Origin of the sequence: Pseudomonas sp. P7759, assembly GCF_013386445.1 — a bacterium.
Lineage (GTDB): Bacteria > Pseudomonadota > Gammaproteobacteria > Pseudomonadales > Pseudomonadaceae > Aquipseudomonas > Aquipseudomonas azotoformans_A.
In genome coordinates this window covers 330,009-421,740 of sequence record NZ_JACART010000007.1, presented here as the reverse complement: position 1 = coordinate 421,740, position 91,732 = coordinate 330,009, and the positions used below count along the sequence as shown (strand labels likewise).

Annotated in this window: 88 protein-coding genes and 1 pseudogene (1 of these 89 running past the window's edge); 45 read left to right on the top strand and 44 right to left on the bottom strand. The window is 60.9% G+C overall.

Features of this window, described 5'->3' with window-relative positions; translation table 11 throughout:
* Positions 1-1,024 (bottom strand): amidase family protein (locus tag HX823_RS10795; RefSeq protein ID WP_177074844.1); only part of this gene is annotated, 1,024 nt, incomplete at its 3' end.
* Positions 1,025-1,361: 337 nt separating this feature from the next.
* Between HX823_RS10795 and HX823_RS10790 the strand changes: the two genes are divergently transcribed.
* The 7 genes from HX823_RS10790 (at position 1,362) to cmoB (ending at position 8,510) form a co-directional block, all read left to right on the top strand.
* Positions 1,362-2,351: a GntR family transcriptional regulator gene (locus HX823_RS10790; protein ID WP_038851289.1), complete on the top strand. Its 990-nt coding sequence runs from the start codon at positions 1,362-1,364 to the stop codon at positions 2,349-2,351.
* 92 nt (positions 2,352-2,443) lie between these two features.
* The gene (gene lon / locus HX823_RS10785; RefSeq protein WP_256350079.1) at positions 2,444-4,864 is read left to right on the top strand and encodes an endopeptidase La; all 2,421 of its coding nucleotides are present in this window, start codon (positions 2,444-2,446) and stop codon (positions 4,862-4,864) included.
* Between the two features lie 204 nt (positions 4,865-5,068).
* Positions 5,069-5,458, top strand: a complete 390-nt coding sequence (locus HX823_RS10780; RefSeq protein ID WP_033902441.1) for a protease inhibitor I42 family protein — start codon at positions 5,069-5,071, stop codon at positions 5,456-5,458.
* A 1-nt stretch (position 5,459) separates the two neighbouring features.
* Complete coding sequence (locus HX823_RS10775) at positions 5,460-6,119, top strand: lysoplasmalogenase (protein WP_177074843.1); 660 nt, start codon at positions 5,460-5,462, stop codon at positions 6,117-6,119.
* A gap of 151 nt (positions 6,120-6,270) precedes the next feature.
* Entirely contained in the window at positions 6,271-6,693 is a 423-nt protein-coding gene (locus tag HX823_RS10770) for a hypothetical protein (RefSeq protein WP_177074842.1), read from the top strand.
* A gap of 123 nt (positions 6,694-6,816) precedes the next feature.
* Complete coding sequence (cmoA, locus tag HX823_RS10765) at positions 6,817-7,560, top strand: carboxy-S-adenosyl-L-methionine synthase CmoA (RefSeq protein WP_033902444.1); 744 nt, start codon at positions 6,817-6,819, stop codon at positions 7,558-7,560.
* Positions 7,557-8,510 carry a tRNA 5-methoxyuridine(34)/uridine 5-oxyacetic acid(34) synthase CmoB gene (gene cmoB / locus HX823_RS10760; RefSeq protein ID WP_177074841.1) on the top strand — a complete coding sequence of 318 codons (954 nt, stop codon included), beginning with the start codon at positions 7,557-7,559 and terminating at the stop codon, positions 8,508-8,510. Before cmoA ends, cmoB begins: the two co-directional genes overlap by 4 nt.
* Positions 8,511-8,513: 3 nt before the next feature.
* Here the strand turns inward: cmoB and tadA are convergent, their stop codons facing one another.
* From tadA to lptF, 10 genes are all read right to left on the bottom strand, one after another.
* Positions 8,514-9,011 (bottom strand): tRNA adenosine(34) deaminase TadA, encoded by a 498-nt coding sequence (tadA, locus tag HX823_RS10755; RefSeq protein WP_033902446.1) that lies wholly within the window; start codon positions 9,009-9,011, stop codon positions 8,514-8,516.
* The gene (locus HX823_RS10750; protein WP_152514769.1) at positions 9,011-10,387 is read right to left on the bottom strand and encodes a multicopper oxidase family protein; all 1,377 of its coding nucleotides are present in this window, start codon (positions 10,385-10,387) and stop codon (positions 9,011-9,013) included. Before HX823_RS10750 ends, tadA begins: the two co-directional genes overlap by 1 nt.
* Positions 10,388-10,490: 103 nt before the next feature.
* Positions 10,491-11,234, bottom strand: a complete 744-nt coding sequence (gene pdxJ / locus HX823_RS10745; protein ID WP_038851278.1) for a pyridoxine 5'-phosphate synthase — start codon at positions 11,232-11,234, stop codon at positions 10,491-10,493.
* A 51-nt stretch (positions 11,235-11,285) separates the two neighbouring features.
* Complete coding sequence (recO, locus tag HX823_RS10740; protein ID WP_177074840.1) at positions 11,286-11,975, bottom strand: DNA repair protein RecO; 690 nt, start codon at positions 11,973-11,975, stop codon at positions 11,286-11,288.
* A gap of 194 nt (positions 11,976-12,169) precedes the next feature.
* A complete protein-coding gene (gene era / locus HX823_RS10735; RefSeq protein WP_033902448.1) occupies positions 12,170-13,072 on the bottom strand; it encodes a GTPase Era in 903 nt (300 codons plus the stop codon).
* Positions 13,065-13,754, bottom strand: a complete 690-nt coding sequence (rnc, locus tag HX823_RS10730; RefSeq protein ID WP_033902449.1) for a ribonuclease III — start codon at positions 13,752-13,754, stop codon at positions 13,065-13,067. The genes era and rnc overlap by 8 nt, the downstream gene beginning before the upstream one ends.
* Positions 13,755-13,904: 150 nt before the next feature.
* A complete protein-coding gene (gene lepB, locus HX823_RS10725) occupies positions 13,905-14,759 on the bottom strand; it encodes a signal peptidase I (RefSeq protein WP_033902450.1) in 855 nt (284 codons plus the stop codon).
* Positions 14,760-14,764: 5 nt separating this feature from the next.
* Entirely contained in the window at positions 14,765-16,564 is a 1,800-nt protein-coding gene (gene lepA, locus HX823_RS10720; protein WP_003210439.1) for a translation elongation factor 4, read from the bottom strand.
* A 151-nt stretch (positions 16,565-16,715) separates the two neighbouring features.
* Positions 16,716-17,795 (bottom strand): LPS export ABC transporter permease LptG, encoded by a 1,080-nt coding sequence (gene lptG, locus HX823_RS10715; protein WP_033902451.1) that lies wholly within the window; start codon positions 17,793-17,795, stop codon positions 16,716-16,718.
* Positions 17,788-18,906: an LPS export ABC transporter permease LptF gene (gene lptF / locus HX823_RS10710; RefSeq protein ID WP_028618984.1), complete on the bottom strand. Its 1,119-nt coding sequence runs from the start codon at positions 18,904-18,906 to the stop codon at positions 17,788-17,790. The genes lptG and lptF overlap by 8 nt, the downstream gene beginning before the upstream one ends.
* Positions 18,907-19,189: 283 nt before the next feature.
* Between lptF and HX823_RS10705 the strand changes: the two genes are divergently transcribed.
* From HX823_RS10705 to rlmF, 5 genes are all read left to right on the top strand, one after another.
* Positions 19,190-20,680 carry a leucyl aminopeptidase gene (locus HX823_RS10705; protein WP_038851273.1) on the top strand — a complete coding sequence of 497 codons (1,491 nt, stop codon included), beginning with the start codon at positions 19,190-19,192 and terminating at the stop codon, positions 20,678-20,680.
* A gap of 54 nt (positions 20,681-20,734) precedes the next feature.
* Positions 20,735-21,163, top strand: coding sequence for a DNA polymerase III subunit chi (locus tag HX823_RS10700; protein ID WP_033902453.1), 429 nt, complete (start codon positions 20,735-20,737; stop codon positions 21,161-21,163).
* A gap of 7 nt (positions 21,164-21,170) precedes the next feature.
* The gene (locus tag HX823_RS10695; protein WP_177074862.1) at positions 21,171-21,542 is read left to right on the top strand and encodes a DNA polymerase III subunit chi; all 372 of its coding nucleotides are present in this window, start codon (positions 21,171-21,173) and stop codon (positions 21,540-21,542) included.
* Between the two features lie 213 nt (positions 21,543-21,755).
* Positions 21,756-24,602 carry a valine--tRNA ligase gene (locus tag HX823_RS10690; RefSeq protein ID WP_177074839.1) on the top strand — a complete coding sequence of 949 codons (2,847 nt, stop codon included), beginning with the start codon at positions 21,756-21,758 and terminating at the stop codon, positions 24,600-24,602.
* Between the two features lie 227 nt (positions 24,603-24,829).
* Positions 24,830-25,849: a 23S rRNA (adenine(1618)-N(6))-methyltransferase RlmF gene (gene rlmF, locus HX823_RS10685; protein WP_177074838.1), complete on the top strand. Its 1,020-nt coding sequence runs from the start codon at positions 24,830-24,832 to the stop codon at positions 25,847-25,849.
* A gap of 64 nt (positions 25,850-25,913) precedes the next feature.
* Here the strand turns inward: rlmF and HX823_RS10680 are convergent, their stop codons facing one another.
* Positions 25,914-26,195: an HU family DNA-binding protein gene (locus HX823_RS10680; protein ID WP_003188840.1), complete on the bottom strand. Its 282-nt coding sequence runs from the start codon at positions 26,193-26,195 to the stop codon at positions 25,914-25,916.
* Positions 26,196-26,591: 396 nt separating this feature from the next.
* On the opposite strand from HX823_RS10680, the gene yejK reads away from it, so the two are divergent.
* Both yejK and HX823_RS10670 read left to right on the top strand, forming a co-directional pair.
* Positions 26,592-27,596, top strand: a complete 1,005-nt coding sequence (gene yejK / locus HX823_RS10675; RefSeq protein ID WP_010212893.1) for a nucleoid-associated protein YejK — start codon at positions 26,592-26,594, stop codon at positions 27,594-27,596.
* Positions 27,596-27,946 (top strand): glutaredoxin family protein, encoded by a 351-nt coding sequence (locus tag HX823_RS10670; protein WP_038850043.1) that lies wholly within the window; start codon positions 27,596-27,598, stop codon positions 27,944-27,946. Before yejK ends, HX823_RS10670 begins: the two co-directional genes overlap by 1 nt.
* Here HX823_RS10670 and HX823_RS10665 read toward each other — a convergent pair whose 3' ends face one another.
* From HX823_RS10665 to HX823_RS10645, 5 genes are read right to left on the bottom strand one after another with little or no spacing between them, the layout of a single operon-like run.
* Positions 27,947-28,924 (bottom strand): FecR family protein, encoded by a 978-nt coding sequence (locus tag HX823_RS10665; protein WP_038850040.1) that lies wholly within the window; start codon positions 28,922-28,924, stop codon positions 27,947-27,949.
* On the bottom strand, positions 28,921-29,487 hold the full coding sequence (locus HX823_RS10660; RefSeq protein ID WP_177074837.1) for an RNA polymerase sigma factor: 567 nt from the start codon (positions 29,485-29,487) through the stop codon (positions 28,921-28,923). Before HX823_RS10660 ends, HX823_RS10665 begins: the two co-directional genes overlap by 4 nt.
* Positions 29,488-29,495: 8 nt before the next feature.
* The gene (locus tag HX823_RS10655; RefSeq protein ID WP_177074836.1) at positions 29,496-29,822 is read right to left on the bottom strand and encodes a DUF3325 domain-containing protein; all 327 of its coding nucleotides are present in this window, start codon (positions 29,820-29,822) and stop codon (positions 29,496-29,498) included.
* Positions 29,823-31,397 carry a PepSY domain-containing protein gene (locus HX823_RS10650; protein WP_177074835.1) on the bottom strand — a complete coding sequence of 525 codons (1,575 nt, stop codon included), beginning with the start codon at positions 31,395-31,397 and terminating at the stop codon, positions 29,823-29,825.
* Positions 31,394-31,696, bottom strand: a complete 303-nt coding sequence (locus HX823_RS10645) for a DUF3649 domain-containing protein (RefSeq protein ID WP_177074834.1) — start codon at positions 31,694-31,696, stop codon at positions 31,394-31,396. The genes HX823_RS10650 and HX823_RS10645 overlap by 4 nt, the downstream gene beginning before the upstream one ends.
* A 170-nt stretch (positions 31,697-31,866) precedes the next feature.
* Between HX823_RS10645 and HX823_RS10640 the strand changes: the two genes are divergently transcribed.
* The 3 genes from HX823_RS10640 to fecA all read left to right on the top strand — a co-directional run bounded on the left by HX823_RS10640 (position 31,867) and on the right by fecA (position 35,721).
* On the top strand, positions 31,867-32,355 hold the full coding sequence (locus HX823_RS10640; RefSeq protein WP_038850031.1) for a sigma-70 family RNA polymerase sigma factor: 489 nt from the start codon (positions 31,867-31,869) through the stop codon (positions 32,353-32,355).
* Entirely contained in the window at positions 32,352-33,293 is a 942-nt protein-coding gene (locus HX823_RS10635; protein WP_177074833.1) for a FecR domain-containing protein, read from the top strand. Before HX823_RS10640 ends, HX823_RS10635 begins: the two co-directional genes overlap by 4 nt.
* Positions 33,294-33,384: 91 nt before the next feature.
* Entirely contained in the window at positions 33,385-35,721 is a 2,337-nt protein-coding gene (gene fecA, locus HX823_RS10630; RefSeq protein ID WP_177074832.1) for a TonB-dependent Fe(3+) dicitrate receptor FecA, read from the top strand.
* Between the two features lie 64 nt (positions 35,722-35,785).
* Here the strand turns inward: fecA and HX823_RS10625 are convergent, their stop codons facing one another.
* Positions 35,786-36,196 carry an HPF/RaiA family ribosome-associated protein gene (locus tag HX823_RS10625; RefSeq protein WP_016978251.1) on the bottom strand — a complete coding sequence of 137 codons (411 nt, stop codon included), beginning with the start codon at positions 36,194-36,196 and terminating at the stop codon, positions 35,786-35,788.
* Between the two features lie 212 nt (positions 36,197-36,408).
* Complete coding sequence (locus HX823_RS10620; protein WP_016978250.1) at positions 36,409-37,356, bottom strand: LysR substrate-binding domain-containing protein; 948 nt, start codon at positions 37,354-37,356, stop codon at positions 36,409-36,411.
* A 137-nt stretch (positions 37,357-37,493) separates the two neighbouring features.
* On the opposite strand from HX823_RS10620, the gene HX823_RS10615 reads away from it, so the two are divergent.
* The 3 genes from HX823_RS10615 (at position 37,494) to HX823_RS10605 (ending at position 40,750) form a co-directional block, all read left to right on the top strand.
* The gene (locus HX823_RS10615; RefSeq protein WP_177074831.1) at positions 37,494-38,870 is read left to right on the top strand and encodes an L-serine ammonia-lyase; all 1,377 of its coding nucleotides are present in this window, start codon (positions 37,494-37,496) and stop codon (positions 38,868-38,870) included.
* 60 nt (positions 38,871-38,930) lie between these two features.
* Positions 38,931-40,217 (top strand): serine/threonine transporter, encoded by a 1,287-nt coding sequence (locus HX823_RS10610; protein WP_177074830.1) that lies wholly within the window; start codon positions 38,931-38,933, stop codon positions 40,215-40,217.
* 218 nt (positions 40,218-40,435) lie between these two features.
* Entirely contained in the window at positions 40,436-40,750 is a 315-nt protein-coding gene (locus HX823_RS10605; RefSeq protein WP_016978247.1) for a DUF3509 domain-containing protein, read from the top strand.
* Here HX823_RS10605 and HX823_RS10600 read toward each other — a convergent pair.
* Entirely contained in the window at positions 40,747-41,235 is a 489-nt protein-coding gene (locus tag HX823_RS10600; protein ID WP_016978246.1) for a phosphate-starvation-inducible protein PsiE, read from the bottom strand. The two genes, HX823_RS10605 and HX823_RS10600, sit on opposite strands and share 4 nt — an antisense overlap.
* Positions 41,236-41,509: 274 nt before the next feature.
* Here HX823_RS10600 and HX823_RS10595 point away from each other — a divergent pair, with 274 nt between their 5' ends.
* The gene (locus tag HX823_RS10595; protein WP_016978245.1) at positions 41,510-41,770 is read left to right on the top strand and encodes a YebG family protein; all 261 of its coding nucleotides are present in this window, start codon (positions 41,510-41,512) and stop codon (positions 41,768-41,770) included.
* Positions 41,771-41,859: 89 nt separating this feature from the next.
* Here the strand turns inward: HX823_RS10595 and HX823_RS10590 are convergent, their stop codons facing one another.
* A complete protein-coding gene (locus HX823_RS10590) occupies positions 41,860-42,573 on the bottom strand; it encodes a dienelactone hydrolase family protein (RefSeq protein ID WP_038850022.1) in 714 nt (237 codons plus the stop codon).
* A 246-nt stretch (positions 42,574-42,819) separates the two neighbouring features.
* Here HX823_RS10590 and HX823_RS10585 point away from each other — a divergent pair, with 246 nt between their 5' ends.
* Positions 42,820-44,127: an acetamidase/formamidase family protein gene (locus HX823_RS10585; RefSeq protein ID WP_038850020.1), complete on the top strand. Its 1,308-nt coding sequence runs from the start codon at positions 42,820-42,822 to the stop codon at positions 44,125-44,127.
* An 8-nt stretch (positions 44,128-44,135) separates the two neighbouring features.
* Here the strand turns inward: HX823_RS10585 and HX823_RS10580 are convergent, their stop codons facing one another.
* The gene (locus tag HX823_RS10580) at positions 44,136-45,155 is read right to left on the bottom strand and encodes a Glu/Leu/Phe/Val dehydrogenase dimerization domain-containing protein (RefSeq protein WP_038850018.1); all 1,020 of its coding nucleotides are present in this window, start codon (positions 45,153-45,155) and stop codon (positions 44,136-44,138) included.
* Positions 45,156-45,342: 187 nt separating this feature from the next.
* On the opposite strand from HX823_RS10580, the gene HX823_RS10575 reads away from it, so the two are divergent.
* Positions 45,343-46,146 carry a SirB1 family protein gene (locus HX823_RS10575; RefSeq protein ID WP_038850016.1) on the top strand — a complete coding sequence of 268 codons (804 nt, stop codon included), beginning with the start codon at positions 45,343-45,345 and terminating at the stop codon, positions 46,144-46,146.
* On the opposite strand, the gene HX823_RS10570 is transcribed toward HX823_RS10575, so the two are convergent.
* The 4 genes from HX823_RS10570 to hmgA are packed head-to-tail and all read right to left on the bottom strand — an operon-like array spanning position 46,143 to position 50,777.
* Positions 46,143-47,510: an aromatic acid/H+ symport family MFS transporter gene (locus HX823_RS10570; protein WP_038850014.1), complete on the bottom strand. Its 1,368-nt coding sequence runs from the start codon at positions 47,508-47,510 to the stop codon at positions 46,143-46,145. The two genes, HX823_RS10575 and HX823_RS10570, sit on opposite strands and share 4 nt — an antisense overlap.
* Positions 47,511-47,549: 39 nt before the next feature.
* Positions 47,550-48,191, bottom strand: coding sequence for a maleylacetoacetate isomerase (gene maiA / locus HX823_RS10565; RefSeq protein ID WP_177074829.1), 642 nt, complete (start codon positions 48,189-48,191; stop codon positions 47,550-47,552).
* Between the two features lie 12 nt (positions 48,192-48,203).
* Positions 48,204-49,490 carry a fumarylacetoacetase gene (gene fahA, locus HX823_RS10560; protein WP_177074828.1) on the bottom strand — a complete coding sequence of 429 codons (1,287 nt, stop codon included), beginning with the start codon at positions 49,488-49,490 and terminating at the stop codon, positions 48,204-48,206.
* Positions 49,491-49,493: 3 nt separating this feature from the next.
* Positions 49,494-50,777: a homogentisate 1,2-dioxygenase gene (gene hmgA, locus HX823_RS10555; RefSeq protein ID WP_038850011.1), complete on the bottom strand. Its 1,284-nt coding sequence runs from the start codon at positions 50,775-50,777 to the stop codon at positions 49,494-49,496.
* Positions 50,778-50,897: 120 nt separating this feature from the next.
* On the opposite strand from hmgA, the gene HX823_RS10550 reads away from it, so the two are divergent.
* On the top strand, positions 50,898-51,677 hold the full coding sequence (locus tag HX823_RS10550) for an IclR family transcriptional regulator (RefSeq protein WP_038850009.1): 780 nt from the start codon (positions 50,898-50,900) through the stop codon (positions 51,675-51,677).
* Position 51,678: 1 nt separating this feature from the next.
* Here HX823_RS10550 and dacB read toward each other — a convergent pair whose 3' ends face one another.
* From dacB to HX823_RS10510, 8 genes are all read right to left on the bottom strand, one after another.
* A complete protein-coding gene (gene dacB, locus HX823_RS10545) occupies positions 51,679-53,124 on the bottom strand; it encodes a D-alanyl-D-alanine carboxypeptidase/D-alanyl-D-alanine-endopeptidase (RefSeq protein ID WP_177074827.1) in 1,446 nt (481 codons plus the stop codon).
* A 51-nt stretch (positions 53,125-53,175) separates the two neighbouring features.
* Positions 53,176-55,596 (bottom strand): TonB-dependent receptor, encoded by a 2,421-nt coding sequence (locus HX823_RS10540; protein WP_177074826.1) that lies wholly within the window; start codon positions 55,594-55,596, stop codon positions 53,176-53,178.
* 109 nt (positions 55,597-55,705) lie between these two features.
* On the bottom strand, positions 55,706-56,641 hold the full coding sequence (locus HX823_RS10535; protein ID WP_177074825.1) for a glutathione S-transferase family protein: 936 nt from the start codon (positions 56,639-56,641) through the stop codon (positions 55,706-55,708).
* A 75-nt stretch (positions 56,642-56,716) separates the two neighbouring features.
* On the bottom strand, positions 56,717-56,992 hold the full coding sequence (locus HX823_RS10530) for a GIY-YIG nuclease family protein (RefSeq protein ID WP_038850002.1): 276 nt from the start codon (positions 56,990-56,992) through the stop codon (positions 56,717-56,719).
* 37 nt (positions 56,993-57,029) lie between these two features.
* Positions 57,030-57,500, bottom strand: a complete 471-nt coding sequence (locus tag HX823_RS10525) for a nuclear transport factor 2 family protein (protein ID WP_177074824.1) — start codon at positions 57,498-57,500, stop codon at positions 57,030-57,032.
* 96 nt (positions 57,501-57,596) lie between these two features.
* The gene (locus tag HX823_RS10520; RefSeq protein WP_177074823.1) at positions 57,597-58,244 is read right to left on the bottom strand and encodes a DUF1120 domain-containing protein; all 648 of its coding nucleotides are present in this window, start codon (positions 58,242-58,244) and stop codon (positions 57,597-57,599) included.
* 189 nt (positions 58,245-58,433) lie between these two features.
* Positions 58,434-59,069 carry a response regulator transcription factor gene (locus HX823_RS10515; RefSeq protein ID WP_177074822.1) on the bottom strand — a complete coding sequence of 212 codons (636 nt, stop codon included), beginning with the start codon at positions 59,067-59,069 and terminating at the stop codon, positions 58,434-58,436.
* A gap of 180 nt (positions 59,070-59,249) precedes the next feature.
* Complete coding sequence (locus tag HX823_RS10510) at positions 59,250-59,984, bottom strand: response regulator (RefSeq protein WP_371317949.1); 735 nt, start codon at positions 59,982-59,984, stop codon at positions 59,250-59,252.
* Positions 59,985-60,429: 445 nt separating this feature from the next.
* Here HX823_RS10510 and HX823_RS10505 point away from each other — a divergent pair, with 445 nt between their 5' ends.
* The 10 genes from HX823_RS10505 (at position 60,430) to HX823_RS10460 (ending at position 69,490) form a co-directional block, all read left to right on the top strand.
* Positions 60,430-61,059: a DUF1120 domain-containing protein gene (locus HX823_RS10505; RefSeq protein WP_177074820.1), complete on the top strand. Its 630-nt coding sequence runs from the start codon at positions 60,430-60,432 to the stop codon at positions 61,057-61,059.
* Positions 61,056-61,694, top strand: a complete 639-nt coding sequence (locus HX823_RS10500; protein ID WP_177074819.1) for a DUF1120 domain-containing protein — start codon at positions 61,056-61,058, stop codon at positions 61,692-61,694. Before HX823_RS10505 ends, HX823_RS10500 begins: the two co-directional genes overlap by 4 nt.
* Positions 61,695-61,723: 29 nt before the next feature.
* A complete protein-coding gene (locus HX823_RS10495) occupies positions 61,724-62,338 on the top strand; it encodes a DUF1120 domain-containing protein (protein WP_177074818.1) in 615 nt (204 codons plus the stop codon).
* A gap of 41 nt (positions 62,339-62,379) precedes the next feature.
* Positions 62,380-63,006 carry a DUF1120 domain-containing protein gene (locus HX823_RS10490; RefSeq protein ID WP_177074817.1) on the top strand — a complete coding sequence of 209 codons (627 nt, stop codon included), beginning with the start codon at positions 62,380-62,382 and terminating at the stop codon, positions 63,004-63,006.
* An 80-nt stretch (positions 63,007-63,086) separates the two neighbouring features.
* Positions 63,087-63,713: a DUF1120 domain-containing protein gene (locus HX823_RS10485; RefSeq protein ID WP_177074816.1), complete on the top strand. Its 627-nt coding sequence runs from the start codon at positions 63,087-63,089 to the stop codon at positions 63,711-63,713.
* A gap of 2 nt (positions 63,714-63,715) precedes the next feature.
* The gene (locus HX823_RS10480; RefSeq protein ID WP_218169691.1) at positions 63,716-64,465 is read left to right on the top strand and encodes a fimbria/pilus chaperone family protein; all 750 of its coding nucleotides are present in this window, start codon (positions 63,716-63,718) and stop codon (positions 64,463-64,465) included.
* Between the two features lie 138 nt (positions 64,466-64,603).
* On the top strand, positions 64,604-67,039 hold the full coding sequence (locus HX823_RS10475) for a fimbria/pilus outer membrane usher protein (RefSeq protein ID WP_218169690.1): 2,436 nt from the start codon (positions 64,604-64,606) through the stop codon (positions 67,037-67,039).
* Positions 67,040-67,050: 11 nt separating this feature from the next.
* Positions 67,051-68,175, top strand: a complete 1,125-nt coding sequence (locus HX823_RS10470; RefSeq protein WP_177074814.1) for a DUF1120 domain-containing protein — start codon at positions 67,051-67,053, stop codon at positions 68,173-68,175.
* Positions 68,176-68,186: 11 nt separating this feature from the next.
* Complete coding sequence (locus HX823_RS10465; RefSeq protein ID WP_177074813.1) at positions 68,187-68,831, top strand: DUF1120 domain-containing protein; 645 nt, start codon at positions 68,187-68,189, stop codon at positions 68,829-68,831.
* A 35-nt stretch (positions 68,832-68,866) separates the two neighbouring features.
* Complete coding sequence (locus tag HX823_RS10460) at positions 68,867-69,490, top strand: DUF1120 domain-containing protein (protein ID WP_177074812.1); 624 nt, start codon at positions 68,867-68,869, stop codon at positions 69,488-69,490.
* Here HX823_RS10460 and HX823_RS10455 read toward each other — a convergent pair.
* Complete coding sequence (locus HX823_RS10455) at positions 69,487-70,740, bottom strand: CynX/NimT family MFS transporter (protein ID WP_177074811.1); 1,254 nt, start codon at positions 70,738-70,740, stop codon at positions 69,487-69,489. The genes HX823_RS10460 and HX823_RS10455 overlap by 4 nt on opposite strands.
* Before the next feature lie 176 nt (positions 70,741-70,916).
* Between HX823_RS10455 and HX823_RS10450 the strand changes: the two are divergent.
* Together HX823_RS10450 and HX823_RS10445 are read left to right on the top strand one after the other, a co-directional pair.
* Positions 70,917-71,228: pseudogene (locus tag HX823_RS10450) on the top strand (type II toxin-antitoxin system MqsR family toxin).
* Positions 71,225-71,716 (top strand): type II toxin-antitoxin system MqsA family antitoxin, encoded by a 492-nt coding sequence (locus tag HX823_RS10445; RefSeq protein WP_038849976.1) that lies wholly within the window; start codon positions 71,225-71,227, stop codon positions 71,714-71,716. Before HX823_RS10450 ends, HX823_RS10445 begins: the two are co-directional and overlap by 4 nt.
* Before the next feature lie 52 nt (positions 71,717-71,768).
* Here HX823_RS10445 and HX823_RS10440 read toward each other — a convergent pair whose 3' ends face one another.
* The 4 genes from HX823_RS10440 to HX823_RS10425 all read right to left on the bottom strand — a co-directional run bounded on the left by HX823_RS10440 (position 71,769) and on the right by HX823_RS10425 (position 75,938).
* Positions 71,769-72,533, bottom strand: a complete 765-nt coding sequence (locus tag HX823_RS10440; RefSeq protein ID WP_010444394.1) for an amino acid ABC transporter ATP-binding protein — start codon at positions 72,531-72,533, stop codon at positions 71,769-71,771.
* Positions 72,534-72,544: 11 nt separating this feature from the next.
* Positions 72,545-73,642 carry an amino acid ABC transporter permease gene (locus HX823_RS10435; RefSeq protein ID WP_177074810.1) on the bottom strand — a complete coding sequence of 366 codons (1,098 nt, stop codon included), beginning with the start codon at positions 73,640-73,642 and terminating at the stop codon, positions 72,545-72,547.
* Between the two features lie 10 nt (positions 73,643-73,652).
* On the bottom strand, positions 73,653-74,834 hold the full coding sequence (locus HX823_RS10430) for an amino acid ABC transporter permease (protein WP_038849972.1): 1,182 nt from the start codon (positions 74,832-74,834) through the stop codon (positions 73,653-73,655).
* Between the two features lie 72 nt (positions 74,835-74,906).
* Positions 74,907-75,938: an amino acid ABC transporter substrate-binding protein gene (locus HX823_RS10425; protein WP_016978213.1), complete on the bottom strand. Its 1,032-nt coding sequence runs from the start codon at positions 75,936-75,938 to the stop codon at positions 74,907-74,909.
* Positions 75,939-76,284: 346 nt separating this feature from the next.
* Between HX823_RS10425 and HX823_RS10420 the strand changes: the two genes are divergently transcribed.
* Both HX823_RS10420 and rhlB read left to right on the top strand, forming a co-directional pair.
* The gene (locus tag HX823_RS10420) at positions 76,285-76,941 is read left to right on the top strand and encodes an alpha/beta hydrolase (RefSeq protein WP_038849971.1); all 657 of its coding nucleotides are present in this window, start codon (positions 76,285-76,287) and stop codon (positions 76,939-76,941) included.
* A gap of 96 nt (positions 76,942-77,037) precedes the next feature.
* On the top strand, positions 77,038-78,492 hold the full coding sequence (gene rhlB / locus HX823_RS10415) for an ATP-dependent RNA helicase RhlB (RefSeq protein WP_371317953.1): 1,455 nt from the start codon (positions 77,038-77,040) through the stop codon (positions 78,490-78,492).
* 130 nt (positions 78,493-78,622) lie between these two features.
* Here rhlB and moaE read toward each other — a convergent pair whose 3' ends face one another.
* From moaE to HX823_RS10390, 5 genes are all read right to left on the bottom strand, one after another.
* Positions 78,623-79,072, bottom strand: coding sequence for a molybdopterin synthase catalytic subunit MoaE (gene moaE / locus HX823_RS10410; RefSeq protein WP_177074808.1), 450 nt, complete (start codon positions 79,070-79,072; stop codon positions 78,623-78,625).
* A gap of 2 nt (positions 79,073-79,074) precedes the next feature.
* Positions 79,075-79,317 carry a molybdopterin converting factor subunit 1 gene (moaD, locus tag HX823_RS10405; protein ID WP_033899587.1) on the bottom strand — a complete coding sequence of 81 codons (243 nt, stop codon included), beginning with the start codon at positions 79,315-79,317 and terminating at the stop codon, positions 79,075-79,077.
* Complete coding sequence (gene moaC / locus HX823_RS10400; protein WP_177074807.1) at positions 79,314-79,787, bottom strand: cyclic pyranopterin monophosphate synthase MoaC; 474 nt, start codon at positions 79,785-79,787, stop codon at positions 79,314-79,316. The genes moaD and moaC overlap by 4 nt, the downstream gene beginning before the upstream one ends.
* A gap of 88 nt (positions 79,788-79,875) precedes the next feature.
* Positions 79,876-81,270 (bottom strand): PhoH family protein, encoded by a 1,395-nt coding sequence (locus HX823_RS10395; RefSeq protein WP_016978207.1) that lies wholly within the window; start codon positions 81,268-81,270, stop codon positions 79,876-79,878.
* A gap of 341 nt (positions 81,271-81,611) precedes the next feature.
* Positions 81,612-82,736 (bottom strand): polysaccharide deacetylase family protein, encoded by a 1,125-nt coding sequence (locus HX823_RS10390; protein WP_177074806.1) that lies wholly within the window; start codon positions 82,734-82,736, stop codon positions 81,612-81,614.
* Between the two features lie 120 nt (positions 82,737-82,856).
* Between HX823_RS10390 and yaaA the strand changes: the two genes are divergently transcribed.
* The 7 genes from yaaA to algG all read left to right on the top strand — a co-directional run.
* Positions 82,857-83,636: a peroxide stress protein YaaA gene (gene yaaA / locus HX823_RS10385; RefSeq protein WP_095014777.1), complete on the top strand. Its 780-nt coding sequence runs from the start codon at positions 82,857-82,859 to the stop codon at positions 83,634-83,636.
* Positions 83,637-84,535: 899 nt separating this feature from the next.
* Complete coding sequence (locus HX823_RS10380) at positions 84,536-85,852, top strand: nucleotide sugar dehydrogenase (RefSeq protein ID WP_033899577.1); 1,317 nt, start codon at positions 84,536-84,538, stop codon at positions 85,850-85,852.
* Between the two features lie 83 nt (positions 85,853-85,935).
* Complete coding sequence (gene alg8, locus HX823_RS10375) at positions 85,936-87,417, top strand: mannuronan synthase (protein ID WP_161630253.1); 1,482 nt, start codon at positions 85,936-85,938, stop codon at positions 87,415-87,417.
* Between the two features lie 48 nt (positions 87,418-87,465).
* The gene (locus HX823_RS10370) at positions 87,466-88,632 is read left to right on the top strand and encodes an alginate biosynthesis protein Alg44 (RefSeq protein ID WP_177074860.1); all 1,167 of its coding nucleotides are present in this window, start codon (positions 87,466-87,468) and stop codon (positions 88,630-88,632) included.
* Between the two features lie 2 nt (positions 88,633-88,634).
* Complete coding sequence (algK, locus tag HX823_RS10365; protein WP_033899571.1) at positions 88,635-90,029, top strand: alginate biosynthesis TPR repeat lipoprotein AlgK; 1,395 nt, start codon at positions 88,635-88,637, stop codon at positions 90,027-90,029.
* Positions 90,026-91,513, top strand: coding sequence for an alginate export family protein (locus HX823_RS10360; protein WP_038849953.1), 1,488 nt, complete (start codon positions 90,026-90,028; stop codon positions 91,511-91,513). The genes algK and HX823_RS10360 overlap by 4 nt, the downstream gene beginning before the upstream one ends.
* Positions 91,513-91,732, top strand: the start of a protein-coding gene (algG, locus tag HX823_RS10355) for a mannuronan 5-epimerase AlgG (protein WP_177074805.1). 1,370 nt of this gene lie beyond the right edge of the window; the window shows 220 of its 1,590 coding nt (coding positions 1-220); the start codon lies at positions 91,513-91,515; its stop codon lies off the right edge, out of view. Before HX823_RS10360 ends, algG begins: the two co-directional genes overlap by 1 nt.

Genomic DNA, 91,732 nt, shown 5'->3' with positions numbered 1-91,732 from the left:
GACGGCGGGCATCGACCAGATGCAGCAGTTGGCTGGCCGGCAGCGTGCGCGCGGCTTCGAGGCGGCGGCGTACGCGCGGGTCGAGTTGTTCGGCGTCAGGGCTGTCGAGCAAGGCTTCGTGCAGGGCGAAGGCTTCGAAGGAACCGAGCCAGCCGTGGTGTTTGATCAGGTCCAGGGTGGCCTGGAAGGTCGGGCATTCGCGTTCTTCGATCAGTGCGCCGTGGGCCTTGAGTTGCTCCACGGCGCGCAGCAGGTTGTTGCGCACGGCGGCTTCGACGTCTTGTTGCGCCAGCACAAAACGCTGGCCCTTGAGGCTACGAGCGGTGTGGGTTTGAGTGCGGCCATGCAGCAGATCGTCGATGGCCAGGGCATCACGCACACTGCGGGTCAGCGGGCCCAGGCTGTCGAGGGTATGGGCCAACGGGAACACGCTGTCGCGGCTGTAGCGTCGGCTGCTGCTGCGGTAACCCACCAGGCCGTTGAAGGCCGAGGGGATGCGGATCGAACCGGCGGTGTCGGTGCCCATGGCGATCGGCACGATGCCAGCGGCGACGGCCACCGCAGAACCGGACGACGAACCGCCGGGAATGCGCGGTTGGTCAGTGCCATGGGGGTTGTGCGGCGTGCCGAAATGCGGGTTCAGGCCCAGGCCGGAATAGGCCAGCTCGCTGAGGTTGGTCTTGCCCACGCTGACCATCCCGGCGCGGCACAGCAGGCCCACGGTCGGTGCGTCGAGCAACGCAGCGGGCGCGTTGCGGCGGTAAGCGGCGCCCGCAGTGGTGACGCTGCCGGCCACGTCGAACAGATCTTTCCAGGCCAGAGGCACGCCGTCGAATACGCTCAATGGCTGGCCGGCGCGCCAGCGGGCGGCAGAGGCTTCGGCTTCGCGACGCGCACGCTCGGCGGTCAGGCTGATAAACACCGCCGGGACCTCACTCGCCTTTTCGAGTGCCTGTTCGAGGATTTGCACCGGATCGCTGCGACCGCTGGCGAAATCCTCGGCCATTGAAGTGGCGTCTGACATCAAGGTGACCCTCAAAAAACGTACATATTAATAAAATGTACATTTTACAAAGGCAGCTTTCGTGCCAGTCTTTCTCAGGCAGCATTTACGCAATCAGGGGATTTCGCCCAGAGCTACGGGATAGATGGTTTTAACCAGCCGGAAAAAATCTTGCCAGGCCGCTGGAAAGCGCCTTCAATGAAATAATGTATCTTTTATTAATAAGTACATTTTGGTGCAGAAAAGTAACATTCCCCGATTCCGAGCCCCACAAAGGTGCCACCGCTGTGGCGCAGGGTGACAGGCGTAACTTATGAGAGAATCCCCGGCCACCGTCCTACAAGCCTCAGAGAAAGCGATGAAAGCAGCGTCCGCCTCGGCCTCCCGTTACGCGATGATTCACCAGGTATTGCGTGATGCGATCGTCAACGGCACCGCGCGCCACGGCTTGGTCTTGCTGGAGGCGCCACTGGCTGAATTGTTCGGCACCAGTCGTGTGCCGGTGCGTCGGGCACTGGACCTACTGCATGAGGAAGGCCTGATCTGCCGCTTCAACGGCCGGGGTTACCTGATCAATCCCGAAGGCTTGGCGATGGAGCCGCTACGCCTGCCCCTGAGCCACGCGCATCTGGGCCTCAACGGCGAAGATGAGTTGGTGGACACGCGGCCACTGGGCGAGCGCATCGTCGAAGAGATCGGCGCGGCGTTATCCACCTGCATTGCCTTCGGCCATTACCGCCTCGATGAGCAAGCCGCCGCCGACCACTACGGCGTCAGCCGCGCGGTGGTGCGTGAAGCGCTGATGCGCCTGCGCGACCGGGGACTGGTGGAAAAAGAGCCCTACTCCCAATGGTTGGCCGGACCGCTGACCGCCCGTGAAGTCACCGAAGACTACGAGCTGCGCGCCTGCCTGGAACCCGAAGCTTTGCGCCAAAGTGCGCCGGGGCTGGACCGCGAGATGCTGGAAGCGATGTTGCAACGCGTGCTGGACGCCCAGGACAGCGCCCACTGCAGCCTGGAGGCCATCGAACAGATCGAGGAGGACTTGCACCAGCGCTGCCTCGCCGGCCTGCAGAATCGCAAGATCGCGGCGTTGATCCGCCAAGGCCAAAGCCCGATGATCATCAGCCGGATTTTCTACCGTTTGCTGGGGATCGGCGCCGATCCGGCCATGCTGGCCGAACATCGGTTGATTCTGGAGTTGTTGCTGCACGGTGCATTTGATGCAGCGGCGTTGAATCTGCGTGAGCACCTGCAACGCGCACGGCAGCGCATGCTGCAACGGTTGAAAGTGTTGTCAGTGCTGCCGGAGCAGCCATTGCCGAGCTATCTGCATAAGATCAGCTGAATTCATGCAATTTGTTGCTAACTTCACGCGACCATTGAAACCACCGCTACCCCGCCCCATCTAACCTGCATACTTCCTTATGCAGGTGCCCCATGAGCGACCAGCAAGAATTCCCTGATTACGACCTCAACGACTACGCCGACCCCGAAAACGCTGAATCCGCCTCGTCCAATACCGGCCTGGCCCTGCCAGGGCAAAACCTGCCGGACAAGGTCTACATCATCCCGATCCACAACCGGCCCTTCTTCCCGGCGCAAGTGCTGCCGGTGATCGTCAACGAAGAGCCGTGGGCCGAAACCCTGGAGTTGGTGAGCAAATCCGACCACCATTCCCTGGCCCTGTTCTTCATGGACACGCCACCGGAAGACCCGCGCCACTTCGACACCTCCAGCCTGCCGCTGTACGGCACCCTGGTGAAGGTGCACCACGCCAGCCGCGAAAACGGCAAGCTGCAATTCGTCGCCCAGGGCCTGACGCGCGTGCGCATCAAGACCTGGCTCAAGCACCACCGCCCACCGTACCTGGTGGAAGTCGAATACCCGCACCAGCCGAGCGAGCCGACCGATGAGGTCAAGGCTTACGGCATGGCGCTGATCAATGCGATCAAGGAACTGCTGCCCCTCAACCCGCTGTACAGCGAAGAGTTGAAGAACTACCTCAACCGCTTCAGCCCCAACGACCCGTCGCCACTCACCGACTTCGCCGCCGCGCTGACGTCGGCCACCGGTAACGAGTTGCAGGAAGTGCTGGACTGCGTGCCCATGCTCAAGCGCATGGAAAAAGTGCTGCCGATGCTGCGCAAAGAGGTTGAAGTCGCGCGCCTGCAAAAAGAACTGTCCGCCGAGGTCAACCGCAAGATCGGCGAGCACCAGCGCGAGTTCTTCCTCAAGGAACAACTCAAGGTCATCCAGCAAGAGCTGGGCCTGACCAAGGACGACCGCAGCGCGGACGTCGAACAGTTCGAGCAACGCCTGGAAGGCAAAGTGCTGCCGCCCCAGGCGAAAAAACGCATCGATGAAGAATTGAACAAACTGTCGATCCTCGAAACCGGTTCACCGGAATACGCGGTGACACGCAACTACCTGGACTGGGCCACTTCGGTGCCGTGGGGCGTGTTTGGCGAGGACAAACTCGACCTGAAACATGCGCGAAAAGTGCTGGATAAACACCATGCGGGCCTGGATGACATCAAGAGCCGCATCCTCGAATTCCTTGCGGTGGGCGCCTACAAAGGCGAAGTCGCCGGCTCCATCGTACTGCTGGTCGGCCCGCCGGGCGTGGGCAAGACCAGCGTGGGTAAATCCATCGCCGAGTCCCTGGGCCGGCCGTTCTACCGCTTCAGCGTCGGCGGCATGCGCGACGAGGCCGAGATCAAGGGCCATCGCCGTACCTACATCGGCGCCCTGCCGGGCAAGCTGGTGCAGGCGCTTAAAGATGTGGAAGTGATGAACCCGGTGATCATGCTCGACGAGATCGACAAGATGGGCCAAAGCTTCCAGGGCGACCCGGCATCGGCCTTGCTGGAAACCCTTGACCCTGAGCAGAACGTCGAATTCCTCGACCATTACCTGGACCTGCGCCTGGACCTGTCCAAAGTGCTGTTCGTGTGCACCGCCAACACCCTGGACTCCATCCCCGGACCGCTGCTGGACCGTATGGAAGTGATTCGCCTGTCGGGCTATATCACCGAAGAAAAAGTCGCCATCGCCAAGCGCCACCTATGGCCGAAACAGCTGGAAAAAGCCGGCGTGTCGAAAAACAGCCTGACCATCAGTGATGGCGCCTTGCGTGCGTTGATCGACGGTTACGCTCGCGAAGCCGGGGTGCGTCAGCTGGAGAAACAGCTGGGCAAACTGGTGCGCAAGGCGGTGGTCAAGTTGCTGGACGAGCCGGATTCGGTGATCAAGATCGGCAACAAGGACCTGGAAAGCTCACTGGGCATCCCGGTATTCCGCAACGAGCAAGTACTGTCCGGCACCGGCGTGATCACAGGCCTGGCCTGGACCAGCATGGGCGGCGCGACGCTGCCGATCGAGGCGACGCGTATCCACACGCTCAATCGCGGTTTCAAGCTCACCGGGCAATTGGGCGAAGTGATGAAGGAGTCTGCGGAAATCGCCTACAGCTACATCAGCTCGAACCTGAAGTCGTTTGGCGGTGATGCGAAGTTCTTCGATGAAGCCTTCGTGCACTTGCACGTGCCGGAAGGCGCCACGCCGAAAGACGGCCCGAGCGCCGGGGTGACCATGGCCAGTGCGCTGCTGTCGCTGGCACGTAACCAGCCGCCGAAAAAAGGCGTGGCCATGACCGGCGAGCTGACGCTGACCGGGCACGTGCTGCCGATTGGCGGGGTGCGCGAAAAGGTGATTGCGGCGCGGCGCCAGAAGATCCATGAGCTGATCCTGCCGGAGCCGAACCGTGGCAGCTATGAAGAGTTGCCGGAATACCTGAAGGAAGGCATGACGGTGCACTTTGCCAAGCGCTTTGCGGATGTGGCCAAAGTGCTGTTCTGACAGATCTCTATCGGCTTTAATGCCCTCTTCGCGAGCAAGCCCGCTCCCACATTTTGACCGCATTCCAAAGGATGTACCTGGTCAAAATGTGGGAGCGGGCTTGCTCGCGAAAGCGCCCGCCCAGTCACCACAAAATCCCCTCCTGTCACACCTTGTCTCATCTTCGGTTATGCTCGCCCTTCGTCGTGAATCAACGGAGCCCCCATGACCGCTGCCCGCCTGCTTCTCCCCTTGAGCCTTGCCCTGCTGGCCGCGTGCGCCAGTGCACCGAAGCAAAACGTCACCGTGGACAACCAGAGCGCCTGCCCGCTCCAGCTCAAAAGCGGACAAAACCTGATCCTCACGCTGCCAAGCAACCCCACCACCGGTTACCGCTGGGCCATCCAGGACTCCGCTGGCGGCGTGCTGCGCGCGCTGAGCCCGGAGGTCTACAGCAGCTCGGAATCCGGCGTGATCGGCGGCGGTGGCCAGTCGACCTGGCGTTTCCAGGCTTTCGCAGCCGGCCAGGGGCGCTTGCGCCTGACCTCCCAGCAACCCTGGGAGCCGGAAGCCGAACCCGTCGAAACCTTTGACTGCGCCATCACGGTGAACTGATATGCCATGGCTGATTCTTGCGTTGATGGGCGCCGGCACCTTTATCTACGGCCTGACCACCCACGCCACCTTGCTGTGCCTGCTGGTCAAACCGCTGCCGGTGCTGGCGCTGTTGGGTTGGCTGCATGATGCACCGCCCACCGACTATCGACGCTGGATCAGCCTGGGGCTGATTTTTTCCTTGGTGGGTGACGTATTGCTCGCCTGGCCGGGCGACCTGTTTATCTTTGGCCTGGGTGCCTTCCTGTTTGCGCATTTGGCGTATCTGAAAGCCTACTTCAGCGATTGCCGCCGCCTGGCGCTGCTGCCGCTGATATTGGCGCTGGGCGTAGGCGCAATCCTGTTGAACATCCTGATCTCCCATGGCCTGGGCGACCTGCTGGTTCCGGTGGTGGTTTACGCGCTGGTGATCAGCGCCATGCTCTGGCGTGCGTTGGCGCGGCTGGGCAGCGACGTGCCGAAACGCTCGGCATGGCTGGCGGCGGCGGGTGCGGCGTCGTTTGTGTTTTCTGACACGCTGATCGGTATCAATCGGTTTGTGGTGGCGTTCGATGCGGCGCCGTATTTGCTGATCACCACGTATTGGCTGGGACAGTGGGGTATCACTGCATCTGCGTTTGCACTCGGTACACAGACAGAACACCCCAGCGACAATCCTTGAAAAAACCAAGTCCTCTTTCCTACGCCCTGCCTAGAATCAAAACGTCTAAACGACTGGTAGTTTTAACAGTTACGTAAAGTAGGCGTCTGCCGATAACGTCATGGGACAACGCGCATAATCATGTGGGCGAATGGGTCAGAAGGATTCAATCATGGCCACCCGTAGAACACTCAAGAAAGCCAAGGGAACATTGACCGCATCCATCAACGGTAAAGCGAATTTCGTTGCAAACGCGGTTTATCTGACGCACGAGAATGGACTGACAAGGATCGTAGGCGTGGATGAGGATTCAGCCAGCCTTCTGCGCATCATCCAGATTGATATGGTGGCGCACATACCCTACGGCGAACATGATTTTCCAGGCGATCACATTCGCGCACTCATAGGCGGTGGAAACACTGCTCCCTCGCACTATTTAACCAGCAGCGGTCGTGTGACCGTTGATTTTGACCATAAAACTGGCCGCTACGAGGGCCAGTTCAAGCTCACTGCACAAAACATCTTTCCACCAAAAAACATCATTGAGGTTGAGGGTGCTTTTGCTATTCACACGGGCCCTACCGCCAAAAAGTGACGGAGATCGCCGGGGAGGTGAAGCCAGTACCGAAAGCTCCATCACGGTTTATCAGACAACCCGCGCACACCAAGGCCAAGTTGGCTAAAATGCCGGCCTTTCCCCATCGTCGCCGGAACAACCGTGAGCAAAGAACCCGATCGCCTATTCGCCCAGCCCCTGCCCCAGGTGCCGGACTTCGCCTTTAACGAGGACGTGGTGCGGGTGTTCCCGGACATGATCAAGCGCTCGGTGCCCGGTTACCCGACCATCGTCGAGAACCTCGGCGTCCTCGCCGCGCAGTTTGCCCAACCTAACAGCGTGCTATATGACCTGGGATCCTCGCTGGGCGCGGTGACCCAGGCCCTGCGCCGCCACGTGCGCACCGACGGTTGCCGGGTGATCGCGGTGGATAACTCGGCCGCGATGGTCGAGCGTTGCCGTGAATACCTCAATGGCCAAGACTCGATGTTCCAGGAGCTGCTGCCGGTCGAGGTTATCGAGGGCGATATCCTCGCGCTGCAGTTCCAGCCGGCCTCGGTGGTGGCGCTGAATTTCACCCTGCAATTCATCGCGCCCGATGAGCGCCTGGCCTTGCTCGCGCGCATCCGCCAGTCGCTGTTGCCGGGTGGCGCGCTGATCCTCTCGGAAAAGCTGCGCTTCAATGATCCCGAAGAACACGCGCTGCTCACCGATCTACACATCGCGTTCAAACGCGCCAACGGCTACAGCGAATTGGAAATCGCCCAGAAACGCAGCGCCATCGAAAACGTCATGAAGCCCGACAGCCTCGAAGAACACCGCGAGCGCCTGCTGGCGGCCGGGTTTTCGACAGTCGTGCCGTGGTTCCAGTGTCTTAACTTTGCCTCGTTGATTGCCTTGCCATGATTGATCTGTCTCCCCTCGCCCGCCATCTGGTCGGCACTCCCCTGGCCGTGTGGGCCCAGGGCCTGCAAGCGCAACTCGATAGCAAGATGGAAAAGGGTCATGGCGACCTGGAGCGCTGGCAGAGTGCGCTGGATGCATTGCCAAAAATCCAGCCCAGCGAAGTGGATTTACTCAACGGACTGACGCTCGATACCGATTGCGACGACACCCGCGAGCAGATGCATGCCGCGCTGATGGGCCTGAGCCCGTGGCGCAAAGGTCCATTCAACCTGTTCGGCGTGCATGTGGACACCGAATGGCGCTCGGACTGGAAGTGGTCCCGCGTGGCACCGCACCTGAACCTGAAGGGCAAGCGCATCCTCGACGTGGGCTGCGGCAACGGTTACTACATGTGGCGCATGCTCGGCGCCGGGGCCGACAGCGTGATTGGCGTGGACCCGAACTGGTTGTTCTTCTGTCAGTTCCAGGCGGTGCAGCGTTACCTGTCAGAACCCAAGGCGTGGCACCTGCCGTTCCCGTTCGAAGACCTGCCAGCGAACCTGGAAGGGTTCGACACGGTGTTTTCCATGGGCGTGTTCTATCACCGGCGTTCGCCCATCGAGCATTTGCTCGCGCTGAAGGACACCCTGGTCAAGGGCGGCGAATTGGTGCTGGAAACCCTGGTGGTCGAAGGCGATCAGCAGCAGGTGCTGGTGCCGGAAGATCGCTACGCGCAGATGCGCAACGTGTGGTTCCTGCCGTCGGTGCCAGCGTTGATGCTGTGGCTGCGGCGTGCCGGGTTCAGTGATGTGCGCTGTGTGGATGTGAGCGTCACCACCGTCGAGGAACAGCGTGGGACAGAGTGGATGAAGTACCAGTCGCTGAGTGATTTCCTCGATCCGCACGATCACAGCAAGACGATTGAAGGGCTGCCTGCACCGATGCGGGCGGTGATCATCGCCCGCAAATAAATCTCAAAGGGACGGCTTGGCTCTTCGCGCCTTGAAGAACTCACTCAAGACCGTCCCGCACTCCTCGGCCAGCACCCCTCCTTCAAACAGCACCTTATGATTGAGAAAGCCCTGGGTAAAAAACTGCCCCTGGCTTTGCACGATCCCCGCTTTGGGTTCCAGCGCGCCGTACACCACGCGCGCAATCCGCGAATGCACGATCAGCCCCGCGCACATGCTGCACGGCTCCAGGGTCACATAGAGCGTGCTGCCCACCAGGCGATAGTTGCTGATGGCTTGCGCGGCGGCGCGGATGGCGACCATTTCGGCGTGGGCGCTGGGGTCGTTGCCGCTGATGGGGCAGTTGAAGCCACGGCCGATGATTTCGCCGTCTTGCACCAGCACCGCACCGACGGGCACTTCACCCAATGCCGCGCCTTGGGCAGCCAGGGCCAGGGCTTCGCGCATGAAGTCCTGGTCGCGGCTGCGGTCGATGATTGCGGTGGGGCGGAACTGGCGCATCACGCCACCTCGATGGCGGCCATCAGGCCGGTTTCCATGTGGTCGATCACGTGGCAGTGGAACATCCACACCCCTGGATTATCCGCCACCAACGCCACGCGAGCGCGCTCGTTTTTACCCAGCAGGTAGGTGTCGGTGAAGTACGGGATCACCTTGTGGCGGTTCGAGGCGATCACCTTGAAGCTCATGCCGTGCAGGTGAATCGGGTGCTGGTACTGGGTCATGTTCTTCAATTCGAAAATGTAGCTCTTGCCCTTTTCCAGCTTGGCAATCGGGCGGTCGGCGCAGGTCTTGTCGGTGATGTCCCAGGCCTTGCCGTTGATCTGCCACAGGCTCGGTGGTTTCCCGTCATCCACGGACACCGTGCCGACCCACTCGAAATTGAAGTTGAGTTTCTCCGCATTGGCCAGGTCTGGCTCGGCAATCGGGTTGGCGGGCAATGCAGGCGGCCACTCAGTCGGCGCATCGGCGTTGGCCACCGAACGGAAGGTGCCCAGGCGTACCGGGCCATTGCGGATCGACAGCTCTTCGCCCGCCGGCGGTGCCTTGATCGCCAGGCAGATGCGCATGCCGGGGCCCAACCAGTATTCCTTGCCCAGCGGGCGCGGCTCGATGGGGTTGCCGTCCAGCGCGTAGATCTGCGCCTCGACATCCGGAATGTTGATGCGATAGGTCAGGGTGTTGTCGAGGTTGAGCAGACGCACGCGAGTGATCTGCCCGGCGGGCAAATCGACGACTGCCTGGGACACGCCATTGATCGTCGACAACCGCCCGGCCGTGCCGCCGCGTGCCGCTTCACGGGGAATGCTGAAGGCCACGAAAGCGCCCTCTTCGTCCACGTGCCAGCTCTTCAGGCTAAGCGTGCACTCGTACTTGAAACCGGTGGGTTCGCGCTCTTCGATGATCAGCGGGCCGACCAAGCCACGGCCGAGTTCTTCGCTGCTGTTCACGTGGGGGTGATACCAGTAGCTGCCGGCGTCGGGCACACGGAATTTGTAGTCGAAATACTCACCGGGCAGTACCGGCAACTGCGAGACGTAGGGCACGCCGTCCATTTCCAGCGGCAGGCGGATGCCATGCCAGTGGATGGTCGTGGCGACCGGCAAGTGGTTGATAAAACGCACCCGCAGCCATTCGCCCTGGCGCACCCGCAACTCGGTGCCCGGCGCTGACGGACCGAACGCCCAGGCTTCGGTCTTATGGCCCGGCACCAGTTCCACCTCCAGGGGCGCGGCGATCAGCTCGTAGTCATGGCCCGCCTCGGCCTCGGCAACTTTCCCCAGCCAGTAGCGGTAGGCGCCACCGGCACCGACGCCCACTACGGCCAGGCCTGCAAGACCACCCAGGATTTGTCGACGGGAAAAGGATCGGGACACAACTACCTCACGTATCGGCCGCAGGCCCAGGGCCTGCAAAGGGCAGATACGATACACCTGCCCTGGCTAAACAGTAAGGCTTCGCATTGCCGCAGTGGGCGGATCAGGCCTTGGCGGCCGCCAGGATCAGGGCTTTCATCTCGGCCACGGCACCCTTGAAACCGACGAACAGCGCGTGCGCCACCAGCGCATGGCCGATGTTCAACTCATTGATGCCCTTGATCGCGGCCACGGCTTCGACGTTGTGGTAGTGCAGGCCATGGCCGGCGTTGACGATCAAGCCTTGCTTGAGGCCGCAGCTCACGCCGTCGATGATACGTTGCAGCTCATCGGCCACTTCGGTGGGCGTGGTGGCATCGGCGTAACGCCCGGTGTGCAGTTCAATGGCCGGTGCACCGACACGGCGCGAGGCTTCGATCTGGCGCTCGTCAGCGTCGATGAACAGCGACACTTCGCTGCCGATCTTCGACAGGCGTTCCACTGCCGCCTTGATCCGCGCTTCCTGGCCGGCCACATCGAGGCCGCCTTCGGTGGTCAGTTCCTGACGGGTTTCCGGTACCAGGCAGATGTGCGCCGGGCGGATGCGCTCGGCGAACTGCATCATTTCTTCGGTGACGCCCATTTCGAAGTTCATGCGGGTTTGCAGCACGTCCTTGAGCACCAGCACGTCGCGCTCCTGGATGTGGCGGCGGTCTTCGCGCAGGTGCACGGTGATGCCGTCGGCGCCCGCTTCTTCGGCGTCCAGCGCGGCCTTGACCGGGTCAGGGTAACGGGTGCCCCGGGCCTGGCGCAGGGTAGCGACGTGGTCGATGTTGACGCCAAGAAGAATGCGATTGCTGGTGGTCACGGAAGCGCTCCTGAAAAGGGAAAGAAACGCTGCACAGCATACACGGGGTTGTCAGGGCTTTCGAAACAACTCGCGACTGACCAGCGGCCGTCCGCCCAAGTGCACGGCCAGGGCCTGGCGCATCAGGCGCTTGGCGGCAGACAAGGCACCGGGAGCGGTCCAGTCGGCTTCGCTCATGGCCAGCAACTCGGTGCCCTGGAACAGGCCCGGTTGCAGCAGGTAGACACGCTCCAGGCCGGCGTCGACCTGCAGACGGTACATGCCGTCGGCCGCGATGGGTTCGCCGTGCAGGTCATTGGTCAGTTCAAAACCGTAGCCCAGGTCGTCGAGCAGGCGCCATTCGAAGGCGCGCAGCAGTGGTTCCAGAGGGCGCCCTTCGGCCAGGGCCAGCAAGGTGGCAGCGTAGTGATCGAAGACGGCCGGGTGCGGGTCTTCGGCAGGGAGCAGGCGGATCAACAGTTCATTGAGGTAGAGCCCACTGAACAGCGCCTCGCCATTGAGCCAGGCGGACGTGCCGACGCTTTCCATGCGACCGACGTTCTTCAGCTCGCCCTTGCCGCGAAACTCCACGTCCAGGGCCACGAATGGCCGTGCCAGCGTGCCCGCCTTGCCTCGCGCACTACGCAAGACTGCACGCAGGCGGCCTTGGGGCGTGAGGAAGTCCACCAAGGCGCTGGTCTCACGGTAGGCGCGGCTGTGCAGGACGTAGGCGAGTTGGCTGGGGGGTGGGGATTGGGACATGAGACGGGAAATCTCTGAAGAAGGAGAGCACTTTTGTGGCGAGGGAGCTTGCTCCCGCTGGGCTGCGAAGCAGACCTATAGTCAGCCACCGAGTTGTATCTGAAAAAACTCAGTGGCCTTACTGGGGCCGCTTCGCGGCCCAGCGGGAGCAAGCTCCCTCGCCACAACAAGCCCGCCCATCATCGTGCGGTGTTTTACAGGTCGCCGTAGCCCAGGGAGCGCAATGCACGCTCATCATCGGACCAGCCACCCTTCACCTTCACCCACAGGTTAAGCATGATCTTGGAATCGAACAGCAATTCCATGTCCTTGCGCGCTTCGGTGCCGATACGCTTGATGCGCTCGCCCTTGTCGCCAATGATGATTTTCTTCTGGCCGTCACGTTCGACGAGGATCAGCGCATGGATGTGCAAGGTCTTGCCCTGCTGCTTGAACTCTTCGATTTCGACGGTGATCTGGTACGGCAGCTCGGCGCCCATCTGGCGCATGATTTTCTCGCGCACCAGTTCGGCGGCGAGGAAACGACTGCTGCGGTCGGTGATCTGGTCTTCCGGGAAGAAATGCTCGTTCTCCGGCAGGTGCTCGGCGATCACGCGCTCCAGGGCATCCAGGTTGTGGCCATGCTGGGCCGAGATCGGGATGATCTGGGCGTTCGGCAGTTGTTCCTGCAGCCAGCTCAGATGCGGCATCAATTCGGCTTTGTCTTCGATGCGGTCGGTCTTGTTCAACGCGACGATCAGCGGGCCGGTGACGTACTGCACACGCTCCAGGACCATTTGGTCTTCGTCGGTCCACTTGGTGCGGTCGACCACGAAGATCACCACGTCGACGTCTTTCAACGCCGCCGAAGCGGTCTTGTTCATGTAGCGGTTCAGGGCTTTCTCGCCACCTTTGTGCATGCCTGGGGTGTCGACGTAGACCGCTTGCACGGTGCCTTCGGTCTTGATGCCCAGCATGTTGTGGCGGGTGGTCTGCGGCTTGCGCGAGGTGATCGCGAGCTTTTGGCCGAGGATGTGGTTCAGCAGCGTGGACTTGCCCACGTTCGGGCGGCCGACGATGGCAACATAGCCACAGCGTGTTGCGGTTGAATCAGTCATGGCCATTCTCCACGCCCAGGGCAATCAGTGCTGCAGCGGCCGCTACCTGTTCGGCAATACGACGGCTCACACCCTGACCTCGGCTTTTTTCGTTCAGTAAGGTGATTTCACATTCCACGAAAAACACGCGGCAATGGGGCTCACCCTGGATATCCACCACTTCGTAGCGTGGCAGTTCGCAACCACGGGACTGCAGGAATTCCTGCAGGCGGGTCTTGGGGTCTTTGTTGGTGTCGACCAGCGTGAGGCTTTCGATCTCGGAGGTCAGCCACGCGGTGACGCGCTCCTTGGCTGCTTCCATGCCTGCATCGAGGTAGATGGCACCAATCAGCGCTTCGAGGGCGTCGGCCAGGATCGACTCACGGCGGAAACCACCGCTCTTCAGTTCACCGGACCCCAGGCGCAGGTACTCGCCCAGGCCGAAGCCACGGGCCAGCACCGCCAGGGTCTCGCCCTTCACCAGGCGTGCGCGCAGGCGCGACAGCTGGCCTTCACGGGCTTGGGGGAAGCGTTCGAACAGCGCTTCACCGGCGACGAAATTGAGGATGGCATCACCGAGGAATTCCAGGCGCTCGTTGTTGCGCCCTGCAAAGCTGCGGTGTGTGAGGGCAAGGACCATCAATTCCTGGTCCTTGAAGGTGTAGCCGAGCTGACGCTCGAGACGACTTAGAGAAACGGTCACGGTTTACCCATATCTGTTTGGTGGCACCGGCGGCCATCGACGATTGACGCAGTGTTCAAATTCAAATCCTGGTTGGTACAGCATGAGGCAGGACAGATTTGTCCCCACCCCAGAAAAGCATTCGGCGCTGTGTTCACAGCGCCGCCTGTATTACTTGATCAGCCCGACCCGCGAGAAGTTCGGCAGGTGGCTGAGTTTGGGTTCCGGCCAGCTCATCCAGACCGCGAAGGCCTTGCCGACGATATTCTGGTCGGGAACCATGCCCAGCAGGTCCTTGGGAATGTTGGGATCATCCCAGTACCGGCTGTCATTGGAGTTGTCGCGGTTGTCGCCCATCATGAAGTAGTGCCCGGCCGGCACTGTCCACTGGCCGTCAGGCTGGGCACGGTAGCGGCTCATTTCCTTGCGGATTTCGTGCTCTACCGTACCGAGTTTTTCCTGATACAGCTCAGCGCTGCCCAGGCTGTTCGGCTCGGAGCCGATCAGTTTCTCGGCCACCGACTCACCGTTGATGAACAAGCGCTTGTCGCTGGTGTAGCGGATCACGTCGCCCGGCAGGCCAACCACACGCTTGATGTAGTTGACGTTCGGGTCGCTCGGATAGCGGAACACCATCACATCGCCGCGTTGCGGATCACCGACTTCGATGACCTTCTTGTCGATCACCGGCAGGCGGATCCCGTAGGAAAACTTGTTCACCAGGATGAAGTCGCCCACATCCAGGGTAGGTTTCATCGACCCCGAAGGAATCTGAAACGGCTCTACCAGGAACGAACGCAGCACCAGCACGATGAACAACACCGGGAAGAACGACTTGCCGTATTCAACCAGCAAAGGCTCTTTGTTCAGCTTCTCGATCACCACGCCATCGGGCTGGCTGACGCTGCCCTGATAGGACGCGATAGCCGCCCGCCGACGCGGGGCGAAGAACACCAGATCGAGCAACGCCAAGAGACCGCAAACGGCAACGGCGATGACCAGCAACAGCGGGAAATTTAGCGACATAGGACCTAACTATCCAACCTGAGCACCGCAAGGAAGGCTTCTTGTGGAATTTCCACGTTACCTACTTGCTTCATGCGTTTTTTACCGGCCTTTTGCTTCTCAAGCAGCTTGCGCTTACGGCTTACGTCACCACCGTAGCATTTGGCCAGTACGTTCTTTCTGAGTGCCTTGACGGAGGTCCGTGCAATGATCTGCCCGCCAATGGCGGCCTGGATCGCGACGTCGAACATCTGGCGCGGAATCAGTTCTTTCATCTTCTCGGTCAACTGGCGACCTTTGTAGTGCGCGTTGTCCTTGTGCACGATGAGTGCCAGGGCATCGACCTTGTCGCCGTTGATCAGCACATCCAGTTTCACCAGATTAGCCGATTGGTAACGGTCGAAATGGTAATCCAGCGAAGCATAGCCGCGACTGGTGGATTTGAGACGGTCGAAGAAGTCCAGCACCACTTCGTTCATCGGCAAATCGTAGGTCACTTGCACCTGGGTACCGAGGAACAGCATGTCGTGCTGTACGCCACGCTTTTCGATACACAGGGTAATGACGTTGCCCAGGTGTTCCTGCGGCACAAGAATATTGGCGCGCACGATCGGTTCGCGCATGTCTTCGATGGAAGACAGGTCTGGAAGCTTGGACGGGTTGTCGACGTAAATCGTTTCACCGGTTTTCAGCGCCAACTCGAAAATAACCGTCGGCGCGGTGGTGATCAGGTCCAGGTCGTATTCGCGCTCGAGGCGCTCCTGGATGATCTCCATGTGCAGCATGCCGAGGAAGCCGCAACGGAAGCCGAAGCCCAGGGCGTCGGAGCTTTCCGGGGTGTACTGCAACGACGAGTCGTTGAGGGTCAGCTTTTGCAGGGCTTCGCGGAAGTCTTCGAAGTCGTCGGAGCTGACGGGGAACAGGCCGGCGTAGACTTGCGGCTGGATGCGCTTGAAGCCCGGCAGCACGTCGACGTCAGGGGTGGAGCTCAAGGTCAGGGTGTCACCGACTGGCGCACCGTGGATGTCCTTGATACCGGCAATGATGAAGCCTACTTCGCCGGCTTTCAGATCAGTGGTCGCGGTGTGCTTGGGGTTGAAGACACCGACGCTGTCCACCAGGTGGATCTTGCCGGTGGACTTGACCAGGATCTTGTCGCCTTTCTTCACACGGCCATGGCGCACGCGGACCAGGGAAACAACGCCCAGGTAGTTGTCGAACCAGGAGTCGATGATCAACGCTTGCAGCGGATCTTCGTAGTTGCCGGTTGGCGCAGGAATGGTCTTGACCAGGCGCTCGAGCACTTCGTCGACGCCCAGGCCGGTCTTGGCGCTGCACTCGACGGCGTCGGTGGCGTCAATGCCGATGATTTTTTCGATTTCTTCTTTGACGCGGTCCGGATCGGCTTGTGGCAAGTCGATCTTGTTCAGCACCGGCATCACTTCCAGGCCCTGCTCGATAGCCGTGTAGCAGTTGGCGACGGACTGGGCTTCAACGCCCTGGCCCGCGTCCACCACCAGCAACGCGCCTTCGCAGGCCGCCAGGGAACGGCTGACTTCATAGGTAAAGTCGACGTGGCCCGGGGTGTCAATGAAGTTCAGCTGGTACTTGATACCGTCTTTGGCGGTGTAGTACAGGGTGACGCTGTGGGCCTTGATGGTGATCCCGCGCTCGCGTTCGAGGTCCATGGAATCCAGGACCTGGGCTTCCATTTCACGCTCGGCAAGGCCGCCGCACATCTGGATGAATCGATCGGCCAGCGTCGACTTACCATGGTCAATGTGGGCGATGATGGAGAAATTGCGGATATGACTCAAATCACTCACGGATCAACACTCAAAAAGGCTGCAGGCAGATTGCCCGCTGAAAAATAGCCGGGAATTGTACCTGATGCTCAGGCCAGACGTCATCTTTGCTGACCAGAACAAAAATGCCCCGATCTCTCGACCGGGGCATTTTTTGTTCATAAGCGCGGTATCAACCGGCCCGGCGCAGTAGCCAGAACCCGGCCAAGGCGCAGATGGCCGTGGGCACGAGCACCGCAAACAGTGGCGAAAAGCCAAACACCAGGCTCGACGGGCCAAGCAGGTCCTGGGCGATGCGGAAGGTGAAGCCCACCAGCACGCCGGTGAATACGCGCTGGCCCAAGGTCACGGAACGCAGCGGGCCGAAGATGAAGGAAATCGCCATCAGCACCAACGCGGCCGTCACCACCGGCTGCAACACCTTGACCCAAAATGCCAACCAGTAGCGGCCATTGTTCAGACCCTGGTCCTTCAAGTAGTGGATGTAACCCCACAGCCCGGAGATCGGCAGGCTTTCCGGGATCATCACCACGGTATTGAGCAATTGCGGCTTGAGGGCGATGTCCCACTCTTCGCTCGGCACATTGATCACTTCGGTGCTGGCGTTGGAGCCTTTGTCGATGTTGCGGAAATACGTAGTGGTAATGTCGCTCAGCTGCCACTTTTCGCCACTGTATTGCGCACGTTTGGCGAAACTCGACGACAGCAGGTGGCGCTCTTTGTCAAAGGTGTAACGCGTCACACCAATCAACAAACCGCCCGGCTGCACGGCGTTGATGTGGATAAATTCATCGCCCTGACGGTGCCACAGGCCGTGCTTGGAGCTTTGGGCGTCGCCCGAACCCTGGGCCAGGGCACGATTGGCCTGGGCCGTGGTTTCGGCCGGCGGCGCCACGTATTCACCGATCAGCACACTGCACGCCATCAGCAGCAGCATGGGCTTCATGACCGCCCACACGATACGACCGATGGACACGCCGGCGGCGCGCATGATGGTCAGCTCGCTGTTGCTGGCCAGGCTGCCCAGGCCGATCAGGCAGCCGATCAGCGCGGCCATCGGCATCATGTCGTAGAGGCGGCGTGGCGCGGTGAGGGCCACGTAGCTCAGCACGTCCCACACGGTGTAGGTGTCGGTGACGTTGCCCACTTCATCGATGAAGGCGAACAACGACGCCAAGCCGAGGATGATGCCCAACACCGCCAGGATGGCGATCAGTACGCTGCTACCAATGTAGCGATCGAGCTTAGCCACGAGCCAACTCCTTCTGGCCACGACGGCTCATCATTTTCAAACGGATCGGTTCCCAATAGAGCAGGCCCAGGCCAATCACCAGGAAGATCCCGTGCACCCACCACAGGCCCAGGGTCGGCGACAGCTTGCCTTTCTCAAGGGAGCCACGGGCGGAAATCAGGATGGTGAGGTAAGCCATGTACAGCAGGATCGCCGGCAACAGCTTGAGGAAGCGGCCCTGACGCGGGTTGACGCGCGACAGCGGCACCGCCATCAAGGTCACGATAAACACCAGCAGCGGCAGGGAAATCCGCCATTGCAGCTCGGCAATCGAGCGCAGCTCCTTGCTGCCGAACAGCTCGGTGGTCGGGATGGCGTCGCGGTCGGTGACTTCGTCGCTGATATCCGGACGGGCCAGCATCACGCCATAGGTGTCGTACTTGATCGCACGGTAATCGGCCATGCCCGGGCTGCCATCATAGCGATAGCCATTTTCCAGGATCAGGTAGCGACTGCCGTCAGGACGCACTTCCTGGCGACCGGAATCGGCCACCAACACGGAAATGCCCCGGTCCTTCTTGTCCTGCCCCAGGCGCTTCTCGGAGATGAACACGCCGCCCAGGTTGGCGCGATCGTCGGTCAGGGTTTCGGTGTAGGTCACCCGTGAACCGTCATTGAGCGCCTGGAAGCGGCCCGGCTCGAGGGTGTCGAACTCGGTCATCGCGTCCTGTTTATTCAGTACCAACTGGAACTGCATGGCGCCCTGGGGGGCCAGGCTCAGGCTCAGCCAGGCCACGATCAGCGCGACGCCGGCAGCCGGAATCATGGTCATGCCCAGCAGGCGTTGCTGGCTCATGCCGGTGGCCGAGAGCACGGTCATTTCGCTTTCGAGGTACAGGCGGCCGTAGGCCAGCAGGATCCCGAGGAACAGGCCGAGCGGCAGGATCAGCTGCAGGAAGCCCGGCAGGCGAAAGCCCATGATCAGGAACAGCGAGCCCGGATCCAGTGCGCCGGAGGCAGCCTGGGCCAGGTATTTGACGAAACGACCACTCATGATGATGACCAGCAACACCGCACTCACGGCACTCAGGGTCAACAGGACTTCGCGGGACAGATAACGGAAGACGATCAAACCAGACACTCCAGGGTTGTCAGGCTAAGGCGGCCAAACAAGCAAGCATACCGAGTCAGCCCGTTTACACGGGCCGGCTAAAAAGATGGCGCATTATCCTGTGATTGACCGCGCCTGTCACGGAGCTTGCTCATACACGTGCACAAAGCGGGTGACAAGGGTTGTCAGGCTCCGCCGGCGAGGTTCAAACTGCGGCCTTTGTCGCCGGCGGTTTACACAGCTGCCTGGTATTAAAGCCGGAGTACAGACTCCTGGCTAACCGACCTTTATAAGGGACCCGAAAATGGAATTGGTTGTAAAAAGCGTTAGCCCCGAAACGTTGAAAACCGCCACCCTCGTGGTCGCCATCGGCGAAGGCCGCAAGCTCGGCGTTGCCGCCAAGCAACTCGACGAACTCAGCGGCGGCGCCATCAGCGCAGTGCTCAAGCGCGGCGACCTGGCCGGCAAAGTCGGCCAGAGCCTGCTGCTGCAGAGCCTGCCCAACCTCAAAGCCGACCGCGTATTGCTGGTCGGCGTGGGCAAGGACGCCGAACTGGGCGACCGTCCGTTCCGCAAAATCGTCAGCGGCATCCTCACCATCCTCAAGGGCCTGGGCGGCACTGACGCCGCGCTGGCGCTCGATGAAGTCGTGGTCAAAGGCCGTGACAGCTACGGCAAGACCCGCCTGCTGGCTGAGAGCCTGGTGGACGGCGGCTACCTTTTCGACCAGTTCAAGAGCACCAAGGCCGAACCCCGCGCCCTGAAGAAAATCACCCTGCTGACCATCAAGGCCGCCCAGGCTGAAGTCGAGCGCGCCGTGACTCACGCCACCGCAATCGCCAACGGCATGTCGTTCACCCGTGACCTGGGCAACCTGCCGCCGAACATCTGCCACCCGACATTCCTCGGCGAACAAGCCAAGGCACTGGGCAAAGAGTTCAAGGGCCTGAAAGTCGAAGTGCTGGACGAGAAGAAGATCAAGGAACTGGGCATGGGCTCGTTCTATGCCGTGGGCCAGGGCAGCGACCAGCCGCCTCGCCTGATCGTGATGCAATACAACGGCGGCAAGAAGTCCGAGAAGCCTTACGCCCTCGTCGGCAAAGGCATTACCTTTGACACCGGCGGCATCAGCCTCAAGCCGGGCCTGGGCATGGACGAAATGAAGTACGACATGGGCGGCGCCGCCAGCGTGTTCGGCACCCTGCGCGCGGTACTGGAACTCAAGCTGCCGATCAACCTGGTGTGCATCCTGGCGTGCGCCGAGAACATGCCGAGCGGCGGCGCAACCCGTCCGGGCGACATCGTCACCACCCTGAGCGGCCAGACCGTCGAAATCCTCAACACCGACGCCGAAGGCCGCCTGGTGCTGTGCGATGCCCTGACCTACGCCGAGCGCTTCAAGCCACAGGCGGTGATCGACATCGCGACCCTGACCGGCGCCTGCATCGTCGCCCTGGGTTCCCACACTTCGGGCCTGCTGGGCAACAGCGATGAGCTGATCGAGCAACTGCTCAGCGCCGGTAAAGCTGCCGACGACCGTGCCTGGCAACTGCCGCTGTTCGATGAGTACCAGGAGCAGCTGGACAGCCCGTTCGCCGACATCGCCAACATTGGCGGCCCGAAAGCCGGCACCATCACCGCGGCTTGCTTCCTGTCGCGCTTTGCCAAGAACTTCAACTGGGCGCACCTGGACATCGCCGGCACGGCCTGGACCAGTGGTGGCAAGGACAAGGGCGCAACCGGCCGTCCGGTTCCCCTGCTGACCCAGTACCTGCTGGATCGCGCCAAGGCCTGAAACTGAAGACGCCGGGGTGGTGATTGTCTCACCGCCCCGGCCTCAGGAACCGCAATGACCCAAGTCGACTTCTATATATTGCCCAGCGCCGACCCGCTCGCGCGCCTGGACTTTGCCTGCAAACTCACCGAAAAAGCCTGGCGCATGGGCCACCGCATCTACCTGCATTGCAGCGATGCCGCCCAACGCGATGAGCTGGATGCCCGCCTGTGGCGCTTCAAGGGCGAAAGCTTTGTGCCCCATGGCCCCGCAGAATCCGAACCCGACGGCCTGGTTGTCCTGGGTTTGGGGGACAGCTGTGGCGATCACCAGGACCTGCTGGTCAACCTGGACCTGAAAGTACCGCCGTTCGCCAAGGCCTTCGCCCGTGTTGCGGAAGTGGTGGTGGAAGACCCGGCGATTCGTCAGGCCGCGCGGGAGAGTTTCCGTTTCTACCGCGAACAGGGCTATCCTCTGCAAGATCACCGGCTACAACGACTTTGAGTACATGATGGACAATCCCAACCCTATAAAAAAAGACGACCACCTGCTGGACGACCTGGAGTCGATCCGTCAGTTGCTCGGTGATGATGACTTGCAACCGCCGCTGTTGACCGAATCGGTCGAGGGTGAGGTACAGATTCCGCTGTTGTTCGACATGATCGGCGGCAAACCCGTCGCGCCGGAGCCTGTGGCTGTCGAGCCTGCTCCCGCCGAAAAGGGCCCCGACGCCCTGCTGCTGCATCTGGACAACGAACTGCGCGCCGCCGCGCAGTTGATCATGCAAGACGTGATCGACGACTTTGCCCCGCATATCGAGACCGAGATCAAGCGCCGGCTGGATGCGCGGATGGAGCGGTTGCTGAGCCAGTACCAGAATTGAAGCCAACGCAGATCCCCTGTGGGAGCGGGCTTGCTCGCGAAAACGGTGTGACCGTCAGCACATGCATTGGCTGATCCACCGCTTTCGCGAGCAAGCCCGCTCCCACATTTGCCGCCCATACATTTCAAGCCCGTCTTCGCCTCGCCCTGCGCCCTATCCCCCGTTATACTTGCCGGCTTTCCTGAATAAATGCCAACTAGGGTCCCGCCGCGCATGGATAAGACCTACCAGCCGCACGCCATCGAAACTTCCTGGTACAACACCTGGGAATCCGAGAATTATTTCGCCCCGCAAGGCGCGGGCGATTCCTACACCATCATGATTCCGCCACCGAACGTCACTGGCAGCCTGCACATGGGCCATGGCTTCAACAATGCGATCATGGATGCGTTGATCCGTTTCCGCCGCATGCAGGGCCGCAACACCCTGTGGCAACCGGGTACCGACCACGCCGGTATCGCCACCCAGATGCTGGTGGAACGCCAACTCGAAGCCACCGGCCAGAGCCGTCATGACCTGGGCCGCGAGAAATTCCTGGAAAAGATCTGGGAATGGAAAGACCAGTCCGGCGGCAACATCAGCCGTCAGATCCGTCGCCTGGGTTCGTCCGTAGACTGGAGCCGCGAGCGCTTCACCATGGACGACGGCCTGTCGGAAGCCGTGAAAGAAGCCTTCGTGCGCCTGCATGAAGACGGCCTGATCTACCGCGGCAAGCGCCTGGTCAACTGGGACACCAAGCTGCACACGGCAATTTCCGACCTCGAAGTGGAAAACCACGACGAGAAAGGTTTCCTGTGGAACCTCAAGTACCCGCTGGCCGATGGCGCCAAGACCGCTGAAGGCAACGACTACCTGATCGTCGCCACCACCCGTCCGGAAACCATGCTCGGCGATGCCGCCGTCGCGGTTAACCCGAACGACGAGCGCTACCAGGCGCTGATCGGCAAGTTCGTCGAGCTGCCATTGGTCGGCCGCCGCATCCCGATTATCGCGGACGACTACTGCGACCCTGAATTCGGCACCGGCTGCGTGAAAATCACCCCGGCCCACGATTTCAACGACTACGAAGTCGGCAAGCGCCACAACCTGCCACTGCTGAATATCTTCGACAAAAACGCCGCCGTACTGCCAGCCTGCCAGGTCTTCAACCTGGACGGCACGCTGAACGAGGGCATCGACGGCAAGATCCCGGCTGAATACGCCGGCCTCGACCGTTTCGAAGCGCGCAAGCAGATTGTTGCCGCCTTCGACGCCGCTGGCCTGCTGGTCAGCGTTGATGACCACGGCCTGAAAGTGCCAAAGGGCGACCGCTCCGGCACCATCATCGAGCCTTGGCTGACCGACCAGTGGTACGTGTCCACCAAGCCGTTGGCAGAACCTGCCATCGCCGCCGTGGAAGATGGCCGCATCCAATTCGTGCCGAAACAGTACGAAAACATGTATTTCTCGTGGATGCGTGACATCCAGGATTGGTGCATCAGCCGTCAGCTGTGGTGGGGTCACCGCATTCCGGCCTGGTACGACGAGTCGGGCAAGGTCTATGTAGGCCGCGACGAAGCCGAAGTGCGCGCCAAGCACAACCTCGGTGCCGACGTTGCGCTGCAACAGGACAACGACGTACTGGACACCTGGTTCAGCTCGGGCCTGTGGACCTTCTCCACCCTGGGCTGGCCGCAGCAGACCGAATTCCTCAAGAAATTCCACTCCACCGACGTACTGGTCACCGGTTTCGACATCATTTTCTTCTGGGTTGCCCGGATGATCATGCTGACCATGCACCTGGTGAAGAACGAGGATGGCACGCCGCAGGTACCGTTCAAGACCGTGTACGTGCACGGCCTGGTGCGTGATGGCCAGGGCCAGAAGATGTCCAAGTCCAAGGGCAACGTCCTGGACCCACTGGACATCATCGACGGCATCGACCTGGAAACCCTGGTACAGAAACGCACCTCGGGCCTGATGCAACCGAAACTGGCGAAGAAGATCGAAAAGCAGACCCGCGACGAATTCGCCGACGGCATCGCCAGCTACGGCACCGACGCCCTGCGCTTCACCTTCTGCTCGCTGGCGTCCACCGGTCGCGACATCAAGTTCGACATGGGCCGCGTCGAAGGCTATCGCAACTTCTGCAACAAGATCTGGAACGCCGCGCGCTACGTGCTGGACAAGGGCGAAGACTGCGGCCAGAACGGCGAAGCCTATGAGCTGAGCCTGGCTGACCGCTGGATCATCTCGCAGTTGCAGCGCACCGAAGCCGAAGTGACCCGCCAACTCGACCAGTTCCGTTTCGACCTGGCCGCACAGGCCTTGTACGAGTTCATCTGGAACCAGTATTGCGACTGGTACCTGGAACTGTCCAAGCCGGTGCTGTGGGACGAAAACGCGCCGGTCGAACGCCAGCGCGGCACCCGTCGCACCCTGGTACGCGTGCTGGAAGTGGCGCTGCGTTTGGCACACCCGTTCATGCCGTTCATCACCGAAGAAATCTGGCAGCGCCTGGCGCCGCTGGCCGGTATCGAAGGCAAGACCATCATGCTGCAACCTTGGCCAGTGGCCAACGAAGCGCGCATCGATGAGGCGGCCGAAAGCGATATCGAATGGCTCAAGACCCTGATGATGGGCACGCGTAACATCCGTGCCGAGATGAACATCGGGCCAGGTAAGCCATTGGCGGTGTTTGTGAAGAACGCCAGCGCTGAAGACCAGCGTCGCCTTACCGAGAACGATGCGCTGCTCAAGAAGCTGGCGAAGCTGGAGTCGATCACCGTATTGGCAGCTGATGCAGAAGCACCGCTGTCCGCCACCGCACTGGTCGGCGAGATGGAAGTGCTGGTGCCGATGGCCGGCCTGATCGACAAGGGCGCCGAACTGGCACGTCTCGACAAGGAAATCGGCCGCCTGCAAGGCGAAGTGCAACGCGTGGGCGGCAAGCTGTCCAACGCGGCCTTTGTCGACAAGGCACCGGCTGAAGTGATCGAGAAAGAACGCGCCAAGCTGGCCGAGGCTGAACAGGCCCTGGGCAAGCTGGCGGAGCAACATGCGCGGATTTCCAGCCTGTAAGGTGGACCGCGTGTCAGAAAGAGGCCTTAGGGCCTCTTTTTTTTGGGTGTGAAAACCCAATCGATGTGGGAGCGGGCTTGCTCGCGAATGCGGTCTATCAGACACACACCCAATGACTGACCCACCGTATTCGCGAGCAAGCCCGCTCCCACATTTAACCGAGGTCAACTTCGGAATGTGTGACAATACCCATCACTTTTGAAGCAACCCCAGAATCGACGTAGCCCATGACCGCCCCCAGCACGCCAAAACCTCCGCGCAAGAAGCCTAAAACCGCCGCCACGGCCAAGCCCGTCGCGCCGCGCAAAGAGGCGACATTGCACCCACGCAACCGCCACACAGGTCGTTACGACTTCCCGGCGCTGATCAAGACCACGCCGGAACTGGCGAAATTCGTGATCATCAACCCCTATGGCAAAGAGAGCATCGACTTCGCCAGCCCGGATGCGGTGCGCGTGTTCAACCGAGCGCTGCTGAAAGCCTTCTATGGCATCCAGCACTGGGACATTCCGGCCGACTACCTGTGCCCACCGGTGCCGGGGCGTGCGGACTACGTGCACTTCCTGGCCGACCTGCTGGCCAGCACCAACGACGGCAAGATCCCACGCGGCTCTATCGTCAAGGTGCTGGACATCGGCATGGGCGCCAACTGTGTCTACCCGCTGATTGGCTACATGGAGTACCGCTGGAATTTCCTCGGCTCGGAGGTCGACCCTATCGCCGTGGCTGCGGCCAAGGCCATCGTGCAATCCAACGACCTGAGCAAGGTCATCCAGTTGCGCCAGCAGACCAATCCCAAGCAGATCCTGCTGGGCCTGCTGGAGCCGGGTGAGCGTTTTGACCTGACGATGTGCAACCCGCCGTTCCATGCGTCCATGGATGAGGCCACCAAGGGCAGCGAACGCAAGTGGCGCGCCCTGGGCAAAGCCGATCCGAAACGCAAGTTGCCGGTGCTGAACTTCGGTGGCCAATCGGCCGAGCTGTGGTGTGAAGGCGGCGAAGCGCGGTTTGTGACGCAGCTTATTGCTGAAAGTGCGCATTTTGCCCACAAGGTGTTGTGGTTCAGCACCCTGGTGTCAAAAGCATCGAACTTGCCCGCCATCGAGACCGCCCTGAAAAAGGCCGGTGTCCTGGAAAGCCAGGTCGTGGAAATGTCGCAGGGTCAGAAGCAAAGCCGATTTGTGGCGTGGACCTTCCAGACCAAGAACGAGCAACAGATCTGGCGCCAGCGCTGGGTTCGCGACTGACAAATCGTAGGCAACAAAAAACCGTGCCCGGATCGCTCCGGAGCACGGTTTTTTTTGCTGCGTCTTACTTGTTAACAGCGTCGGTCAGGCCTTTGGCCACAACCAGCTTGATAACTTTCTTGGCAGCGATTTCGATGGCAGCGCCAGTCGAAGGGTTACGGCCAGTACGGGCAGGACGCTCGGTCACTTTCAGTTTGCCAACGCCTGGCAGAGTGATTTCGCCGCCGTTTTCCAGCTGGTCAGCAACAACTTGGCTCAGTTGGTCCAGCAGAGCGCGCACGGTGGTTTTCGGTGCGTCTACTGCTTCAGCCAGGTCAGCGATCAGTTGGTCTTTAGTAATAGCCATTGTGGTGTTCCTTCCCTATCAAATTCATATGGATTGCAGAGTGCAGTGTCAGCCGTCGAGCCCGACCGTCTAGGCCTGGCACCCCCGGCTATAACCACGGAGATCGGGGTTATAGATGCTTGAAACGGGGATTGGTTCGACCTGACAGATGCTGAATGCACGCTTATCGCCGAGACTTGGCGTAAGACGGGGCAAAACTAGCACAGAGACGGGGAAATATCCGCTTCTACCTACCCATTTGGTCAGCTTTATCGCTCTAAACCGTGAAAAAAAGGCATATGGCCCGTCGGACGGCGACCAAAACACCCTTCGAAGCCCGTCTCGGCCAATGGTGCGGTACACTTGGCGACTTTTCGGGGAGGCCCACCGCTCCCCGCTCAACCAGCCGAGAAGCCTATGCCGATCCGTCATTGCATCGTCCACCTGATCGACAAAAAACCCGACGGCACACCTGCAGTTCTCCACGCCCGCGACTCCGAGCTTGCCGAGTCGGCCGCCATCGAGAACATGCTTGCCGACCTCAACGAGAGCTATAACGCCAAACAAGGCAAGGCCTGGGGTTTCTTCCATGCCGAGTCCGGCGCGCACCCGTTCAGCGGCTGGTTGAAGGAGTATTTCGACGGTGGCCAGGATTTCACCACGTTCAGCCGTACGGCGGTCGAGCATCTGCAGAAGCTGATGGAGGAGTCCAACCTCTCCACCGGCGGCCATGTGCTGTTCGCCCACTACCAGCAAGGCATGACCGATTACCTGGCCATCGCCCTGCTGCACCACAGCGAAGGCGTGGCGGTGACCGACGAGCTGGACGTGACCCCCTCGCGCCACCTGGACCTCGGCCAATTGCACTTGGCGGCACGCATCAACGTGTCCGAGTGGCAGAACAACAAGCAGTCCAAGCAGTACATTTCCTTTATCAAGGGCAAGAACGGCAAGAAGGTTTCGGAATACTTCCGCGACTTCATCGGCTGCCAGGAAGGCGTCGACGGCCCGGGCGAGACCCGTACCCTGCTCAAGGCGTTCAGCGACTTTGTCGAAAGCGAAGACCTCCCGGACGAATCCGCCCGCGAGAAAACCAAGACTTTGGTGGATTACGCCAGCAGCCAGGCCAAGCTCGGTGAACCGATGGGGCTGGAAGAACTCTCGGGGTTGATCGATGAAGATCGGCCTAAGGCGTTCTACGACCACATCCGCAACAAAGACTACGGCCTGTCGCCGGAAATCCCGGCGGACAAGCGCACCCTCAACCAGTTCCGCCGCTTCACCGGCCGCGCCGAAGGCTTGTCCATCAGCTTCGAAGCGCACCTGCTGGGCGACAAGATCGAGTACGACGAAGCTGCCGGCACCTTGATCATCAAGGGTCTGCCGACTCAACTGACTGATCAGCTCAAGCGCCGTAACTGATGCTCGGCGGGGTTTTCAAGAAAGTCCTGCTGGTGTTGCTGGTCGTGGTGGTGATCCAGAACTGGGGCAAGATCGAGCGGGTGTTCAACCCGTCCCAAGTGGTATCGGAACAAACCCGCGCTTCAGCGCGGGTGGTGCTTTATTCCACCGAGTGGTGCGGTTACTGCAAGCAGATCCGCCGCTTTCTGGACCAGAAAGGCATTCCCTACCAGGCGGTCGATATCGAGAAGGATGCCCAGGCGCGCAAGGCGTATGAAGCGTTGGGCGGCGGCGGAATTCCGTTCGTGGACGTGAACGGCACGCTGATTCGCGATTACGACCCCGAAAAGATCATGGCGGCGCTGAAATAATCAGCGCACCACGATCATCCGTCCCAATACTGTATGCAGCTCAAAGCCAAGCACGGCCTGCAAGGCATTCAACACCGCCTGCGGGTCCTTGCTCGGGAAACTGCCGCTGACGCGCTTGGCGCCCATCTCTTCGTTGAGCAACAGAATGCGGCCTGGGTAGTAACGCTCCAGGTCCTTGACCACGTCCGCCAACGGCGCCTTGTAGTAATTGAGCCAGCCGTCGCGCCAGGCCAGGCGTGATTCGCTGTCCACCGCGTGCAGAGGGTCAGCAACGCCGTCTACGTAGGCCACTTGCTGTCCCGCCGTAAGAATTTGCTGCGCACCTTGCTTGGACGGCGTCACGCCAACCCGCCCGGACAACACCGTTACCTGAGCGCCTGCCGGTTGCAGGCGCACTTCGAATTGCGTCCCCAGCACCCGCGCTTCACCACTGCCCGCCTCCACCACAAAGGATTGCCCGGTGTGGGTCACGCTAAAAAATCCGGCACCGCGACGCAGCTGGATATGCCGTTCGCCATGGTTGAAATCCACGGCAATCGCACTGTCGGCATCAAGGGTGACTTGGGAATTATCCGCCAGCGTGACGGTTTTGACTTCACCGGGCGCAGTCACGTAGTCGGCACCGAAATCATCGACCCAGCGTGACGGCTGCCAGCCGGCGCCCATGGACACCATCAACAGCAGGCACGCGGCCATCGCCAAGGCGCCGGACCAACGCACCACCCGCGAGCGTTTCGGGGCGTTCATGGCATTGAGGTAGCCCTGCAACACCAACGAATCTTCGTCCGCCAGCTTGCGCGCTGGCACTTCGCTCAACTCCCACAACACCTGGGCCTGGGAATAGGCCTCGACGTGCGCCGGATCTGCCCGCAACCACTGGCTGAAAGTGGCCTGGTCGCCACTGCTGGGCTGGTCATGCAGCAGGCTCAACCAGGCCAGTGCGGCTTGTTCCTGGGCGGGCGTAGGAGTGACGTTCACGGTGCTTTCCCTGGCGATGGTTCGCGAAGGCTGGCTTTGCAGGCTTCGAGGGCACGCATCATATGTTTTTCCACGGCACTTTGGGACAGGCCCATGGCCTTGGCGATTTCTGCGTACTTGCGGCCGTGGATGCGGTTGAGCAGGAAAATCTGCCGCGTGCGTTCGGGAAGGCCGCGCAAGGCGGCTTCGACGTGGCGCAGGTCATTGCCGGCTTCCAGTGCCGCCTGGGGTTCAGAGCCTTGGTTGTCTTGCTGCTCAGGCAGCCAGCCTTCACTGCTACGCACCCGTGCGCCTTCGCTGCGCAGGTGGTCGATGGCGATATTGCCGGCGCAGCGCAGCAGGTAGGTGCTGAGTTCTTCGACCTGCACCAACGGCCGTCGCCAGAAACGCAGGAACAGGTCCTGCACCAGGTCGGCCGCCGTGGCGCGGCAGCCCACGCGGCGACTCACCAAGGCTTCCATCTGCGAACGCTGGGACAAAAACACCTGCAGGAAATGCGCACGCCCACCCGCCGCGTCAGCGTGCGGGCTGTCCTGGGATTCGGGTGGCGTGCTGATCATCATGGGCGGGCTCAGAGAGTGGCGAAGGCTGCAACAGGACTGGCGAGCAGACCAATGCCCGCCAGGATCAAGGCCAGCCTTGGCCGGTACGGCAACAACAGCACCAGCAGCAACGCGCTGAGCATCAGCACGGCGCACCACTCCACCAGGCCCCGGCCCCAACCGGCGACATCCACTGCCGGCCAGATCGACACCACCAGCAACAACCAACCGATCACCCGCAAACCCAAGCGCCGACGAGGCGAGGGTTTGCTGTGCAGCAACTCGCCGTGGTGACGGTCCGTGGACAGGCACAGTGCGGTGAACCCGGCGTAGCACATCAGCAGCGCGAGCAGCATTCAGTTCGCCTCCTGCTTCAGCGTCAGGGGGCGTGCGCGCTCTGCTTTAGGCGCAGGCGCGGTGCGACGCTGCATCTTCCAGGCGGCCCAGCCGAGGAAAACGCCACTGGCCAGACAGGTCAAGTCGAAGCCAGCCATGGCCCAGTCGCCGGTTGCCAGCGAAACGCCCAGGTGATGCGAAGTCGTCAATGCATTGAGCAGCGGGATCGCGATAAACAGCAACGCGCCGAAGCTCAGTTGCTCGACCCAGCCCTGGCGACCGCGACGCAGCATGGCGTGCAACAGGCTCAGCCCCCAGGCAATAAAGAAGGTTTGCACTTCCCAATCGGAACGCTCGGCAAAGCTTGCCGGCAACAAACGGTTGGCCCAGAAAAACGCGGCGATGGCGATCATCAGCCCGGACATGCTGGCGATGTTCAACACTTCCACCAAGCGCAACTCAAACGGCATGACCGCAGCCTTGGCATGTTTGAGCTGGCGCTTGCCGAGCCAGATCACCAGCCCGGTGCCAATCATCGCCGTGCCCGCCAGGCCGCAGATAAAGTACAACCAGCGCAACACCGGACCGGCGAAGTGGCCCATGTGCAGGCCATAGAAAGTACCGCCGATAGCAGAAGGCAACGACTGCCCGCCACTGACCCGCACCAGCTCGCCGGTCGTGCCGTTGAAGGACACGGTGCTGCCAAAATCATGCACCACGCTGTCGGAACCCGCGCGGAACACATTGACCGAGGCGTTCACATCGCTGGGGTTATTCACGGCGACGCGCCCCACATGACCACCGGCCCATTGCGCCCGCGCTTGCTCGTACATCGGCATCAGCGGCAGCAATATGCCTGGCTGACCCGTTGCCGGCGCGTTGTTGGTATTCGGGAACACTTCGCTGAAGAACGCTCGGGTGTCTCCCCCATAGGAAGCCAGGATCGGCGCCGGCATCACCATGCTCATAAAGATCACCAGGCTGCTGTAGGTGATCATCAGATGGAAGGGCAACACCAGCACGCCGACCGCGTTGTGCCCGTCAAGCCAGGAGCGCTGGCCCTTGCGGGGGCGGAAGGTGAAGAAGTCCTTGAAGATTTTCTTGTGGGTGATGATGCCGGTGATCAAGGCGATGAACATCACCATCGCGGCGATAGTCGACAGCCAGCGGCCCCAGGGATGGGGCATTTGCAGCTGGAAGTGGAAACGATAAAAGAAATCGCCGCCCATGCTTTCACGGGCTTGCACGGCCTGGCCGGTGACGGGGTCGAGGGTTTTCTGGATGAAGTTTCCGCGTTTGCCAGGGTCGACCTTGTCTTGCCACATCACCGACAGGCCGGGGTCGCGGCTGTCCGGCAGGGTGATAAACCAGCGTGCAGCGGTCGGCGCGACTTGCTGCAGATAGGTCTGGGCGACCGTCAGGCTACGCGCGTCGTCCAGGGGGCGGGCCTGCACTTCAGGCTGCATCCAATGGCTGATCTCATCCTTGAAATACGCCAAGGTGCCCGTCAGGAAAATCGCAAACAGCAGCCAGCCAAAGATCAGCCCTGCCCACGTGTGCAACCAGGCCATGGCCTGGCGAAAGCCCTCTTTCATGTGCGTGCCATCCAGAAGCCCACACCCGCCAGGGTGGTAAATACCGCGCTCGGCAGCATCACGCCAAACCAGGCGCGCGCGGCGCTGCGGCAGGCGAAACACCAGAGCACCGCCAGCAGGTAGAACACGAACGAGCTCATCATCCCAGTGATCACGGCGTCAGCGCGAGAAGTGGGCATCCACAGCGCCAGGCAGATGCTGGCCAGGGAAGCCATCAGATAGCCGCCCACCACGGCAGCCAGCACGCGCGAGGTAACGGCGAGGCGATAGGAGACAGGCAGCGAGGTTTTGCTTTTCATGCGGGAGGCGCCAGGTTCATCAGGCCGCAATATTAATGATAAATATTATCATAAGCAAAACAGAACGGATGAAAGACCTGCCCCGACGGATTGCCGAAGCCCGTCGCGGGCCCTACAATGCGAACAATTCTTGTTCTCTAAAGCATGGCGATGCTTGTGGAGTGTCCGCGTTGAGCCCGTCCAATACCGTCGAAGTGTTGTACAACGACCATCACCACTGGCTCACCGGCTGGTTGCGTCGCAAGCTCGGCTGCCCGGAAAGCGCTGCCGACCTGGCCCAGGACACCTTCATCCGTGTGCTTACCGCGCGGGAAACACCGACGCTGGTCGAGCCCCGCGCGTTCCTCACCACGGTCGCCAAGCGTGTGCTCTTCAACTTCTACCGCCGCCAGGACCTGGAGCGCGCCTACCTCGACGCCTTGGCGCAGATGCCCGAGCACGTGGCACCGTCGGAAGAAGAACGCGCCATCATCCTGCAAACCCTGGTGGAGTTGGACCAACTGCTCGACGGCCTGCCCGTCCAGGTCAAGCGTGCGTTCCTGCTGGCCCAACTCGATGGCCTGACCTACGCACAAATCGGCACTGAACTGGGTATTTCCATCGCCACCGTCAAACGCCACCTGAGCAAAGCGGCTATGCGCTGCTACTTCGCCCTATGAACTTCTCCACCCAAGTCGCCGAACAAGCCGTGCACTGGCTGATGGAAATGCAGCAAGGCGCGCTCAACCCGCGCCAGCAAGCCGCCTGGCAACAGTGGTTGAACGCCCACAGCGAACACCAGCGTGCCTGGGATCACATGCAGCGCGTCAATCAGCGCCTGCGCGGCATGCCCTCGCCCCTGGCCCATGCGGCGTTGAATGCGCCAACTTCCACCAGCCGTCGCCAGGCGTTGAAGTTGCTGTTGATCCTCGGCGCCGGTTCGGCTGCCGCCTGGAGCCTGCGCCAACAGCATATTTTGCCGCCGCTGACCGCCGACTACCGCAGTCCCGTCGGCCAGCGACGCAAGGTGCAATTGGCCGACGGCAGCCAGTTGCAGCTCAACACCGGCACCGCAGTGGATGTGCATTTTGATGGCCAGCAACGGCTGATCCGCCTGCTGGAAGGCGAGATTCTGTTGACGGGTATTACAGGCAGCACACCGTTGCAGGTGCTGACCGGCCAGGGTCTGCTCACTAGCCAGGCGGCGCGTTTTAATGTGCGGCAGTTCAACGATCACACCCAACTGGCGGTATTCGACGGACAAGTCGACGTGATGCCCAGCACCTACACCGGCCTGCCGCTGAGCGTCCAGGCCGCGCACCAGGTCAACTTCACCCGCAAAGGCTGGGACACCCCGCGCCCCACCGACGCCAACAGCGGCGCTTGGGCCGACGGCATGCTGGTTGCTGCCCACATGCGCCTGGAAGATTTCCTCGGCGAACTCGGCCGTTATCGCCGTGGCCAGGTCAGTTGCGACCCACAGGTAGCCAACCTGCTGATCTCCGGCAGCTACCCGCTGGATGACAGCGAGCGCATTCTCGACCTGCTGGAAGTGAGCCTACCGGTGAAGGTACGGCGCTTTACCCGCTACTGGGTGACCGTGCAGGCACGCGCCTGAAATTAATTCAAAAAACAGTGAGCCGTTTTCCACCCCTCGCGTGACAGAGAAGGAAAGCCACCTTGATCCTTCCTTCTCAGGACCGCTCTTCATGCCCCAGCAACCGAAGCTTCTTGCCCGCACCGTGCGCCAACTCCTACTCGGCGCCAGCCTCAGTCTGACTGTGCTGCCCCCGGTGATGGCGGCCGACGCCAAGCCCTATCACATCGCCCCGACGTCGCTGGAAGCAGCACTGAACCAGTTTGGCCGCGAAGCCGGCGTGTTGATTTCCTTCGGCTCCGAAGTCACGGCGGGTATGCAGAGCCGTGGTTTGTCCGGCAACTACGGCGCTGCGGACGGCCTGCAAAAATTGCTGGAAGGCACCGGCCTGCAAGCCCGTGCCGAAGGCGACAATGCCTACAGCCTGCAACCGGCCACTGCACCGGCCAGCATTGAGTTGGGCACCTCCAGCGTGGTTGGTGATTGGCTGGGCGACGCGGCGCAGACCAATGTGTTCGAACACCCCGGCGCCCGCGATGTGATCCGCCGTGAAGAATTCGAACGCCAGGGCGCCACCCAGGCCAAGGACGTGCTCAACCGCATTCCCGGCGTCAACACCCCGGACAACAACGGCACCGGCAGCCACGACATGGCACTGAACTTCGGCATTCGTGGCCTCAACCCACGCCTGGCGTCGCGCTCCACGGTGCTGATGGATGGCATTCCGGTGCCGTTCGCGCCCTACGGCCAGCCGCAGCTTTCCTTTGCGCCGATCAGCATGGGCAACATGGACGCGGTCGACGTAGTACGCGGCGGCGGTGCGGTGCGCTACGGCCCGCAGAACGTCGGCGGCGTGGTCAACTTCGTGACCCGCGCGATCCCGGATGCACCGACGGTCAAAGGCGGCTTGCAGACCGAAACCAGCCCTTCCTCCAGCCACGACGGCTTCAAGACCACCGGCAACCTGCTGGCCGGCGGCACGGCTGATAACGGCCTGGGCGGGGCGATTCTGTACTCCGGCACCCGTGGCGGCGACTGGCGCGAAAACAGCAATACGCGTATCGACGACCTGATCCTCAAGGGCAAATACCAACTGGATGACGCCAACAGCTTCAACGCCATGGCGCAGTACTACGAGGGCCAGGCCGATATGCCGGGTGGCTTGAACGTCGCGGACTACAAGGCGGATCCCTACCAGTCCACCCGCCCCTACGACAAATTCTGGGGGCGCCGTACGATGTTCAACGTCGGCTATCGCTATGAGCAGGACCGCCGCGAGTTCACCGTGAACAGCTTCTTCACCAAGACCTTGCGCAGCGGTTACCTGGACCAGGGCACGTTCCTTTCGCTGTCCCCGCGTGAATACTGGGTGCGTGGCATCGAGACCCGCTTCGCCCAAGGCTTTGACCTGGGCCCGACCAGCCACGAAGTCGGCGTCGGCTACCGCTACATCAACGAGGCCGGCCACGAACTGCGTTACCGCACGCCGATTGCCGCCAACCAGCAGATCCCCACCACCGACAGCCGCAACGACCGCGACACCCGTGGCGGCACCGAAGCCAATGCGTTCTTCATTGATGACCGGATCGATATCGGCAAGTGGACCATCACGCCGGGCGTTCGCTACGAGATGATCGAGTCCCAGCAGACCAACAACCTGACCAACGTAAAATACAAAGGCGACTACAACACCGCGCTGCCGGCACTGAACGTGCTGTACCACCTCAGCGACAGCTGGAACCTCTACGCCAACACCGAAGGTTCGTTCGGCAGCGTGCAGTACAGCCAGATGCCGAACCGCGTGACCAGCGGCGAAGTGAAACCGGAAAAAGCCCGTACCTGGGAACTCGGTACCCGCTACGACGACGGCGCCTTGCGTGCGGAAATCGGCGCATTCCTGATCAACTTCGACAACCAGTACGAAAGCAACCAGACCAACGACTCGGTGATTGCGCGTGGCGAAACCCGCCACCAGGGTATCGAGACCAGCGTCAACTACGCGCTCGACGGTTTGAGCCCGGCGCTGGCCGGCTTTGATGTGTACGCCACTTACGCCTACGTCGACGCGACCATCCGCGAAGACGGCCCGAACAAAGGCAACCGCGTGCCCTTCTCGTCCAAGCACAAAGGCACCCTTGGCGTGGGCTACACCGAAGGCCGCTGGAAGCTCAACCTGGACAGCAGCTACCAAAGCAGCCAGTTCGCCGACAACGCCAACACCGAGAAGGAAACCGCCAACGGCGCCAACGGACGCATACCTGGCTACATGTTGTTCAGTAGCCGCGCGGCCTATGACTTCGGCCCGCAACTGTCGGATTTGAATGTGGCAGTGGGTGTGAAAAACATCTTCAACACCCAGTATTTCACCCGCTCGTTCGACGATAACAACAAGGGTAAATACGTGGGCGAACCACGCACGGTCTACGTACAGACCTCCATTGCGTTCTAACGCCACTCAAACGAAAACGGGCCTGCAAATGCAGGCCCGTTTTTAGTGGCGCGTGAGAAAGCTATCAGCCGTTGAACACGGCGCGTTCTTTTTCCAGAAACTCCTGCTCAAGCTCATCTTCGTTGACTTTGGTGGTCGGCTGGTTTTTCCCGGCAGCGCGTGGCTTGCCTTGCAGTTTGCCGAACAGATGTTCCAACGCATGGTCCAGCTTGGTCGCCGCACCGTCGATCGCCTGTTCCAGGGTATCGGCTTTGTGCAGCACGGACAGCGGTTGATGGCCTTTTGGCCGCGCTTCCAGGCGGCAACTTAAATCGTGGGGACCGGGCTTGTCGCCGTTCTCATCCCGCAGGTAGACCTCCACTCGGGTCAGGTCTTCTTCGTAACGTTCGAGCGTGCTCTCAATGGTAGTACGTACCCACTCCTCCAGTCGGATGCTGCTTTCAATATGGTTATCGCTATTGACTTGGATTTGCATAGTTCTTCCCTTATTTCAGCTAGCTCGCGAGAGGTCACAACTGCAACACCGGGTCGGTGAAACCATGACCTCTTGATTACACAATTGAGCAGTCAGCAGAACAATTCAACCCCTTTGCAAAGATAAATCCCACATTACAAATTAAGTCTGACTACGAGCAAAAACGCTGTTAGGGTGGGGAGTTGGTTACATCTTCTTATGCCCAGCCAACCTCACAATTGCCCCTCTCCCAACGGGTGCAATCCACGGAAAATCCCTGCTTCTTCAACCAGCCAATCGTGCACCGCGCGTACGCCCGGATGGCTCAGTGCGCCTGGTGCATACAGCAACACGTAACGTTTGTGGTTAGGCACGGCCAGGCCGAAGGGCACGATCAAGGTGCCGCGCTCCAACTCATCGTTGAGCAAGGTGCGCCGCGCAATGGCCACGCCCATGCCGGCGATGGCGGCTTCGATGGTCAGGTGGTTGCGGTTGAAGGTGTGGCCACGGCGCACGTCGGCGTGGTGATAGCCGATAGCATTCAGATAAAACTCCCACTCGGCGTACTCATAACTCCCACGCCAGGCGGTGATGTCATGCAGCAGTGGGAAATGCACCAGGTCGGCGGGACCATGCAGCGGTGGCCGGCCGCGCAGAAGGCTCGGGGCACAGACCGGGAAAATCTGCTCATCCAGCAGGGCTGTGGATAACAGGCCAGGGTAGCTGCCGTCGTTCAAGTCAATGGCCAGGTCGAAGTCACCTTCATGCAGGGCGATGCTGCTGTCCTCGGCGACCATGCGCAATTGGATATCCGGAAAGCGCTGCTGCAAGCGCGGTAACCGAGGGGTCAGCCACTTGCCGAGAAACGAAGGGATCGAGCGCAGGCGCAGAGTGCCGCTGATCATCCCCGCGTCCAGGCGCTGCAACTCTGCGTCGATGCTGCCGTAGGCCTCCCCTACCGTTGTCGCCAATCGCTGCCCTTCGGCACTCAGCTCCACCCCACGCGCGCGCCGATGAAACAAGCGGAAACCCAATCGCTCCTCCAACTGGCGGATCTGCTGGCTCACCGCACCCGGCGTGATGTGCAGTTCCTCGGCACAGCGGGTGAACGACAAATGCCGCGCAGCACAGGAAAAAACGTGCAGCCAGACATACGTCTGGCCATGAAGGGGCCGGGTCATAGCGTTTAGTCCTGCTAAAGGGTGTCTTAGGATAATTCGTTGGTCAGTGCCGTGCCAGAGGCTCAGTATCGCGCCAATTCCGCTCGCTCTACAAAACATGGCAGCGATTTCTACTCCATTGCTTGTAAGGCTTTAGCATGGCTATCAGTGTTTTCGATCTATTCAAAGTGGGTATCGGCCCTTCCAGCTCCCACACCGTCGGCCCAATGCGGGCGGCGGCGACCTTTTCCCAAGCCCTGATCGATCAACAACTGCTGAGCGACACCCGCCGTGTAGAAGTGCGCTTGTACGGCTCGTTGTCCGCCACCGGCGTCGGCCACGCCACCGACCGCGCCTGCGTAATGGGCCTGATGGGCGAATGGCCAGACCGGGTCGACCCCACCTCGATCAACGCACGTATCCAGCAACTGCGCGAATCCGGCCGACTGCTTCTCGCAGGTCAGCAGGACATTGCCTTCAACTGGAAGCACGATCTCCTACTGCTGGACGAAAGCCTGCCCTACCACCCCAACGCCATGTCCCTGCACGCCTACGGCGAAAACGGCCTGCTGAGCGAGCAGACCTACTACTCGGTGGGCGGCGGTTTCATCATCGAAGCGGCGGAAGCGGCCTCGGGCATTGCGCCGACCAGCGATGTGGAATTGCCCTACGACTTTTCCAGCGCCGTGGAACTGCTGGCCTTGTGCAACAAGCACGGCCTGCGGGTTTCCGAACTGATGATGGCCAACGAACGCGCTTGGCGCAGCGACGAAGACATCCGCAGTGGCCTGTTGCACATCTGGTCGGTAATGCGTGAATGCGTGGAACAAGGCCTGCGCGATGAAGGCATCTTGCCGGGCGGTCTGGACGTACCGCGCCGCGCGGCGAAATTGCACCGCAGCCTGCTGGAAATCGGCAAACCGAATGTCATCACCTCGACCCTGTCGGCCATGGAGTGGGTCAACCTGTTCGCCCTCGCCGTCAACGAAGAAAACGCAGCCGGTGGGCGCATGGTCACCGCACCGACCAATGGCGCGGCCGGGATCATCCCGGCGGTGCTGCATTACTACATGAAGTTCAACGCCGACGCGTCTGACGACGACGTGGTCAATTTCTTCCTGGCCGCTGCGGCAGTCGGCATCCTCTGCAAGAAAAACGCCTCGATTTCCGGCGCCGAAGTCGGCTGCCAGGGTGAGGTGGGTTCGGCCTGCGCCATGGCTGCAGCAGGGCTTGCCGATATTTTGGGCGCTACTCCAGAGCAACTGGAAAACGCCGCCGAAATCGGCCTGGAACACAACCTCGGCCTTACCTGCGACCCGGTCGGCGGCCTGGTACAGGTGCCGTGCATCGAGCGCAATGCCATCGCGGCGGTCAAGGCGATCAACGCCACGCAAATGGCCCTGCGCGGTGACGGCAAACACTTCATTTCCCTCGACCGGGTGATCCGCACCATGCGTGATACCGGCGCCGACATGCATGACAAATACAAAGAAACTTCACGGGGCGGCCTGGCCGTGAGCTGGGTGGAGTGCTGAGGAGCATTCCCTGATCGCCCCAACGTGAGCCCGCGCAAAAATAATAACGAGGCAATAACGATGACCGATGTACGTACACCTGCCGTAGAAAATCCCACTGCCGAAACAACCGTGACCACCGGCTGGACCAAACACGACACCACCTGGATGCTGGGCCTCTACGGCACCGCCATCGGCGCCGGCACGTTGTTCCTGCCGATCAATGCCGGCGTCGGCGGCTTCTGGCCGTTGATCGTACTGGCCCTGCTGGCCTTCCCGATGACCTTCTTCGCCCACCGTGGGCTGACGCGCTTTGTGCTGTCAGGCAAATCTGGTGACATCACTGAAGTGGTCGAGGAACACTTCGGTGTCGGCGCGGGCAAGCTGATCACCCTGCTGTATTTCTTTGCCATCTTCCCGATCCTGCTGGTGTACAGCGTGGCGCTGACCAACACCCTGAGCAGCTTCATGGAACACCAACTGCACATGGCCCCGCCCCCTCGGGCGATCCTGTCGCTGGTGCTGATTCTTGGCCTGATGGCTATCGTACGATGCGGCCAGGGCGTGATCGTCAAGGCCATGAGCGTGCTGGTGTACCCGTTCGTCGCCGCCCTGCTGTTGCTGGCGTTCAGCCTGATCCCCAACTGGAACGGCGCCTTCTTTGCCTCCGCGGGTGATGGCATGCCCCTGCCGCTGTTCTTCAAGACCCTGTGGCTGGCGATTCCGGTGATGGTGTTTTCCTTCAACCATTCGCCGATCATCTCCGCCTTCGCCGTCGACCAGAAACGCGTGTACGGCGCCCAGGCCGAGCGCAAAAGCAGCGGCATCCTGGCCACGGCCCACGGCATGATGGTGCTGACCGTGATGTTCTTCTGCTTCAGCTGCGTACTTGCACTGTCGCCAGCCGACCTGGCAGCGGCCAAGGCGCAGAACATCTCGATCCTGTCCTACCTGGCCAACCACTTCCAGACGCCAGTGATCGCCTACGCCGCGCCGTTGATTGCGCTGGTAGCTATCACCAAATCCTTCCTCGGCCACTACATCGGCGCCAGCGAAGGTTTCCAGGGCCTGATCGTCAAATCCCTGCGCGGGCGCAATCGCTCGATGTCGGCCAAATGGCTGGAACGCTGCACCGCACTGTTCATGGTGATGACCTGCTGGGCCGTGGCTACCTTCAACCCGAGCATCCTGGGCATGATCGAAACCATGGGCGGGCCGATCATCGCGTGCCTGTTGTTCCTGATGCCGATGTACGCCATTCGTCGCGTGCCATCTCTGCGCCAGTATTCGGGCCAGGTGTCGAATGTGTTTGTGGTGGTGATTGGGTTGATTGCGCTGTCTGCGATCGTTTTCTCGGTACTGCCCTGAAATAGATCACCCAACAAAAAGGCGAACCTCGGTTCGCCTTTTTCATGTCCCGCAATAACGGCTCGGCGCCTTATGCGGCACGGCCTTTGCTGTACAGCTGTAGAGGGAAACGGACCTTGTGAAAACCTCAGCGACGGAGTGGCCGATGGTCAGGAGACGCGAACTAATCCCGACACCGGTCGTCAATGACTGCATGTTCTTATCAGGCGGTACGCACCATGGACAATCCTTTTCAGATCATCACCGACACCTTCACCCCTGAATACCGCGTCAACTTGAGCATCCAACGCCTGGACGGCAGCATCATGCTGACCCTCTCCAACGAACAAGGCGTGGTGGCCAAGCGCATGATCAGCGCCGAACAGCGCAATGATCCCAAGCGGCTGAAACGCCTGGTGCAAAGCATTCAATTCGGTATCGCCATCGAACAGGGCCACAGCGCCATGGAGATCCTGGCGGTGATGACGGATGGCGATCACAAAGTCCTTCATCGACCGCCGACCCGCGCCCTGCCGTTCAGCGTCGGGCTTTAAAGCTCGCCCTTCTCGGTTTCCAGGCTCGCCTCGCCCTTGCGACGCGGGCCTTCGACCTTCACCGAAGGGAAGGCCGACGAGGCGTAGCGCACCACCAGAATCGCGAACGCCAACAGCAGAATCCCACCGCACAGGTAGATGATTCCCACGTCCGGCGGATTGTGGTGCGACACGTTGGAGATCAGCAGTCGCGTCAACGCGGTGATTGCCACGTAGATCAGGAAGCGCACCGGCATGTGGTTGGTCTTGAAGTAAATCCCGACCATCGCACCCAATTCCAGGTAGATGAACAGCAGCAAGATGTCATCGATCTTGATGTGCCCGTTCTCCAACATCCCCAGAAACTCCATCACCGCCGCCCAGGCCGTCACCGCACCAATGGCGAACAGCGCCAGGTAGTGGAACGACTCGACGAACAGGTTACCCAGGGACTCTGCCAGCCCGTGGACTTGCTGGCGCAGCCTTTCGGCCCAGTTGATTTTCACGATGATGCTTCCTTAGGTCGACTCGACCGGATAATGCGGGTTGGACGTGACGGTTGTTCTGCATGCAGAAAAAAGGCCAGGGGCAGGTATAAGATGATGGCGGGGTGACATGAGGCACTCCAAACCTGTATTTACGGACTACATTAAAAAACTGCTATCCAAATCCGATGGTTTGGCTTAACCTTTTTACTGTATATAAATACAGCATTCCAGCAACACCCGAACACAAGGGCTACTCCCCTTCACTACTGCACCCTGATGACGAGGCCAAAAAATGGCTGTTGAAACCCTGTATCGCAGTACCCGCGACTTGGAGACTACATTCGTGGATCGCAAACTTGCCGACGCACACGACCAGATGCTTGAACTGGCAGAGTCTCTGATGGATGTCCTGTTGAAAAACGTGGAAGGCTTGACTGAAAAGCAGGCAGAAGACGCCGGTATTTTCATGGCCAAGAACCGCGCCGCCTTTGCAGCAGCATTCAAGAACAACGCCAGCGCCCTGGCCGAGATCGGGCAGCCGGAGGCAGAGTAAGGAGGCCGGCCCGCCTCCGTTGATTCAGGGTGAACCAATGGGTTCAGGCAGACCGGCGATTCATGGTTTTACCAAAGGCTATTCGCGCCTTACGCCTGCCACAAGGTTTTACCGAAGAAGGTCAACGTGCGGTCCCACGCCAGTTGCGACCATGCGGCGTCGTATTGCGTGTCGGGGATACGGCCATGGCCGATCGCCGTTTCGTTGGCAAAGGCATGGCGCGCCAGGTAGCGATAAAACGTCGCGTCCACGCCGGCCGCGTGCAGCGTTGACTCCAGCTCCGCGACGGTTTCGATATTGAAAAAAGCATCCTGCGTGCCCCAATGGCCAATCAGCGGTGCTTTGATTTTTGCCGCATCCAGGTATTCAAGCGGCGGGAAGCCATACCAGACCACACCCGCGGCCAGTTCTGGAATTGCATTGAGCGCCAACAGTGTCAACGCCCCGCCCATGCAGTAGCCGGTCACGCCCACTTTTTTCGAGTCGGCCTGCAGGTAACGCACTGCGCCTGTGATGTCCTGGGACACCGCATCGCCAAAATCCAGGCTGTCCATCAGGTGATGGGCTTCTTCCTCTTCCACGGTCGAGGCGCCGCGATAAAGGTCCGGCACCAGCACCCGGTAACCGCATTCGGCCAGGCGGATGGCCACGCCCTTGATCTGCTCGTTAAGCCCCCACCACTCTTGAATCAATACGATGGCCGGCGCCCCTTCCAGCACAGCCGGGCTGGCCAGGTAGCCGTTGACTTCGGCACCGTCTGGGCGCTTGAACGTTACGGAATGCGCTGTTGCTTGATTGGACATGAAGACTCTCCGCGGCAAGTAGGAAAACGATGGCGGGCAAGCACCGAAAAGCGCCCGCCTTCAGAACCCTATCAGGATTTTCAAGCTGACAAACCCTCCTCTCCCCTCGTTATGTACCACTGTGTATTAGCGCACCCGCGCGACATATTCGGGATACAAAACACCGGTCTACTGGGCCTGCCTGAACCTTCACTGATCAATACGCCGTGACCGAAGGTTCAATCACATAGGACCCGGAGAATAAAAATGCACGACTCAACACCGGTTGATCGCCTGATCGTCAACACCTACACCAATGGCCTCATCGGCCCCAGCCAGAAGATGCTCGGCCCGCTCGCCGATGGCGGCACCCTCATCACCGGAACTCCACCCGGGTGTTGGGGCCCGATGATCACGCCCGCGTTTGAGGGCGGCCATGAGGTGACTCAACCCGTATTCATCGCCGGCGCCGAAGTCGGTGACGCCGTGGCCCTGAAGATCAAACGCATGCGCGTAACGTCGCTGGCCACTTCGTCAGGCGTCATGCGCTTTGTTGAGGGGCGTTATCACGGCGATCCCTTTGTCGCCAAGTTCTGCTCCAACTGTGGGCAGGAGCATCCCGCCAGCCATGTCGACGGAATCGGCGCCGACGCCATTCGTTGCAACGCCTGCGGGGCGGAGGTCAGCGCGTTTCGTTTCAGCCATGGCTACGTCATCGTGTTCGATGCCGAACATCAGGTGAGCCTGACCGTGAACCAGGCGGTAGCCGACCGCCTCGCCGGCCAGGCACCGGATATGGCGGCGTTGCCGGAGATGTCCGCGCAACATTCGATTCTGTCCCTGGCCCGCGCCGATATCCCCGGCCTTGCCGCGCACATGCGGCCTTTCCTGGGCAATATCGGCACCACGCCTTCACGGGATCTGCCGGATTCCCACAACTGTGCCGACTTCGGCCAGTACCTGGTCGGCGCGCCCCACCGCTACGGCATGACCCATGACCAACTGCATGCGGCGAAAACCGACGGGCATATGGACACCAACTCCGTACGCGAAGGTTGCGTGCTGATTTGCCCGGTGAGAGTCCCCGGTGCCGGGGTGTACATGGGCGATATGCACGCCCAGCAAGGCAATGGCGAAATTGCCGGGCATGCCACCGATGTGTCGGGCGAAACCGAACTCACTGCCCACGTGATCAAGGGGTTGAACCTCAAAGGCCCGATCCTGCTGCAAAACCTCGATGACCTGCCGCCCATGGCTCGCCCGATGACCGCCGAGCAACGGCTGCACGTCAAGGCACTGGGCGAGCACTGGGGGCAGTTCGAGATCGAAGACAACGGGCCCATTACCTTTATCGGCAGCGGCGCCGACCTCAACCTGGCGACGGAAAACGGCCTGGAGCGCGCGGCGGAGGTCACGGGCCTGTCGATGGACGAGGTGCGCAACCGCGCAACGCTTAACGGTTCGATTGAAATCAGCCGGTTGCCGGGAACCGTTCGCGTCACGCTCCTGTGCCCGATGCACATTCTGGATCGCATGGGGGTCGGCTCACTGGTGCGTGAGAAGTATCAACTCTGATCGGTGTATCAGCGGTACAGCAAGCGCTCGGCCAGCTCATCCGCCACCCGTGCGGGTGAGCGTTTTTCCGCCTGGGCGTGGGCGAAGATCTCGGTGAGGCGCGTGCCGATGTTGGACAGGTGCGCGGTGATGGTCGGCAGTTCCGCCCCGCTGTGCTTGAGCGCGACGTAGATCAGGCCGCCGGAGTTGATCACATAGTCGGGCGCGTAGAGGATGCCGCGCCCTTCCAGTTGATCGGCCACTTGCAGGTTGGTCAATTGCGCACTGGCGGAACCGGCGACGGCGGCGCAGCGTAACTGGCCGACGCTCTGGCGGTTGAACACAGCGCCGAGACCGCAGGGCGCCAGGATGTCGCATGGCGTGCTCAGTAACGCGTCGTTGGCGATGGGGTGTGCGCCCAGTTGTTCCATGGCCAGTTGCACCTTGCCGTGGTCGATGTCGCTGACCAGCAATTCCGCACCGGCAGCGTGCAGTTGTTCAGCCAGGGCGTAGCCGACATTGCCCAGGCCTTGGATCGCCACACGCAAGCCTTCAAGGTTATCGCTGCCCAGGCGCGCCATCGCGGTGGTGCGAATGCCGGCGAACACGCCCATGGCGGCATGGGGCGATGGGTCGCCTGCGGCGGTGGTGCTGGTGACGTAACGGGTGTGCTGGGCGATGCAATCCATGTCGGCCACCGAAGTGCCGCTGTCGGTGGCGGTGATGTAGCGCCCGTCGAGTTGTTCGATGCAACGGCCAAAGGCTTCAAACAATGCCGCGCGGTTTTCCACGTGGCCGGGACGCAGGATCACAGCGGTGCCACCGCCCACCGGCAGACCGGCCAGTGCCGCCTTGTAGCTCATGCCTTGGGCCAGGCGCGCGGCATCAGCCACGGCACTTTCGTCGTCGGGGTAGGAAAGGTAGCGACAGCCACCGAGAGCAGGCCCCAGGCGGCTGTTATGAATGGCGATGACCGCCTTCAGCCCAGTGGCCGGGTCGATGCTCAAGTGCAGCGATTCAAGGCGGGTGCTGTGCATGAGAGCAAACATCGTCAAGCTCCCGAATCACTTCTGGTAGTGGGCCAAGTATAGGCTTGCGGCAGAAAACTGCCGGACCAGGCTGGAATAAGCCGCCCGATTTCGCAGGTCTTGCGACATAAGCACGCAGGATATTTTCCAAGCCACTGGACGAAAATTCCCAGCAAGGCTAAAACGGGAGCATCTGCCGGAGAATGCAATGAATCCCCGCAACGCCTTTTTCGCCTGCCTGGAACGCTCCCCTCCCGCGCTGTTTGAAGCGGCGTTGTGGATTGCTGCCGAGCACGATCCGGCCGTAAAGCCCTCGCAGATCCTGCAGGAACTGACCTTGCTGCAACAACAGGTGAGCCTGGGCATGCCGCTGTTGCCGGCGGATGAACTGGGCCAGCCGCTGTTACGGCGCTTGAATGACCTGGGGTTTGCCCAGGATGAATTCACGCCCCTGCGCCCCGCCGCCGCCCTGCTGGACAAAGTCTTGCAGCGCAAACGCGGACAACCCCTGGCCATGGGCCTGATTGCCCTTGAGCTGGCGCGGCGCCTGGAGATTCCCATGGTTGGCGTGAATTTCCCCGGCCATTTCCTGTTGCGCGTGCCCGGCGCCGATCATCTGCTGGACCCCTGCGGCGGTCGACGGTTGTACCCCAACGATTGCCGCGACCTGTTGCAGCGCCAATACGGCCCCAACCTCAAGTTGCAGGCTGATCACCTGCACACCGCCGACCCGCGTTCGATCCTGCAACGGTTGTCCCGCAACCTGCGCCAACTGCACCTTTCCAACGACGTTCCGCTCCAGGCCTTGATCGACGCCGAACGCGTGCTGGAACTGGGCAACGCCAGCGCCGCCGACTACCTCGCACGGGCCAGCCTGTATCAGCGCCTGGACTGCCCCAACGCCGAGCGCTTCGACCTGGAACACGCGCTGATGCTCAGCGAAGACCCGATCCAACGCCTGCGCCTGACCGAACGCCTGGGCCACCTGCCGCCCAATTCAGTGGTGCATTAAGCCTGCGGTGTCTTGAGAATATCGCCCGGCAGCGGACTCTTCGGCACCTCGATTCCAGGCGAACGCACCTGAATGATCAACAACGCCGCAATCACCGCCGGTATCGCGCAGAAAAAGAAAATCTGCTGCACCGGAATATGCATCGCCAGCAACAGACTGCCAAACAGCGGCCCCAGGATTGAGCCAAATCGCCCTACACCCAGCGCCCAGCCTGTGCCGGTGGCGCGCACGTGCGCCGGATAGAAGTTACTGGCGAAGGCATTGAGGGTCAGTTGACCACCGATGATGCAAAACCCGGCCGCAAATACACAGGCCACCAGATAGCGCGGGTTGTCATGGTTGAGGCCGAGCAGAAGAGTGCACGCCGCAGCCGCGGCCAGTACGCAGGACAACAGGCGCACTTTGCTTTTCAAGCGGTCGGCGAACCAGGCCATACCAATGGCGCCCACGGTGCCGGCGAACAGGAACATCGAGGTCACCAGGTTGGCTTCTTTCAACGCCAAGCCACTTTCCAGCAGCAGCGACGGCAACCAGCTGATCATGAAATACAGCAGGATCAGACTGACGAAGAAAGTCGCCCATATCAGCAACGTCGGGCGTGCGTAGCCATTACGGAACAACTCCACCACCGTTAGCTTGCTGCCCTGTTCCTGCTGGTTTTGCGCCTCGGTCGCCAGCGGCGGGTGCCAGCCCGGCAACATGCGTGAGGTCACTTTCTGTAGCCTTGCGTAGGGCGGCGCATCACGCAGCAAACGCGGCAAGGACTCCGGCAGCAACCACACCAGAAACGGGAACAACAGCAATGGCGTCACGCCCCCCGCCAGAAACACCGCCTGCCAGCCGAAGCCTTCGATAAACCCCGCCGCCACGAACCCGCCCGCTGCGCCGCCGAACGAAAAGCCACACGCCGCCAAGGTCACCATCAACGTACGCAGGCGCGGCGGCGAATATTCCGACATCAACGCCATCGCGCTGGGCATCGCGCCGCCCATGCCGATGCCGCAGATAAACCGCGCGGCCATCAGCGTGTTCAGCGAATTGGCAAAGACCATCAGCACCGTCAGCGTGGCGTAGATCAGAACGCAGCCAAGCAGGATGCGACGCACGCCGAACCGATCCGCCAGCGGCGTCACCAGCAACGAGCCCAAGGTCAGCCCCAGCAGGTTGGCGCTGAACACCGGGCCGAATGCAGCCTTCTCCAGCCCCCAATCCTGAGCCAGCGCCGGCACCACGTAACCCAGCACCTGGGCGTCATAGCCGTCGGTCACCAGCAGCAGCGCCAGCAACAGGAGAATCAGCCACTGATAGCGCGACACCGGGCGGGCGTCGAGTGCAGCGCGAAAGCTGGCAATCTGATTGTGCATCGCAAGTACCTGTTTTTTATTGTTATGGAACAGCAAGCGTCAGGCGGCAGGTGTATCTGGCTGGTTGGCCGGATGAGCCTGCACAAAGGCCGGATGCTGCGCTGCCAACGCCGCGACCCGACCAATGCGCGGGTACGCCGCCAGCGGCACCTTGAAACGCTCGGCCGCATACAGTTGCGGGATCAGGAAGGTGTCGGCCAACCCCGGATGCTCGCCGAAGCAAAACCCTTGGTCGCCGATCAACTGCTCCACCGCGCCCAATCCCTGGCTGATCCAGTGCCCAATCCACGCCAACAGTTGCGCCTCGTCATGCCCCCATTGGCGTAGCAGGTTCTGGGGGCTGGAGTTATGCAGCGGATGGATATCGCAGCCGATGATCGAGGCCACCGCGCGCTCATGGGCGCGGGTCGCCAGGTCCTTGGAGAGCAGCGGCGCCTGTGGATAACGTTCCTCCAGGTATTCGATGATCGCCGGCGACTGAATCAACAGTTCGCCCTCCTCGGTACGCAAGGCCGGGACGCGACCTTGCGGGTTGATCGCCAGGTACTCGGGCTGACGATTGGCGCCGCCCGCCGGCACAAGCAGGTTGACCGGCACCGCGGTGAAATCCAGGCCCTTGAGCGCCAGGGCAATACGCACCCGGTACGACGAAGTGGAACGGTAGTAGGTGTAGAGTTCCATTACCCTGCCCTCCTAGCGCGCCGCGATCACGGTGCCACGGCATTCGCCGAAACCGATGGAGGCAAAGCCTTCACGGTTGCAACGCGCACGCAGGATGATTTCGTCGCCGTCTTCAAGAAACTTGCGCACTTCGCCGGACGGCAATTCAACGGCTTTTTTGCCGCCTTCAGTCATTTCCAGCAGGCTGCCGAATTGACCGGCTTGCGGGCCGGACAAGGTGCCCGAACCAAACAGATCACCCGCCTGCAATTGGCAACCGTTGACGCTGTGGTGGGCCACCAATTGCGCAACCGTCCAGTACATGTGCAGGCTGTTGCTCAAGGCCAGGCGATGGGCCGGCAGGTTCTGCTCGCGCATGGCGGCGGTGGTGAGCAGCACTTCCAGCTCGATATCCAGGGCACCTGCGGCCTGGTCACGTTTATCCAGCAGGTACGACAGCGGTTGCGGGTCGCCTTCAGGGCGCGCCGATTGCGCTTTGCGGAACGGTTCCAGGGCTTCAGCCGTGACCACCCAAGGCGAGATGGTGGTGATGAAGCTTTTCGACAGGAACGGCCCCAACGGCTGGTATTCCCAGGCCTGGATATCCCGTGCCGACCAGTCATTGAGCAGGCAGAAACCGGCGATGTGATCGGCCGCGTCACCAATGGCAATCGAATCGCCCATCTCGTTGCCCTGGCCGATCCAGATGCCCAGCTCCAATTCGTAGTCCAGGCGCGCACACGGGCCGAAGGTTGGCTCGGTTTGGCCGGCCGGCAGGGTCTGGCCTTTGGGGCGGCGCACGTCGGTGCCCGAGGTGCGAATAGTCGAAGCGCGGCCGTGGTAACCAATCGGCACGTACTTGTAGTTCGGCAGCAGAGGATTATCAGGACGGAACAGCTTGCCGACGTTCTGCGCGTGCTCGATGCCGACGTAGAAGTCGGTGTAGTCATTAATCCGCGCCGGTACCTGCATCTGGCAATCGGCGGCGCGGTGCAGCACCTGCGCTTCGCGGGTGTGCAGCTTGCTGCCTTCGGCCAGCAGTTCCAACAGGCGCTCGCGCAAGGCCACGCGCGGGCCGCGGCCCAGTTCAAAAAAGGCGTTCAATTGGCCACCGGCGGTCGCTTCGACGGCGCGACGGGCTTCACCGTCGAATTCATCGATGGCGGCGTGCAGATCCAGGATCGAGTCGCCAATCGCCACGCCCGCGCGCGGGGCCGAGCCGTTGATGCTGAACACGCCCAACGGCAGGTTTTGCAGGGGAAAATCGGTGTGACCATTGGCGGAGGCCACCCAGCTGCGGGTAAGTGTGGACTGAGTCATGGGTTATCTCCGGTTCGGGTTGAAGGTGGCGGGCAACGAGGCCCAGCACGCGTCATAAGTGGTTTGCAGTTGCGGGCAGTCCAGGGCGAACTGGGTGGGACGCAGCACTTGGCTGGTCTCGAACATGAAGGCCATGGTGTTGTCGATCTTGTGCGGTGCCAGCTCTACGTTGATGGCCTTGGTACAGGTCTCGCCGTCCGGGCCATGGGCGCTCATGCAGCTGTGCAGCGATGCGCCGCCGGGCAGGAAGCCTTCGGCCTTGGCGTCGTAGGCGCCCTGGATCAGGCCCATGTATTCGTTCATCAGGTTGCGGTGGAACCACGGCGGACGGAAGGTGTTCTCGGCCACCATCCAACGCGGTGGGAAGATCACGAAGTCGAGGTTGGCCAGGCCGTGGGTGCTGGTGGGCGAGGTCAGGACGGTGAAGATCGACGGGTCCGGGTGATCGAAGCTCACGGTGCCAAGGGTGTTGAAGCGGCGCAGGTCGTATTTGTACGGCACGTTGTTGCCGTGCCAGGCGACTACGTTGAGGGGTGAATGGTCCAACTCACAGGCCCAGAGTTCGCCGAGGAATTTCTGCACCAGCGTTGTCGGTTTCTTCACGTCTTCGTAGTGGGCGACTGGCGTCAGGAAGTCGCGCGGATTGGCCAGGCCATTGCTGCCAATAGGGCCCAGGTCCGGCAGACGCAGTGGCGCGCCGTGGTTTTCGGCGACGTAACCACGCGCCTGAGCATCCAGCAGCTCGACGCGGAATTTGAGGCCGCGCGGCAGCACGACGATTTCCAGCGGCTCCACGTCCAGCACACCCAACTCGGTGGCGATGCGCAAGCGACCTTGCTCGGGAACGATCAACAACTCGCCATCAGCATTGAAGAACACACGCTCCATGGATCGGTTGGCGCGGTAGTTGTAGACGCTGATGCCAGAGGGTTTCTCCGCCGCCGAGTTGGCGACCATGCCTACCAGCCCATCAATGAAATCCGTCGGTTCACTCGGCAAATCCAACGGGTTCCAACGCAAGCGATTGGGCGTCACCGCCCCCAACGGCCCACCGGCCAATTGCCGCTCCAACTTGATGAAAGCAGGATGATTGGCCGACGGCTGGATGCGGTACAGCCAGGTGCGCCGAGCTTCGCTGCGCACCATGGTGAACGCGGTGCCGGAGAACAGTTCGGTGTACAGCCCGTAGGGCGCTTTTTGCGGGGAGTTCTGGCCGACCGGCAGTGCGCCGGGCAAGGCTTCGCTGGCGAATTCATTGCCGAAGCCCGACAGGTATTCGAGGTTCATGGATCGTCCTCTGTACGGAAGTTGTTTTTATCGTAATCCAGTTACGCATAACGTAATTTGATCACTATCGACCGTCAAGCTATAAAGACGCCCATTCATCTCTCGGATTCTCGCCCCTCCATGGAAAAGCCCCGCGACACCGGTAAACAAAAAGTCCGCTCGGCCGAAGTGGGCACCGATATCCTCAAGGCCCTGGCCGAGTTGTCCCCGGCCACTTCGCTGTCGCGCCTGGCCGAACATGTGCAGATGCCGGCAAGCAAGGTGCACCGCTACCTGCAGGCGCTGATCGCCTCGGGTTTCGCCGAACAGAACACCGCCACCAACCACTACGGTTTGGGCCGCGAAGCCTTGCGCGTGGGCCTGGCGGCGCTGGGCAGCATGGATGTATTGAAGGTCGGCGCAATGCCCCTGGCGGAACTGCGCGATGAGTTGAATGAAACCTGCTTTCTGGCGGTATGGGGCAACCAGGGCGCGACCGTGGTGCAGATCGAACCCGCCGTGCGCGCCGTCACCGTGGTGACGCAATTGGGTTCGGTGCTGCCGCTGCTCAGTTCGTCCACCGGGTTGGTGTTCAGCGCCTTTCTACCGTCGCGGGAAACCGTGGAACTGCGTGAACGCGAAATCCAGGCCGGCACTGCCCATGCCCTGGCAGACGACCAGGCCTACGCTACCGCCTGCGAACAGATCCGCCAGCGTGGCCTGCATTTTGTGCATGGTTTGCTGATGCCCGGCGTCGATGCGTTATCCGCGCCGGTCTTCAACGCCATCGGCCAAGTGGCGGCGGTGATGACCGTGGTCGGCCCCACCTCGTTGTTCCATGCCGATGAAGACGGCCCGGCGGCGCAGCACTTGCTGGCAGCGACCCGGGCCGTGAGTTGGCGCATGGGCTATCAGCCCTGAATTAGTCGTGCCACTGCACCAAGGCCAGTGCCACACGGTTTTCCAAGGCGCGGATCGGTGCGGCAGTGCTCAGGTAGTTGTTGCTGATCATTGAAAACACCAGGCGCCGGCCCTGGGCGTCGCTGATGTAGCCACTCAACGAAGACACGCCAGCCATGGAGCCGGTCTTGGCGTGCAGGTTGTTTTCCGCCGCCGTCCCGCGCAGGCGATACCGCAAGCTGCCGCCGCTCATGCGATCGGTATTACCGGCGATTGGCAAGGCGTTGTACCAGGCGTCGAACCAAGGCTGTTTGGCCGTCGCCAGCAGCAGATCGGTGAGGTTCTGCGACGACACCAGATTGCGCCGCGACAAGCCCGAACCGTCGACCTGGCTCAGCGTCAGCGGGTCCAAGCCCTGGCGGCGCATGAAGTCCGCCACCGCTGCGACACCGGCCTGCGCCGTCCCTGCATTGGACGCCTTGCGGCCCATGGTCTTTAGCAACGCTTCGGACATGTTGTTGTTCGACAGCTTGAGCAGCGGCGTGATCAGTTCTTGCAACGGCGCCGATTGGTGCTCGGCCAACACCCTGGCCGTTACTGGGCTGACCCCACCGATCACACGTCGCCCAAGTACCTGAATGCCCTGCTGCGCCAACGCCTGCTCAAACAGATTGGCCACCAGCTGCGTCGGCTCCCACACGCTCACCCACTGCCGGCTTTGCTTGCCCGGCGCCAATGCGCCAGTGAGTTGCAGCAGATTGGTACCGTGCTGGCGAGTGATGCCGTAATTGTTGCCGGGGCCGCTGACAGCACGGTTGCTCAGTTGCACGTAGTCGGTAGACGGGCTCACCACCACGCTGACCGGTTGGCCAACCATGGCGGGCGCTTTTGCCGTGACCAGTAGCGTGCCCGCATCAAAATCCGTGTTGGGCGATACGGTCAGCGCGGAAATCTGCGCGCCGTAGTAGGTGCTTTCATCGTCGTGTGCCCAGTCCACACCCAGGCGTTCGGCGTCGAAGAAGGTATCGTCGAATACCAAGTCGCCCTGGACCTGGCGCACGCCTTGGGCTGCAAGTTGCGCCGCCAACGCCTGGTAATCGGTGAATTGCGTGGTTGGATCGCCTAACCCTTTTAGATACAAGTTGCCGGTAAGGCGCTCGCCTTGCTGCGCGCCGTTACTCAACAGTTGCGTGGAAAAACGATACTGCGGCCCCAGCACATCCATTGCCGCTGCGGTGGTGAGCAACTTGAGATTGGAGGCAGGAATCAGGCGGGTTCGCGGGTTGTGTTGATAGAGCGTGCTGCCGCTACGGGCATCACGCACCATCAGGGAAACCGTGGCGCCGTTGAGGGCCGGGTCAGCCAGGAGTTGCTCCAGGGTTGCCGGGGTGGAAGTCGGTGAAACACTCGCGCACCCCCCCAGCAAAACGCTCAAGCACAGCAGATGTAGCCATCGTCCAAAATGCATCAGTATCGTTTCCGCCAAGACATCAGTGGCGGCAACGCTACCACAAACCCTTTAGAACTCCAGGGTGCTGGACACCGACACCTGCCGCGCATCGCCCATGGACACAAACAAGCGGCTGGCCGCCGAGGTGTAGTAAACGCGGTCGAACATGTTCTTCACGTTGATCTGGAACTTGACCTTTTGCCCATCGATCTTGGTGTCGTAGGTGGCGAACGCATCCGCCACCGTGTAACCCGGCAAGGTGAAATCGTTGGCCGCATCGCCTGCCCGTTCACCGACGTAACGTGCACCGGTGCCCACGCGCAACTGGTCGCCGCCAAAGATGTTGCCGAAGTCATAAGCCACCGCCAGCGAGCCGGTGTGCTTGGCCACGTTTTGCAGGCGGTTGCCTTCCAGGGTCGGGTCCTTGTCCTTGACGTCCAGTGCATCGGTGTAGGCGTAGCTGCCGATCAGGCTGACCTTGTCGGTCAGTTGGCCGGTGGCATCCAGTTCCAGGCCACGGGAACGCACTTGGCCGGCGATGCTGTAGACGGTGTTGGCACCGGAACCAACGGAGACCAGCACGTTGCGCTTGTCGATATTGAACAACGCGGCGCTGGCGGTGATACGTCCCGGAATGTCGAGCTTGGCCCCCAGTTCCCAGGACTTGGATTCCTCGGGCGTCAGGTCGCCGGTCAAGGTGCTGCCATCGGCCAAGGCGGCGATGGTGGAGTTGGGTTTGAACGATTCGGTGTAGCTGCCGTAGAACGACAGTTCATCGGTGTAGCGATACACCAGGCCCGCACGCGGCACCCAGGCCTGGCCGTTGCCGTTGGTGTTGGCCTTGAACGGCACACCTTTGCCAGCATATTGGTCGTACATCTGGTAGCGCGCACCGGCGACGAAAATCCACTGTTCGTTCAGATAGAGGGCGTCCTGGAAGAACAGCGAATCGCTGCGCAGCAGGTCGGTCTGGGCGCTGTCCGCGGGGCTGACGGTAGTGCCTGCGACTTCGTTGCCATACACCGGGTTGTTGTAGTTGAAGCTGGTGGCGCGCGAACTCTGGCGAATCAGGTCGGCGCGGTAGATCTTGCGGTACTCATCATCCAGGCCGAACACCACATCGTTCTGTAGGCCGAACACATTGACCTTACCTTCCAGGCTCGCCGTGGCGAAACGGTCCGTGGTGATTGCCCCTTTGGTGCCGTCCATCTTGCGGGTCAGGGTGCCGTTGGTGTTCACCGCGCTGACGCGCACTTGGCTGGCGTCGTAGGTCTCGCGGTTCCAGCTGTAGCCGAAATGGGCTTTCCAGTCATCGTTCAGGTCGTGATCAGCCTCGAAGCGGTACAGGTCGGAGCGGCCTTCCATATTGTTGAAAGGTTCATCCAGACGCCGAGTGGCCGGGATATCCAATGGGTGGTTGGACTTGTCGATGGCGGTGCCACGGTCGAACGGCGTGAGAAATTCACGGTGTTCGTAGGCAAACAGCAACTTGGTGCTGTCGCCATACCAGGCCAAGGACGGCGCGATCAGGCTCTCACGGTGAGTACCGAAGTTACGCCAGTAGTCTTCGTCTTCATGGTCGACGATCAGGCGATACGCCAGGCCGCTGTCGCCAATCGGGCCAGTGGTGTCGAGGCTGCCGCCGCTGCCGTTCTTGCCGTCGCCAAAGGTAGAGCCGCGTACGGTCAGGGCAGTGGACTGCACCAGTTCCGGCTTTTTGCTGACGATGTTCACCACGCCGCCCGGATCCTGAATACCGTAGAGCAGCGACGACGGGCCCTTGAGCACTTCCACGCGCTCCGCCGTAGCATTCAATGCACGCCCCTGCACGATGGGCATGCCGTCGCGCATGATCGAGCCGTTACGGTTATCACCAAAGCCGCGCAACATCACCGCGTCCTGGGTGCTGGCCAAGGTGTTGGCCTGGGTGATACCGCTGACGTTGGCGAGGGCATCATCCAGATTGCGCGGGGTCTGGTCGCGCAGTACTTGGGCGGGCACCACATTGACGGTTTGCGGAGTTTCCAGCAGCAGCGCGTGGGAGCGCATCACCGAACTGGTGGGCGGCGGCTGGTAGCTGGTGCTGTCCTGGGCCTGGCCGACACCGCTGATGGTGGTGGCGCCGAGGTTGACCGCGCCTTCGGTGGGCAGCGGTTCAAGGGCCAAGGTACGTGCATCGATCTGACGGAAGGTGAAGCCGCTGTTGCCCAGCAGGTGTTGCAGCGCCTGGTTTGCACTCATCTGCCCGCTGACTGCCGGGGCGCTGAGGCCGTAGGGCGCTTCGTCGGTGTAGATCACGCTGATGCCGGTGACCCGGCTGAAGTCGCTCAAGGCCTGGGGCAGCGGTTTGGCCGTCAGGGCAAAGTTGAACTGGGCGCTCTGCTGCTCCTGCGCCTGCGCAATGCTCAGGGGCAGCAACGCCAACCCCGATACCGCCAATACCGAGGCTCCCAGCCACTGTTTAACCCAACCGCCCGCCGTCGACTTCATGCTGTGAGAACCCGTGTAGAAAACGCTGTTAATGCGAATAGATCGCAGTTTCAAGCACTACACGGATGGGCGGTGGATTTACCTCACCTTTATTTGCAAAATATTTTATTTATTGCGCCTGGATACGAAACCCCATGCGTGGGAAATGCACATGCACGGTGCCGGCACGTTCGTCGCTGCGGCGCAGGATCAGCTCTTCGCGCCCGGCAAACAACAGTTCGCCCGCGACCGGATCGGTGCCGTAGTCGGTGGCGCAAATGGTCACCTGCTGGCCGGCCTTGAAGCCGTTCAAGTCCTCGAAGACTTCTTCAGGCAAAACCGCCGGTGCCGCATTGCGCGATACATCCAAGGCCTGTTCGGCGCTCATCTGGGTGCAAGTGCCATGGCCCAAACCCAGCACGCGATCCAGCCAGGCGGCGACGGCGGGATAGGCGTCCACCAACGGCGACGTCACCGAAGAGCCTTTGAGGAACCACAGTGGATGGGCCAGGGCAAAGTCGGCAATCGACGGCTCGCCGAACAGGAAATCCCCCGCCTGGTGCTGCAATTGCTGATGGATGCGATGGATGATCGTCGGCCATTGGTGCTTGGCTTGCTCCAACTGCACACGGGTTGCCGTGCCTGCGCTGAACAATTTGCTGCGGTCAGCGACTAGCACCTGGAGCATTTCCGGTGGCACCTTGGCGAATTTCACCGCCAGGGATTCCGGCTGGAACACCAATGCCACGGCATGGGAAAACACCACCGAATCGGCCCAGGCGGCGAAGCCTTGGGTGACCAGTTCCAGGCCCTGGGGAAACAGCGCCGGTGCGGATTTTTCCTGCTCCAGGCGTCGCGCGATCAAGGCGGTGTCGCAGTAGATATCCGCGCCGACTTGCAACACCGGCGTCTTGCGATAGCCGCCGGTGAGGGCGGTGAGGTCCGGCTTGGGCATCACCGGCGAGATGTGCACCGAGCGCCAGGACAAGCCCTTGAAGCCCAGCAACAGGCGGGCTTTTTCCGCGAAGGGGGATTGTGGGTAGTGGTGCAAAATCAACTCGGACATGCCGGACTCCGCTTTAGAAGTGAGCCGCTAGCTTAGCCTGTCAAAACCTGATTGGGGACGATGGGAACCCATCAGTCAAATCAATGAGCCACTGGCCGCGAGGCATTCCTTGGCGCTTTTCTTCAACTTCTTGATCAATCGTTCCTGGCGCAGCGCCTCGCCCTTGCTTGCGCATTGCTCGGTGTATACCAGCGCCACCGCCGGGCTGGACAGGAAAAACCGCGCGCCCTTGCCGCTCTGGTGAGTGGCAAAGCGGCGCACCGGGTCATTGCTGATGCCGCAGTAGAGCGAGCCATTGGCAGCGCGCACCAGGTAGACGAACCAGGGCTTGGGTTCAGAAGGATCAGTCACGGGTAGATTCGGCTAAAACACAGGAGCGCCAAGCTTATCAACGACTGGCCTGGAATGCCTTCAAACCACGCAGCGCCTGGGTACGCACGGCGTTTTTGACGATAGGCGTCCAGCCCAGCAACAGGCCTTTAGTGCCCAACGCCTGACGCGACCAGCGCCACAGGTCGAAGCTGTCGTGGTGCTCGCAGATTTTGCCGTCGCGAAACACAAAACTCGCCTGGATGTCGTTGACCACCGTGTTGCCGGTGGCACTGAACAAATAGGTGGCGACCCAATGCGCACCGCCGCTGCGTTCATCGCTGCGTACGTTGTCGAAGGTCAGGGAGAAGTCCTTGGCACGGGTGGTGAGCATGCGCCACATATCGCCGGCATCGCGCCCGTGCAGTTCGCCAAAGGCTGGGTCGCTGAACATCACGTCGTCGGTGTAGCAGGCGGCCATGGCTTCGGCGTCCAGACGCTGGAAGGCCTGGTAGAAATGGTTGATCAGGGCGGTATGGGCATCACTCATGGGCAAACTCCGGGCGCTGTTGTTATCCGGTTGCACGATAGTCTGCGGATGAGCGCAAAGCCATGCCCATTTGCTGCATAGATAAGTGGGGTGACGTTAGAGGTAGACCACGTCCAAGGTCGCGCTGCCATCCAATGGGATTTCCTGGTTCAACGACGGCAGGAATTGAATCCTGTTGATCACCGTTTCAACCTGAATATCCATCGTCATCACTCGCATAGGCATAGGCGCTACGTCGCTCCCCGTGCTGGCGCTGAGGGTACGCATGCTATTGACCTGCCAGATAAGGCCTGGGTGGGTAGCATCCGACCAATTGTTGCCATCGTTGGACTCGATTATTGGTCGAACCTGACCATCGGCCTGCCCATTGGCTGTTTTCAACAAGTACCAACCGACCTTTTTGTCGCCGACAAGCCCCAGTCCAAAGTTTGGCTGACCAATTGGGTCCTCGCCCGAACTGCCGGCGCGATTATCGCGGCTTTTGATGGCTATCAATGTAGGTGCGGTGCACTCGACCCCCAGTTTCAACGTCGCGACAGGCAGTGGCGTGGGTTTATTCTGCGGGTCCAGGTCCCTGCGCGAAATTTTGCCATGCTCCACCACTCCACCTTGGGACAACGTCGGCGTACACGCCGCCGGGGTAATGCTGCCCCGCACGCTCAGGTCAACGCTGGACGCCGCAAACGCCGGGCTGGCAGAAGCCAGCGTCATGGCGACCGCCATTAAACTAAATAAGGTCTTCATTGATTCAGTACTCGCAGGAGTACGTTGTTATAGATGAGCGCTAGGCGCACCTATAAATACGACTCTGTAATTAGACTAGGGATTGATGCTCCAGCACACCAAATACTGGAGCATGCGCACACTCTATCCCGCGCCCAATTACCACCCAATACAAGTATTACGAATGCCAACTTAGTTACCTACACATAACTAAGGCACCATCCCGGCATCCCGCGCATACGTAAACAAGTCCACATCCGTAGAAATACACAACCGATTCATTGCCGTGCTCTTCTGCTTACTGATAGTTGAAATACTGCGATTGACCTGGGCTGCAATCTGGCTGACGGTCATGCCGCTCGCCAGCATGCGTACCACTTCCTGCTCTTTGCCGGACAACTTGGGCGCCTGGGTCGGCTGCGTCACACAGGCCTGGTCCAGTTGGACCCGCAGGCACTCACTGACAAACTGGCGACCTTGCACCACGGTCTTGAGTGCCTGGGGCAGCTCCCTGGCAGACGCACTCTTGGCGATCACACCGCGTGCACCGTGGCCAAACGCGGCGCGCAGGGTAGCGACATTGGCGAACATCGTGACCAGTATCACCGGCACATGCGGGTACTTGCGGTTCAGCAAGCCCAACAAGCCATACCCATCGGCCTGCTGGTTTCCCGGCATGGCGAAGTCGGTCACGATCACGTCACACGGGATTTTCTCGACCAGTTCCAACAGTTGGTCCGGACCATCGGCCTCGCCCACCACTTTGCACTTGCCACTCGCCTCGATCACTACTTTTTGGCCCACACGAACAATTGGGTGATCGTCAGCAATAATGATGCGGATCATTGTTTTTCCCATGATGGCAATTTGAGACTGGCAAAATAACGCGATCATGTTTCTGCAACAATAGGAAATAACTCGCTGATTTAGCACTCCCCCTGTATTTAAAGCACCTCGCGCAAGCGCCTACACAATTAAGAGAATGTACGGACAGAAAAGTACTACAATACAAAAGGATAAAATCCTTCAAAGATGCGCCAAATAGTCCAGATAGCGTTCCACCTCACGCCGAAATTCATCGAGTGCCGATTGCTTCACCGCCATCCCAGCTAATTGCACACCTTGGATCAAGCTGACAGCCCTGACCTCCAAACCGGTTTCGCCCAAAAACGCCACACTGCCCACCAGCCGATGTAAACACTGTGCGGCCATCGTGGCATCCAGCGTGGCTTGGGCGCGGCTCAGCACCGCCAGGTCTGCATGAGCCTCCTGGACCAGGCTAAACAACATCGGCTCCACCATATCCCAGGCACCAAAGGCCTCAATCAGACTGGCGCGGCTGGGAAACGTGTTCTTGCGCGCAGCCAGTGAGCCGGCGCGTTTACCGGCTGCGGGCGCTGACTGCAGCGGTGGCAGCCAACAGCGCAGCACTTCACGCAATTGCGCAAACCCGATGGGCTTGATCAGCCAGCCATCCATGCCGCTGGCCACACATTGGCGAACTTCTTCCAGCCCCAGGCTGCCGGTAAGGCCCAGCACAATGATCGGCGTAACGCCTTGAGCCCGTTCGCGACGGCGCAGTTCTCGGGTCATGGCGTAACCGTCCATGACCGGCATACGGCAGTCGCTGATCACTAGGTCGAAGCGTTCGGTGGCCAATGCGTGCAACGCCTGCTGACCGTCGCAACAACAGTGATGTGCCACGCCGAGCTTATCCAGCAGCGACCCCATCAGCAGCCGATAGGTGTAATGGTCGTCCACCACAAGCACCCGGGCGTGAGGCCAACCAGTGTCAGCCGTTAGCCCGGGTAAACCTGGCTCTGGACTGTGACCAGGCATAGTGCCCTCTTAAAGAGAGCGATCAGCTCAACCGAACTTTTCGCATTAAGACGATTGCCTGAATTCAAATGAATGACATCCAGCAATCAAAGAGCGCGAAAAATATCCGAATGCATAGTTAGGCGCGATACAACAACTACGACAACACACCCCTGCCTGGCTTAAAAACCACTTTTCCGATTAAACAACCCCCTTACGTCAATGCCACCCAGTCATTCGTAATAGTTGCATTTCCCCAAGCCCTCCCTGGCGATAAATTCCCCCCGCTTTCCCTGAAGCAGCGCGTGCCCACCACAACCATAAAACCCATGGGCAACTTCACCGCGCCAATCTGTCCCGAAGCCCTTGCATAGGAATCCCTGCTGTTATGAAAGACTCTCTCACAGCCTTGGCCGGCGCCCTGCTGATCGCCCACGGCACGGTGGCGCTGGCCGCCAGTTCAGTGGACCTATCGGTCAAAGGTTCCATTACTCCAAGCGCCTGTACACCAAGCCTCAGCGACGGCGGTGTGGTGGATTACGGCAAGATCTCGGCACAAGACCTCAACCCGACCGGGGTCACCGAGCTGCCGAAAGCCTTCTTCAAACTGGCGGTCAATTGTGAAGGGCGCAGCCTTTTCGGGCTCGCCGCCCAAGACAATCGTTCGTCAGTAGCAGGCTCCAGCGCCTCCTTTGTTCTGGGGCGTATTAGTCCGACCAACTGGATCGGTACTTATTTTCTGAGCATGGCAAACCTCGTCGCTGACGACCCCAGCGCCTACCCGATCTACTCCGTCGATAACGGCTCGACCTGGCTGTTCGACCCAGACAAACCGGTACCGGCCAATACGCTGAGCGCTTTCGGTAATCACTTGTCAGGCAGCCTGGCACCGGTTTCGCTCAAGGCCGTGTCGTTAGACCTGGTGGTAGAGCCCTTCATCTTTCCAAAAAGCCAACTTCCAGCAGGAGAAACCATCCCCCTGGACGGTTCCGCCACTTTCGAGTTGCGCTACCTATGAACCGTTCGGCGCTGTGCCTGTGTGGCGCGTTTGGACTGTTACTCAACCTGGCTCCCGCTGCCTTCGCTGCCAGCAGCGTGGATGTGGGGGTACGCGGCACCATCACCCCCAGCGCGTGCACGCCGACCCTGGGCCAGGACGGCGTGATCGACTTCGGCAAGATCGCTGCCCGCGACCTTCATCTGGACACGTTCACCGCCTTGCCCACCACCACCTTGCCGGTGGGCGTCGACTGCGAGGCGGCCAGCGTGTACGCCCTCAGGCTCACCGATAACCGCGCAGGTTCCAGTGCATCCGGCACCATCGGCTTTGGCCTTGGGCTGAACAATGGCGAAAAACTCGGCGTGTTCGATGTCGTGCTTTCCGCGCCGGTAGCGGACAACGCCCCTATCACGCAACTGCAGTCGATGAACGCCGGGCAGAGCTGGTTGGTGGTCGAGGAGGGCGTGGCATTGCCCGCCTTGCGCCTGGCGGCATTTGGCAAGGCATCCGCCGGCGTCTGGAGCCCGGTGCCGATCCAGCAACTGCGTGTACAGATGCGCGTCATGACATCCATCGCCCCAGCCCAGGGGCTGACCCTGGACCGTGAGGTGCCGTTGGACGGCTCCGCCACGCTGGACCTGATCTACCTGTAACCCCTCACTACTCACAAGGACCTGTGCCCATGGATAAACCCACCCTCGCCCTGCTGCTCGCAGCGTTTGCGCCTAGCGCCTTTGCCGCCAGCAATACCGACCTGAACGTGTCCGGGACGATCACGCCCAGCGCGTGCGCGCCAGTGCTGTCCAATGGCGGCGTGATCGACCACGGCAAAATGACCTCCAAGGACCTGCAACCGGCATCCCCCACGCGGCTTGAGCCGGCGCAGATGCACCTTGAAGTGCTGTGTGAGGGTGAGACGTTTTTTACGCTGACCACGGTGGATAACCGTGCGGGCACCTCCGCCATCAACCCACGGCACCACGGCCTGGGCCTGACCACCGAGCGAGAGAAACTGGGCAGCGTGGCTTTCTCGCTGTTCAACCCGATCGCCGACGACCAACCGGTCAAGGTCATCACATCGAGCAATGGCGGCGCCAACTGGGCTGCCTCGATCTACCTGGGGCACGAGGCGCTGACCTCATTTGCGGCCCTCAACGGCCCGAACACCCCCATCGCCATGAGAAAGCTGGAAGCGCAATTGCGCGCGTTCACCATCATCGTGCCCGCCACCGACCTGACACTGCTCGATGAAGTGCCCATCGACGGCCAGGCCACGCTGCAGTTGAAGTACTGGTAATTCGCTGTTCATTCAATTCCCCCCTAGTTAGGAGCAACACCATGAAGTCTCTCAACACCCTGTTCGCCACCCTGCTGCTGACTGGCGCAGGCGCAGGCACCGCCATTGCCGCCTCCAGCGTCGACTTGACCGTGCGCGGGTTGATCACACCAAGCTCCTGCGAGCCGAGCCTGCCCAGTGGCGGCAATGTTGATATCGGCAAGATCTCCGCTAAAGACCTCAAGGCCGATCAAGCAACGCAGCTGTCCGCTCACAACGTGCCCTTCACCGTCACATGCGATGCGGCAACCCTGATGGCCCTGGAGGCCAAGGACAATCGCGAAGGCTCGGACTACAACAACGACATCAGCCAATTCGGCCTGGGCCTGATCAATGGCAACGAAAAACTCGGTTCCATGGAGTTGCGCCTGCTGAATCCTCTCGCAGACGGCGTCGCGTCCCGGATCATAGGTTCTCGGGATGGCGGATTGACCTGGGGCAACGATCGCTACCTGGCGCGGGACAATATCCTTTCAGTTGCCGACGGCAGCACCGACATACCTATCCCCGTCCAACTGTTCAACGCAGAACTGAACATCCTCCCAATAATCGCCCCCACCAACAGCCTGACCCTCACTGAAGAGGTGCCAATCGACGGCTCAGTAACCCTGACCGTCAAATACCTGTAACGGAAAACGGGCGTAACGCTGTGCCTTGCGCCCACCGCTGTTCTCACGGATGTCTCTCAACACGGTTCCAACAACAGACCATGAACACGCTCTCACGCCGCTTGATGACGCTCTGTCTATGCCTGACCGCCACCCCCGCGCTGTGCGCCTCGTCGGTCGAGGTGTCATTGACTGGCAGCATCACCCCCAGCGCCTGCACACCGACCCTGTCGCCCAGTGGCATCGTCGATCACGGGCGGGTTCCGGCCCGCTCCCTCAATCAATACGAGTTCACCGAACTGCCGGTCAGGACGCTGGATTTGAGGGTGAATTGCAACCAGTCGGTGTTGTTCGTGCTGGTGGGCGTGGACAACCGTGCCGAGTCATCGGTGGGGCCGGGCTTCTATTACGGCCTGGGCAACAACATCCATGCGCCGAGCGAGAGCCTGGGCTCAGTGGCCTTGGCCATTCGCGAAGCCGTCGGCGACGGGCAGCGCGCCATTGTGTTGGCCTCCAGCAACAAGGGCCTGACCTGGTTTCCCGAAACCAACGCCTACCCGGCCAACTACATGGGCTTTGCGCACCCCGGCACCCTGGTCCCGGACCCGCACAGCGAGCTCACCGCAAAACTGGAAATCAAAACGTCGATCAACGCCGCCGCCTACCTGACCCTCGACCAAGAGGTGCCGCTGGACGGCTCCATCGTGCTAGACCTGAGGTACTTGTAGCCATGTTTCCCCTCCCTTGCATTGCCTTGATAATTACACGGGTGTTCAACCTGGTTCGCTATTGCTGCCTGTACGTCATCGCACTGGCCTTGACGTTGTGGGGCCCCACGCTGGTGCTGGCCGACGGCATGGTGCCGGACACGTCGGTGGTGATCGTCAACGAGGCCGATGGCGAGGCCTCGGTGTCGGTGACCAACACCGACGCCAAGCTCGCCCTGCTGCACGTCACCCTGGAAAACATTCCAGAGGACACGGCCTCGCGGCTGTTTGTCACCCCGCCCCTGTCCCGGGTCGAACCGTCCAAAAGCCAGCTGATCCGCTTCATCCTGCAAACCCCCGAACCCTTGCAGACCCAGCACCTGATGCGGGTGATTTTCGAGGGCATGCCCCAAGGCCGGGCCGCAGGCCAGGCCGGCCATGCGCGGGTGGGTGTGACCGTGCGCCAGAACCTGCCGGTGATCCTGCATCCCAAGGGGCTGGCGCCCAATCGCACGCCCTGGACCGGCCTGGTCTGGAGCTTGAAAAACCAGCAACTGAGCGTGAATAACCCAACACCCTACGTGGTCCGACTGGCGCAGGAACTGACGCTGCTGCCCGGCAAAGGCACGGCGTTGCTGCCGCGTACCTACGTGCTGCCGGGTGAGACCTTGAGCGTCGCCGCAAGCCAGGCCCAGGCCAGTACCGTGCAACTGCAACCGGCCACCGTCTACGGGTTTGCGGTGGCGCCGTACCAAGCACCGATCACCCTTTGATCGCAGCGCCGGCGGGGAAAATGCCGGCGCCCTGATAACGAAGTGGCCTCTCATTGAAGGCCACCGGGAGCCCGCCCACACCGAAGGATCGGCGCAGGCCTGCCTCCATTTATTCGAGTACGACTTGTGAGCACAGTTATGACTGATCGCGACGGCGAAGCCGTGCCCGGCGTTTCATCGCCGAGGGCGCGCCGGTTGCTGGCAGGCCTTGCGTTGACCCTGGGCACTGCGCTGCCAACGAGTGAACCGTTAGCCGACGAAACCACCAACTCGTTCGACCCGCAAACCCTGTCCCAGCGCGGCATCGACCCGCAGTTGGCCAACCTGCTGTTGGAGGCCCCGCGTTTCGCCGCAGGGCGCCATGCCCTCTACCTCTCGGTGAACGGCCAGCGGCGTGGCCGGGTCGATGCCGTGTTCAATCAGCAGGGCGCGCTGTGTTTCAACCAAGCGTTACTCGATGCCGGCGACCTTCGGGTGCCAGCGGACGATGGCGAGTGCCATGGGTTTCTCGATGCGTACCCGCAAACCGTGATTGAACAGGACCCGGCCACCCTCAGCCTGTCGCTGGTGGTACCGACCGAGGCCCTGCGCCCGGCCGTGCGCGACGTATCCGGCTACCAGACCGGTGGTTTTGCCGGGTTGCTCAACTACGACTTGAGCGGCCTCTACAACGAATATGGCGACGACAACAGCCGCTTCGGCTCGGCCAATACCGAGGTTGGTTTCAACGCCGGTGACTGGATCGTGCGCAGCCGCCAGGTGCGTACCTGGCAAGACAACACCTCCCGCACCACGCACCTGGACGCCTATGCCCAACGCACCTTTGCCGAGCAACAAGCGGTGTTCCAGGCCGGGCAGATCAACCTGTACAACCCCGTGCTGGCCGGTGCGCAAATCACCGGCGCCCAGGTGCTCACCGAAACCGCGCTGCAAGACCAGAACCAGGGCGCGACCATCACCGGCATCGCCAACAGTCCGGCCCAGGTGGAGATCCGCCAGAACGGCACGTTGATCCATTCCACCGTGGTGCCTGCCGGGCCGTTTTCCCTCACCGATGTGCGGCGTTTGAACAGCCGCTCGGACGTCGAAGTCACGGTCAAGGAAACCAGTGGCGAAGAACGTCGCTTCACCGTGCCCGCGGCCATGCTCGGCCTGGGTTTGCCGGCGCCGGGCTACTCGGTGGCCGCCGGGCGCGTGCGCAAAATTGGCGAAAGTGAAGGTGCCGAACCTTGGGTAGTCAGTGGGGGTTGGAGTGGCGCGCTGCACCCGCAGGTCAGCGTCGGCGCGGGCGTGCTGGCGGCCGAAGACTACCGTGCAACGGGCGCGAACCTGGGTTGGTTGCCGTGGCAAGACAGCCAATTTCAGGTGTCGACCCAGGTCGCCCAAGCCACACGCAATGGCAACGAACGCGGGGTGCAAACCGACCTGTCGTGGTCGCAACGTCTGAGCGAGCGCTGGGCGGTGACCACCGCCGGTTCCTGGCGCACGTTGGGTTATCGCGACCTGGAAGACTCCACCTACACCACCGAAACCCGCGCGCAACGCCGCTCGCGTTATCGCGACCAACAGAGCGCCACGGCATCCTGGTCACACCCGATGCTCGGTGCGTTCAGTGCCGGGGTCTCACGCTCATCCTCGTTTACCGGTGAACACAGCAGCCGTGCGTTGGCTTCGTGGGGCACCAGCTTCGGACGGGTATCGGTGTCGGCCAGTGCCGAATGGCAAGTCGGCGGGCGCCAACAAAGCGATGACAGCGTTTACCTGAACATCAGCGTGCCCTTGGGCGAAAACCGCCGAGGCCGCGCCTGGGCGCGCAATGCCGGCGGCGAACATCGCATCGGGGCCGGTGTAAGCGAGCAGCTCAACGACCAGCTGAGTTACCAGGTGGGCGTTGAACGCGACAGCCGCGACCGCGAAGTGGAGTCGTCCATCGGCGTCTCGGCACTGCCGTATTACAGCCAGTTGGACTTCAACTACACCCGCAACAATAACGAGCGTTCCAGCTACCAGGGCGGCGCACGCGGCGGCGTGGTGTTGCACGGCGACGGCCTGACCTTTTCGCCCTACCCCGTGCGCGAGACGTTTGCGGTGATGTCGGTGGGCGAGATGGCCGGGATCAAGGTCAGCACCCCCAGCGGCCCAGTCTGGACCGACTGGCAGGGCCAGGCCGTGGTGCCGCAACTGAGCCCGTATGGCCGCAGCCCGGTGGAAGTGCAAACCCGTTCACTGCCGCGCAATGCCGACATCAGCAACGGTTTGGCCGTGCTGTCGGCCGGGCGTGGCGCGGTGGACAAAATCGAGTTCGGCGTGGCCCTCACCCGCCGTGCGCTGTTGAACGTGACGCGGGTAGACGGCCAGCCGCTGCCCCGTGGCGCGGCGGTCAGCACCGGCGACGGCGAGTTCGTGACCCTGGTGCAGGAAGGCAGCCAAGTGTTTTTGCCCGATGTGCTGGAGCGCCGCGAACTGTGGGTCAGCGCCCCCGGCCAACCCCGTTGCCGCCTGGATTACGACTTGCCCGAGCACGGCGATCCCGAGGTGTATTTCGAAACCGCACCGGCGCGGTGCCAACCATGAGGAAGCTCACCATGGGCCTCAAACCTGCTTTATCACTGAGCCTGCTAGTGGCCGCAAACGCCTGGGGCGCGGGCGAATGCCAATTGAACCTGAGCGCAACCAACGTGGATTTCGGCCTGATGAATCGGGCCGCTGCCCAGGTTCATCAAGCAGAACGTTTGCTGGGCGAGCGCCGCTTGAGCCTGTCCCTGAACTGTCCCAACCCCACCGACTTAAGCCTGTTCTATCGCGGTTTGGCGGCCAACGGCGAGCGCTTCCAATTCACCCCGCGCGGCAGCTACAGCCTGCGGGTCAGCGATGCGCTGCTCGACGGCGAGGCCGTGGAGTTGGGCTTGTTGCCGGCCAGCGGCCAACCGGCTGTGAGCAGCGGCGCCACGATGCACTGGCGCCCTGAGCATGGGATTGTGCCGATGCGCGCCGGGGTGCCGGCCAGCGGGCGCAGTTTGTCGCTGCAACTAGAGGTCAACGCCTGGGCCCAGGAAGACGCGCTGCGCGTCAGCGATGCAGTCACCTGGGACACCCGTGGCGTATTCGACGCACTGCACACCGGCCGTTCACGGGAGCTGCGCCTGCAAGCGCGGTTCGCCCCGGCGGCGTGCACGCCGAGCCTGTCCAACGGCGGCACGGTGGCGTTCGGCAAGTTGTCGGTGATGGACCTGAGCACCGACAAAGAAACCACGCTGCCCGCCCGACCACTGGTGGTGAGCGTGGCGTGCGACGCGCCCAGTGCGTTCACCCTGCGCCTGCTGGACAACCGCCAGGGCTCGGCCACCGGCGTGGACGATGACACCGTGTACGGCCTGGGCCTGGACGCGCGTCAACAGAAAGTCGGGCGCTACCGGGTGGTCTTCGACCCGCAGCGCGCCAGCGCCGACAGCTTTGCCCAGCTCTATCGCACCGACTCCCCCACCGGCGCCGCGCCGTGGAGCAGCGCCAGTGCCAACCCGCTGGCGATCAGTGCCAGCCGGTTTCTCGGTTTCAGCGCCAGCGCCGGCAACTCCAGCGGCCCGGTACCCATTCAACAGCTCAGCGCCACGGCAAACCTGGAAGCGGTGATCGCACCGCTACGCACGCTGGACCTGGGCAGCGAAGTGCGCCTCGACGGCGCCGCCACCCTAGAACTGAACTACCCCTAAGGAGCCTTCCCATGAAAAACACCCTGATAGCGTTGGCGGGCCTGGCGCTGCTGTCCAGCACCGCCCACGCGGCGTCCACCGTCGACCTGGCCGTCACCGGCCTGATCACGCCCATGGCCTGTACGCCACTGCTGTCCGGTGGCGGGTTGGTGGACTTTGGCAAAATCTCACGCAACGACCTCAACCTGAACAACGGCACCCGCCTGCCCCACAAGTACCTGACCCTCACCGTCAACTGCAACGCAGCCGGGCGCTTCGCCCTGCGCATGCGCGACAACCGTGACGGCACGGCCCATGTGAACAGTGAGATTTTCTACGGCCTGGGCCTGGACACCAGCGGCAACAAGATCGGCGTGTACTCGGTGAGCTTCGACCCCAAGCAAACCCAGGTCGACGACCTGGCCGTGGTGTACGGCACCGAGTCGACCACCGGCGGCGTGGCCTGGCGTACCTCCAACCTCAACCCCATCGATGTCGGCTCGCGCAGCCTGCTCGGTTTTACCGACGTGGTGGGCAGCACCGCCGGCCCGTCGGCGATCCAGAACCTGACCAGCATCCTGAAACTGGAAGCCACCCTCAACGCACGCAAGAACCTCGACCTCAGCGTGGAAACGCCGATGGATGGGTCTGCCACGTTGGAAGTTGTGTACCTGTAACCCTCGATTTCCCCCAACCCTGTAGGAGCAACACCATGAGCATTACCCGCAACCTTCTGATCGCCGCACTGTTGGCGAGCGCCGGCCATGCCGTCGCCGCGTCCACTGTCGACTTGAGCGTCAAGGGTTCGATTACACCCAGCGCCTGCGAGCTGAGCCTGGACAACGGCGGCGCCTTTGACCTGGGTAAGATTTCCAGCAAAGATTTGTCGCGCGATATTCAGACGGATCTTCCCGAGCAAACCACGCAAATGACCGTCACTTGCGAAGCGGCCACACTGATGGCGATCGAGTCAACGGACAACCGTGCAGGGTCATCCTATTGGGACAATGGCGAAGAGACATTTGGGCTAGGGCTGATCAACGGCACGCAGAAACTGGGCTTCTTATACACATCACTCAAAGGTCACATCGCTGACGGCAGCACAGCCTACGGTATCCATTCGAGGGATGGTGGCTTGACGTGGGCCAATGGCGGCACATTCAAACCGGGCAGCCTTTCATCTACCTACAAAGTTTCCCCCCCGGTACCCATGCCGTTTCAGGTGCTTACCGCCAACATCACCATCTGGCCAGCTATCGCGCCTGCCCAAGGCCTGACACTGACCGAAGAAGTGCCCATCGACGGCTCCATCACCCTGACCGTGCGCTACCTCTAAACCCTCTCGCTGGTCACCCCGACATACCGGGCACGGCCAGCCCCCAACCCGGCGATGATCGCGCCCAGGCCGATCACGCCGAACACCCAGCCGGTGGCTCCCCAGCCACCGGTCCAATCATGCAGCACGCCCACCGCCAATGGGCCCATGGACGCCAACGTGTAGCCGATGCCCTGGGCCATGCCCGACAGGTTGGCGGCCACGTGGGAGTCACGCGAGCGCAGCACGATCAGGGTCAGCGCCAGGCTGAACGTACCGCCCTGGCCCAGCCCCAGCAGAATCGCCCAGCCCCACAGCCCTTCCAGCGGCGCAAACAGGCAGCCAAACAGCCCGCCGAGGGTGAGCAGCATCACCACCACAATGGCCAGGCGCTGGTCTTTGCCGCGGGTGGCCAACCACGGCGCTGTCAGCGCACTGAGCAATTGCACGATGATCGAACCCGAAAGCGCCAACCCGGCTTCGGTAGCGCTCAAGCCGCGACTGATCAAAATCGACGGCACCCAGCCAAACACGATATAGGCCAGGGATGATTGCAGGCCCATGTACAGGGTGACTTGCCAGGCCAGTGGATCGCGCAGTAAGCCTTTCACGCGGTAGGCGACTTGATGGACGCCGTGTTTCTGCCTGGTTTGCGGCAACCAGAACAGTGCCGCCAACAGCGCGGGCATGATCCAGAAGCCCAGGCCGAGGGTCCAGCTGTCACCGAAGTAGTGACTCAACGGCACTGTCGCCCCCGCCGCCAGCGCTGCGCCCAGGCACAGCGCCATGGTGTACACGCCGGTCATGGTGCCGGCCTGTTTGGCGAAGTCGCGCTTGACGATGCCGGGCAGCAACACGCCAATGATGCCGATGCTGGCACCCGCGATCAGGCTGCCGGCGAACAACCCCGCCTCGCCAAAAGAACTGCGCAGGATGATGCCTGCGGCCAGCGTCAGCAGAATCCCCAACACCACCCGCTCCGCCCCAAAACGCCGCGCGAGGATCGGCGCTAGCGGCGCGAACAGCCCCAGGCACAGCACCGGCAAGGTGGTCAGCAAACCGGCCTTGGCGGCCGACAGTCCCAAACTGGCCGACACGTCGTTGAGCAACGGCGACAGGCTCGACAGCGCCGGGCGCAGGTTCATCGCCACCAGGATCAGGCCCATGATCAGCAGCCATGGGCGACTCACCACCGGCTGGGCGTGCTGAATCACATCGTCGTCGGCTTCGGCGTCGATCAAGAGTTCTTCAAGTTTGGTTTCGGAGGTCATTGATCCACTGCCGGCAGAGGGATGGGCGTTTGCCCTGATCGCTGGTTGAAAAGTCCCACAGCCTATTCGGACGTGCCTACAAGAGCAACGCACTAGGGTTCTTAGGCAGGAAAAGGAGCAGTATTTTCGATTGGTAAAATTACCCTCTGAGGGTAATTATTGGACTCAGGTGTCTTATGGAAAAGTACACACCTCATTACGATTTGGCGGTGATAAAGGCGGATGTGAGGCGGCTTGGCAGGAGAGCGTTTACCCAGACAGCACAACGGTGCGGCCGGGAACTCCACTTCAGTATCAAGGAGATGCAGCATGCCATCTATGAGTTACAAAACTGGATGTTGTACAAGTCGATGACCACTCATAGGGACCATCAAATTTAGCAGGACGTGTATCACACGCACTCAAAAGATAGGGAGATTTACATCAAGGTCACTTACTCTCCGGACGGTGACCCTCCGGTGATCTCCTTCAAGGAGAAGAACCTATGAAGGTAAAAAATTGCTACATCTGTGGCGCCCCCGACGCGTTGCATTATTTTGAGGGCCGTAGTGAAACAATCAGGGTCAAAGGTATGGAGCGCCGGGTAGACAATCTTTCTGGCTGGGAATGTCACGTATGCGGCGACGGCTTTTGGGACCCTGATACCGATAGTGCGGACCGTTATGGAGAAGCAGGCGATGAACTCGTCATAGCTGCCCAAAAGATGATTGGCGCGGAGATGAAACGTATCCGCCGCAAATTGCACCTTACCCAAAAAGAGGCGGTGAAATTGCTGTCCGGTGGCGGCCACAACGCCTTCTCTCGCTACGAACGTGGCGAGCTTCTTCCCCCCAAGCCGCTGGTATTACTGATGCGGCTATTGGATCGTCACCCGCATTTGCTGGCGGATGCAGAAGTCTTAGCCGAAGGCGCTGACATGCGTGGCGCCTTCACCTACATCGTGGACAACGACGCAGAAGCACTCAAAGCGTCCTAGCCCCAAAAAAACAAACCCGGCACAGGGCCGGGTTTGTTTGTTCAACCCTCGATCAATGCAAAATCTGGCTCAAGAACAACTTGGTCCGCTCATTCTGCGGGTTGTCGAAGAAGTCATTCGGCGCCGCCTGTTCGACGATCTCGCCCTTGTCCATGAAGATCACGCGGTTGGCCACGGTGCGCGCAAAGCCCATTTCATGGGTCACGCACAACATGGTCATGCCGTCTTCGGCCAGGCCGATCATGGTGTCGAGTACTTCCTTGACCATTTCCGGGTCGAGTGCCGAGGTCGGCTCGTCGAACAGCATGATTTTCGGTTTCATGCACAGCGCACGGGCAATCGCCACACGCTGTTGCTGGCCGCCGGACAGTTGCCCCGGAAACTTGTGGGCCTGCTCCGGAATACGCACACGCTCCAGATAGTGCATGGCGATTTCCTCGGCCTTGCGCTTGGGCATCTTGCGCACCCACATCGGCGCCAGCGTGCAGTTCTGCAGGATGGTCAGGTGCGGGAACAGGTTGAAGTGCTGGAACACCATGCCGACTTCACGACGGATCGCTTCGATCTGCTTGAGGTCGTTGGTCAGTTCCACGCCGTCCACTACGATGCGGCCTTGCTGGTGTTCTTCCAGGCGGTTGAGGCAGCGGATGGTGGTGGACTTGCCCGAACCCGACGGGCCGCACAGCACGATACGCTCGCCCTGCTTGACGTTGAGGTTGATGTCTTTCAACACGTGGAACTGGCCGTACCACTTGTTGACGCCCTGCATCTGGATAATGCCTTCAGGGCTCACAGGCTGTTTGATCGCTTCGCTCATAACAACAACTCCTAACGCTTGTGGCCAGTGTCGAGCTTGTGTTCCAAATGAATGGAATAGCGCGACATACCAAAACAGAAAATCCAGAACACCAGGGCCGCGAACACGTAGCCTTCGGTGGCCATGCCCAACCATTTAGGATCGGCGGCGGCTTGCTTGACGCTGTTGAGCAGGTCGAACAGGCCGATGATGATCACAAGGCTCGTGTCCTTGAACAGCGCAATGAAGGTGTTGACGATGCCGGGGATCACCAGCTTCAGGGCTTGCGGCAAAATCACCAGGCCCATCGAACGCCAGTAGCCCAGGCCCATCGCAGCAGCCGCTTCGTATTGGCCTTTGGGAATCGCCTGCAAGCCGCCGCGCACCACTTCGGCCACATAGGCCGATTGGAACAGGATCACGCCGATCAGTGCACGCAGCAGCTTGTCGAAGTTCATGCCTTCGGGCAGAAACAACGGCAGCATCACCGACGCCATGAACAGCACGGTGATCAACGGTACGCCTCGCCAGAACTCGATGAAGGTCACGCAGAGCACACGAATCGCCGGCATGTTCGACCGTCGCCCCAACGCCAGTACGATGCCCAGCGGCAATGCACCGGCGATGCCGACAGTGGCGATGACCAGGGTCAGCATCAAGCCGCCCCATTGGTTGGTAGGCACGTTGGCCAGGCCAAGGATGCCGCCGTGCAACAGGAAGAACGCGATGATCGGATACAGCACGAGGAAGCTCAGGCCATAAACGGCCTTGCGCTGGAAGCGCGAAATGAACAACGGCGCTGCGCCGACAATCGCCAGCCACACGGTGAGGTCCACGCGCCAGCGCAGGTCGACCGGGTAATAGCCGTACATGAACTGCCCGAAGCGCTGTTGGATAAACACCCAGCAGGCGCCCTCCTTGGTGCAATCGGCTTGGGTGGTGCCGATCCAGTTCGCGTCGAAAATGGCCCACTGCAAAAGCGGCGGTACCACCAAATAGACCAGGTAGATCGCCAGCAACGTCAGCAGGGTGTTGAGCCAACTGGAAAACAGATTGGCGCGCATCCATGCCATCGGGCCGAATACCTTGGCCGGAGGCGGCATGTCAGGTTTGAAAGTATGCGTACTCATGGGTGTTTCCTCACCGCTCAATCAGCGCAATGCGCTTGTTGTACCAGTTCATCAGCAGGGAAATACTGATGCTGATCGCCAGGTACACGCTCATGGTGATGGCAATGACTTCAATCGACTGGCCAGTCTGGTTGAGCACCGTGCCGGCAAACAACGAAACCATCTCCGGGTAACCAATACCGGCGGCCAGCGATGAGTTTTTCGCCAGGTTAAGGTATTGGCTGGTCAGCGGCGGAATGATCACCCGCAGGGCCTGCGGGATGATGACCTTACGCAGCGTCGGCCCCGGGCGCAGGCCCAGGGAGCGTGCGGCTTCGGTCTGGCCGTGGCTCACCGATTGAATACCCGAGCGCACGATCTCAGCGATAAACGCAGCCGTGTAGACGGTCAGCGCAAGGGTCAGCGCCAGCAGTTCGGGGATCAATACCCAGCCGCCGACAAAGTTGAAACCTTGTAACTTAGGCATTTCCCAGTGCAGGGGTGCACCGAACACCAACGCGCACAACGTGGGGATCACGATGAACAACGCCAGGCCCGCCCAGAATTTATGGAACGGTACGCCGGTGGCCTCAAAACGCTTGTTGGCCCAACGCGCCATCAGCACGATCGCCACGATCGCCACGACAACGCTGACCACAAACGGCCAAAAACCTTCAGCCGCCAGCGCGGCCGGCATATTCAAGCCCCGAGCGCTCATAAAGAACGTGTCGGCAAAGTTATGGCTGTTGCGCGGCAACGGCATGGTCAAAAACACTGCGAAATACCAGAACAGGATCTGCAGCAGCGGCGGGATGTTGCGGAACACTTCCACATACACGGTGGCGAGCTTGTTGATCATCCAATTCGGCGACAATCGCGCCACGCCAATGATGAACCCGAGCACTGTTGCCAGGATTACGCCGATAAAGCTCACCAGCAAGGTATTGAGCAATCCGATCACAAAGACTCGGGCATAGCTGTCCGATTCGGTGTAGTCGATCAAATGCTGCGCGATGCCAAACCCGGCACTGCGTTCAAGAAAGTCGAAACCCGAGGTGATGCCTCGGTGTTGCATGTTGGTCTGGGTATTGTGGAAGAGGTACCAGCCCAGCGAGACCACCGCCACAATCGTGATGATCTGGAAGAGCCACGCACGCACTTTAGGGTCGCTGAAGCTGAGCTTCTGCTTGGGTGCGCCGATTTGTTTTTGCATGAAATGCCCCGAAAATAATGGAACAGAACATCACCCGGCGGTTGGCCCACCGGGTGACAGAACCATCAGCGATCAGCGCACAGGGGGTGCGTATTGAATGCCGCCGTTGTTCCACAGCGCGTTCAGGCCACGGTCGATTTCCAGCGGGGTGCTCTTGCCCAGGTTGCGCTCGAACACTTCACCGTAGTTACCGACTTGCTTGACGATCTGTACAACCCAGTCTTTCTTCACTTTCAGGTCTTTGCCGTATTCGCCGTCGGCACCGAGCAGACGCGCAACGTCCGGGTTCTTGGTGGACTTGGCTTCAGCTTCAACGTTTTTCGAGGTGATACCGGCTTCTTCAGCGTTGAGCATGGCGTAGCCAACCCAGCGCACGATGGCCAGCCACTCGTCGTCGCCGTTACGCACGACTGGGCCCAATGGCTCTTTGGAAATGGTTTCCGGCAGAACCACGTAGTCCTTCGGCGCGGCCAGCTTGCTGCGCTGGGCGAACAGTTGGGACTTGTCGGAGGTCAGCACGTCGCAGCGCCCGGATTCCAGCGATTTGGCGCTTTCGTCGGAGGTGTCGAAGGTGATCGGGGTGTATTTCAGGTTGTTGCCGCGGAAGTAGTCGGAAACGTTCAGCTCAGTGGTGGTACCGGCCTGGATGCAGATGGTTGCACCGTCCAGTTCCTTGGCACTTTTCACGCCCAGCTTGTTGTTTACCAGGAAGCCGATGCCGTCGTAGTAAGTGATGAAGCCTGGGAATTTCAGGCCCATGCCGGCATCGCGGGAGCTGGTCATGGTGGTGTTACGGGACAGGATGTCGACTTCGCCCGACTGAAGCGCGGTGAAACGCTCCTTGGCGTTCAACTGGCTGAATTTGACCTTGGTCGCGTCGCCGAAAACGGCAGCGGCCACAGCGCGACACACGTCAGCATCGATCCCGAGGATCTTGCCGCTGGCATCCGGCACCGAGAAACCCGGCAGGCCGTCGCTCACGCCACATTGCACAAAGCCTTTCTTCTGCACGGCATCCAGGGTGGCGCCGGCTTGGGCGAAACCGCTGACACCCAGTACAGCCGCCGCAGTGACGATGGCCAGGGTGGATTTCAATACCTTCATTCAAACCTCCAGTTTGCTCTTGTTGTGTCGGAGCTCGAACCTCAGCGCACCCTTATGAGGCGATATCGACCCGTGTTGGCTTTTTTTAGGGTCAAGCGGCATGAAGTTGTCGCAGTAATTCCAGTTGCTATCCCACAGGCGGCAGTCACTGATAGTGTTACCGTCCCGAGATAGCGCTGACATCGTTCAACACATAGCAAGGCGCGTACCAGAGTGTCGGCTGAGCCGATTCAGCCCACGGTCAATAGAAAAAGATTCAACCGTGCGACATCTTCTTAACAGATCAACCTGTCGCGCACCGTTCCGTCGCACTTAATCGGAGCGCGCGCACATTAATGGAGCAGACATGACCGACCCCTTGATTCTTCAGCCCGCCAAGCCCGCAGACGCCTGCGTCATCTGGTTGCATGGCCTGGGTGCCGATCGCTACGACTTCCTGCCGGTGGCCGAAGCGCTGCAGGAAAGCTTGCTGACCACCCGTTTCGTTTTGCCCCAGGCACCGACCCGTCCGGTGACGATCAACGGTGGCTACGAGATGCCCAGTTGGTACGACATCAAGGCCATGAGCCCCGCGCGCTCCATCAGCCTGGAAGAGCTGGAAGTCTCAGCCAAAATGGTCACGGATTTGATCGAAGCGCAGAAGAGAACCGGAATAGACGCGTCGCGCATTTTCCTCGCCGGTTTCTCCCAAGGCGGCGCCGTGGTTTTCCACACCGCATTCCTGAATTGGGAAGGCCCGCTGGGTGGCGTGATCGCCCTCTCCACTTATGCGCCGACCTTCGGTGATGAACTCGAATTATCCGCCAGTCAGCAGCGTATTCCGACGCTGTGCCTGCACGGTCAATACGACGACGTGGTGCAAAACGCCATGGGCCGCAGCGCCTACGAGCATCTGAAGACCCGTGGTGTCACCGTGACATGGCAGGAATACCCAATGGGCCACGAAGTGTTACCCGAGGAGATACGTGATATCGGTGCCTGGTTGACCGCTCGCCTGGGCTGAAAACCACGGTTTATGTAGCCGTATGACAGACGCACTACGCCGCGCCCGATTCTTGCATTACACTGGCCGGCGTACATTCCTTAACCAATTAATGAGATCACCGTGCTCGAAGCACTCAAGAAGATGTTCGGCAAAAGCGAGGCCGAGCCGCTCGCGCCTGTTCCCACTGCTCCTGTCCCTACTGCCGGCAGCCGCAATGACGGTAAACAGCCCGAGCGAGCTGCGCCTGTCGCCCAGCCGTCGACGCCTACGGTGACCGCGCCTGAACCGGCAACAGAAGCCGCACCGGCCCCCAAGCCACGCCGCGAACGTGCGCCCAAACCGCCCGTGATTCCTTGGAAACTCGAAGACTTCGTCGTCGAGCCCCAGGAAGGCAAGACCCGCTTCCACGACTTCAAACTGGCCCCGGAACTGATGCATGCCATCCAGGACCTGGGTTTCCCGTACTGCACGCCGATCCAGGCGCAGGTGCTGGGCTTCACCCTGGCCGGCAAAGACGCCATCGGCCGTGCCCAGACCGGCACCGGCAAGACCGCCGCGTTCCTGATCTCGATCATCACCCAGTTGCTGCAGACGCCGCCACCGAAAGAGCGCTACATGGGTGAACCGCGCGCGCTGATCATCGCCCCGACCCGCGAGCTGGTGGTGCAGATCGCCAAGGACGCCGCCGACCTGACCAAGTACACCGGCCTCAACGTCATGACGTTCGTCGGTGGCATGGACTTCGACAAGCAGCTCAAGCACCTCGAAGCCCGTCACTGCGACATCCTGGTGGCGACACCGGGCCGCCTGCTGGACTTCAACCAGCGCGGCGACGTGCACCTGGACATGGTCGAAGTGATGGTGCTGGACGAAGCCGACCGCATGCTCGACATGGGCTTCATCCCACAAGTGCGTCAGATCATTCGCCAGACCCCGCCGAAATCCGAGCGTCAGACCCTGTTGTTTTCCGCAACCTTCACCGAAGACGTGATGAACCTCGCCAAGCAGTGGACCACCGACCCGTCCATCGTCGAGATCGAAGCGGAAAACGTCGCCAGCGAAAACGTCGAGCAACACATCTACGCCGTGGCCGGTGCCGACAAGTACAAGCTGCTCTACAACCTGGTCAACGACAACGGTTGGGAGCGCGTGATGGTGTTCGCCAACCGCAAGGACGAAGTGCGCCGCATCGAAGAGCGCTTGGTGCGGGACGGGGTGAACGCTGCGCAACTGTCGGGCGATGTGCCGCAGCATAAGCGCATCAAGACGCTGGAAGGTTTCCGCGAAGGCAAGATTCGTGTGCTGGTGGCCACCGATGTGGCCGGGCGTGGGATTCACATCGACGGCATCAGCCACGTGATCAACTTCACCCTGCCGGAAGTGCCGGATGATTATGTGCACCGGATTGGCCGTACCGGCCGCGCTGGGGCTGCGGGTGTGTCGATCAGTTTTGCTGGGGAAGATGACTCGTATCAGTTGCCGTCGATCGAAGCGTTGTTGGGGCGCAAGATCAGCTGCGAGACGCCGCCGACGCATTTGTTGCGGGCTGTTGAGCGTAAACGCCCCTAAAGCTGGGATGCGGTAAAAAATGTGGGAGCGGGCTTGCTCGCGAATGCGGTGTATCAGTACCAGATTCATTGACTGACACTGCGCATTCGCGAGCAAGCCCGCTCCCACATTGGGTTTTGCGTTTAGCCAGCTACTTCCAGCGGTCCGCTGCGGCGTGATCGCTACTGCGCCCCTCCACCCAACGCGGCCCCTCACTGGTATTTTCCTTCTTCCAGAACGGCGCACGCGTCTTCAAGTAGTCCATCACAAACGCACACGCATCAAACGCCGCCTGCCGATGAGCACTGGCCGCCGCCACAAACACAATCGGCTCACCCGGCTCCAGGGCGCCAATGCGGTGCAGCACTTCCAGCTTGAGCAACGGCCAGCGCTGCTCGGCTTCCACAGCGATCTTGGCCAGGGCTTTTTCGGTCATGCCGGGGTAGTGTTCCAGGAACATCCCCGACACGTCGCGGCCATCGTTGAAGTCGCGCACGTACCCGACAAAACTCACCACCGCGCCCACGCCCACATTGGCCGCGTGCATGGCATTCACCTCAAAACCCGGATCAAACGCCTGGACCTGCACTCGAATGGCCATGCTCAGCCTCCGGTCACCGGTGGGAAGAACGCCACTTCGTCACCCGCCTGCACTGGCTCATCGAGGCCGCACAACTCTTCGTTGCGCGCGCACATCAGGCTGGTCTCGTTGAGTACGGCAAACTCCGGGTCACTGGCCAACGCCAGGCGTACAGCGTCGACAGTGGCGAAATCGCCCTCCATCTCCAGCGAGTCAAACCCCACCGCCTCGGCGTAACGCGCAAAAAACAATACGTTGATGCTCATGCCTGGTCCGCCTTGAAGTGCCCGCTCTTGCCGCCCAGCTTTTCCAGCAGGCGAACGCTTTCGATGGTCATGCCGCGATCCACCGCCTTGCACATGTCGTAGATGGTCAATGCTGCGACGCTGGCGGCGGTCAGGGCTTCCATCTCCACGCCGGTCTGGCCGGAGAGTTTGCAGCGCGCCAGGATGTGCACCGAGTCTGCGCCATCGGCGCTCAGTTCGACTTTGACGCCCGTCAACATCAACGGGTGGCACAGGGGGATCAAGTCACTGGTTTTTTTCGCCGCCTGGATCCCGGCGATGCGGGCCACGGCAAATACGTCGCCCTTGGGGTGGGCGCCGTCGACAATCATTTGCAGGGTCTCGGGCAGCATTCGCACCCGGGCTTCGGCCACCGCTTCACGGAACGTCACGGACTTGTCGGTGACGTCGACCATGTGGGCGCGACCTTGGGAATCGAGATGAGTCAGCACAGGGATACTCCTGATCAGGAGCAGCGATTGTAAACCTTACACACAATAAATGTGGGAGCTGGCTTCCCAGCTCCCACTGTGGCTGTGGTTACAGATGGGATTCGGCGTATTCAGCCAGGATCGAACGTGGAACCCCTTGCAGCGCAATGTGCACGCCGTTCGGGAAGTCTTTGAAGCGTTCCGTCAGGTAGGTCAGCCCGGAGCTGGTCGCGGACAGGTAAGGGGTGTCGATCTGTGCCAGGTTGCCCAGGCACACCACTTTGGAACCAGCGCCGGCACGGGTGATGATGGTTTTCATCTGGTGCGGGGTCAGGTTCTGGCATTCATCGATCAAAATCAGGCTCTGCTGGAAGCTGCGACCTCGGATGTAGTTGAGGGATTTGAACTGCAACGGCACTTTGCTGAGGATGTAGTCGACGCTGCCATGGGTGTTTTCGTCATCCATGTGCAAGGCTTCGAGGTTGTCGGTGATCGCCCCCAGCCACGGTTCCATTTTTTCCGCTTCGGTGCCGGGCAGGAAGCCGATTTCCTGGTCCAGGCCCTGCACGCTGCGGGTGGCGATGATGCGGCGATAGCGTTTGGTCACCATGGTCTGCTCGATGGCGGCAGCCAGGGCGAGGATGGTCTTGCCGGAACCGGCAGCACCGGTCAGGTTGACCAAGTGGATGTCCGGGTCGAGCAGCGCGTACAGCGCCAGGCTCTGGTAGATATCACGCGGTTTCAGGCCCCAGGCTTCCTGGTGCAACAGGGGTTCCTGATGCAGGTCGAGGATCAGCAGCTTGTCGACCTGGATCTCTTTGATCCAGCCCACGAAGCCCTGTTCGTCGACGATGAATTCATTGATATGCACCGCGGGCAGATTTTCGATCAGCTGCACCTGGTGCCAGGTACGGCCATGGTCCTGGCGGGTTTCGACCTTGCTGACGCGATCCCAGAACGAGCCAGTGATCATGTGATAGCCACGGGACAGCATCGACACGTCGTCGACCAGTTGGTCGGTACTGTAGTCCTCGGCCGCGATCCCACACGCTCGGGCCTTGAGGCGCATATTGATGTCTTTGGTCACCAGCACTACGCGCAGGTCCTTGTCGCGGGCGTGCAGGTCGATCAATTGGTTGATGATTTTGTTGTCGTTCAGATTCTCCGGCAGCAGGCTGTTGGGCTCGCTGCGCTTGCTCATCAGAATCGACAGCAAGCCCTTGGGCCCGCCTTTGCCGCGCTGGATCGGTACGCCGACTTCGACGTCCTCCGGCGACGCTTCGCCCAATGTCTTGTCGATCAGGCGGATGGCCTGGCGACATTCGGCGGCAACGCTGTGGTGCCCGCTTTTGAGTTTGTCGAGCTCCTCAAGCACGATCATCGGGATGGCGACGTGGTGTTCTTCGAAGTTGAGCAGTGCGTTTGGATCGTGGATCAATACGTTGGTATCAAGCACATAAAGGATTGGCTGGTCGGAAGAAGGGTTACGTCCATGATCATCCATACTCGGTCACCTTTTGTGGGAGCCAGTCGACGCAATACCTGGGCGGTGCTGCGCCTCGATTCGACCACCGACTGCACCTTAAGTGACGTCAAGCGCAGTGCCCACCTGAGGAGTCTTGGAAGACGCCACCTGTGCTGCAGGTTTCGGCGATCTGACTTCGTAATACCGCAAAACGTGTGACAGAAAAAAGCACTTTGACGCTTTTTTGAAGTTTATTTTTCAGGATGACGAATAGCACTAGCCGAGTACCCCGTACCCCGCTAAAGTCGGAAGTCCGCCTGCTTCGAAATGTCGCACAAAATCACCCCAAAAACGCCTCATCCCCAACAGGAACGGGCATTTCAGCGAAACGCCTCCCGGCAGTCCTGCCAACCCAGCCCACTCTGCGCCGTCGCCTGCAACAGCATGGGTAAAGCCACCCGCGCCTTGTCCTGGGTGTCGTGAAACACAATCACCCCTTTGCGCCACAGCAGCATCAAGGTCAGCACCCGTTGCGCCGATTCATCGGCCTTGAGCTTGCCCGGTTCGTCCTGGGAATCGATGTCCCACAGTGCCACCTGCAAGCCTTGGGCTTGGAAAAAACCCTGGCTGTCTGCACGACGTTGACCATAGGGCGGACGGAACAGCGGCACGTAGTTTTCCGGCATCAGGTTTTGCGCCAGTGACGCACTGCGGGTGATGGAACTCTGCCAGTCCACCCAATGGCTGTGTGAGCGGTACTGCCAGCCCTGGGTGCCGACGCACTGGCCCTGGTACAACGCCTGCACATCGGCCACCGAACTGCGCTCGACTCGGGTTTGCAGGCTGCTGCCGAGGGCGAAGAACGTGGCGTTCATCTTTTGCTTGCGCAGGTAGTCGGTGAGCCAGTCGGTATTGCCACTGACGGGCGCGGGGCCGCCGTCGAAGGTGAGCAGGAACAGGCGGTCGTTGAATTCATCGCCATTGCGCTCATGGTCGCCGAACCGTGCGACTTCGCTGCTGATCTGCGGGAACAGCGCGGCCTTGCGCAGCAGCTCGTCCAAATAACGTTCATGGAACACATGGCTGGGGTTGGCCCAGCCTATATAGAATGAGTCTTCGCTCACCTCGAACTTGCCGGCCTGCTCACGCAGGTCGTCCATGTTCTCTACCAGATAGCAGAACGAGGCGTCGACTTCGCAGCTCTGCTGGGCAAACGTGTAATTCTCCAGCAGGCGCTGCCAGAGTTGGCGACGCAGGTCGTCGATGGCGGACAGGTTGATGATCTTCAGGCCCAGGCGCTGCTTGAGCGCGGCGTCATCCTGGTTCTCGCTGGCCAGCAGGCTGTGGGCGAACATGAGGATTTCGGCGCGTGAGGCCACGTCGAACAGCGCCGGGCTGCCGAGTTTTTCGGGCCAGGTGCCACGGTCCAGGCTCGCCACATCCATCGGCGCCGCCTGGGCATTCAGGCATAGCAGGCAAGCCGACAACAAAAGTGCTATTCGCACACGGGGTCTCCCTCTCCAGAGTCACCGGCCATCATAGCGGATCATGCCTATCGCCATCATAGGTGGAGTCAAAACGCCCCAGCCCCTAGAATCCCTCCCACGATTACAGGAGACGACTTCATGCTGATGGTGATTTCACCCGCCAAGACCCTCGATTTCGAGACTGCGCCTGCGACCCAGCGCTTTACCCAGCCGCAGTACCTGGACCATTCCCAGGAGCTGATCGAGCAACTGCGTGAGTTCAGCCCGGCGCAAATCAGCGAGTTGATGCACGTATCCGACAAGATCGGCGGCCTCAACGCCGCGCGTTTCGGCAGCTGGACGCCTGCGTTCACGCAGGAAAACGCCAAGCAGGCGCTGCTGGCCTTCAAAGGCGACGTGTACACCGGCCTGAATGCCGAGACGTTCAGCGACGCCGACTTCACCTATGCCCAGGACCACCTGCGCATGCTCTCGGGCCTCTACGGCCTGCTGCGCCCGTTGGACCTGATGATGCCGTATCGCCTGGAAATGGGCACCAAACTGCCCAACGCCCGTGGCAAGGACCTGTACGCCTTCTGGGGCACGCGCATCAGCGAATGGCTTAACGAAGCGCTGGCCGAACAAGGCGATGACGTGTTGCTGAACCTGGCCTCCAACGAGTACTTCTCGGCGGTCAAGCGCACGGCGCTGAACGCGCGGATCATCAACACCGAGTTCAAGGACCTGAAGAACGGCCAGTACAAGATCATCAGCTTCTACGCCAAGAAAGCCCGGGGCATGATGAGCCGCTTTGTGATCGAAGAACGTATCAACGACCCGGCCAAGCTGAAGGAATTCGACGTGCAGGGCTATCGCTTCAATGCGGAGCAGTCGAAGCCGGATAACCTGGTGTTCCTGCGCGATCACGCACCGGAATAAAGCCGAACCCGCCTCTTAAGGCAATGAGATCCAAATGTGGGAGCGGCGGTGCGACGATTCGACTTGCTCGCGAATGCGGCGTGTCAGTCGATAGATTCTTCTCTGATCCACCGCATTCGCGAGCAAGCCCGCTCCCACAGTTTTGATTGCATTTCAACTTCCGAATCGCCATTTTTTTGGCGTCAAAAAATATCTTGATGCATCTCTAACAATTCTTTCACTCGACATCCGTCGTTTTTTTTCGTAGTGGCACCACTTTTTTTAAACACTAGTGGCACAAAACTATCTCCCTCGCCCAACTCCCCACAACTACTGGCCCAAATAGCAAGTGCTATCAATATAATACCAGTGCCATCTTTCCTAATATTTCAAGAAATTTCCGGAAACAGGATGAGCGGCCTGGAACTTCGTCTAAACGCACGGCTCATACCACCGGTAACGAAATTCTCTGTTTCTGTAAGAGATGACTTACATAACGACCCAAGGAAGTAGCGAAGTTGCCCCATCAACTTTGACTCATGGGTCACATCATCAACTGATATGAGTTGAGGGCGGCGATAAGGATGAATTGCTATCCCCTATAGGCCAAGGCAGCGCTTACCTAAATGTGTCAGTGATGACACCCAAGGTACTGATAAATAAAGGCTTTAAGCCTCTATCTGCACCCTGCGGCACTGGCGTCGGCACCTTCCCCCAGGAAGGCCGGCTGCATTTCAGGGCAAGCCCCAATAACAAGGCCAAGTTGCGCACAACTTGAGTGCAATAGTTAGTCACTCACTAATTAACATGCCTGTACGCGGTAAGTCGGCGTCTATTCGCCCAACTTTCGTGGCATCAGTGACGCTTGCAAACATGAACTCCGGCCAATTATTGGCATGATTAACACAGAGGTAAATGCGATGCGCATCAGCATATTTGGTTTGGGTTACGTTGGCGCAGTGTGTGCCGGTTGCCTGTCTGCCCGTGGCCACGAAGTGGTGGGCGTAGACATCTCCAAGGACAAGATTGACCTGATCAATGCGGGCAAATCGCCAATCGTTGAACCCGGTCTGGGCGAGCTGTTGAGCCAGGGTATTCAGAACGGCCGGCTGCGCGGTACTACCAACTTCGCCGAAGCCATCCGCGACACCGACCTGTCGATGATCTGCGTCGGTACGCCAAGCAAGAAAAACGGCGACCTGGAACTGGATTACATCGAAGCGGTATGCCGCGAAATCGGCCTGGTCCTGCGTGACAAAACCACCCGCCACACCGTGGTCGTGCGCAGCACCGTGCTGCCAGGCACCGTGGCCAACGTGGTGATCCCGATCCTCGAAGACTGCTCGGGCAAAAAAGCCGGCGTCGACTTCGGTGTCGCGGTCAACCCGGAATTCCTGCGTGAATCCACCGCCATCGCCGACTACGACCTGCCACCGATGACCGTCATCGGTGAATTCGACAAAGCCTCCGGCGATGTCCTGCAGTCGTTGTACGAAGAACTCGACGCGCCGATCATCCGCAAGGACATCGCCGTTGCCGAGATGATCAAGTACACCTGCAACGTATGGCACGCCACCAAAGTGACCTTCGCCAACGAGATCGGCAACATCGCCAAGGCCGTGGGCGTCGATGGTCGTGAAGTGATGGAAGTGGTCTGCCAGGACAAAACCCTCAACCTGTCCCAGTACTACATGCGCCCAGGCTTCGCCTTCGGTGGTTCGTGCCTGCCCAAAGACGTGCGCGCCCTCACCTACCGTGCCGGTTCCCTGGACGTGGAAGCGCCGCTGCTCAACTCGCTGATGCGCAGCAACGAATCCCAGGTACAGAACGCCTTCGACATCGTGTCCAGCCACGACAAGCGCAAAGTCGCCCTGCTGGGCCTGAGCTTCAAGGCCGGTACCGATGACCTGCGCGAAAGCCCATTGGTCGAGCTGGCCGAAATGCTGATCGGCAAGGGCTACGACCTGAGCATCTACGACAGCAACGTCGAGTACGCCCGTGTCCACGGCGCGAACAAAGACTACATCGAAGGCAAGATCCCGCACGTGTCGTCCCTGCTCAACTCGGACTTCGACGACGTGATCAACAACTCCGACGTGATCATCCTGGGCAACCGCGATGAGAAATTCCGTGCCCTGGCGCAGAACGCACCGCACGGCAAGCAAGTGATCGACCTGGTGGGCTTCATGTCCAAGGCCACCAGCACGAGCGGTCGTACCGAAGGCATTTGCTGGTAACAGCAACGGCCAGTTCCAAGCTGCCAGCGTACTAATCCCCAGCGCTGGCAGCCTGGAGCCTTCTTCACCTTCGGATGACGCTTATGTCCAAGTTAAAACACATATTGCTCCAATCCGCCGGCTGGCTGTTCTTCCTCAGCCTGCTGATGGGACTCGCCCTGCTGCTACCGGCGAGTACGTTCGACTCCGAGTCGAAGAATTTTATTTTCCTGATTGGCGCCGTCGGCATCTGGCGCTACTCGATGGGTGCTACGCATTTCTTTCGCGGCATGCTGTTCCTGTACGTGGTCTACCCGCACCTGCGCCGCAAAGTGCGCAAGCTGGGCAAGGCTGCCGACCCGTCCCACGTGTTCCTGATGGTCACCAGTTTCCGGATCGATGCGCTGACCACCGCACAGGTCTACAGCTCGGTGATCCGTGAAGCCATCGAATGCGGCTTCCCGACCACCGTGGTCTGCTCGCTGGTGGAAATGTCCGATGAGCTGCTGGTGAAAAGCCTGTGGGAACGCATGAACCCGCCGGAACACGTGAAGCTCGACTTCGTGCGTATCGCCGGTACCGGCAAGCGCGACGGCCTGGCCTTTGGTTTCCGCGCCATCTCCCGCCACCTGCCGGATGACCGCGCAGTCGTTGCGGTGATCGACGGCGACACCGTGCTCGCCGAAGGCGTGGTACGCAAGACCGTGCCGTGGTTCCAATTGTTCGGCAATGTCGGCGGCCTCACCACCAACGAATTCTGTGAAGTACGTGGCGGCTACATCATGAGCGAGTGGCACAAACTGCGCTTCGCCCAACGCCACATCAACATGTGCTCCATGGCCCTGTCCAAGCGCGTACTGACCATGACCGGTCGTATGTCGGTGTTCCGTGCCAGCGTGGTCACCGACCCCGGCTTTATCGCCGACGTGGAAAGCGACTCGCTGCAACACTGGCGCCTGGGCCGCTTCAAGTTCCTCACCGGTGACGACAAGTCCAGCTGGTTCAGCCTGATGCGCCTGGGCTACGACACGTTCTACGTGCCGGACGCGGCGATCCATACCGTGGAACACCCGCCGGAAAAGAGCTTCATCAAGGCCAGCCGCAAACTGATGTTCCGCTGGTACGGCAACAACCTGCGCCAGAACTCCCGCGCCTTGGGCCTGGGTGTACGCCGCCTGGGTCTGTTCACCAGCGTGGTGTTGTTCGACCAACGCGTGTCGATGTGGACCTCCCTGCTCGGTCTGACCGTGGCAATCATCGCCACCTTCAAGTACGGCGGCGCGTTCATCCTCGCCTATCTGCTGTGGATCGGCATCACCCGCCTGATTCTCACCCTGTTGCTGTCGTGCTCCGGCCACACCATCGGCCCGGCTTACCCCGCGATTCTCTATTACAACCAGATCATGGGCGCGCTGGTGAAGATCTACGTGTTCTTCCGCCTTGATCAACAGTCCTGGACCCGCCAGGACACCAAACTGACCCGCGATTTGGCCAGCTTTCAACGTTGGTTCAACACCTGGTCGTCTCGGACCATGACCTTCTCCGCCGGCAGCATTTTCGTCGCCGTGTTGCTGATGATGGTCTGACAGCCAAGCCTGAATTAACTAGGAGCTACACCTATGAGTCAGAACACCATGAACAGCCAAGCAAACGTCAACGTTGTCCACGAATCCGAAGCTCAGCGCCAACATGCCCGCGTGAAAATCCCGGCCAAGCTGCGCTTCTTCAACACTGACCGCACGCCGACCGAAGCCCGGGTGATCGACCTGTCCGCCGGTGGCCTGGCCTTCACCTCGACCCAGCCGTTGACCGTCGGCGAAGTGCACAAGGGCCGCCTGCAATTCGTGATCGATAACCTGGGCCTGGCCATGGACGTGGAGCTGCAGATCCGCTCCTACGACCGCCAGACCGGCCGCACCGGTTGCCAGTTCCAGAACCTTGAACCCCAGGATATTTCTACCCTGCGCCACCTGATCACTTCGCACTTGTCCGGCGACATCGTGACCATGGGCGACGTGCTGGCGACCCTGCAACGCGACAACTTCACCAAGGCGCGCAAGGTCAAGGACGGCGGCAGCAACATGACCGCCGCCGGCCGTCTACGTGCCGTGGTGTTCAGCGCAGGCATCTTCATCGTCGGCCTGGCCGCGTTCGGATTCATCTTCAAATCGGTGTACGGTATGTACTTCGTCAGCCACGCCCAGGCCGGCCTGGTCAGCGTACCTGGCATGAACGTGACCATGCCGCGCGACGGCACCGTGCAAAGCCTGCTCAAAGGTGACGGGGTCGCCGCCAAAGGCGCGCCGCTCGCCACCTTCAGCACCAGCATGCTCGACGTGCTCAAGGGCCACCTGGACGAAGACCAACTGCAACCGGCCAAGGTCGAAGAACTGTTCGGCAAGCAAATGACCGGCACCCTGACTTCGCCTTGCGACTGCGTGGTGGCCCAGCAAATGGTCGCCGACGGTCAGTACGCCAACAAAGGCGACGTGATCTTCCAACTGGTACCCCGCGGCAGCCTGGCCAATGTGGAAGCGCGCTTCACCTATCGCCAGTTCGCCGATGTTCGCCCAGGCACGCCGGTGAGCTTCCAAGTGGCCGATGAAGAACAGATCCGCACCGGCACCATCGTCAGCAGCACCAGCCTGAACAGCGCCGACCTGTCCTCCGACATCCGCGTGCAGATCAAGCCTGACGCACCGCTGGACAGCACCTACGCCGGTCGCCCGGTAGAAGTGACCAGCGACCGTGGTCCGTCGCTGAACTGGCTGATCGATAAAGCCATGGCTGCGGGTCTTTAATCATGAGCGCCCTTCGAAACCTGCCGGTGCCCCTGGCGCTGGCCATCGCCCTCGCCGGTTGCGCCGGCCTGCCCGACCAACGCCTGGCTAACGAAGCGCTGAAACGTGGCGACACCGTCACCGCGCAGCAGAATTACCAGCAACTGGCAGACCTGGGCTACAGCGAGGCCCAGGTGGGCCTGGCTGATATCCAGGTAGGCACCCGCGATCCGGCGCAAATCAAACAGGCCGAAGCCACCTACCGCGCGGCGGCGGACACTTCGCCCCGCGCCCAGGCCCGCCTCGGTCGCCTGCTGGTGGCCAAGCCTGGCAGCACCGAAGCCGAACACCATGAAGCCGAAGGCCTGCTGAAAAAAGCCTTTGCCAATGGCGAAGGCAACACCCTGATCCCGCTGGCGATGCTGTACCTGCAATACCCGCACAGTTTCCCGAACGTGAATGCGCAGCAGCAGATCAGCAAATGGCAGGCAGCCGGTTATCCGGAAGCTGGCCTGGCCCAGGTCCTGCTGTATCGCACCCAAGACACCTACGACCAGCATCTGGATGACGTAGAGCGCATCTGCAAGGCCGCGCTCAACACCACCGACATCTGCTACGTCGAACTGGCCACGGTCTACCAGAAAAAAGCCGAGCCGGAAAAACAAGCCGAGCTGCTTAAACAGATGGAAGCCGGTTACAGCCGTGGCACCGTCACTGCACAACGCGTCGACAGTGTTGCCCGCGTACTCGGCGACGCCACCCTCGGCCAGCCGGACGAAAAAACCGCCCAGGCCCTGCTGGAAAAAATCGCCCCTGGTTACCCGGCGTCTTGGGTCAGCCTGGCGCAACTGCTCTACGACTTCCCGGAACTGGGTGACGTCGACCAGATGATGAAATACCTGGACAACGGCCGCGCCGCCGACCAACCGCGCGCCGAGCTGTTGCTGGGCAAGCTCTACTACGAAGGCAAGTGGGTGCCGGCTGACGCCAAGGCCGCCGAAGCGCACTTCGAAAAAGCCGTAGGCAAGGAAGTGGCCGCCGATTACTACCTCGGCCAGATCTATCGCCGTGGCTACCTGGGCAAGGTCTACCCGCAAAAAGCCCTGGACCATTTGCTGACCGCTGCGCGCAACGGCCAGAACAGCGCCGATTTCGCCATCGCCCAATTGTTTTCCCAAGGCAAGGGCACCAAGCCCGACCCATTGAATGCCTATGTCTTCAGCCAGTTGGCCAAAGCCCAGGACACGCCAGAAGCCAATGACTTGGCCACGCAGCTGGAAACCCCGCTGACGCCTGAGCAACGCGCCCAAGGCCAACGCCTGGTGCAACAGGAACTGGCCGCCCGCGGCACCCTGGCCCAGAGCACGCTGCAACTGCACGCCCTGGATGAAGAAGACGACGGCGAGGAATCCCTATGAAGCTCAACCCATTCGTCAAGGCCGGTATCGGCCTGACCTTCGCCCTGCTGTGGTCGTGCCCGACCCTGGCTGCGCTGACCGAAGCCAAGAACTTCGGCCTGGAAGTCAAAGCCACCGCGCAGTCCGAAGACGACCGCGACCTGGGTACGCAGAAAGGCGGCGACGTCAACGGCGTCGGCCTCGACCTGCGCCCGTGGATCTACGGCGAAAGCGGCGCGTGGAGCGCCTACGCCATGGGCCAGGCCGTGGTCTCCAGCGACATCATCGAGACCGACCCGCTGCAGCAGTCGGCCGATGACGAAAACCAGCAGACCACCAACAACGACCGCAAGACCAAGAAAAACTACTTGGCCATGCGTGAGTTCTGGGTCGGCTACAGCGGCTTCACGCCCTACCCTGGCGAGATCCTCAAGCTGGGTCGCCAACGCCTGCGCAACGACGACGGTCAATGGCGCGACACCAACATCGAAGCGCTGAACTGGACGTTCGACACCACCCTGCTCAAGGCCAATGTCGGCGTTGCCGAACGCTTCAGCGAATACCGCACTGACCTCAAGGAGCTGTCGCCCAAGGACAAGGACCGCCAGCACCTGTACGCCGACGCCGCCTACCAGTGGACGCCCGGCCAGTGGATCGGCCTGCGCGGTCACCATACCCATGACAACGGCAAGCTCGACTACCCGCAACCCGGCGTGCCGACCGACTCGTTGGACAAGCGTGAAAACGGCGACCTGAGCTGGCTCGGCATCGAAGCCAACAGCGACGCCTACAACTGGCGCAACACCAACACGGTCAACTACTGGGCCAGCGTCACCGGCATGCGTGGCGACCGCGACACCGTCAACGCGCTGAACGCCGATGGCACTCGCCCAACCAATGCCAAGCGCAGCGATGACGTGAGCGGCTGGGCCACCGACCTCGGCGTACGTCTGCGCCTTGATCCGCAGTGGCAAGTCGGTGCGGCCTACTCCCGCGCCAGCGCCGAGTACGAGCAGAACGGCCTGCAGAGCAACCGTTCGAACTGGACCGGCACCCAGTCCCGCGTGCACCGCTTCGGCGAAGCCTTCCGTGGCGAGATGAACAACATGCAGTCCATGAGCCTGTTCGGTTCCTGGCAGCTGCGCGAGGACTACGACGCCAGCCTGGTGTACCACAAGTTCTGGCGCGTCGACGGCAACAAGCCGGTCGGCAGCAACGGCATCGATGCGGTGCAGAACAACACTGACGACGTGACCGGCGCGATCCTGTCCAGCACGTCCCTGCCGCTTGAAGACGGCAAGAAAGACCTGGGCCAAGAGATGGACCTGGTGGTCACCAAGTACTTCAAGACCGGCCTGTTGCCGGCTGCGCTGAGCCAGTCGATCGACGAGCCGTCGGCCCTGGTGCGTTTCCGTGCCGGTGTGTTCAAGCCGGGTGACGCCTATGGCAGCCAGGTCGATTCGTACATGCATCGCGCCTTTGTCGACGTGATCTGGAAGTTCTGATGGGAGCCTGCGCAATGAACCCTCAAGCCCTCAAAGGCTCGGCCCTGTTGGCGGCAGCGATGCTGCTGGCAAGTGGTGCTGCCCTGGCCGATGTCGCGCCGCAGGCGAAAGCGCCGACCATCGCCAAAGAGCTGCAACAGGCCAAGACCTACACCATCTCCAGCCCGCCGACCGCGCCGCTGGAAATGGCCAAGCCGACGCTGCCGGATCTGTCGGGCT

What these genes read in the sequence shown, in the direction of transcription:
- HX823_RS10790 (WP_038851289.1), top strand. Translation starts at nt 1,362, where the DNA reads ATGAAAGCAGCGTCCGCCTCGGCCTCCCGTTACGCGATGATTCACCAG.
- lon (WP_256350079.1), top strand. Translation starts at nt 2,444, where the DNA reads ATGAGCGACCAGCAAGAATTCCCTGATTACGACCTCAACGACTACGCC.
- HX823_RS10780 (WP_033902441.1), top strand. Translation starts at nt 5,069, where the DNA reads ATGACCGCTGCCCGCCTGCTTCTCCCCTTGAGCCTTGCCCTGCTGGCC.
- HX823_RS10775 (WP_177074843.1), top strand. Translation starts at nt 5,460, where the DNA reads ATGCCATGGCTGATTCTTGCGTTGATGGGCGCCGGCACCTTTATCTAC.
- HX823_RS10770 (WP_177074842.1), top strand. Translation starts at nt 6,271, where the DNA reads ATGGCCACCCGTAGAACACTCAAGAAAGCCAAGGGAACATTGACCGCA.
- cmoB (WP_177074841.1), top strand. Translation starts at nt 7,557, where the DNA reads ATGATTGATCTGTCTCCCCTCGCCCGCCATCTGGTCGGCACTCCCCTG.
- tadA (WP_033902446.1), bottom strand. Translation starts at nt 9,011, where the DNA reads ATGCGCCAGTTCCGCCCCACCGCAATCATCGACCGCAGCCGCGACCAG.
- recO (WP_177074840.1), bottom strand. Translation starts at nt 11,975, where the DNA reads ATGTCCCAATCCCCACCCCCCAGCCAACTCGCCTACGTCCTGCACAGC.
- era (WP_033902448.1), bottom strand. Translation starts at nt 13,072, where the DNA reads ATGACTGATTCAACCGCAACACGCTGTGGCTATGTTGCCATCGTCGGC.
- lepB (WP_033902450.1), bottom strand. Translation starts at nt 14,759, where the DNA reads ATGTCGCTAAATTTCCCGCTGTTGCTGGTCATCGCCGTTGCCGTTTGC.
- HX823_RS10705 (WP_038851273.1), top strand. Translation starts at nt 19,190, where the DNA reads ATGGAATTGGTTGTAAAAAGCGTTAGCCCCGAAACGTTGAAAACCGCC.
- HX823_RS10700 (WP_033902453.1), top strand. Translation starts at nt 20,735, where the DNA reads ATGACCCAAGTCGACTTCTATATATTGCCCAGCGCCGACCCGCTCGCG.
- HX823_RS10695 (WP_177074862.1), top strand. Translation starts at nt 21,171, where the DNA reads ATGGACAATCCCAACCCTATAAAAAAAGACGACCACCTGCTGGACGAC.
- HX823_RS10690 (WP_177074839.1), top strand. Translation starts at nt 21,756, where the DNA reads ATGGATAAGACCTACCAGCCGCACGCCATCGAAACTTCCTGGTACAAC.
- rlmF (WP_177074838.1), top strand. Translation starts at nt 24,830, where the DNA reads ATGACCGCCCCCAGCACGCCAAAACCTCCGCGCAAGAAGCCTAAAACC.
- HX823_RS10680 (WP_003188840.1), bottom strand. Translation starts at nt 26,195, where the DNA reads ATGGCTATTACTAAAGACCAACTGATCGCTGACCTGGCTGAAGCAGTA.
- yejK (WP_010212893.1), top strand. Translation starts at nt 26,592, where the DNA reads ATGCCGATCCGTCATTGCATCGTCCACCTGATCGACAAAAAACCCGAC.
- HX823_RS10670 (WP_038850043.1), top strand. Translation starts at nt 27,596, where the DNA reads ATGCTCGGCGGGGTTTTCAAGAAAGTCCTGCTGGTGTTGCTGGTCGTG.
- HX823_RS10660 (WP_177074837.1), bottom strand. Translation starts at nt 29,487, where the DNA reads ATGATGATCAGCACGCCACCCGAATCCCAGGACAGCCCGCACGCTGAC.
- HX823_RS10655 (WP_177074836.1), bottom strand. Translation starts at nt 29,822, where the DNA reads ATGCTGCTCGCGCTGCTGATGTGCTACGCCGGGTTCACCGCACTGTGC.
- HX823_RS10650 (WP_177074835.1), bottom strand. Translation starts at nt 31,397, where the DNA reads ATGAAAGAGGGCTTTCGCCAGGCCATGGCCTGGTTGCACACGTGGGCA.
- HX823_RS10645 (WP_177074834.1), bottom strand. Translation starts at nt 31,696, where the DNA reads ATGAAAAGCAAAACCTCGCTGCCTGTCTCCTATCGCCTCGCCGTTACC.
- HX823_RS10635 (WP_177074833.1), top strand. Translation starts at nt 32,352, where the DNA reads ATGAACTTCTCCACCCAAGTCGCCGAACAAGCCGTGCACTGGCTGATG.
- fecA (WP_177074832.1), top strand. Translation starts at nt 33,385, where the DNA reads ATGCCCCAGCAACCGAAGCTTCTTGCCCGCACCGTGCGCCAACTCCTA.
- HX823_RS10625 (WP_016978251.1), bottom strand. Translation starts at nt 36,196, where the DNA reads ATGCAAATCCAAGTCAATAGCGATAACCATATTGAAAGCAGCATCCGA.
- HX823_RS10620 (WP_016978250.1), bottom strand. Translation starts at nt 37,356, where the DNA reads ATGACCCGGCCCCTTCATGGCCAGACGTATGTCTGGCTGCACGTTTTT.
- HX823_RS10615 (WP_177074831.1), top strand. Translation starts at nt 37,494, where the DNA reads ATGGCTATCAGTGTTTTCGATCTATTCAAAGTGGGTATCGGCCCTTCC.
- HX823_RS10610 (WP_177074830.1), top strand. Translation starts at nt 38,931, where the DNA reads ATGACCGATGTACGTACACCTGCCGTAGAAAATCCCACTGCCGAAACA.
- HX823_RS10605 (WP_016978247.1), top strand. Translation starts at nt 40,436, where the DNA reads ATGGACAATCCTTTTCAGATCATCACCGACACCTTCACCCCTGAATAC.
- HX823_RS10595 (WP_016978245.1), top strand. Translation starts at nt 41,510, where the DNA reads ATGGCTGTTGAAACCCTGTATCGCAGTACCCGCGACTTGGAGACTACA.
- HX823_RS10590 (WP_038850022.1), bottom strand. Translation starts at nt 42,573, where the DNA reads ATGTCCAATCAAGCAACAGCGCATTCCGTAACGTTCAAGCGCCCAGAC.
- HX823_RS10585 (WP_038850020.1), top strand. Translation starts at nt 42,820, where the DNA reads ATGCACGACTCAACACCGGTTGATCGCCTGATCGTCAACACCTACACC.
- HX823_RS10580 (WP_038850018.1), bottom strand. Translation starts at nt 45,155, where the DNA reads ATGTTTGCTCTCATGCACAGCACCCGCCTTGAATCGCTGCACTTGAGC.
- HX823_RS10575 (WP_038850016.1), top strand. Translation starts at nt 45,343, where the DNA reads ATGAATCCCCGCAACGCCTTTTTCGCCTGCCTGGAACGCTCCCCTCCC.
- HX823_RS10570 (WP_038850014.1), bottom strand. Translation starts at nt 47,510, where the DNA reads ATGCACAATCAGATTGCCAGCTTTCGCGCTGCACTCGACGCCCGCCCG.
- maiA (WP_177074829.1), bottom strand. Translation starts at nt 48,191, where the DNA reads ATGGAACTCTACACCTACTACCGTTCCACTTCGTCGTACCGGGTGCGT.
- fahA (WP_177074828.1), bottom strand. Translation starts at nt 49,490, where the DNA reads ATGACTCAGTCCACACTTACCCGCAGCTGGGTGGCCTCCGCCAATGGT.
- hmgA (WP_038850011.1), bottom strand. Translation starts at nt 50,777, where the DNA reads ATGAACCTCGAATACCTGTCGGGCTTCGGCAATGAATTCGCCAGCGAA.
- HX823_RS10550 (WP_038850009.1), top strand. Translation starts at nt 50,898, where the DNA reads ATGGAAAAGCCCCGCGACACCGGTAAACAAAAAGTCCGCTCGGCCGAA.
- dacB (WP_177074827.1), bottom strand. Translation starts at nt 53,124, where the DNA reads ATGCATTTTGGACGATGGCTACATCTGCTGTGCTTGAGCGTTTTGCTG.
- HX823_RS10540 (WP_177074826.1), bottom strand. Translation starts at nt 55,596, where the DNA reads ATGAAGTCGACGGCGGGCGGTTGGGTTAAACAGTGGCTGGGAGCCTCG.
- HX823_RS10535 (WP_177074825.1), bottom strand. Translation starts at nt 56,641, where the DNA reads ATGTCCGAGTTGATTTTGCACCACTACCCACAATCCCCCTTCGCGGAA.
- HX823_RS10525 (WP_177074824.1), bottom strand. Translation starts at nt 57,500, where the DNA reads ATGAGTGATGCCCATACCGCCCTGATCAACCATTTCTACCAGGCCTTC.
- HX823_RS10520 (WP_177074823.1), bottom strand. Translation starts at nt 58,244, where the DNA reads ATGAAGACCTTATTTAGTTTAATGGCGGTCGCCATGACGCTGGCTTCT.
- HX823_RS10515 (WP_177074822.1), bottom strand. Translation starts at nt 59,069, where the DNA reads ATGATCCGCATCATTATTGCTGACGATCACCCAATTGTTCGTGTGGGC.
- HX823_RS10505 (WP_177074820.1), top strand. Translation starts at nt 60,430, where the DNA reads ATGAAAGACTCTCTCACAGCCTTGGCCGGCGCCCTGCTGATCGCCCAC.
- HX823_RS10500 (WP_177074819.1), top strand. Translation starts at nt 61,056, where the DNA reads ATGAACCGTTCGGCGCTGTGCCTGTGTGGCGCGTTTGGACTGTTACTC.
- HX823_RS10495 (WP_177074818.1), top strand. Translation starts at nt 61,724, where the DNA reads ATGGATAAACCCACCCTCGCCCTGCTGCTCGCAGCGTTTGCGCCTAGC.
- HX823_RS10490 (WP_177074817.1), top strand. Translation starts at nt 62,380, where the DNA reads ATGAAGTCTCTCAACACCCTGTTCGCCACCCTGCTGCTGACTGGCGCA.
- HX823_RS10485 (WP_177074816.1), top strand. Translation starts at nt 63,087, where the DNA reads ATGAACACGCTCTCACGCCGCTTGATGACGCTCTGTCTATGCCTGACC.
- HX823_RS10480 (WP_218169691.1), top strand. Translation starts at nt 63,716, where the DNA reads ATGTTTCCCCTCCCTTGCATTGCCTTGATAATTACACGGGTGTTCAAC.
- HX823_RS10475 (WP_218169690.1), top strand. Translation starts at nt 64,604, where the DNA reads ATGACTGATCGCGACGGCGAAGCCGTGCCCGGCGTTTCATCGCCGAGG.
- HX823_RS10470 (WP_177074814.1), top strand. Translation starts at nt 67,051, where the DNA reads ATGGGCCTCAAACCTGCTTTATCACTGAGCCTGCTAGTGGCCGCAAAC.
- HX823_RS10465 (WP_177074813.1), top strand. Translation starts at nt 68,187, where the DNA reads ATGAAAAACACCCTGATAGCGTTGGCGGGCCTGGCGCTGCTGTCCAGC.
- HX823_RS10460 (WP_177074812.1), top strand. Translation starts at nt 68,867, where the DNA reads ATGAGCATTACCCGCAACCTTCTGATCGCCGCACTGTTGGCGAGCGCC.
- HX823_RS10455 (WP_177074811.1), bottom strand. Translation starts at nt 70,740, where the DNA reads ATGACCTCCGAAACCAAACTTGAAGAACTCTTGATCGACGCCGAAGCC.
- HX823_RS10445 (WP_038849976.1), top strand. Translation starts at nt 71,225, where the DNA reads ATGAAGGTAAAAAATTGCTACATCTGTGGCGCCCCCGACGCGTTGCAT.
- HX823_RS10440 (WP_010444394.1), bottom strand. Translation starts at nt 72,533, where the DNA reads ATGAGCGAAGCGATCAAACAGCCTGTGAGCCCTGAAGGCATTATCCAG.
- HX823_RS10435 (WP_177074810.1), bottom strand. Translation starts at nt 73,642, where the DNA reads ATGAGTACGCATACTTTCAAACCTGACATGCCGCCTCCGGCCAAGGTA.
- HX823_RS10430 (WP_038849972.1), bottom strand. Translation starts at nt 74,834, where the DNA reads ATGCAAAAACAAATCGGCGCACCCAAGCAGAAGCTCAGCTTCAGCGAC.
- HX823_RS10425 (WP_016978213.1), bottom strand. Translation starts at nt 75,938, where the DNA reads ATGAAGGTATTGAAATCCACCCTGGCCATCGTCACTGCGGCGGCTGTA.
- HX823_RS10420 (WP_038849971.1), top strand. Translation starts at nt 76,285, where the DNA reads ATGACCGACCCCTTGATTCTTCAGCCCGCCAAGCCCGCAGACGCCTGC.
- moaE (WP_177074808.1), bottom strand. Translation starts at nt 79,072, where the DNA reads ATGGCCATTCGAGTGCAGGTCCAGGCGTTTGATCCGGGTTTTGAGGTG.
- moaD (WP_033899587.1), bottom strand. Translation starts at nt 79,317, where the DNA reads ATGAGCATCAACGTATTGTTTTTTGCGCGTTACGCCGAGGCGGTGGGG.
- HX823_RS10395 (WP_016978207.1), bottom strand. Translation starts at nt 81,270, where the DNA reads ATGGATGATCATGGACGTAACCCTTCTTCCGACCAGCCAATCCTTTAT.
- yaaA (WP_095014777.1), top strand. Translation starts at nt 82,857, where the DNA reads ATGCTGATGGTGATTTCACCCGCCAAGACCCTCGATTTCGAGACTGCG.
- HX823_RS10380 (WP_033899577.1), top strand. Translation starts at nt 84,536, where the DNA reads ATGCGCATCAGCATATTTGGTTTGGGTTACGTTGGCGCAGTGTGTGCC.
- alg8 (WP_161630253.1), top strand. Translation starts at nt 85,936, where the DNA reads ATGTCCAAGTTAAAACACATATTGCTCCAATCCGCCGGCTGGCTGTTC.
- HX823_RS10370 (WP_177074860.1), top strand. Translation starts at nt 87,466, where the DNA reads ATGAACAGCCAAGCAAACGTCAACGTTGTCCACGAATCCGAAGCTCAG.
- algK (WP_033899571.1), top strand. Translation starts at nt 88,635, where the DNA reads ATGAGCGCCCTTCGAAACCTGCCGGTGCCCCTGGCGCTGGCCATCGCC.
- HX823_RS10360 (WP_038849953.1), top strand. Translation starts at nt 90,026, where the DNA reads ATGAAGCTCAACCCATTCGTCAAGGCCGGTATCGGCCTGACCTTCGCC.